Genomic DNA, 113084 nt, shown 5'->3' on the forward strand with positions numbered 1-113084 from the left:
AAGTGATCGTCTTCGATCCTTGCTACGACAGCTATGAGCCTTCGGTGGAGCTGGCTGGCGGGCGCTGCGTGCATGTACAGCTTGGCCTGAACGATTTCGCCATCGACTGGCAGAAGCTTGGCGAGGCCCTGAGCCCGCGTACGCGGATGATCATTCTCAATGCCCCGCACAACCCCAGCGGTGCGCTGATCAGCCATGCGGAACTGGACCAGCTGGCTGCGCTGATTCGCGATCGGGATATCTACCTGGTCAGCGACGAGGTGTACGAGCATCTGGTATTCGACGGCATCCCTCACGTCAGCGTGCTGGCCCATGAGGAGCTGTACCAACGGGCATTTGTGGTCAGTTCCTTTGGCAAGACCTATCACGTGACCGGCTGGAAAACCGGCTATGTGGTCGCACCTCCGGCCCTGAGCGCGGAACTGCGCAAGGTGCATCAATATGTCAGCTTTTGCGGCGTGACTCCTTTGCAGTACGCTCTGGCGGACTACATGGCCGAACACCCGGAACATGTCGAAGAGCTACCCGGTTTCTATCAGGCCAAGCGCGACCTGTTCTGCGACCTGCTGGCACCTTCGCGATTCAGCTTTACCCGGGTGGCCGGTACTTACTTCCAACTGGTGGACTACTCGCAGATCCGCCCGGACCTGAATGACGTCGAGATGGCGATCTGGATGACCCGCGAGCACGGTGTCGCGACCATTCCGGTGTCGGTGTTCTACCGCGAGCCACCGCAAGGACAGCGTCTGGTAAGGCTATGCTTTGCCAAGCGTGAGGAGACGCTGCGTCAGGCAGCGGAGAAGCTATGCGTGATCTGAGTGCTTTACCCAATCTGAATGTGGCGCTGATCCAGACCTCCTTGGTCTGGCACGACCGCCAGGCCAATCTCGAGCACTTCGAGCTGTTGTTCGAACAGGCCCGGGGCGCCGACCTGATTATCCTGCCGGAAATGTTCACCACCGGATTTTCCATGGAGTCCGAAGCCCTCGCCGAGGCGGAAAACGGCCCGACCAGTAAGTGGCTGCGCAACCAGGCCGCCAGGCTCGATGCGGTCATCACTGGCAGTGTGATTATCCAGACCGTCGACGGCAGCCACCGCAACCGCCTGCTGTGGGCTCGCCCTGACGGCGAGGTCTGGCATTACGATAAACGCCATTTGTTCCGCATGGCGGGCGAGCACGATCACTACACGCCGGGCGAGCGCCAGGTGCAGTTCGAACTCAAGGGTTGGCGGGTCAGGCCGCTGATCTGCTACGACCTGCGCTTTCCGGTGTGGAGCCGCGATGCCCGGGATACCGACTTGCTGCTGTACACGGCCAACTGGCCGGGGGCGCGGCGTCAGCACTGGAACCGTTTGTTGCCGGCCAGGGCCATCGAAAACCTGTGTTATGTGGCCGCGGTCAATCGGGTCGGTACCGACGGCAAGGGGTTTGCCTACACCGGGGATAGCCAGGTGCTGGATTTCCAGGGCGAGACCCTGCTCAGCGCCGGTGAGGCCGACGGAGTATTCCAGGTCTGTCTGAATGCCGCGGATCTGGCGGCCTATCGCGCGCGCTTTCCAGCCTACCTTGATGCCGACACCTTCGAGTTCACTCAGGCTTAAAGATCTGTCGGGGTGGGCCGTTAAGGGGTAAGAGGATTTTCAGGGAGATTTGTCATGACCACTATCGGTGCCGCGAGCATCAATCCATTCCCGCTGGGGGCCGCGCCGCAAAAGCTCAACATCGCCGAGCAGCAGGCCAGCCCGCTCGAGGTGCAGGACAAGGGCGCTGTCGATGACAGCGACTCGGTGAGTGTCGACATGCAGGAGTACGGTGCCAAGGCCGACTTCAGTTCATCCACCGCTGATATCGTCGCGCAGTTGCAGAAGCAGATCGACCAGACCGAAAAGACCCTGTCCGAGCAGCAGTCGCAATTGTCCGGGGTGCAGAAGGGGCAGGCGAGCGAGGAGCAGAAGGCGCAACAGGCCTTGGAGGTGCAGGCGCAGATCGCGATCACCGCCAACAACCTTCAGGTGTTGCAGGCGGCGTTGCTCCAGGCGCTGACGGCGCGGATCAATACCACCGCCTGAGCGGGGCAATAACTACACAGCCCAAAAAAGCCCCGGATCATCCGGGGCTTTTTTGTCGCCGTAAAACCGTCAGGCGGCTTTGGCGTCTAGCTGGCTCAGGGAGCGGTTCAGCGCGCTGAACAGGGCCTTGAAGCTGGCGGTGGTGATGTTTTCATCGATACCCACACCGTGCACCGCACGCTCGCCGTTCACGCGCAGTTCGATATAGGCGGCAGCCTTGGCGTTGGTGCCCGCGCCGATGGCATGCTCGTTGTAGTCCATGATTTCCACCGGAACCGGCAAGCCGGCCACCAGGGCTTCCAGGGCGCCATTGCCCTTGCCGCGCCAGTGCAGATTGGTCTCGCCCTGGCCCTTGCCAGACACTTCCACTTCCACGGCGCTGTGGCCGTTTTCTTCCTGCAGGCGATGGCTGACCAACGCGTACGGGGTGTTGGCCTGCAAGTATTCGCTGTGGAGCAGCGCGTGGATCTGCTGGGCGGTCATCTCCAGACCCAGGCGATCGGTTTCACGCTGTACCACCTGGCTGAACTCGATCTGCATGCGGCGTGGCAAGCTGATACCGTATTCCTGTTCCAGCAGGTAGGCGATACCGCCTTTGCCCGACTGGCTGTTGACACGAATCACCGCCTCGTAGCTGCGACCGATGTCGGCCGGGTCGATCGGCAAGTACGGCACTTCCCACAGCGCATCGGATTTCTGCTGGGCGAAACCCTTGCGGATAGCGTCCTGGTGCGAGCCGGAGAAGGCGGTGTGAACCAGGTCGCCGACATACGGATGACGCGGGTGAACCGGGATCTGGTTGCACTCTTCGACCACTTTGCGCACGCCGTCGATATCGGAGAAATCCAGTTCCGGATCGATGCCCTGGGTGTAGAGGTTCAGGGCTACGGTGACCAGGTCGACGTTGCCGGTGCGTTCGCCGTTGCCGAACAGGCAGCCTTCGACGCGGTCGGCGCCGGCCATCAAGCCCAGCTCGGTGGCGGCTACGCCGGTACCACGGTCGTTGTGGGTGTGCAGGCTGATGATCACGCTGTCACGACGGTTGATGTGGCGACCGAACCATTCGATCTGGTCGGCATAGATGTTCGGCGTGGCGACTTCGACAGTGGCCGGCAGGTTGAGGATCACCTTGTTGGCTGGCGTCGGGTTCCAGACCTCGATCACTGCGTCGCAGACTTCCTTGGCGAACTCCAGCTCAGTGGCGCTGAAGGTCTCTGGCGAGTATTCGAACTGCCATTGGGTTTCCGGCTGCTGGGCAGCGTATTTGACGAACAGCTTGGCGGCGTTCACCGCGATCTCTTTCACGCCTTCCTTGTCCTGGTTGAAGACAATGCGGCGGAACGACGGGCTGGTGGCGTTGTACAGGTGGACGATGGCTTTCTTCGCCCCGCGCAACGATTCGAAAGTGCGGGCGATCAGGTCTTCACGGGCCTGGGTCAGCACCTGGATGGTGGTGTCGTCCGGGATGTGGCCACCTTCGATCAGGGTGCGCACGAAGTCGAAGTCGGTCTGCGACGCGGCCGGGAAGGAGGCCTCGATTTCTTTCACGCCGACGGCGACCAGGGTTTTCCAGAAGCGCAGCTTCTTCACCGCATCCATTGGCTCGATCAACGACTGGTTGCCATCACGCAGGTCGGAGCTGCACCAGATCGGCGCGCGGGTGATGGTCTTCGACGGCCAGGTGCGGTCCGGCAAGTTGATGGTCGGGAACGCGCGGTACTTCGAGGAAGGGTCTTTGAGCATGCTCATGGGGAAATCCTTATTGTCCGGGCCGAGAAGAGGCGGCCTGCCGGTGAATCAATGGGTGTGTTGTTTGAAGCAGGGGACGAGGTACCGCGACTCAACCTGGCAGTCGTGCGCTGACGAGGCAGAGGCTTCGGTGTTGACGGCGCTGAATGAGGGTGTGAGAGGTTTTCATGCCCTCAACCCTAACCACTGGGGTGAAAGATGGCAAGCAGTCGAAAAAAATTGAGATAAATCTCTTAAAAATGGTTTTTCGCGAGATTTTATTCTGTCGAGCTTAAGGCTGGCTCGATCTTATTGCGCAGAGTTTTGAACCTGCGCAATCCCTGCGGGAGCCACGGCTCAGGGCTGGAAGGCCCCGATAAAGATCGCCGGATCGACCCGGGCGTCGTTCAGGCTGACGTTCCAGTGCATGTGCGGCCCGGTGGCGCGCCCGGTGGAGCCGACTTTCCCGACCACCCCGCCGCGGGCCAGTTGCTGGCCGACCTTCACGTCGATCTTCGACATATGGCAGAACATGCTGATAAAGCCCTGGCCGTGGTCGACGAATACGGTATTGCCGTTGAAAAAGTAATTGCCGATCAGGATCACCTTGCCGGCCGCCGGCGTCTTGATCGGCGTCCCCGCAGGTACCGCGAAGTCCAGCCCGGCGTGTGGATTGCGCTCCTCACCGTTGAAGAAGCGGCGGACGCCGAACTTGCTCGACAGCGGGCCGCTCACCGGCTTGTCCAGCAGCAGGTTGCTCGGAGTGTTGGGGCTGAAACTGCGGTAGGCGCGGACCTGCTCGGCCAACTCGGCGTCGATGCGCTTGAGGTCGGCCGGATCGGGGTTGACCTGGCGTTTGTTCTTCAGCGTGATGTGCTGTTCCGGGTATTTCTTGCTGGTCACGTTGAAGTTCAGGCTGCGGCCGCCAGCACTGATCTTCTGGGGACCGGGTTTGACGGTCAGGGGGATGCCGACAATCGCCAGCCAGTTGTTCTGTTCCTTGACTACCAGCAGCGGTTTTCCCTGATAGCTGGCCTTGGGCGCCTGGGCGGCGCTGCCCAGGTCGATCACCGCCACGCCACCGGGCACCGGTTTGTTCAGCTGGCGCGTGATGTAGCTATCGGCGTGGGCGTTGAAGGTCAGGCACAGCAACAACAGGGAGCTAAGAAAACGCGGCATGGATCAATCCAGTAAAGAAAGGGTGACAGGCGTCAGGTGATTGTCCTCGACCCGGACCTGCAGTTCGCCTTCGCCAAGCCGGGCTTTGAGGCGCTGGCCCGGCTGGGTCTGTGCGGCGCTGCGAATGGCCTGGCCGCGTTCGTCCAGCAGGATGCTGTAGCCACGGCCCAGGGTGGCCAGCGGGCTGACCACATGCAGGGTCTGCATCTGGCTTTGCAGTTGCAGGCGACGGGATTTCAGACCTTCGCGCATGGCCCGTGGCAGGCGTTCGGCCAGGCTGTCGAGGCGTTGCCGCAGCAGCGCCAGTTGACGCCCGGGGTGTTGGCCGGCGAGCCGGGTTTCCAGGCGAATCAGGCGCTCGCGGCGGGTATTGAGGCTGCGCTCGAACGCCCGGCGCATACGCATGTCCAGGTCATCCAGGCGCTGCGCTTGCTGGCGCAGGCGCTCACCTGGGTGACGCAGGCGCCGGGCCATGCCTTCCAGGCGCAGGCGATCACGCAGCAACCGATCGCGCATGCGCATCACCAGGCGCCGATGCAGGCTTTCGACGCGGTGTTGCAGGTCGCTGGAGTCCGGCGCGAGCAGTTCGGCGGCCGCCGAGGGCGTTGGTGCGCGCACGTCGGCGACGAAGTCGCTGATCGATACGTCGGTTTCATGACCCACGGCGCTGACGATCGGCGTGACACAGGCATCCACCGCCCGGGCCACGGCTTCTTCGTTGAAGCACCAGAGGTCTTCCAGGGAGCCGCCGCCACGGGCCAGGATCAGCGCGTCGAAGCCCCGGGCATCGGCCATTTTCAGGGCGCGGACGATCTGCGCGGTCGCCTCGCGGCCTTGTACGGCGGTAGGGATCAGGGTCAGGGCCACCTGTGGCGCTCGGCGCCGGAACACGCTGATGATGTCGCGAATCACCGCGCCGGTTGGCGAACTGATAATGCCTATGCGCTGCGGATGGGCGGGCAGCGGCACTTTGCGTTCGCTGCTGAACAGGCCTTCGGCGCTGAGCTTTTCCTTCAGCGCATCGAAGGCCAGGCGCAGGGCGCCGTCGCCGGCCGGTTCGACCGTATCGAGGATCAACTGGTAGTCGCCGCGGCCTTCGAACAGCGAGACCTTGCCGCGCACCTTGACCGCCAGGCCGTCCTTCAGTGCCTGGCGCACCCGCGCGGCATTTTGCCGAAACAGCGCGCAGCGCACCTGGGCACCGCTGTCCTTGAGGGTGAAATACACATGGCCGGACGCCGGGCGGGCGAGGTTGGATATTTCGCCTTCGACCCAGATGTTGCTGAACACGTCTTCCAGCAACACCCGCGCACGGCCGTTGAGCTGGCTGACGGTCAGGACTTCGCGGTCCAGGCCGAGTCTTGCAAAGGGATCTTTAATCATGGGGCGCAGTTTAAAGGCATTCGGCAAACAATCTCCATGGATCGAAACAAAAGGAGACGATGCCTTTGCCGGCCTCGAATACGCCTTCGGCGGTCAGGGCGTGAGAGCGTTGTGGAAGTGTTCGATGAACTGCTTGACCAAAGGTGTCGGATCTTGCCGACAGGCGAGGGCGACCGTGCTCTGGCAGGCCGGGTCCGCCAAGGGCAGGAAGTGCAGGCTGGCGGGCGCGATGTCACGCATCGACTCGGGCAGCAGGGCGATGCCGAATCCGGCCTGGATCAACTGCAACTGCGTGGTCTTGCGCGACAGCACCCGCGCCGCCTTGGGGAAAAAGCCCTGGCGCATGCACAGCTCGGCCGACAGGTAACTCAGGCCGCCACGCTGCGGATGGGGAATGGAGATAAAGGCTTCGTCGCGCAGTTGCGCCAGATCCACGCCCTGCTTGGGAGGATCCGCTGCCAAAGGGTGGCCCGGCGGCACGGCCAGCAGCAGGCGTTCGCTGAACAGTGGCGTGATCCGCACGCCCTCGCGCTGGCGCAGTACCGGCAGTCGCAGCAGGCCGATATCCAGCCGGCCTTCGGCGACTTCTTCCAACTGCGCTTCGGAAGACAGGGTGGCGATGTCCATCGAGGCCCCCGGGCACTGCTCCAGGTAACCGCTGATGGCCTGCAGCAGGCGGCCACTCATGGACACGGTGCTGGAGTGGCTCAGGCGCAATGTTCCCAGCTGCCCCTGGCCGACCTGGGTCGCCAGTTCGCTGGCCTTGTTCAGCTCATCGAGCAGGTTGCGGGCACGCGGGTAGAACGCCTCGCCCGCCGCCGTCAGCCTGGGCAGGCGCGCGGTGCGCTCGAACAGCGGGGTCTTGAGGTGGGTTTCCAGTTCCTTGATCTGCCGGCTGAGGGCTGACTGGGCAACGAACAGGCGTTCGGCGGCGGCGCTGAAACTGCCGCTGTCGGCGATTTCCACGAAGTAGCGCAGTTGGCGGGTTGAAATCACGCGTCATGCCTTTTTGAGATGGGTGGATGGCTTTGATGATATTAGTCGCAAGGCTTGTGGCTGGCTAAAGTCATTCCTTGATAAAGAAGGAAGGCGAATCGATGAGCATGGTCGAGTTGTTGGGGCAGTGGTCGTGGGGGACGAGTGGCTGGTTGGCGATCGTCCTGGGGATCGCCCTGGCGTATATCGTGTTTGGCATCGCCGGGTTCGGCACGGCGCTGGTGGCGGGGCCGGTGCTGATCCTGTTCATGCCGCTGTCGAAGATAGTCCCGCTGCTGGTGCTGCTGGATTTTGTCGCGGCCTTCGGCAATCTCCTGCCGTCGCGGCGGGATGTCGATCGCTCCGAGCTGCTGCGCCTGCTGCCGTGCATGGCGCTGGGCTGCACCCTGGGGGTGATCTTCCTGCTCAACCTCAAGTCCGATGTGTTGCTGCTGTTGATGGGGCTGTTTATCAGCGCTTATGCGGCGTACAGCCTTTGGGTCAAGGCAAGGCCCAAGGCGCTGGCGGCGGGCTGGGCGATTCCCATGGGGACCGTGGGTGGAACGTTCGGCGCGCTGTTCGGCAGCGGCGGCTTTTTATATGCGATCTATCTGAACAGCCGCCTGCCCAAGGATGCGGCGCGGGCCACCCAGAGTGCGTTGATCAGTTGCAGCACGGTGGTGCGCCTGAGCCTGTTCGCCATTGCCGGCGTTTATGCGCAACTGCCTTTATTGGTGCTGGCGCTGTGCTTGTTGCCGGCCATGGCCCTGGGCCTGTGGATTGGCCGGCGGCTGACCATGAGATTGTCCCGCGAGACGTTCGTCCGGCTGGTGACCTGGCTGGTGCTGGCCAGCGGCATGGCCCTGATCGGTCGTTACCTGAGCACTTGACCTGTGGGGTTCAGGGATTAAGCTGCGGGCCCTCGGATTTGCCAGGCACGCCGACTTCTACACTTATTGGTAGGTGTCGGTTTGCTGGCGGTACTGTTCGAGCAGGCGACGCAGACTTCCCTTCAGACGCTTCAGGCCCCATCCATGAACTCGCAAAGCATCATCGTCCCGAAAATCTCCACCTTGCCGGTTCACGAACCCCGCGCCCGGGCGATCGTGCGTTGGTTGGTGCGCAAGAACATCGTCGAGGAAGCCTTGAGCACCTGTGGCCGTACCGGCAATCGCATGGCGCATGCGATCGCCCCAGGCGCGCGGGATGTGGTGCTGCACCCGGAGGCCTTGCCCTTCGGTGAACCGGTCAACGGCCTGGAAATCATTACCAAGCGCTGCATCTATACCCCGGCCAAAGGGTTTCTCGAGGAAGCGGGTTGCGCCGAGTGCCGCCAGGAAGTGGGGGAGGCGCTGTTCGAGAGCCTGGAAGACTGGATGCCCGGGCGCACCGATAACTTCACCTGCCCCGAGTGCGGGCATGAAGATGACATCAATGGCTTTCTGTTCTTGCAGGAGTGCGGGTTTTCCAACCTCGGCTTCATCTTCAACAACTGGGCCGAAGCCGGGTTCAAGCAGAGTTTTCTCGACGAGTTCGCCGAATGGCTGGATCAGCCGGTGAGCTGGGTGAAGGTGGAGTTGTAAGGGGATTTCGGCAGCCGGTTCCGGGTGGTGAATTCATCATCAGCAGGTGCCATGTCTGTTCGCGAAACAGATGCTGTGTTCCGGCAAATTCCCCATCCATCACCCCGTTGATAATAGACAGACTTTTACATTGAGCCCGGGTAGGTGTCTGAGTATAATGGCGCGCTTCCATTTTCCCGCTCGGGAGCCCCCGCGATGCTGCGTATCAGCCAAGAAGCTCTGACCTTCGACGACATTCTCCTAGTGCCTGGTTATTCCGAGGTGCTTCCTAACGAAGTCAGTCTCAAGACCCGTCTTACCCGTGGCATCGAGCTGAATATTCCACTGGTTTCCGCCGCAATGGACACCGTCACTGAAGCCCGTCTGGCAATCGCCATGGCTCAGGAAGGTGGCATCGGCATCATCCACAAGAACATGACCATCGAGCAGCAAGCTGCCGAAGTCCGCAAGGTCAAGAAGTTCGAAGCCGGCGTCGTCAAAGACCCGATCACCATCGAGGCTGACGCCACGGTGCGCGACCTGTTCGAACTGACCCGCATGCACAACATTTCCGGCGTTCCGGTACTGCACGATGGCGACCTGGTCGGCATCGTCACGTCCCGTGACGTGCGTTTCGAAAACCGCCTGGACGCCAGTGTCCGTGAAGTGATGACGCCTAAAGAGCGCCTGGTCACGGTCAAGGAAGGCGCTGACAAGAACGACGTGCGCGAGCTGCTGCACAAGCACCGCATCGAGCGCGTGCTGATCGTCGACGACAAGTTCGCCCTCAAAGGCATGATGACCGTCAACGACATCGAAAAAGCCAAGGCTTACCCGCTGGCCAGCAAGGACGATCAAGGTCGTCTGCGCGTAGGTGCTGCCGTCGGTACCGGTAAAGACACCGGCGACCGCGTTGCCGCCCTGGTCAACGCCGGCGTGGACGTGGTGGTGGTCGACACTGCCCACGGTCACTCCAAAGGTGTGATCGACCGCGTTCGCTGGGTCAAGGAAAACTACCCGCAAGTGCAGGTAATCGGCGGCAACATCGCCACCGGTGCAGCAGCCAAGGCCCTGGCCGCAGCGGGCGCCGACGCGGTCAAGGTCGGTATCGGCCCTGGTTCGATCTGTACCACCCGTATCGTCGCCGGTGTCGGCGTACCGCAAATCAGCGCCATCGCCAATGTCGCCGCGGCCCTTGAAGGCACCGGCGTTCCATTGATCGCCGACGGCGGCATCCGCTTCTCCGGTGACCTGTCCAAGGCCATCGTCGCCGGTGCTTCCTGCGTGATGATGGGCTCGATGTTCGCCGGTACCGAAGAAGCGCCAGGCGAAATCGAACTGTTCCAGGGTCGCTCCTACAAGGCTTACCGCGGCATGGGTTCGCTGGGTGCCATGTCCCAGGCCCAGGGCTCTTCCGACCGTTACTTCCAGGACTCCTCCGCGGGTGCCGAGAAGCTGGTTCCGGAAGGCATCGAAGGCCGTGTTCCCTACAAGGGCACCCTGACCGCCATCATCCATCAGCTGATGGGGGGGCTGCGTTCTTCCATGGGCTACACCGGTAGCGCCAACATCGAAGAAATGCGCACCAAGCCAGAGTTCGTACGCATCACTGGCGCCGGCATGGCTGAATCCCACGTCCATGACGTGCAGATCACCAAGGAAGCGCCAAACTACCGCGTAGGTTGATGCTTCAAGCAAAACGTTAAATGACCGGGGCTGTTTTATTCAGCCCCGAGTCGTTTCTGAATCACGACTGTTTTCGAATTACCTAGACGAGACTGAATCATGGCCCTCGACATTCACGCCCACCGCATCCTGATCCTCGATTTCGGTTCTCAGTACACCCAATTGATCGCCCGTCGCGTGCGTGAAATCGGCGTGTACTGCGAACTGCATCCGTTCGACATGGATGACGAAGCGATTCGCGAATTCGCTCCCAAAGGCGTCATTCTCGCCGGCGGCCCCGAGTCCGTGCACGAAGCCAACAGCCCGCGTTGCCCGCAAGCGGTGTTCGACCTGGGCGTGCCGGTCTTCGGTATCTGCTACGGCATGCAGACCATGGCCGAGCAAATGGGCGGCAAGGTCGAGGGTTCCGAACTGCGTGAATTCGGTTATGCCCGCGTCGATGTGGTCGGCAAGAGCCGCCTGCTGGACGGCATCGAAGACCACGTCGACGCCGACGGCCTGTTCGGCCTCGACGTATGGATGAGCCACGGTGACAAGGTCACCAAGATGCCGCAAGACTTCCACATCCTGGCCAGCACCCCGAGCTGCCCGATCGCCGGCATGTTCAACGACGACCTGCGTTACTACGGCGTGCAGTTCCACCCAGAAGTGACCCACACCAAGCAGGGCGGTCGCATCCTGTCGCGCTTCATCCTCGACATCTGCGGCTGCGAAGCCCTGTGGACCCCATCGAAAATCGCTGAAGACGCCATCGCCCAGGTGCGTGCCCAGGTCGGCACCGACAACGTGCTGCTCGGTCTGTCCGGCGGCGTTGACTCCTCGGTGGTCGCGGCCCTGCTGCACAAGGCCATCGGCGACCAGCTGACCTGCGTCTTCGTCGACAACGGCCTGCTGCGCCTGCACGAAGGCGAGCAAGTGATGGCCATGTTCGCCGAGAACATGGGCGTCAAGGTGATCCGCGCCAACGCCGAGGAGCAGTTCCTCAACAACCTGGCCGGCGAAGCCGACCCGGAGAAGAAGCGCAAGATCATCGGCCGTACCTTCATCGACGTGTTCGATGCCGAATCCTGCAAGCTGGACAACATCAAGTTCCTGGCCCAGGGCACCATCTACCCGGACGTGATCGAGTCGGCTGGCGCCAAGAGCGGCAAGGCCCACGTGATCAAGTCGCACCACAACGTGGGCGGCCTGCCGGAAGAAATGAACCTCAAGCTGGTCGAGCCACTGCGCGAACTGTTCAAGGACGAAGTCCGTCGTCTGGGGCTGGAGCTGGGCCTGCCGTACGACATGGTCTACCGTCACCCGTTCCCGGGCCCGGGCCTGGGCGTGCGCATCCTCGGCGAAGTGAAGAAGGAATACGCCGACCTGCTGCGTCGCGCCGACCACATCTTCATCGAAGAGCTGCGCAAGGCCGACTGGTACCACAAGGTCAGCCAGGCGTTCGTGGTGTTCCAGCCGGTGAAATCGGTGGGCGTGGTCGGTGACGGCCGTCGTTACGCCTGGGTCGTGGCCCTGCGTGCCGTGGAAACCATCGACTTCATGACCGCGCGTTGGGCGCACCTGCCTTACGAGCTGCTGGAAACCGTCAGCGGCCGGATCATCAACGAGATCGAAGGCATCTCCCGCGTCACCTACGACGTGTCGAGCAAGCCGCCAGCGACCATCGAGTGGGAATGATCCCGGCCGAGTGATCGGCAGTTGATCGTTCAGGCAACAGCAATGGCGATCGAGACCTTCGGGTGTCGATCGCCATTTGTGTTTCAGGGTCTTTAAAAAGCCCGTTTTCCAGCCCTTCCGCAATACCAGGAAAGACATGGGCACATCGTCACCCGCCTGGCCTGTGTACCCTCGACAGACATTCATCGAACTCCCAGCGGCGGCCTCTGGCGACTCCGGCGCAGGTGTTCAGAATATTTGTGGTTGTCGGTTGACAACCAATTCATTGTTGACGAGACTGGAGGCCATGGATGGCTCGCACACCTCATCCCAAGAAAGACATTGAAATGGCGCTGCGTTACGCCGAATGGCAGGGCTGGCGCGTCGAAGTCGGCGGTAGTCATGCCTGGGGCAAGATCTACTGCCCTTACAACAGCGAGGTGTGTCGTTGCGGCGAGTTCTGCATCACCAGTGTGTGGAGCACGCCGAAAAATCCCCTCCAGCATGCCCGGGCGCTGTGCCGGGTAATCGACAACTGCACGCTGAATCAGCTGCGCGGCGGGAAAGTCCCGCAACCTCGTCGGGAGTCATGACCATGGAATACCTGTTTACCCTCAACTACCTGCTGCCCGCCCACGACTGCGACCCGGACGTGCTGGTGGAGCGCCTTGGCGCGGGGGGCTGTACCGATGCGCTGGTCGGTACCGGGCTGGCGGGGCGCCTGGCGCTGGAGTTCAGCCGCGAGGCCGAAAGCGGTGAGGCGGCGCTGCTCAGTGCCCTGGGCGATATCAAGCGGATCATTCCGGATGCGCGGCTGGTAGAGGCGAGCCCGGATTTCGTCGGCCTGAGCGAGATTGCCGACATCGTCGGGGTCTCCCGGCAGAACATGCGCAAGTTGATGCTCAACCATGCCGGCAGTTTCCCCCTGGCGATCCACGAGGGCAGTGCCTCGCTCTGGCATCTGGCGGAAGTGCTGAGCTGGCTGGAGGCCCGGGGCGGTTACCAGTTGCAGCATCCGGTGATAGAGGTGGCGCGGGTCGCGCAATCCGTGAACGTCGCCAAGGAGGCCCGGCGGGTCGGCACCCCGAGCGCCGAACTGGTGGCGCTGCTGGGTTGAGCGGGCCTGCCGCGGTGGTCAGCGTCGGGCGACGTCCGAGAAGTAGAACTTGTCCAGGGTATGGCGTGATTCGGTGTACTCGAACTGCCGGCCGTCCTGCAGGAAGGTCTGGTTGCTGACCACTATCACGTGGCTCTGGCCCTCCAGGTCCAGGTGCTGCTGGTCATCCCGGGTGCGCGGGGTGGCCTCGATGGTCCGCTGGGCGTAGCTGATCTGCAATTGCAGGGTCTGTTCGATGTAGGCGTAGATCGAGTGCTCGGCAATCTGCCGGTCCAGCCCCGGGATCAACTCGGCGACGAAGTGGTTGATGTCGAGAATCACCCGTTTGCCATCGATACGCCGCACCCGCTTGATGCGGGTAATCAGGCTGCCTTCCTCGGCCTGCAGGTGTTCGCGCAACGCGCCTTCGAGGGGGAACTGAGTGAACTCCACCACCTCGGTACTGACGTCGTTGCCCAGGCGCGGATAGGTTTCCTGGAAGCTGACAATGCCGCCCAGTTGGAACTCGATCGGGTGCGGCGACAGCACAAAAGTGCCCTTGCCATGGATCTTCTGGGCGAAGCCGCGCTCCTGCAGCTGCTCGATGGCCTTTCGCACAGTGCCGCGGCTGGCCTGGTAGCTGTCCATCAACTCGGTTTCGGAAGGCAGACGAGCGCCGCGTTCCAAGCGCTCGGTGGTGATGCTGGCAAGCAGATCGCTGTAGATCTGGTTGTATTTACTCATGGGATGGCTCTGTGCCGTCTGCGCTCAAGGCGGGAACCTTAAGGGCCGTGAGCGGATTTGTCTATTTGAGGCGAGTGGGTCGAACGCCTGACTGCGGGTGTCGAAATGGCAATGAAACACCTTACAGCAGTTTAAGAATTTTCTGTCGCGCATGGCGCGCTCTGCCGGAGAGTGTGGATCTAGAGCCGTTTTTGCGCAGCAGAAACTCCCTGCGACCCGGGTTTCGGAGCGATGCCGGCAAACTCGTCTGTACGAGTTGTTGCTTTAACTCGTACAGACGAGTATTTTTCGCTTCGGCGTGCTGCCAATAACAAAAAACCAAAGCGGAAGAACAAGCATGAGCCATGATTACTCCACGATCGCCAGCGAGTTGCTGCACAGCCTCGGTGGCGCCGACAACCTCGAACAAGCCGCGCATTGCGTCACCCGCCTGCGCCTGGCGCTCAAGGACCCGAGCCGGGTGGACAGCGCGACGCTGAACCAGATCGATCTGGTCAAGGGCTCGTTTTTCACCGGTGGCCTGTTCCAGGTGGTCATTGGCCCCGGCGAGGTCGAAAAGGTCTATGCCGCGTTGCGCCAACTCACCGGGCTGGCCGCCTCCACCATCGCCGACGTCAAGCAGAAAGGTGCCGACAAGACCAACGCCATGCAGCGTCTGGTGCGGGTGTTTTCCGATGTCTTCATGCCGATCCTGCCGGCGCTGATCATTGCCGGCCTGCTGATGGGGGTGAACAACCTGATCGGCGCCAAGGGCATGTTCATCGAAGGCCGGACCCTGCTCGAGGCCTATCCGACCCTGGATGGCGTGTGGAGCCTGATCAACCTGATGGCCAACACCTCCTTCGTATTCCTGCCGGCATTGGTGGGCTGGTCGGCGGCCAAGCGCTTTGGCGGCAGCGAAATTCTCGGCATCGTGCTGGGCCTGATGCTGGTGCACCCCGACCTGCTCAATGCCTGGAACTACGGCAAGGCCGTGGCCGGGCTGGAGGGCCAGAGCCTGCCGTACTTCGACATCTTCGGCCTGTTCCAGATCGAGAAGGTCGGCTATCAGGGGCAGATCCTGCCGATCCTGCTCGCGGCCTATGTCATGAGCGTCATCGAGAAATGGCTGCGGGCGCGGGTGCCGAATGCGATCACCCTGCTGGTCGTGCCCATCACCACCATCGTGGTCACCGGCGTGCTGGCACTGGCGGTGATCGGCCCGGTGACCCGGCACCTGGGAATCCTGATCACCGAAGGCGTGGTCACCCTGTTCGAACTGGCGCCAATGGTCGGCGGGGCGATTTTCGGCCTGCTCTACGCGCCGCTGGTGATCACCGGCATGCACCACATGTTCCTCGCCGTGGACCTGCAACTGATCTCGACCCAGGGCGGCACCTTCATCTGGCCGATGATCGTCATGTCCAACCTGGCCCAGGGCAGCGCGGCACTGGCGGTGTTCAGCATGAGCCGCAACGCGCGGGACCGCAGCATGGCCTCGACCTCGGCGATCTCCGCCTATTTCGGCATCACGGAACCTGCCATGTTCGGGGTCAACCTGCGCTACAAGTTCCCGTTCTACACCGCGCTGATCGGCTCGGCGCTGGGCTGCATTTTCCTCTCGCTGAACAAGGTCCAGGCCTCGGCCATCGGCGTCGGTGGGCTGCCGGGATTCATCTCGATCATTCCCCAGTACATCCCGATGTTCGTGGTCGGCATGGTCGTCGCCCTGGTGGTGCCATTCGTGCTGACCTGCGGCTTGAGCATGAAGATCATCCGGCCGGGGTATCGCGTCGCTTGATAAATCGCATCGCGAGCAAGCTCGCTCCTACATGACCGCATATTCCTCTGTAGGAGCGAGCTTGCTCGCGATGAGGCCCTCAAGGCCTGTACCCAACCCATTGAAGGAGCCCGCCATGCAAGACTGGCAGCGTTCGGTGATCTACCAGATCTACCCGAAGAGTTTCTACAGCCACAGCGGTCAGGCCACCGGCGACCTGCTGGGGGTGGTCGACAAGCTCGACTACCTGCACTGGCTGGGTGTCGATTGCCTGTGGCTCACCCCGTTCCTGCGCTCGCCCCAGCGCGACAACGGCTACGACATCAGCGACTACTACACCATCGATCCGAGCTACGGGACCATGGCCGATTGCGAGTTGCTGATCGCCGAGGCCGGCAAGCGCGGCATCAAGCTGATGCTGGACATCGTGGTCAACCACACCTCCATCGAGCACGAGTGGTTCCAGCAGGCGCGCAGCAGCCTCGACAACCCGTATCGCGACTTCTACATCTGGCGCGACCAGCCGAACAACTGGGAGTCCAAGTTCGGCGGTTCCGCCTGGGAATACGAAGCGCAGACCGGCCAGTACTACCTGCACCTGTTCGACCATACCCAGGCGGACCTCAACTGGGACAACCCCCAGGTGCGCGCCGAAGTGTTCAAGATGATGCGTTTCTGGCGCGACAAGGGCGTGGGCGGCTTCCGCCTGGATGTGATCAACCTGATCTCCAAACCGGCGGATTTCCCGGAAGACGCCAGCGATGGCCGGCGCTTCTATACCGACGGCCCGAACGTGCACCCGTACCTGCAGCAGATGCATCGCGAGGTCTTCGAGGGCTTTGACCTGATCAACGTCGGCGAGATGTCTTCCACCAGCCTCGAGCACTGCATTCGTTACTCGCAGCCCGAGTCGAAAGAGCTGTCGATGACCTTCAACTTCCACCACCTGAAGGTCGATTACCCGAACCTGCAGAAGTGGATCCGCGCCGATTTCGACTTCCTCCAACTCAAGTGCATCCTCTCCGAGTGGCAGAGCGGCATGCAGGCCGGTGGCGGCTGGAACGCGCTGTTCTGGTGTAACCACGACCAGCCGCGGGTGGTGTCGCGTTTCGGCGACGACGGCGAGTACCGGGTGGTCTCGGCGAAGATGCTCGCCACTGCGCTGCACTTCCTCCAGGGCACGCCGTTCGTGTACCAGGGCGAAGAGCTGGGCATGACCAACCCCGGCTTTACCCACATCGACCAATACCGCGATGTCGAGACCCTGAACATCTACCGCCTCAAGCGCGAAGCCGGCGACAGCGAGGCGGACAACATGGCGGCGATCATGCAGAAGTCCCGGGACAACGGGCGCACGCCGATGCAATGGAATACCGAGGCCCATGCCGGTTTCAGCAGCGTCGAGCCCTGGATCGGCGTGCCGGCCAATGCCGCGCAAATCAATGTCGAGCAGCAGTTCGAAGACCCGGATTCGGTGTTGCACCACTATCGCCAGCTGATTGCCCTGCGCCGTCGCGAGCCGCTGATCCAGGACGGCGAATATCGCCAGCTGCTGGCCGAGCACCCGCAGGTCTGGGCCTATCTGCGCGAGGGCCAGGGCGAGCGCCTACTGGTGGTGAACAATTTCTACGGCAGCGCCTGTGAAGTGCAGTTGCCGGAGGGAGTGATGACCGAGCGCATGGAGCAGCGCCTGGTCATCAGTAACTACGCAGACCATCAAACCCGCAGTTGCCAGCTGTTCCTGCGGCCTTACGAGTCCTTTGTCCTGCACCTGATCGACCGCTGACAACCTTCCCCGCATGAGCGCGGCGTGCCCGGTACACCGCGAGCTTTCGCTCGCCGGTAGGGCGGCGCCTGCGGGGCACACACAGAATAAAAATAATGGGGTGGCTTATGAAAACAACAATAAATCGCGGTCTCGCAGCCTCTTGCGTCTGCCTGGCCTTGCCGTTCCCGGCCCAGGCCCTGGAGTTCGCCGGTTACTTGCGTAGCGGCCTCGGGACCTCGGTCAACAGCAGCTCGCAATCCTGTTTCCAACTGCCCGGCGCCCAGTCCAAATACCGCCTGGGCAACGAATGCGAACAGTACGCCGAGCTGGAGCTGCGCCAGGACCTGTACACCCTGGACGACGGCTCGGTGCTCAGTGTCGATGCCATGGCGTCGCTGTATAACCAGTACGACCGCAGCCTGACCTTCCAGGGCGACAACGGCTCGGCGCGCATGCCGCAGATGTATGCCCAATGGTCGAACATGCCCAGCCTCAATGGCGGCTCGCTGTGGGCCGGCCGGCGTTACTACAAGCGCAACGACATCCATATCTCCGACTTCTACTACTGGAACCAGAGCGCCACTGGCGGCGGTATCGAGGACGTGCTGATCGGCGACCTGAAATACAGCTACGCCTTCTCACGCAAGGACAACCTGTACCAGAAGGACTACATCAACCGGCACGACTTCAATGTCGCCGGTTTCAAGACCAACCCCGGCGGCGAGCTGGAACTGGGCCTGAGCTACATCGACAAGCCTGACAGTCGCGACGCCCATCGGGGCTGGGCGATCACCGCCCAGCATGTGCAAAAGGACTTCCTCGGCGGCAAGAACAAGCTGGCGTTGCAGTACGGCGAAGGCCCGGGCACCGGGCTGGGTTACACCGGCAATGTGCAACTGGACGACAGCAACAAGAGCTACCGCCTGGTGGAGTTCTTCGACTGGCAATTGACCCCGCGGTTTGGCGGGCAGGTCGAGGCGATCTATCAGAAAGACATCCGTCCCGACGGCAACGACCAGAACTGGATCTCCCTGGGCATCCGCCCGGCCTATGCGATCAGCGAGCAGTTCAAGCTGGTCACCGAGCTGGGCCACGATCAGGTCGAGGCCCCCGGCGGCACGCGCAAGCTCAGCAAGTTCACCTTCGCCCCGACCTGGTCGCCCAAGGGCCCGGAATTCTGGGCGCGCCCCGAGGTGCGTCTGTACTACACCTATGCCAGCTGGAACCAGGCCGCCAAGCGCGCGGCCAATGAGCTGGCGGCGGGGTCGGCGCTGTCCGATACCGGCGCCTTCGGCACCGCCAGGCATGGCGCGAACGTCGGATTGCAAGTCGAGTACTGGTGGAAATAAGCGATGCTGTCGGGGCTCGCGCTCCATCGGCACTTACAAGAACAAACAGCAGGTGAAGTCATGGCTACAACCCAACAATTGCAACTGCTCGCGCCGCTGTCCGGGCTGCTGATGCCCCTGGAGCAAGTGCCGGACCCGGTGTTCTCAAGCCGGGTCATCGGTGACGGCCTGTGCATCGACCCGACCTCGCAAACCCTGCGCGCGCCGCTCGCCGGTGTGGTCAGCAATGTGCAGGACAGTGGCCATGCGGTGAGCATCACCGACGACAACGGGGTGCAGGTGCTGATGCACATTGGCCTGGACACGGTGAACCTGGCGGGCAAGGGCTTTAGCCGCCTGGTGCAGGAGGGCCAGCGGGTCGAGGCTGGGCAACCGTTGATCGAGTTCGATGCCGACTACATTGCTGTGCATGCCCGCAGCCTGCTGACGCTGATGCTGGTGGTCAGCGGCGAGCCGTTCACCTGGCTGACCGCGGACCGCGCGCTGGTGGACAGTGGCCAGCCGTTGTTGCAGCTGAGCCTGGGCGCGCCTGCGCCAAGCGCGGAGCCCGAGGAAGAGGGCGAGGCGCTGTTTTCCAAACCGGTGACGCTGCCCAATCCCAATGGCCTGCATGCGCGCCCGGCGGCGGTGTTCGCCCAGGCGGCCAAGGGCTTCAAGGCGAGCATCTGCCTGCACAAGCAGCAGGCCAGTGCCAACGCCAAGTCCCTGGTGGCGATCATGGCGTTGCAGACCGCGCAGGGCGATGCCCTGCAAGTCAGCGCGGCGGGTGAGGATGCCGAGAGGGCGATCAAGGCCCTGGCCGAATTGCTGGCGAGTGGTTGTGGCGAGGCGGTGACTGCGGTGATCGCCGCCAAACCTGTGGCGCCGGTTGCCGCGCCAGCGGGCAAGTTGCTGCGGGGCGTCTGCGCCTCGACGGGCTCGGCCTTCGGGCAAGTGGTGCAGGTGGCCGAGCAGAAGCTTGAGGTCGTCGAGTTCGCCGGCGATCAGGCCGCGCAGCGCGGGCAGCTGGAGTGGGCTCTGGCGCAGGCCACCGAGGCCCTGCAAGTCCTGCGGGACAAGGCCGCCAGCACAGCCCAGGGCGAGATCTTCAAGGCTCACCAGGAACTGCTGGAAGACCCGAGCCTGCTGGAGCAGGCCCAGGCCCTGATCAGCGACGGCAAGAGCGCGGCATTCGCCTGGAACCGCGCCACCGAAGCCACCGCCGAGCTGTTCAAGGGTTCAGGCAGTCCGTTGCTGGCCGAGCGTGCCCTGGACCTGATGGATGTCGGCCAGCGGGTGCTCAAGTTGCTGCTGGGTGTGCAGGACAGCGCCTGGGCCCTGCCGGAGCAGGCGATCCTGATTGCCGAGCAGCTCACCCCGTCCCAGACCGCCAGCCTCGATACCCGCAAGGTGCTGGGGTTCGCCACGGTCGGCGGCGGGGCCACCAGCCATGTGGCGATTCTGGCCCGGGCCCTGGGGTTGCCGGCGATCTGCGGCCTGCCGGTACAGGTGCTGGCGTTGGCCAGCGGCACACCGGTGCTGCTGGATGCCGACCAGGGCGAATTGCACCTGGAGCCTGCGCCGGCGGTGATCGCGCAGTTGCAGGCACGACGTCAGCAGCAACAGCAGCGCCAGCGCCAGGAGCTGGAACAGTCGGCCCAGGCCGCGGTGACCCGCGACGGCCATCACTTCGAGGTGACGGCCAACGTCGCCTCGCTGGCCGAGGCGGAGCAGGCCATGGACCTGGGCGGGGAGGGCGTCGGCCTGTTGCGTTCGGAATTTCTTTACCAGGACCGTGGCGTCGCCCCGAGCCACGAGGAACAGGCCGCGACCTACAGCGCCATCGCCCGGGCCCTGGGGCCGGAGCGCAATCTGGTGGTGCGGACCCTGGATGTCGGTGGCGACAAACCGCTGGCCTATGTGCCGATGGAACCTGAAGCCAACCCCTTCCTCGGCATGCGCGGGATCCGCCTGTGCCTGGAGCGCCCGCAGCTGTTGCGCGAGCAGTTCCGGGCGATCCTCGCCAGCGCCGGGCTGGCTCGCCTGCACATCATGCTGCCGATGGTCACCCAGCTGGCGGAGTTGCGGCGGGCGCGGCAGATGCTGGAGGACGAAGCCCTGGCCCTGGGGCTCAAGGAGTTGCCGAAGCTGGGGATCATGATCGAAGTGCCGTCGGCGGCGCTGCTGGCCGACCTGTTCGCGCCGGAGGTGGACTTCTTCTCCATCGGCACCAACGACCTGACCCAGTACACCCTGGCCATGGACCGCGATCATCCGCGCCTGGCCAGCCAGGCCGACAGTTTCCACCCGGCGGTGCTGCGCCTGATCGCCTCCACGGTCAAGGCTGCCCATGCCCATGGCAAGTGGGTCGGCGTGTGCGGGGCGCTGGCTTCGGAAACCCTGGCGGTGCCGCTGTTGCTGGGACTGGGCGTGGATGAGCTGTCGGTCAGCGTGCCGCTGATTCCGGCGATCAAGGCCGGCGTGCGCGAGGTCGAGCTGAGCCAGTGCCAGGCCCTCGCCGGGCGCATTCTCGGCCTGGAAAGCGCCGAGCAGGTGCGTGACGCCTTGCACCAGCATCGGCAATCGACGCTGGCCCCTTCACCGGTTCTGGAGAACTGAACATGTTCGAGAAATTGCAGCGGGCGTTCTGGAAGGCCCTGACTCCGGATCTGGTGCCCGACCAGCCGAAAGCGACGGCCCCGGTCAAGGACGACGCCGCCTTGGACGAGGCCGTCATCGCGGCGCTGGGCGGCGCCAACAACCTCAAGACCCGGCAACGCGTGGCCCTGACCCGGGTGCGGGTGGAATTGCATGACCCGACCTTGCTCGATGCCACAGCCTTGCGTAATGCCGGCGTGCCCGGGGTGATGGCGCTGGTCGGCGGCGTGGTGCATCTGCTCGTCGGCTTGTCTCCTCTGTAGCCGCTGCCGAGCTTGCGAGGCTGCGTACGGATGCGAAGCGTCCGCAACCCAGGCAATGCGTTGCACCTGAGCCACCACGTTGGATGCCTTGGCGGGCGCTGCGCGCCCGTACGCAGCCTCGCAGGCTCGGCAGCGGCTACAGGGACGATTACGCCTGCGGCCGGTCGCCGCGCCGGCCTTACTGTTTCTCAACTGCGGGTGTATCGTATTCGCCTTTTGCGGGCCCCGGCCCGCCGCGGATACGTGAGGTAGTTGAGTCCATGTCCTTTACCCGTCGACAGATACTCGGTGGTCTGGCCGGTCTTGCAGTGGTTGGCGTGGGCGCCGGCGGCGCGGCGCGTTACTGGCTGGGCAAGATGGCCGACGCCGAGGCGGGCCACGATTATCAACTGATCGCCGCGCCGCTGGACGTGGAACTGGTGCCGGGCCACAAGACCGAAGCCTGGGCCTTCGGCCCGTCCGCGCCGGGCACCGAGCTGCGGGTGCGCCAGGGCGAGTGGCTGCGGGTGCGCTTCATCAACCACCTGCCGGTGGCCACCACCATCCACTGGCATGGCATCCGCCTGCCGCTGGAAATGGACGGCGTGCCTTACGTCTCGCAATTGCCGGTGATGCCGGGCGAATACTTCGACTACAAGTTCCGCGTGCCGGATGCCGGTAGCTACTGGTACCACCCCCACGTCAACAGCAGCGAAGAACTGGGTCGCGGCCTGGTTGGCCCGCTGATCATCGAAGAGCGCGAACCCACCGGCTTCAAGTACGAACGCACCCTGAGCCTGAAAAGCTGGCATGTGGATGAAGCAGGCGCCTTCGTGCCTTTCAGCATTCCCCGCGAGGCGGCGCGTGGCGGCACGGCGGGGCGCCTGTCGACCATCAATGGCGTGTCCCAGGCAGTGGTGGAGATCCCGGCCGGGCAGATCACCCGCGTGCGCCTGCTCAACCTCGACAACACCCTGACCTACCGCATCAACATTCCGGGTGTCGAAGCGCAAATCTACGCCCTGGACGGCAACCCCATCGAGCCGCGGCCGCTGGGCAAGGAATACTGGCTGGGGCCGGGCATGCGCATCTGCCTGGCGATCAAGGCGCCGCCGGCCGGTGAAGAATTGTCGCTGCGCAACGGCCCGGTGCGCCTGGGCACCTTGCGTTCGGTGGCCAACAGCGATGCGCCGACCGAGTGGCCGCCGGCGTTGCCGGCCAACCCGATCGCCGAGCCGGACTTGGATAACGCCGAGAAGCTCAACTTCAACTTCGAGTGGGTTGGCTCGGTCTCGGTGAACGTGGACAATGGCAAGCCACCGAGCCTCTGGCAGATCAACGGCAAGGCCTGGGACATCACCGACAAGACCTGCGCCGACCGCCCGATCGCCACGCTCAAGAAGGGCCAGAGCTACATTTTCGAATTGAAGAACATGACTCAGTACCAGCACCCGATCCACTTGCACGGCATGAGCTTCAAGGTCATCGCCTCGAACCGCAAGAAGATCACCCCGTACTTCACCGACACCTACCTGCTGGGCAAGAACGAGCGTGCCCGGGTGGCGCTGGTGGCGGATAACCCGGGGGTGTGGATGTTCCATTGCCATGTGATCGACCACATGGAAACCGGCCTGATGGCCGCCATCGAGGTGGCCTGATGCGGCAGATTCGCCCCGCCCGGATCATCGATCGCAGCCGCGACCAGGACTTCATGCGTGAAGCCCTGGCCCTGGCCGCCCAGGGCGCGGCCCTGGGCGAGGTGCCGGTGGGTGCGGTGCTGGTGCAGGACGGGGAAATCATCGGTCGCGGCTACAACTGCCCGATCAGCGGCAGCGATCCCAGCGCCCATGCGGAAATGGTCGCGATCCGCGCCGCGGCCCAGGCGCTCGACAACTATCGCCTGCCCGGCAGCACCCTCTACGTGACCCTGGAGCCGTGCAGCATGTGCGCCGGGCTGATCGTGCATTCGCGTATCGCCCGGGTGGTGTACGGCGCGCTGGAGCCCAAGGCGGGCATCGTGCAGAGCCAGGGGCAGTTCTTCAGCCAGGGCTTTCTCAACCATCGGGTATTGGTCGAGGGCGGGGTGCTGGCCGAGGAGTGCGGCGCGGTGTTGAGCGAGTTTTTCAAGGCACGCCGGGCCAGTCGCAGCTGAGTCCCTGCCTCTGTAGGAGCGAAGCTTGCTCGCGATGACGCCAGCCCGGGCCATGCATACCTCGAACCTGGCGTGACGCTTGAAATCGCTATCGCGGGCAAGCCTCGCTCCTACACGGTGTGGGGCATTTACTTCCTGGCGACAATCACCGCGCGCATCGGCGCCGGCAGGCCTTCGATGGTCTTGCTGTGGTCGTTCGGGTCGAGGAAATCGCTCAGCGACTGGTACTTCATCCACTCGGTGCCGCGCTGCTCCTCGATGCTGGTCACGCTCACATCCACGCAACGCACATCGCTGAAGCCGGCACGACGCAGCCACAGTTCCAAGGCCGGCACCGACGGCAGGAACCACACGTTACGCATCTGCGCGTAGCGGTCTTCCGGCACCAGCACCTGATGCCGGTCGCCTTCCACCACCAGGGTTTCCAGCACCAGTTCGCCGCCCTTGACCAAGCAGTCCTTGAGCGCGAGCAAATGCTCGATCGGCGAGCGACGGTGGTAGAACACGCCCATGGAAAACACCGTGTCGAAGCCTTCCAGGTTGGGTGGCAGATCTTCGAACGGGAACGGCAGGTGCCACACCGCGGGCTCCGACAGGTAACGCTGCACCGCCTGGAACTGGCAGAAGAACAGCCAGTTCGGATCGACGCCGATCACGCTGTGGGCACCGGCGCCGAGCATGCGCCACATGTAGTAGCCGTTGCCGCAGCCGACATCGAGGATGCGTTTGCCTTGCAGGTCGAGGTGCTTCGCGACCCGCGACCATTTCCAGTCCGAGCGCCATTCGGTGTCCACATGCACGCCGAACAGGTCGAACGGGCCCTTGCGCCAGGGCGACAGGCCCATCAGCGCGCTGCGCATCTGGGCGCGGGTGGCGTCGTCGCAATCGGTATCCAGGGTCAGTCCGTTGAGCAGGTCGACCGTGCTCGGCTGGATCTTCGGCAGCGCGTCCAGCGCGCTCTGCCAGCGCTCCAGGTCGCCGTGGCCCTTTTCCATCTTGGTGTCGAGTTGCGCTTGCAGGGTGTTGGCCCAGTCGGCCAGCGGCGTACCGGCCAGACGGCGGGCTAGGGGGGACAGATCAATCATGGCAAGGCAATCAACGAGGCAAAGTTAAGACACTGGAACCACGGCACGACTTTCGAGAACCCGGCGGCCAGCAGGCGTTCGCGGTGTTCTTCGAGGCTGTCGGGCTTCATGACGTTTTCGATGGCGCTGCGCTTCTGGGCGATTTCCAGTTCGCTGTAGCCGTTGGCGCGCTTGAAGGCGATGTGCAGGTCGGTGAGCAGCGCATGCTCCTTGGGGTCGTTGAAGCGCAACTTCTCCGAGAGGATCAGCGCGCCGCCGGGCAGCAGCGCCTGGCGAATGCGCCCGAGCAGGGCCAGGCGCTGTTCGGGGGCGATGAATTGCAGGGTGAAGTTCAGCGCCACCACCGAGGCGGGCTGGAATTCCAGGGCGAGGATGTCGCCTTCGATCACTTCGACCGGCAACAGCTCCTGGAACATCGAGTCCTGGCCGTTGAGGTACTCGCGGCAGCGCTCGACCATGGCCGCCGAGTTATCCACCGCGATCACCCGGCAGCCGTCGGTGCGCACATGGCGGCGCAGGGCTTGGGTCACGGCGCCGAGGGACGAGCCCAGGTCGTAGAGCACGCTGTTGGGCTGGGCGAACTGGGCGGCGAGTACGCCAAGGTTCTCGACAATGGTCGGGTAACCCGGCACCGAGCGCTTGATCATGTCCGGGAACACCCGCACCACGTCCTCGTTGAAGGCGAAGTCGGGCACCTGGGCCAGGGGCTGGGCGAAAAGGCGGTCGGGTTCTTTGCTCACGGCGGTTCCAGCGGTGGAGATAGAAAGAGGGGCGGCATTTTAGCCAAGTTGGCGCGGCGATGCGCGGTCTGTCTGATAAAGCGCGGGGACCGGTCGTAAGACCACTGCGTGGTCTATCGCGAGCAAGCTCGCTCCTACATGGAATGATTCCCCCCTGTAGGAGCGAGCTTGCTCGCGATAAGTCCCTTAAGGCTGCTGCGGGACGATCAGATCTCGCGCTTTTTCGCGGTAAACGCCGACGCCGCGATCCCCCATTGCCCCAGCCAGTAACTGAGGATGATCAGGTAGGGCGCGGCATCGAAGGCCACCACAAAACGGCTGATGCCGATCACGCTGTCGGAGAACACAAAGGCCACGGCGCCGGCGGCGGCCAGTTGCGCCGAGCGCTTGGGCACCTCGCTGCCCAGGCGAGCCAGGGCGCGCCAGAGCATGGCGCTGATAGCCAGGCCGTAGACGATCACTGGCACCAGCAACGGGCCGAGGCCATGGCTGATCAGGATGCCCAGCAACGCCGCGCCGACGACCAGGGCCAGCAGCAGGGGCAAGGGCGCCAGGCGCCGGCAATCGCTGGTATAGGCCTTGAGATAGGCCAGGTGCGCGACCAGGAAGGCCCCGAGGCCGAACACGAACAGGTCGGCGGGCCAGGCCAGCAGCACGTCGCCGAGCAGGGAGAACAACAGGCCGAGGCTGATCCAGCGGCGATAGTCGCTGGGGGGCGCATCGTGCAACCAGCCGAGCAGGGCCAGCACCGGCAGCGGCTTGACCAGCAGGCACAGCAGGGTGGCGTGGATGCTCAGGCCGTAGAGGAAGGTCACCGCGCCCATCAGCGCCAGGATCAGCCAGCCCATGTCATTTGACCGAAATGGCGCAGTCGAAGGCTTTCACCGGCGCGACTTCCGGGGCCCAGGGCTGTTGATAGGTCAGCAGCAGGCGCCCGGTGCCGGCGGCGAAGGCCTGGAAGCGCCAGGTGGACTGGCCGGCGCTGCCCACCAGGCCACTGTCTTCGGGGTTGCTGTAGACCTCGGGGCTGATTTTGCGCAGCACGCCGCCGGCCGAGTCCTGGATCGCCCAGCGATAACCCGTGGTCGGGTTGCTCGGCAGGGTCAGGATCAGGTTTTGCCCGTTGCTCAGTTGCACTGGGCATTCGCTCTGGTTCTCGACCGTGACGTTGTGCTTGGGTTGGCTGGCGCAGGCGGCGAGCAGGGCGAGGCTGAGGGGCAGCAACAGACGAATCGGTGACATGGGTCAGAAAGCTCCGGTCATGACAAAGGGCGAGCATAACCGAAGATTGAGGAATATGTGGTGGGCTAGCGATTCTGTAGGAGCGAGGCTTGCCCGCGATGGCCTCGCTGCGGTGTGCCTGGCATACCGCAGCGTTTAGATCGCGGGCAAGCCTCGCTCCTACAGGTCTGCGTTTAGAACAGCACTTTCGCCACATCGGCGAAACGCTTGGCAAAGTGCACGGTGATGCCTTCCTTGAGGTAGTCCGGCAGCTCTTCGAAGTGGCCGCGGTTGGCTTCCGGCAGGATCAGCTCGTAGAGCTTCTGCCGGCGCGCCGCGATGACCTTCTCGCGCACCCCGCCGATGGGCAGGACATGCCCGGTCAGGGTCAGCTCGCCGGTCATGGCCACGCCCTTTTTCGGCGGCTGGTTGCGTGCCAGGGACAGCAGGGCGCTGGCCATGGTCACCCCGGCGCTCGGGCCATCCTTCGGCGTGGCGCCTTCCGGCACGTGCAGGTGGACGAATGCCTCGTCGAAGAACTTGGCATCGCCACCAAATTGCTTGAGGTGCGAGGTGACGTAGCTGTAGGCGATTTCCGCCGACTCCTTCATCACATCGCCCAATTGCCCGGTGAGCTTGAAGCCACGGTTGAGGGTATGAATCCGCGTGGCTTCGATCGGCAGCGTGGCGCCGCCCATGCTGGTCCAGGCCAGGCCGGTGATCACCCCGGTGCCGCTGAGCACCTGCTCGTTGCGGAACACCGGCATGCCCAGGGACGCCTCCAGGTCTTTCGGGCCGAGCTTGATCACCGCGTCCGGTTCTTCCAGCAGCCGCACCACGGCCTTGCGCACCAGTTTGCCCAGCTGTTTTTCCAGCTGGCGCACGCCGGCCTCGCGAGCGTAACCATCGATCACCGCGCGCAGGGCCGCGTCGCTGATACTCAGGTTAGCCTTGGACACCCCCGCCTTTTCCAGCTGCTTGGGCCACAGGTGGCGCTTGGCGATGGCCAGTTTTTCCTCGGTGATGTAGCCCGACAGGCGAATCACTTCCATCCGGTCCAGCAACGGGCCGGGAATCGAATCCAGGGTGTTGGCGGTGCACACGAACAGCACTTTTGACAGGTCCAGGCGCAGGTCCAGGTAGTGGTCGAGGAATTCCACGTTCTGTTCCGGGTCGAGGGTTTCCAGCAGCGCCGAGGCCGGGTCGCCCTGGTAGCTCTGGCCCATCTTGTCGATCTCGTCGAGCATGATCACCGGGTTCATCACCTCGACGTCTTTCAACGCCTGCACCAGCTTGCCCGGCAGGGCGCCGATGTAGGTGCGGCGGTGGCCCTTGATCTCGGCCTCGTCACGCATGCCGCCGACGCTGAAGCGGTAGAACGGCCGGCCCAGGGATTCGGCGATGGACTTGCCGACACTGGTCTTGCCCACGCCGGGCGGGCCCACCAGCAGCACGATGGAGCCGCTGATCTCGCCCTTGTAGGCGCCGACCGCGAGGAATTCGAGGATCCGGCTCTTGATGTCGTCGAGCCCGGCGTGGTGCTGGTCCAGCACCTTGCGCGCATGCTTGAGGTCGAGCTTGTCTTCGCCGTACACGCCCCAGGGCACCGCGGTGGCCCATTCCAGGTAGTTGCGGGTGACCGCGTACTCCGGCGAGCCGGTCTCGAGGATCGACAGTTTGTTCATTTCCTCCACGATGCGCTTTTGCGCTTGAGGAGGCAGGACCTTGCCAGCCAGGCGCTGCTCGAACTGCTCGATGTCGGCGCTGCGATCGTCCTTGGTCAGGCCCAGCTCCTGCTGGATGACCTTGAGCTGTTCCTTGAGGAAGAACTCGCGCTGATGCTCGCCGATCTTGCGATTGACCTCGGCGGAAATCTCTTTCTGCAGGCGCGCGACCTCGACTTCCTTGCGCAGCATCGGCAGGACTTTTTCCATGCGCTTGAGCATCGGCACGCAGTCGAGCACTTCCTGCAGTTCGTTGCCGGTGGCCGAGGTCAGCGCGGCGGCGAAGTCGGTCAAAGGCGACGGGTCGTTGGGGCTGAAGCGGTTGAGGTAGTTCTTCAGCTCTTCGCTGTACAGCGGGTTGAGCGGCAGCAGTTCCTTGATCGCGTTGATCAGTGCCATGCCGTAGGCCTTGACCTCGTCGGTCGGCTCGCTCGGCTGGTGCGGGTATTCGACCTCCACCAGATAGGGCGGGCGATGGTGCTTGAGCCAGGTGCGGATGCGCACGCGGGTCAGGCCCTGGGCCACGAACTGCAGCTTGCCGTTCTCGCGGCTGGCGTGGTGCACCTTGACCAGGGTGCCGTACAGCGGCAGGGCCGAGGTGTCGAAATGGCGTGGGTCTTCCGGCGGGGTGTCCATGAAGAACAGCGCCAGGGAATGGTGTTCGGACTTGCTCACCAGCTCCAGGGTTTCGGCCCAGGGTTCTTCGTTGACGATCACCGGCAAGACTTGCGCGGGGAAGAACGGCCGATTGTGGATCGGGATGATGTAGACCTTGTCCGGCAGATTCTGCCCGGGCAGGGCCAGGCCCTTGCCGGAGGACGTATGGAGTTCGGCGTTTTCCGGGTCGGCGTATTCACTCATGGTTTCAGGAAGTTCTTGCTGGTCGCTCATGGGGCACCTGCGCAATGGGGTATGCCAGGTTAGATGGGGCAGGTGACGAGCGGTTTCAATGGTGCCCGGGCCGGATCAATTATTTCAGTCCTTGTCACCGCAACGCAGTGCAGCCTCCAAAGCGCTGATTGTGAGGCTGTCATTTCTGCGCAAGAACGTTGGTAAATTGGCGGTGACAAAAAAATGACTTTATGAACCCCCTGATTTTATTGCGTGATCTTCTTCTCTTGGCAGTCTAATCTGGACCGATTGAATGTTGTCAGGAAAATGGCATTTATTTGACGCATCTTTAGCTGCCCAGAGGGACGCGTAATGATCAAAGGACTTTTCAGCGGGGAGCGGCGGGTGTCGCCGTGGGGGTGCAGGGGCGACAACAGTGAGGTCGCGGCGACGAGAGCCGTCTCATGAAGTGGCGCCATACGTTCCAGGTAAGGATCACTGGGGTATTGGCGTTGTTGCTGTTGATCGTGATCGGGGTGGTGTATTTCGCCGTCAAGGCCGCGACCAATCATGCGGTGGAAAACCAGGCGCAAGTGCAGCTGCAAACCGGCGCCCGGGTCTTCGAACGCCTGCTCGAACTGCGCGGTCGGCGCTTGCGTTATGGCGTGGACTGGCTGGTGGTGGACTCGCAGTTCCGTGAGGCGGTGATCAGCGGCGACTCGCGGGCGATTCTCGAGGCGCTGCGTCAGCATGGCACTGGCACCCGCGGCAGCGAGCTGTTCGTGCTCGGCGCCGAAGGCACGGTGATCGCCAGCACCCTGGGGGCGATCGCCGAGCGTGAGCATTTCCCCTACGACCGAGCATTGCGCACGGCCCTGCGGCAGAACAAAAGCATGTTGATCGTCGCGCTCAAGGGCCAGCCTTATCTGCTGGTCCAGGGGCAGATACTGACGCCGATGCACATGAATCGGGTGGTCATGGCGTTTCGCATGGACGACCTGTTCGCCAGCGAATTGCGCTCCATGAGCAACCTGGAGGTGTCATTCCTCACCCTGCAGGACGGGCGCGCGGGGGAGCTGTTCAGCACTCAGCCGGATATTTTCTGGGCGACCATCATCACCACCCTGCGCAATGCGTCCTGGCGCGCGCGACCACAGCTGAGCGATGCCCACGGCAAGCGCTTCCTCAATCAGGCCCTGCAACTGGCCAATACCGACGATCCCGACGACCCCAAGGTTCTGGCGTTGCTGCAAAGCCCGCTGGATCACGCCTTGCAGGCCTTTGCGCCGCTGGACCGCGAGTTCCTGGTGATTGCCCTGGTGGCGCTGGTGGTGTCGCTGGCCGGCGCCCTGTTCATGGCGCGGCGGGTGTCGCGGCCGTTGAATGTGCTGGCCGATGCCGCCCAACGCATCGGCGCCGGCAACTACCAGGTGCCGGTGGTGCTCAAGCGCACCGACGAGTTCGGCTTGCTGGCCGAGGCGATCAACGCCATGCAGAGCGGGATTGCCAGCCGCGAGCTGCAACTGGCCCACAACGCCCTGCACGACCCCCTGACCGGCCTGCCCAACCGGGCGCTGGCCATGGAGCGCCTGAGCAACGCCATCAGCGCCGGGCGCAAGGTGGTGCTGCTGTACCTGGGCATCGAGGACTATCGGGCGATCAACGAAGGCCTGGGCCCGGAAGGGGTGGAGCAGATGATGCGCGAAGTCAGCCGGCGGCTGTCGGAGACGGTGTCCACCGGTGACACCGCCGCGCGCATCACCGCCAACGAGTTTCTGTTGCTGCTGGAAAATACCGAGATCGATGGCGCGGTGGCCATGGCCGACCGGCTCCATGCGTTATTGAGCCGGCCGCAGCCCCTGCGTGGCGATGAAGTGCAGCGCCAGGTGTGCATCGGCGTGGCGGTCTACCCCACCGACGGGCAATCGGCGGAAGAGCTGATCAGCCGCGCCGCCATCGCTCGCCACGATGCGGCCGCCCAGCCCGGTTACCTGCAGATCTACCAGCAGGACCGCGACCTGGCCCATCAGCGCCAGATCGGACTGATCCGCGACCTGCGCCGGGCCGCGGCGGAAGGTGAGCTGTTCTTGCTGTACCAGCCCAAGCTGGACCTGCGTCACGGCCATGTGCACCAGGCCGAAGCCCTGCTGCGCTGGCAGCACCCGGAGTTCGGCATGGTCTCGCCGGCGGAGTTCATCCCCCTGGCCGAGCGCACCGGCAGCATGAACAGCCTGACCCTGTGGGTGATCGAGGAGGGCATGCGGCAACTGGCCGAATGGAACATGCGCGGGCTGCATCTGCAGTTGTCGCTGAACATCTCGGCGGACGACCTGCATGGCCACGACCTGGCGGCGCGGGTGAGCGTGTTGCTGCAGCGTTATCGGTTGTCCGCTGAGCAGCTGATTTTCGAGATCACCGAAAGCGCCATCATGCGTCACCCGGAACAGGCGCTGGAGGTGTTGCAGAGCCTGCGCGACTGCGGCATCAGCCTGTCGGTGGACGACTTCGGCACCGGCTACTCGTCGCTGGCGCAATTGCAGCGGCTGCCGGTGCAGGAGTTGAAGATCGACCAGTCGTTTATCCGCAACCTCGACGAAACCAGCGGCGACGCGGTGATCGTGCGTTCCACCATCGAGATGAGCCACAACCTGGGGCTCAAGGTGGTGGCCGAAGGGGTGGAGCAGGAGCGCAGCCTGCGCCTGCTGGAGCGCTGGCATTGCGACACGGCCCAGGGCTACCTGATCAGCCGGCCGCTGACTGCCACAGCCTTCGAGGCTTGGCTGTTGAAGTCGCGGATTTCCAGCTGAGCAGCCCTGTGTGGCCGCTCCGGGCGCTGCAGCCAGAGATCTGCAGGCCCTGCTTCACGGTGTGAAGTCTGGCGCCAGAACCCTCGGCGATGGGCCGCGGCTTACTGCTTGGTGCACTCGGCGGGGAGCGCCACGACGCCGCCCATGGAGGCGAAGGCGACCATGCCGCCACTGGGCAAGATGCAATTGTATTCGCCGTTGCTGGTGCTGGCGGTGAAGTAGGTCTGGGATGCGTCGCTGCGCACATTGGAGACCGTGGTCACGGGCTTGCCGAGGGTGGTCTGGGCGCGGTTCTTGAGGTCGTCGTTGCTGGGTTTGGCAATGGCGCAACCGCCCAGGGCGAGAGCCAGGATGCCGAGCAGGGCGAGGGGACGAGCAGTGGGGTGGAGGTTCATGGTGATTCTTCCTTGGCATTGTTGTGTTTTCTACGGCGCAGCCGACCCCGACACCGCAGAGCGGCGGTGTTGAGAAGAGCGAGTGAGTGGTTGGCACTATATCGCCGGGGTGGGGGAGGGTCGATTAGCACAGATGGGCTAATGTCCCTTTGCAATTGCGGGGGCTGGGTATGGGGTCAGGGCCGGCAGAAGGTCGCCGGCCCCGGCTCGAGGTTCAGCTCAGCAGTTGTTCCTGCAGGCGCCGGCCGAGTACGTCCAGCAGGTCGCAACCATCGCGCAGGGGGATGACGCAGAGCTGGGCGAAATCCTGGAGCAGCGCCGGATTGCCGTGCAGGTTGGCGTCGCTGGCGAGGTTTTCCAGCAACTGGGCCGCGGCGCGGATGCGGTGGGCGGCGGCTTCGTGCAGCACATCCAATGGCGCCTCGGTGTCGATCAGCAAGGCGGGGATGGTGCAGTCGTTGCTGGTCAGGGCCATGTAGCGGCGGGGTGAGGTGGGTAGGGCGGGTGTATCGGAAACAACCTTTTTCATTGAACTGGCTCCAGTGCGCCCAGGGTCATCAAAAGGGTTCCTACGCCCTGTCACTGAATTGGCAGTGACAGACCAAACCATAGAGTCCGAGGCCCGGCGGGACAAGGTGATGGGAGTCGACGCGTGTTGTAGGAATTTTCGCCATAACCACTGCCACACCGATCTCGGCTCGACATTGGCCCTGTAGCCGCTGCCGAGCCCGCGAGGCTGCGATCGTCTGCGTAGCAGACGCAAGGGCGGTGTCCCCCATCAGCCTGATACACCGCGTTGTCTGGTTTAGCGTCCGCTTTGCGGCCGATCGCAGCCTCGCGGGCTCGGCAGCTGCTACATGAATCGTTATCGCCCGGGAGGCTGGTGGTGGTTGGGCGGGCCCTATCGCGAGCAAGCTCGCTCCTACAGGTATTGCACCGTCCTTGTAGGAGCGAGCTTGCTCGCGATGACGTCAGGCCGGGCAATACAAAAATGAAAGGCCGAAGAAACTCCCTCCAAACGCCACCCACAAAAAAAGGCGGCTACCCGCAGGTAGCCGCCTTTTCATTCACTGCCGGTAACGCTTATTCCGACAGTTTGTAGGCGATGATGTAGTCGCCCATCTTGGTGCCCAGCGAGCCGTGGCCACCCACGACCACCAGCACGTACTGCTTGCCATCCTTGCCGGTGTAGCTCATCGGCGTGGCCTGGCCGCCCGCTGGCAGGCGGGATTTCCACAGTTCCTTGCCGTTGTTCACGTCATAACCGCGGATGTACTGGTCCAGGGTGCCGCTGAGGAAGCCCACGCCACCGGCGGTGACCATCGAGCCGCCCATGCTCGGCACGCCGATGGGCAGGCCGATCGGTACCGGCGAGCTGTCGCGGCTGGTGCCGTTCTTGTGCTTCCACACCACTTTGTTGGTGGTCAGGTCGATACCGGCCACGTAGCCCCAGGCCGGGGCCTGGCAAGGTACGCCGAACGGCGACATGAACGGATGCATGATCACCGCGTAAGGCGCGCCGGTGTTGGGTTGCACACCGGAGGTTTCGCTTTCGCGCTTGCTGCCGGCGGCGACTTCGGCGCGCGGCACCAGCTTGGAAACGAAGGCCATGTAGTTCGGGCTGGTGAACAGCAGGTGACGGACCGGGTCGATCGACACGCTGCCCCAGTTGAACACACCGACGTTACCCGGATAGACCAGGCTGCCCTGGATCGACGGCGGGGTGTACTGGCCTTCGTAGCGCAGTTCCTTGAACTGGATGCGGCACAGCATCTGGTCGAACGGCGTGGCGCCCCACATGCCTTTTTCTTCCAGCGGCGGCGGCAGCAGGTTCAGGTCCGAACGGGCCTGGGTCGGCGCGGTGTGGTCACCTTCGACCGCACCGCCCGGCGCCGGTACTTCCTGGATCGGCACGATCGGGGTGCCGTCGCGACGGTCCAGCACATACAGGCTGCCTTGCTTGGTCGGCTGAATCAGCGCCGGCTTGATGCCGTCCGCGGTCTTCATGTCCACCAGGGTCGGCTGGCTGCCCACGTCCATGTCCCACAGGTCATGGTGGGTGAACTGGTAGTTCCAGCGCAGCTTGCCGGTGTCGATGTCCAGGGCCACGGTGCCGGCGCTGAACTTCTCGGCGCCCGCGGTGCGGTTGCCGCCCCATTGGTCAGGCATCTGGTTGCCCAGCGGCAGGTAGACCAGGCCCAGCTTCTCGTCGACGCTGGCCAGGGACCACATGTTCGGCGAGTTGCGGGTGTAGGTCTGGCCTTCCGGCAGCGGCGTGGTGACGTCGGGGTTGCCGGCGTCCCAGTTCCACACCAGGTGACCGTCGTGCACGTCGAAGGCGCGGATCACGCCGGACGGTTCGTTGGTCGACTCGTTGTCGGTCACGTGGCCGCCAATGATCACCAGGTTACGAGTGATGGCGGCTGGCGACGTCGAGTAGTAGCCGCCCGGGGTGAACGGGCCGATACCGGCCTTCAGGTCCACGGCGCCTTTGTTGCCGAAGTCTTCGCAGACCTTGCCGGTGTCGGCGTTGATCGCGATCAGGCGCGCGTCGGCGGTCGGCAGGAACAGGCGACGCGGGCAGCTGGCGGCGATCGCCTGGCCGGCGGCCGAGAGGCTGGCCGGGGTGCTGATGGCGTCGCTTTTGTTGAAGCTGGCTTCGTCGTAGTACGACACGCCGCGGCAGGTCATGTGTGCCCAGCCACGGAAGTCATCGCCGTTCGGGCCCTGGATTTTCGGGTCGAAACGCCAGATTTCCTTGCCGGTGTCCGGGTCCAGCGCCAGCACCTGGCTGTGGGCGGTGCAGGCATAGAGCATGCCGTTGACCTTCAGCGGGGTGTTCTGGTTGGTGATTTCCACCGGGTCCTTGGCGGTCGGCATGTCGCCGGTGCGGATGCGCCAGGCTTCCTGCAGTTTGCCGATGTTGGCCGGAGTGATCTGGGTCAGCGGCGAGTAGCGGTCACCGAACTCGGTGCGGCCATACGCCTGCCAGTCGCCTTCGGGCATGGTCGGCGCGGCGCTGGTGGTGTCGGCGCTTGCACGGCCCAGTTCGCCCGAGATCTCGCCCGGGTGGGTGAACTGGCTGTTGATCGCGGCACCGCCGGCCAGGACCACGGCCACGCCCAGTACCGCGGTGCTTACAGGCGCCGGGCCGTTGCGCAGCAGCGGACGACGGAACCATGGCAGCAGCAGAACCACGCCCAGGGCAAAGAACAGCGACAGGCGTGGCACCAGTTGCCACCAGTCCAGGCCGACTTCCCACAGCGCCCAGACGGAGCTTAAGAACAGCACCACCCCGTAGACGAGCAGCGCGGCACTACGACCGGCCAGCAGCAGGATGCCGCTGACGATCAGGCCAATACCGGCCAACAGGTAGTACAGCGAGCCGCCGAGCATGCTCAGCTTGATCCCCCCGGCCAGCATGGCCAGGCCCATTAGCAGCAGCAAGATGCCGAGCAGGCTCGGCAGCAGGCGGCTCGGACTTGAAGCACCCTCAGTGCTCATAGTGTGGTTCTCCGTGACGTTTAAGGTAGTCCCGCGCTTGTTCACTGTAGATGACGATCAGGCGCGGGCATGGTTCAGCAGTGTTTGGGAAAAACAGTTTTATTCAGATTGGGCGCGTTGCCGGTGCGCCTCAGAACGAGCTCTGGATCTTGATCCCGCCGATCAGCGCGTCGTCGACCTTGTCCACGCCACCCGGGTGGCGGATGTATTGCAGGTTCGGGCGCACGGTCAGCCAATTAGTGACATGCACGCCGTAGTACAGCTCGGCGCTGTATTCGGTGTCCTGGGGCGGCAGGTAGGCCGGGTTGTCGTAGTCCTGGATGAGGTTGGCCTGGTTGCTCGCTTCGGCGTTCTTGCGGTAGGCCGGGTTGACGTGGACCCGGGCCATGGCGAAACCGATGTCGTCCTTGGCGCGCGCATCGAACAGGCCCTTGTAGACCAGGCCGGCCTGGACGTAGTTGTCGATGGCGTTGGTCTTCTTGTCGTGCATCGTCGCGTTGGCGAACAGGCTCAAGCCGCGCGAGTGGTCGCTGGCCAGGCTGGTGATTTGCTGTTGCGCGCCCAGCCACAGGCCGTGCTTGCTTGAACTGCTGCGATAGGCCTCGCCGCTCAAGGCCGCCGGCTGGCCGTTGCTGTCTTTGTACACGTCGCTGGCCTTGGCGCTGCTGTAGTAGTAACCGGCGCGGTATTCACCCGGCAGCCCGTTGAGCTTCGGCGTCCACACCAGTTCCACTGGCAGCAGGGTGCCCTGGGTGCCGCTGCCGCTGAGCTTGAAGCCATTGCCGCGCTCGAGGTTGGACGGGTTCTGTTCAAAGGCGCCGATCTGCGCGTAGAGCTCAGGGGTCAGGTGATATTTGACCCGCAGCGCCCACTGGCTGACCGGCCAGTTGTACCAGACGCTGCCGGCCCAGTTGCCGACCTGGGAGCCGCAGAACGCCAGGTTCTGGAAGTCGCAGGGGAAGCTGTTGAAGTCTTCGCCCTGGCCGAACCGACCGACCTTGATGTCGAGTTTCTGGTCGAAGAATTTCTGCTGGTACCACATCTGCGTCAGGCGCCAGGTCTGGCCGCGGCCCCAGACTTCCTGGGCCGAGGTGAAGCCACCGACCCGCGGGTCGTTGATGCGGTCGTTGCTGATGTTGTCGCCGTCGCGCTTGGTGATGGTCAGTTGGAACTCGGCATCGTTCCAGCCGAGGATCTTGCCCAGGTCCAGGTGGCTGCCGAAGGCGAACTGGTCGCTGAAGCGCGCGGTGCGGTCATGGTCGTAACCGCCATGCAGGTTGGCGCCCATTTCGCCGACGAAGTCGATCTTGAAGTCGTAGCCTTTTTTCGCCAGCTCGGTGCGGTTGCCATTCCAGTCGCCGAGCATCCACGGGGACTCGCTGTCGAAGGCCGGCGCGGCCTGGGCGCAGGTAGCCAGGCCGAGGGCGCTGAGCAGGGCCATGGTTTTCTGACTGGCGGAAGGGTGAAAGACAGCGCTGTCTTTGAGAGGCTTGAAATTAGGCATAAGTTGTCAGGTAAGGGCTTTTTATAAGTGGTCAGAAACAGGGGGTATCGCGCATTGCGAACCTTGGGGATCGAAAGCGGTAGCCACTGTTTTAAGGAAAAAAACGATTCAGCGTTGGGGGCGTAAGGATAAAGCGCCTCCTCTTGGAGAGAAAGCGCTTTTAGTGACATGAATCATTTCGGATTTGGTAACAGTGTGTTTTTTCTTTCCGTTTGTATTCGGCACGGAACTACCGTCAATCTTCGTGGGTTTCTCCCACTTCAATAGGGCAAGTCGTTCTACTTTGAATAACTTGCTCCTGTGTCGGTCTGGCTCAACCGTTTCAGACTTCTTTTCTCCAGCCGGAGAACGTGATGGACGTTCCTTCTTCCTCTTTGTCCTTGATCTCAATCTTGTAAGTACCGCCGCCCACCACGCCGTCAATCAGGGCCTTTTCATCGTTGGCGCGTAACTCGGCGCCTTTTGCCTGCTCCTGGTAAAACTTCACGACCTCGGAGAACGGCGCATAGGTTTGCAACAAGACCTCGAAATCATGCCGTGGCCGGCCGGCCAGTTCGTCGTAGTCTCCGTAAATCGGCGCGCCTTTCAGGCCCGGGGTGGTGAAAAAACCATCGACGCCCGCGCCCACCAGGTGGGAGTCTTTGGGTAACAACGCAAGCATCGCCTTGGGGAAATCCGCAGGCAGTTGCGAGGCATTCCAAGATGCTTTTTTCGGGTCAGTGGTGATGTATTCGACCGTGGCAATCTTTTGTGCGTTGGCACGTGCCTCGGGATCTTCACTTTCGGCCCAGAACGCGACCATTGGCGGCAACTGTTTGCTCCAGGCAATGATTGGCTCGGCGTCACTCTTCTGGGCGTCTTTGGCCTGGAAGATAGTCAGCACGGTTTCGGGCCCCGGATTGCAGGACAACGACTCTGTCTTCGATTTGACGGTGCAGTGTCCATTCACCAGGCCTACGGCGATCAACTGCCCCTTGTCGTTCAACAGCAGCGCGGCGCGCTCATCGCCGTGATCGTGATCCATGGCCGTGAGCATTTTGCGCCCGGTAGGCACGCCCTCTTTGAATGTCGAGAACTCTGAATCCAGGGAATCCAGTACTTGCGTCACGATCATGGAGCCGTCGCTGGTGAAACTGCCGGTGGCGTAGCCGATGAAGTCAATCAGGGCCGCGCGAACTGCCGGATCTTCATTGAGCTGTGGCGGTCGGGCGGGGGCAGGGGCATCGGTGAGCAGCAGCACGGTTGTGCCATCTGCGCGTTTTTCCGAGTGAAGTGACAGTGCGGTGGCGTCAAGCGAGAGGGTGAGTGCTAAAAGCAAGGCGAACGGGCGTGTGAGGGTAAACAAGGGGCAGTCCTTTACTGGGTGGAGATCCGTTTTTTCGGGAGGCCGGTGTGGAGGGCAATGTTCCGTCGTACAGGGGCTGTACTCGACCCTGGTAATGCCAGGCACCGGCGTAATCGCGCGCATTTTGCACCTGTCACGGCATGGCGGTACAGGCCGGGATTGCAGAGCGTCCTGCAAGCCCGGCGCTGAGGGGGAATCAATGGGAGGGGGGAGAGGAAAATCGCAGCCCGAAGGCTGCGATTTTGGGGAGGGCTCAGAAGGTGGTGCGCAAGCCGACCTCGATGCTGCGCCCCTGGGCCGGGGCGATGTCGCGCAGGATCGAGCTGGCGTAGCGCACGGTCTGGTTGGTCAGGTTCTCGCCCTTGACGAAGGCCAGCCACTGGCTGCTGCCGATGTCGAAGTGGTAACCGGCGCTGGCGCCCAGGGTGGTGTAGCCGTCGGTGCCGCTTTCGTTGTCCGGCACGCGACGCTGGCTGGCGGCGTGTTCGACATCGATGCGCGCCTGCCAGCGATCCAGTTCCCACAGCAGGCCGCTGTTCAGGCGCAGCGGCGCGATGCGTGGCAGGGCTTCACCGTTGTCCAGATTCTTGGCGCGGGTGTAGTCGCCGGACAGTTCCAGGGCGAACTTGCCGTAGGCGCTTTCGCCGAGCTTCCAGTGGTCCTGGGCCTCGATCCCGGCAAACCGCGCGCGGACCCCGGAGTAGGTGTATTCCGGCATGCCGCCTGCGTCTTCCTCGCCTTCATCGTTGAGGGTGCGTCCGCTACCGAGCAGCCCGATGTAGTTGGAGAAGTGGCTGTAGAACACCCCGACGCTGCCTTTGTGGGTGCCGTTGTCGAAACGCAGGGCCAGGTCGCTGGACACGGCTTTTTCTTTCGACAGGTTGGCGTCGCCGACTTCATAGGTGCCGGTGGCCACGTGGGCACCGTTGGCATACAGCTCGTAGAAGGTCGGCGCGCGTTCGGTGTAGCCCAGGGTGGCGGCCACGGACCAGATCGGCGTCAGGGTGTAGACCGCGCCGGACGACAGGCTGCCGGCGGTGAAACTGTTGGAGCTGTCGGCCTGGCTGAAGCGCTCGTTGCCTTTGCTGTCCGGGTCGACTCGGGTGTGTTCCAGGCGCCCGCCGAGGCTGAGTTTCAGGCGCTCGGAGGCCTGCAATTCTTCGAGGATGAACAGCGCGGCGCTGTCGGTATCGGTCTGGGGCACGAAGGCTTCTTCGCCGAGCGCAGAAAACTCGCTGCGGCTGACCTGGGTGCCGATCACCCCATTGAGCGGGCCGAGGGGCTGGTGGCGCGCTTCGACCCGGGCTTCGTAACCCTTGTTCTTGAAAATGGTGCCGGTCTCGCTGCCTTCGATTTCGCGGTGCTCGTAATCGGTGTAGCCGGCGTCGAATTTCAGCGAGCTGAAAGGGCCGTCGAGGTTGCGCAGTTCCGAGGCGAAGGCATAGTGATCCTGCTTCATGCGGATGCGCACGTCGTCTTCGGCGGGCGAGCCGTAGTTGGAGTCGTAGTTGCTATAGGACAGCCCGGCGTAACCGTCGTCCCAGGTGTAGGAACCGCCGATGGCGCCGCCGTCCTGGCGGCCGTCGCTGTTGCCCAGGCGGCCTTTTTTGCCGTCGCCATCTTCACTCGCTGGGGCGTGGCGGCTGCGGGCGTAGCCGGGGATTTTCAGGTCGTTGAACTGCCGCGAGTTGGCGTCCAGGTGCAAGGCGAAGGTGCCGTTGCCGGCTTCCAGCTTGCCCGCGCTGCTGCGGGTGGTGTCGGCACCGCCATAACGCAATTCACCGGCACCGTGGATGCCTTCGATGGCTGCGGTGGGGATGCGGTTGTCGAAGGTGTTGACCACGCCGCCGATGGCGCTGCCGCCATACAACAGGGCGGCCGGGCCGCGGACGATCTCGATGCGCTCGACGTTGACCGGGTCCAGCGGCACGGCGTGGTCGTAGGACAGCGACGACGCATCCAGGGCGCCGACACCGTTGCGCAGCAGGCGAATGCGATCGCCGTCCAGGCCGCGAATGATCGGCCGGCTGGCGCCCGGGCCGAAGTAGGACGAAGACACGCCCGGCTGTTTATTCAGGGTTTCGCCGAGGCTGCCTTGTTGTTGCAGGGTCAGCTCGTCGCCTTCCAGTACCGTGCTCGGCGCTGCCGTTTGCTGGCTGCCCAGGGGGTTGGCGGTGATGACCTGCGGTTGCAACTCCAGGGCGTGGGCCTGGGAGGCGAACAGCAAGGCGGCGGACAGCGGCGTCAGGCGCCAGAGTAAGGAGCGAGAAGGGCGGTGGGCAGAGAGGGACATCGGTCATTCCTTGGCAAGCGCGAGGCTGTGCGCTTTGAGTCAAAAGAGAACAGGCGTGACACGGCGAGGTGTCTGGATCAGGGGTTTGTTTTGTATTGATACAATATAACATCTCTTTCTGCGCAAAAAGAAAGGAACTTTTTCAGGAGACGGGGGGCATTCGTTCCGATGTAGCCGCTGCCGCAGGCTGCGATCGAGCGGAACGCTCGCGGCGATCTCAGGTGCATGAGCGCCTTCGGCGCTATCGCAGCCTGCGGCAGCGGCTACAGTTGATGAGTGTTCGCCCTTCCACCGGATCGAAGCCTCGGCTAAGGTGCGCGACTTCCTTTTTCTCTTGCTCAAAGGCCCGGCATGACTGCAACGAACAACGACCCGCTGCACGGCGTTACCCTGGAACAGATCCTCAAGGCGCTGGTGGAACACTACGAATGGCAGGGGTTGGCCGAGCGCATCGATATCCGTTGCTTCAAGAGCGACCCGAGCATCAAGTCGAGCCTGACCTTCTTGCGCAAGACGCCCTGGGCGCGGGAGAAAGTCGAGCAGCTGTACGTGAAATTGCAGCGCACCAAACGCCCGCTCTAAGGACCTTCGATGGCTGTCGAGCCGGTTTTTCCTTCAGGCGGCAAACGGCTGTTCACCGCGCTGGCCGCGTTGCTCGGCTGGTTGGGGCTGACGATCCAGCTGTACCTGATCCTCCATCTGCGCTGGACAGTGGACGCCAGCCTGCTGGGCGGGCTGATCAACTTTTTCAGTTTCTTCACCGTGCTCACCAACACCCTGGTGGCGGTGGTGCTGACCTGCGCCTTGAACCTGCGCAGCTCGCGCGGGCAGCGGTTCTTTCTGCAACCCTGGGTCAGCAGCGGCATCGCGGTCAGCATTGTGGTGGTGGGGCTGGCGTACAGCCTGTTGCTGCGTCACCTGTGGCATCCCCAGGGCTGGCAGTTGGTGGCGGACGAGTTGCTGCACGACGTGATGCCGCTGCTGTTTCTCGTCTACTGGTGGTGCTGCGTGCCCAAGGGCCGCCTGGGGCTGCAACATGTCGCCGGGTGGATGCTCTACCCGCTGCTGTACTTCGCTTATGTGCTGCTGCGCGGGCACGTGCTGGGGCTGTATCCCTATCCTTTTGTCGACGTGGGCAAGCTGGGCTATGCGCAGGCGTTCGTGAATGCGCTGGGGATTCTGGCGGGGTTCGTGCTGGTGGCGCTGGGGATGGTCGGGCTGGATCGTTGGCTGGGGCGGCGCCGGGCTTGAGTATGCGGTGACTGGAAGGGCGTTATCGCGGGCAAGCCTCGCTCCTACGGAATTCAAGTGGAACACTGTCATTCATTTTCCGTAGGAGCGAGGCTTGCCCGCGAAAGACGGCAAAGCCGCCGCTTATTCTTCTTCGCTACTGTCCAGGCGCCAATAACCGGCGGCCTTGACGAACTCGTCGTCGAGCCGGTGCTCGTCCAGCAGCACCCGGCGAATCTGCCGCGAGACTTTGCTTTCCGTGGCCACCCAGGTGTACAGCTTGCCGCTGGGTACCTGCAGCTCGCGCACGGTGCCGATCAGGTCCTGCTGGCCGCCGTCGCGCTCGACCCAGATCACCTCGACCTGCGCCGCGCTCTGCAGCACCTGGCGCTCGGCGGCGTCCTGGATCTCGATCACCGCCAGCACCCGGCGCCCGGCCGGCAATTCTTCCAGGCGCCGGGCAATCGCCGGCAGCGCGGTTTCATCGCCGATCAGCAGGTAGCTGTCGAAGATGTCCGGCACGATCATCGAGCCGCGCGGCCCGCCGATATGCAGGAACTGACCGGGCTTGGCCTGCTCGGCCCAGGTCGAGGCAGGGCCGTCGCCGTGCAGCACGAAATCGATATCCAGTTCACCGATGTCCAGGTCGTAGCGCCGTGGCGTGTAGTCGCGCATGGCCGGCATCGCGCCGTTGTCCTTGCCCGGGCCCAGCACCAGGGTTTCCAGGGCCGCCTGCTGTTCGGCGTTCTGCGGGAACAGCAGCTTTATATGGTCGTCGCTGCCCAGGCTGATGAAACCGGCGAGTTCCGGCCCGCCCAGGGTGATGCGGCGCATGCGCGGGGTCAGGTCGACCACCCGCAGCACTTCCAGGCGGCGGCGTTTGATCTCGTGGCTGACCCGGTGAATCGATGGCGAAGTGTCTACGGTCATTCAGCTGACTCCTGAGCAGAAGGGTTGGCCGGGCCGTCGACGATGGCGCGGGCGGTGTTGTTCAGCAGGTCGCGGACGCGCAGGATTTCTTGCGGGTTCCAGCGGCCGTGGTGCATCTGCAGGGCGTGGCGCAGGTTGTGCACCGCCTCGTGGATTTCCGCCGGGCGATCGTGGCCGCGCAGCGAGCGCTTGCTGACGTCGATGCGCATGCGCACGCCATCCAGGGCAATCGCCTGGTCCTGTAAGGACAGACGGCCGGCCTCGGTCACGCTGTAGCGTTTTTTCCCGCCTTCGGCGTCGCCGCTGATCAGTTCGCTCTCTTCGAGGAAGGTCAGGGTTGGGTAGATCACGCCCGGGCTGGGGCTGTAGGCGCCATCGAACATGCCTTCGATCTGGCGGATCAGGTCGTAGCCGTGGCACGGCTGCTCGGCGATCAGCGCCAGCAACAGCAACTTCAGGTCGCCGGGTGCGAAGACCCGCGGGCCACGGCCGCCGCGTTCGCGCCCGGGGCGTTTTTCGAAACCGTCGTGGCCGTCGCCGTACTCACGGTGGGGGTGGTGGTGTTCTCTCATTTTCTCTTTCTCCTGTGCGATTAAGACATAACTTAAGATATATCTTAAAGGCTGCGCAAGTACTTCCGTGCTGGCCGCATCAGCCGTTTGTCGCAGAGGGGGAGAATCGAGACAGTCCGTAGCCGCTGCCGAGCTTGCGAGGCTGCGATCGAGGACGCAGTCCTCGCAAAACGGCCTCCGCAGTGATACCTGGAGCAACGGAGTTGCCCGGTTTGCGGCCGCTACGCAGTCGATCGCAGCCTCGCGGGCTCGGCAGCGGCTACAGGCGGCTAGTTGCGGGGGGAGGTTTCAGCGTTGGGCCAGGCTGCCCAGGCACTGGGTATTGCTGCCCGGTTGCAGGTACGGCGTGAGGATCGGCGCCATGCCCTTGAGCACCTGGACCGGCAAGGCCGAGGTGAACTTGAAGGCTTGCGCCGAGACGCCCGGCACATAGGCGGTCAGGGTGCCGAAGTGGTGTTCGCCGATGTAGAACACAAAGGTGGCGGTGCGGTTGATGGATTTCGAACTGAGGATCCGTCCGCCGGAGCCGATGGCCTCGATACGGTTGTCGCCGGTGCCGGTCTTGCCGCCCATGGCCAGCGGGGTGCCGTCGGCCAGCTTGAAGCTGCCGGAGAGGCGCTTGGCGGTACCGGCATCCACCACTTGCGACAGGGCGCCGCGCAGCGCCGTGGCCACTTCAGAAGGCATCACCCGCTTGCCCTCGGCCGGGTCGTTGACCAGCTTGGTTTCATACGGCGTATCGGCGGCGAAGTGCAGGCTGTCGATGCGCAGGGTCGGCATGCGCACGCCGTCGTTGAGAATGGTGCCGACCAGTTCGGCCAGCGCCGCGGGGCGATCGCCGGAACTGCCGATGGCGGTCGCCAGCGAGGGCACCAGGTGGTCGAACGGATAACCGACTTTCTGCCAGCGCTGATGAATGTCGAGGAACGCCTCGATCTCCAGCATGGTGCGGATGCGGCTGTCCCGCGCGCTCTTGTGCCGACTCTTGAACAGCCAGCTGTAGACCTCCTGGCGCTCGAATTCGCTGGCTTTGACGATCTCGCTGAACTTGGCGTCGGGGTGGTTCAGCAGGTAGCCGAGCAGCCACAGGTCCAGCGGGTGCACCTTGGCGATGTAGCCCTGGTCGGGCAGGTCGTAGGAACCGGGGCCGTAGCTGTAATAGAGCTTGTCCAGGCGTTCGTCGGTGAGTTTCTCGGTGAGCTTGGCGCCCTTGAGGTGCGAGCGCACGAAACTGTTGAAACTCTCCTGGCTGGCTTCCGGCAGCAGGTAGCGGTGCACGGCTGCCAGGCGAATCGGCGTCGGGTGCATGCTGTCGAGGAAGGTGTCCAGGCGCGCCTGGGTGTCCTTGTTGCGGTATTTCTTCCAGAACCGCAGGAGGAAAGAAGTGCCCTCGCGGTCGGCGAACTTGGCCAGGTATTCCTGGCGCCGCGGGTCGCCGTCGTCCTTGAGCAGGTTGGCGCTGTTGCTCGGGCCGGCGTAGGTGCTGTAGCGCACCAGGTCGCGCATCAGGCGGATGAAGGGCAGGTTGATCGACTCGCGCAGGGCGTCGCGCAGGGTCGGCATGCGGCCGTTGTCTTCCTTGCGGAAGTTATGAAAGGTGTGCAGCCCGCCGCCGGTGAAAAAACTCTCGCCGGGGCTGGCCGAGTATTTGCGGTCCAGAGCCGCCTCGAGCATTTTCGGCAGGCTGCGGTCGCTGTTCTGGATCAGGTAGTCCACGGCCCAGCGGCTCAGGCGGTCCTGTTCGGCGATCTCGACTTTCTTCAGCACCGCCGGGGTTTCGGCGCCGTACTGCTCGTACAGTTCGGCAATGATCTGCAGGTAGGTGGTCAGGACCCGCAGCTTGGCGGTGGAGCCCAGCTCCAGCTTGCTGCCTTCGTTGATGTCGAAGGGCTGGTCGGTACTGTCGGTCTGGACCCGCACCCGCGAACCGTCCGGCGTCAGCTCGAGCAGGGTGAAGCTGTAGCGCACCTGGGTGGTGCTGGTCGGCGTCAGCAGGCGTTCGCCGAGCAGGCCGATCTCGGCGGCGAACACCGGGTCGGCCAGGTGCTTGAGGTACTCGGTGGCCTGGCGTTGCAGGTCGCTTTGCAGGGTGCTGGTGGCGGACAGGTCGAGGCGATCGAGGTCGTACAGCGGCCGGTTGAGCAAGCCGGCCAGGCGACTGCGGGCGACGCTGATGCCCTTGTTGGTTTCGATCGGCTGGATCGTCGGTTGCTGCACCCAGTCGCGGAAGGTGGCCTTGCTGGCCAGGGCGGCGGCCGACAGCGGCGCATCGATCACGCCATTCTGGGTCAGCACGCGGATATGGCTGTCGGTGAGTTCGGCCAGTTCCCGGCGGCCCTTGGACAGGTAATGCGAAGGCCGGCGCTGGGCGATCATCAACGACAGCACCTGGCGCAGGGCCAGGCCGCGTTGCGCCAGGCTCTGCGGATCGCTGGCGGTGCTCGCCAGCTGCTCGTTGACCTGGGCGAAGTCGGCGCCGTACCAGACCCGCAGCCCTTCGGCCATGCCATGCACTTCACCGTGGCCGGGCACGGCCGACAGCGGCACGCTGTTGAGGTAGTCGCGAATGATGCGCCGCCGGGCCTCGAGGGTCTGCTGGCCGCCCTGGTAGGCACGCACGCTGGCGGAAATCATCTGCCGGATCTTTTCCGCGCCGGACACGGTCAGGCCGTCCGGCGAGTGCCGGTACTTTTCCAGCTGGGTCGCCAGGGTACTGCCGCCCGCCGTCTGCCCTGGCAAGTGCAGGAGCTTGGCCACTTGCGACCAGGCGGCCTTGGCGAAGCGCGGCCAGTCCACCGCCGGGTTGGCCAGGGGCTGGTCGGGGTCGAGCAACTCGCGGTTCTCGATGAACAGCAGGCTGCGCACCATCACCGGCGGGATGGCGGCAAAGTTCGAATAGAGCTGCTGCGGGTACTTGAATTGATAGAGCGGCGCCGCGCGGCAATCGGTGATCGACAGCCCGGCCTGAATCTTCTCGGTATAGGGGACGAAGAAGCCGTTTTCGCTGTAGTTCATCAAGGCGGGGGAGAAGCGGGTCTGGGCCTCCACCACGTAACCGCGCTTGAGCAGGCGCGCCAGGAAATCATCGAGGGCGCTGTAGCCCAGGCGCTTGTCGAAGGGCCCGGCGCCGGGGTAGACGATGGCATCGCTGGGGCCGGGCGCTACGGAATAGCTCAGGTCCGCGGCGAACTTGCTGAGCTCGCGCGCCTGCAGTTTCGAGGTGCGCATTTCCTTGGACGCGGCAAAGCCCAGGGCGATCAGCGCCATCAGCAGCAATAGCCAGAACAGCCGCCACCAAAGCCGGCTTGAATGGGATTTCTCAGGGATAGGCGCTTCTTCCACGCGATCAGTTGGCACTACTTTTTTACTCGAATCGGTCTGTCGCAAAGCACCCATAGTCGACTGATCCATTCACGCAGATTGATCGGACTTGTCTGAAGCTTAGACGGTGGTAGGCAATGGTGAAAAATTTGTGCGCGACCTGAAAGCATTCATCTCCCCCTGTAGGAGCGAGCTTGCTCGCGATGGTCGTCAACGATGGCTCGGTGTATCCAAAGCATCGCGGCGCCCTTGGGTTTATCGCGAGCAAGCTCGCTCCTACGGGGCATGGGGCGAGGCGAAAGAAGCTTGAGATAGAGCCATCGCGACCAGTAAATAGGTCCTAGGTAGGGGCATGACGCTGCACCATGGCTGTGCAATACTCGGCGCCGTTCAAAAATGACAAACGGCGAAAATTCCAGGTAATGCCACTCGGTAAAACCCGAAAATACCGAGATTTCTCTCTAAATTTAGCTGTTTATAGAGTGAAAAAGCCTGTCGTCAGCTTTTTATACTGCACACCCCACTGATCTTGCAGGATTTGTCCTACAAGACGTGTCGGCCCACAAGGTCGATCCGATCTGGTTGGCACGGGTTATCCGTCCGTGCCTCACAGACTCGGTGGCTCATATCCAATAACAAGATGAGGTTGTATCCCTATGCCAGTTGGCAACCACCTGCCCCAAGGCGAGACCGCTCAAGGCGGCCCGCTGAAACGCGAACTCGGCGAACGGCATATTCGCTTGATGGCGCTTGGCGCCTGTATCGGCGTCGGCCTGTTCCTCGGTTCGGCCAAGGCCATCGAAATGGCCGGCCCGGCCATCATGCTGTCCTACATTCTCGGCGGCCTGGCGATTCTGGTGATCATGCGCGCCCTCGGCGAGATGGCCGTGCATAACCCGGTCGCGGGTTCCTTCAGCCGTTACGCGCAAGACTACCTCGGCCCGCTGGCGGGCTTTCTCACCGGCTGGAACTACTGGTTCCTGTGGCTGGTGACCTGTGTCGCGGAAATCACCGCGGTGGCGGTCTACATGGGCATCTGGTTCCCCGATGTGCCGCGCTGGATCTGGGCCCTGGCGGCCCTGGTGAGCATGGGCTCGATCAACCTGATCGCGGTCAAGGCCTTCGGTGAGTTCGAGTTCTGGTTCGCCCTGATCAAGATCGTCACCATCATCGCCATGGTCATCGGCGGCGTCGGCATCATTGCCTTCGGTTTCGGCAATGACGGCGTGGCGCTGGGCATCTCCAACCTGTGGACCCACGGCGGTTTCATGCCTAACGGCGTGACCGGCGTGCTGATGTCCCTGCAGATGGTGATGTTTGCCTACCTGGGCGTGGAGATGATCGGCCTCACCGCCGGTGAAGCGCGCAACCCGCAGAAGACCATTCCCAACGCCATCGGCTCGGTGTTCTGGCGCATCCTGCTGTTCTATGTGGGCGCGCTGTTCGTGATCCTGTCGATCTACCCGTGGAACGAAATCGGCACCCAGGGCAGCCCGTTCGTGATGACCTTCGAGCGCCTGGGCATCAAGACCGCCGCCGGCATCATCAACTTCGTGGTGATCACCGCCGCGCTGTCGTCCTGCAACGGTGGCATTTTCAGCACCGGGCGCATGCTCTACAGCCTGGCGCAGAACGGCCAGGCCCCGGCCGGTTTCGCCAAGACCTCGAACAACGGCGTGCCGCGTCGCGCGCTGCTGCTGTCGATCTTCGCCTTGCTGCTCGGCGTGCTGCTCAACTACCTGGTGCCGGAGAAAGTGTTCGTCTGGGTGACCTCCATCGCCACCTTCGGTGCGATCTGGACCTGGGTGATGATCCTCCTGGCCCAGCTCAAGTTCCGCAAAGGCCTGAGCGCCTCGGAACGTGCCGGCCTGAAGTACCGCATGTGGCTGTACCCGGTCAGCTCCTACCTGGCCCTGGCGTTCCTGGTGCTGGTGGTGGGGCTGATGGCCTACTTCCCGGACACCCGCGTGGCGCTGTATGTGGGGCCGGCGTTCCTGGTGCTGCTGACGGCGTTGTTCTACCTGTTCAAGCTGCAACCGAACAATGCCCAACAGGGCGCGGTGCGTTCGGCGTCGTAACGCCATCAGGCGATAAAACCAAAAGCCCCGGTCAGTGACCGGGGCTTTTTTATGCGGGCGCTGTTTCTGCGGTTCCGGGTTTTAGTGTTGCAACCGCCCGTTCACCGCAGCCCGGTGAACGGTCAGCTCCCCAACAGCCCTGTGGTGTCCGCATCGAACGCCGCTTTCGCTTGTTGCGCGGCGGGCGCCAGCAGGGCCAGCAACGCGGCCTCGCTGTACAGCTTGGTGCTCGCCAGGTGCTTGGGCGTTGGTTCGATCGGGATCAGCACGTCTTCATCGTTGGCGTGCAGCCAGATCGCCGCGACATGCAGCGCCGAGACAAACAACACGCGCAGTTCAAAGGTCCGGCCTTTGAGGTGCGGCGCCTTTTCCGCCAGGTTCAGCGCATTGACCGTGGCCGACGCCAGGGCGCCGTGGTTCAGCGACGAGAACTCGACCTGGCCGGCGACTTCCGCCAGTTGCGCGTCGGCAATCGAGACTCCGTCGCTGAATACCAGGTAATGCCAGTCCCCCAGCGTGGCCTGCTGCAGGCCTTTGCCCTGGGCCAGGTCTTCCAGGCTCAGCGAGTAGCCGCGGTAGGGCTCGGACAGGCTCACTTTACTGGCGGTGGCCTGGGCGAACTGGCGGTTGACGCCGAAGCCTTTGCTCTGCAGGGCCGCCTGGAGAGCCGGGCGCAGTACCTGAGCGCCGTTGGCGGGTGCCTTGGGATAAGTCAGTTGCATGCTGCCCTCCTTAGTTTTTCCGGGTGAAGTAGGTGGTGGTCCAGTTACCGCCGCCGTTGTACGAACGGGGGAAGGTGTTCAGGGCACGGGTCGAATAGCCGTAGATGGAATCCGCAATCAGCAGGTAGCTGCCGTTGGTGCCATAGATCGCCAGAAAGTGCGCGCCGCCGCCAAACCAGGCACAGCGCAGGCCAACGGGGCGTCCCATGTTGATCTGGTTGTCGATGGCCGACAGTTGGATCGAACCCTGGCTCATGCCACCAAAACTGCGGGTGGTGCGCAGGGCCGAGTCCAGGTAGCCATACACGTTGCATGGCCCTGGCTGGTTGCAGCAGGAATTGCGCCCCAGTTCAGTGTTGGCGACCCCGCATTGAGTCCAGGAACCGGTGCGGTAAAAGTTGCCGACCGAGGCCGACAGCGCGGCCCAGCACCAGTTGGTCTGGGTTTGCTGCTGAATGCTGAAGTTGAGGCTGGCGGCCAGGGCGGCGTGTTCCGCGCTGTCGTCGACTTCGCTCAGTCCGGCGTTGAGCAGGGTACCGACCAGGCACTGTGGCAGTGCCTCGGCAGGACCTGTGCGGGTAAAGGGTGTGTCTTCAAGGGTTAACATTTTCATCCTCCATGAGTGAAAACAAGCGTCCAGCTTGTGTCGTTGTTGCGTGTGGCGATGCAGCGTTTTTCGCAAGCCCGTGACCGGCCTGTAGGGTTCGCCATCCTCGATGGCCTGCTCCGGTCGGGCTCAGGGGTAACCTTAGTCGTTATATGCATTTGTGCAAGTTTAAATATGCATTGATGCAATTATTTGTGGGTAGGCAATCAGGCCAGAGAAGGCCTGGGAGGGGGCTTGCACGACAACGGCCCATGCAGGCCGGCTTGGATGCCACACGTCTGAAAGACCGCCGGATCAGCGATTTCGCCAATCGATGGGCAGAAAAACCTGCCATACAAGTTGAGCAACATTCAACGCGGGAGAGTCACCAATGAGACTCTTATGGAAGGGAATCTCCAGATACACGGTGATCGGCATCGCCAACACCTTTATCCACTGGCTGGTGTTCTTTTTGCTGAGCCTGGTGGTCGGCCTCAGCCAGGCGCTCAGCAACCTGGCGGCCTTTTGCGTCGCGGCGTCGTTTTCTTTCTATATGAATGCGCGCTTCACCTTCGCCGCCAGGGCCTCGGTCGGCGGTTATCTGCTGTTTCTGGGGGGCATGGGGGCGCTGAGCCTGGGTGTCGGGCATGCCGGGGATGTGTGGCGGCTGCCCGGCTTGCTGACGGTGCTGGTGTTTTCCGCCCTGAGCCTGGTGGCGGGTTTTCTGTTCGCCAAGTACCTGGTGTTCCGCGAGTGTGAACGATGAAGATCTCGCTGATCGTTCCGGTCTTCAATGAAGAGCAGGCCATCGGCCTGTTTTACCAGGCGGTGCGTCGCGAGTTGCGGTTCGAGCAGGGCGAAGTCGAGATCGTGTTTATCAACGACGGCAGTTCCGACCGCACGGCCGAAGAGGTCAAGGCCCTGGCGCAGATGGACGAGCAGGTGCTGTTGATCAACTTTTCACGCAACTTCGGCAAGGAGCCGGCGTTGTTCGCCGGGTTGGAGCACGCCAGCGGCGATGCGGTGATTCCCATGGACGTCGACCTGCAGGACCCGATCAGCGTCATCCCGCGGCTGATCGAGGAATGGCAGAAGGGCGCCGATGTGGTCCTCGCCAAACGCCGCAGGCGCACGGCCGACAGTTTTCTCAGGCGCAGCAGCGCGGCGTTGTTCTACCACCTGCTGAACCGTATCGCCTACACCCGGATCGAGGAAAACGTCGGCGACTTCCGGCTGATGGATCGCAAGGTGGTCGATGTGATCCGGACCCTGCCGGAGCATCAGCTGTTCATGAAGGGCGTCCTGTCGTGGGCCGGGTTCACCACGGTGGTGGTGGAATACGAGCGCGCCGGACGGGTGGCGGGCAAGAGCAAGTTCAATGGCTGGAAACTGTGGAACCTGGCACTGGAAGGCATCACCTCGTTCAGCACCGTGCCGTTGCGCTTGTGGACCTACATCGGTGGCGGCATCTCGATTTTCGCCGTGCTCTACGCGGTGTACATGGTCCTGGACAAGATCTTCTTCGGCAACAGCGTGCCCGGCTACCCTTCGTTGATGACCGCCATTCTGTTTCTCGGCGGCGTGCAGTTGATCGGCATCGGCATCCTCGGCGAGTACGTCGGCCGTATCTATATCGAGGCCAAGCATCGGCCGCGCTACGTGATCAAGGACGTCATCGGCGGCAAAGACCGCCTGGGGCTCTAGCATGGACAGAATGGGCAGCTTGCTCAGCGGGGAACTCGGGCGTCGCCAGGCCTGGCTGTTTTTTCTGTGCGCCACCTTGTTGTATGTGCTGCCGCTGATCCTCGCGGACTTTCCCTATATCGATGACAACTGGCGCTCGCTGTCGGCCGGCACCGCCTGGACGGAGCAGGGGCGGCTGTTTACCGAGCTGTTCTACAACGCCCTGACCTTCAGCCATGCTGCGCCAAACATCTTTCCCTTGCCGCTGCTGATCGCCACGGTCGCCATGGCCGCGGCCTTGACCAGCCTGACGTTCCATTACTACCCGCAGCCGACGGCGGCCTGCTGCCTGGTGCTGTTGCCGCTCTGGTACAACCCGTTCTTTCTGCAGAACCTGTCGTATCAATACGACGGCCCGGCCATGGCCTTGAGCCTGGTGGCGGTGATCTACGCCATCACCTATCGCAACCCGTACCGCGTGCTGCAATGGCTGGTGCCGGCCTTGCTGGTGGCGCTTGCCATTGGGCTGTATCAGATCAGCATCAATGTGTTCCTGGGCCTGTGTTGCCTGGAGGTGATCCGCGGCGCTAATGACAAGAGCGCCTGGCCGCGCTGGTGGGAAACGATCGGCTGGAAGATCGCCCAGGCGGCCCTGGGCTGGATGATCTATTGCGTCACCGCCTACCCCTTCATGGAACAGACCCGCACCTTGCTGCTGAATTGGTCGGCGCAGCCCTTGCTGCAACTGCAAGTCAACATCGCCAGGGTGCTGGAAAAAGTCGTGCTGCTGTTTCACGGCGGGCTCGGCTGGGTGTTCGCCGCGCTGGCGCTGTGCGCCCTGGCCGGTTGTGTGCGGCTGGCGGCGAACCTGTTCCAGCGGCCGGACAGCGGCCTGAAGAAAGTCGTGATGGCCCTGGTCTGCCTACTGGCATTGCCGCTGGTGCTTGTGCTGGTGTCGGGGATCGCGCTGTTTTTCCGCGACTTCAATGAAGGCGCCCGGACCTTGATGGGCTTCGCGGTGTTGTGGGTGCTGCTGTTCTATCTGAGCCACCTGGCGTTGGCGGCGCTGCATGAGCGCTTGCCGCTGCTGCTGATGGTGCCGCTGCTGGCGATGCTGTCGCTGTCGTTCGCCTATGGCCGGGTGCTGACGGTGCAGAAAACCCTGGTGGCCAGCGCGCTGTCGAGCCTTGAGCGCGACATCACCAGCCACCGGCCGTTGCGCGAGGCCAAGCGCATCTATATGTCGGTGACCTATTCCGATCACTGGCTGCTGGCGGCTGCGGGCTCGTTCAAGCAGATGCCGGTGCTGCACTACCTGCTGAACATCGACTTCTTCATGCTGGCCGAGAACCTGCCCAAGGTGGGTATTACCAACGTGGTCGCGGAAAGGGAGCGGCGCAATGCGACCCTGGTCGGTTACCAGGGCTATCCACCGCTGGTGGACAGCCGCTACTACCGGATCTATCTGCTGGGCGATTACGGTTTTATCGTCATGAAGGAACCGGCGCCGATCAAGACGTTGCACTGGTGAGGCGCCGGGCTTATCCGCTGGATCAGAACTGATCCATCAGCAGCACACGGCATTCCCTGGCCTGGAAGGCGTTGATCCGGGGCACCAGGCGGGTGAAGTGCTCGGTCTGGCAATGGGCCTCGAGCGCCGCGCGGTCTGGCCATTGTTCGATAAAGATGAAGTGCCCCAGGTCTTGCTGGTCGACGAACAGGTCGTAGGCGATGCAGTCCGGCTCCTGGCGGGTTTTCTCCACCAGTTCGGCGTACCAGGGGCGCACGGTGTCGAGGTGTTCGGGCTTGATGAAATCTTCGGCGATGACTTTGAGCACTTGGGTTGCATCCTTTGCATGATGGATAGCGCCCCGCCGTTGCGGCGGGGCGCCGAGGGTGGCCGGTCAGGCCGCGGCTTCGCTGTTGGGCTCGAAGCTGTCGGCGCGCGCCAGCTGCCACATGCGCGAATAGAACTCGCCGCTGACCGCGCCGGTGAGCAGTTCGCCGGGCTTGAGGAACACATGCAGCTGCGAGAACAGCTTGATTTCGGTGGCCGACATGCGCCGTACCAGGTGCTTGGCTTCCAGTTGCGACGGGTGATTCAGCCCGGCGGCGGCGAGCATTTCGGCCAGGGCCTTGAGGGTGTTGCGGTGGAAACTGAACACCCGTTGCGCCTTGTCCGGCACCACCAGCGCGCGCTGGCGCAGGTTGTCCTGGGTGGCGACGCCGGTCGGGCATTTGTTGGTGTGGCAGCTTTGCGACTGGATGCAGCCGATGGCGAACATGAAGCCGCGTGCCGAGTTGGCCCAGTCGGCGCCGATGGCCAGCACACTGGCGATGTCGAAGGCGCTGACGATCTTGCCGCTGGCGCCGAGCTTGATCTTGTCGCGCAGGTTCAGGCCCACCAGGGTGTTGTGCACGAACAGCAGGCCTTCGCGCATCGGCGCGCCGATGTGGTCGGTGAACTCCACCGGTGCCGCGCCGGTGCCGCCTTCCTTGCCGTCGACCACGATGAAGTCGGGGAGGATGCCGGTCTCCAGCATGGCCTTGGCGATGCCCATGAACTCCCACGGGTGGCCGAGGCAGAACTTGAAGCCTACGGGCTTGCCGCCGGACAGCTCACGCAGCTGCTGGATGAAATGCATCATTTCGATCGGCGTGGAAAAGGCGCTGTGGCTCGATGGCGAGATGCAGTCCTCGCCCATGCGGATGCCGCGGGTATCGGCGATTTCCTGGGTCACCTTGTGCTTGGGCAGGATGCCGCCGTGGCCGGGCTTGGCGCCCTGGCTCATCTTGATTTCGATCATCCGCACCTGCGGGTTCTGCGCCTGCACGGCGAAGCGCTCCGGGTCGAAATGGCCGTCGCTGGTGCGGCAGCCGAAGTAGCCGCTGCCCAGTTCCCAGGTCAGGTCGCCACCGTTTTCCCGGTGGTAGGGGCTGATGCTGCCTTCGCCGGTGTCATGGGCGAAGTTGCCGAGCTTGGCGCCCTGGTTGAGGGCACGGATGGCGTTGGCGCTGAGGGAGCCGAAGCTCATGGCCGAGATGTTGAACACTGAGGCCGAATAGGGCTGCTTGCACTGCGGGCCGCCGACCGTGACGCGGAAGGTGCTCGGGTCGCTCAGGGGCGCCGGGCGCATGGAGTGGCCGATGAATTCGAAACCCGACTGGTAGACGTCGATCAGGGTGCCGAACGGCTTGTCGGCGCTTTCGTTCTTGGCCCGCGAATAGACCAGCGAGCGCTGGGCCCGGGAGAAGGGCAGGGCGTCGCTGTCGGATTCCAGTAGGTACTGGCGGATTTCCGGGCGGATACCTTCTACCAGGTAGCGGATATTGCCCAGGATCGGGTAGTTGCGGCGCACCGCATGGGGGCTTTGCAGCAGGTCGAAAATGCCCAGCAGGCTGAGCAGGAAGGTGACCAGGGTGAATGGCCAGAGCCAGTCATGTTCGAGAAAGGGCAAGCTGGCGAGGGTGAAAATCACGCAGGCAGCAAAGAAGGCGTAGCGGCTCAGGAGGGACAGGCTCATACGGTTTCCTTGGTTCGGACTCTATAGATTTCGTTTTTGGGTACTCATTCTTCTTGTGTGGCCAACGATCTTGTTGTTGTAGAGAACGGCTGTGGCGCAGCCAGTGTGCGCACATGGCAGCTTCAGGCGTCAGGCAGTGCGCGCCTGGAGAAAAATCGAAAACAGTTCGGACTGGGACTTGATGCCCCGCTTGCCGTAGATGTGTTTCTTATGGACGTTCACGGTTTCGGCAAAGGTTTGCAGCTTACGAGCGATCTCCTTGCGGGAGCAACCGCTGAGCATCAGGTGTCCGCCCTGGTGCCAGGTGTTGATGAGGGCGATAGACGATTTGCTGCTTTCCTTATTGCAACTGGTTCTCGTTTCCAAGGTCGGATAATGTTACTGTATAACGCATTCGATCATCACCCTGCCCTCGGAGACTGCCATGAAAGCCAATATCCATCCCGCCTACCGCACCGTACTGTTCCACGACACCGCCGCGGATGTGTACTTCCTGATCGGTTCCACCGTGGACACCGACCGCACCCAGCGCCACAGCGATGGCAACACCTATCCCTATGTCACCCTCGACGTCTCCAGCGCCTCGCATCCGGTCTACACCGGCCAGCAGCGCAAGACCCAGTCCGAAGGGCGGATCGCCGGCTTCAACAAGCGTTTCGCTTCTTTCGGTTCGACCAAGGCTTGATGGCGCTGGTGGCCTTTATCGCGAGCAAGCTCGCTCCTACAAGAGACTCATAATCCTCTGTAGGAGCGAGCTTGCTCGCGATGGCGGCAGCGCGGCCTGTACAGCATCCCGGTCACCCTGCCCAAAGAGCCGGGTGTATGGAAAAAACAGCGGCCGACTGTGTCGTGACGACGCCTCGCCAGTCATGGGATCCTTGCCGCCTCGCGTAACCGATCCAGGTTTTTCATGACTCTTTCAAGCGCTACATCCCCCCTTATCCGTATCGCCGCGGCCCTGTTGATCGGCCCGGACGGCCGTACCCTGCTGGTGCGCAAGCGCGGCACCCAGGCCTTCATGCAGCCGGGCGGCAAGATCGAGCCGGACGAGTTGCCGGCCCAGGCCCTGGCTCGTGAGCTGGAAGAAGAACTCGGGCTGCGGATCGCCCCGGCCGACGCCCGTTACCTGGGACGTTTTTCCGCACCGGCAGCCAACGAGCCGGGTTTTGTGGTCGAGGCCGAATTGTTTCGCCTTGATCTGGACACCGACGAGGTCCGGCCCGCGGCGGAAATCGAGGAGGTCTGCTGGATCGATCCGCAGGCTGGCGACGAGCTCACATTGGCCCCATTGACACGCGACCTGATCTTGCCGTTCTATCGCGCCTCGCAACTGGCCTCGGCCTGATTTTTCAAGGACAAAGGATTGCCCATCATGATTCCCCTTCACGACATGTTGATCTTCATCGCCGCAGCCTTGCTGATGGTGCTGACCCCCGGCCCCAACATGATCTACCTGATCTCCCGTTCGATCTGCCAGGGCCGCCGGGCAGGCGTGACCTCGCTGGTCGGCGTGGTGGCCGGTTTCTTCGTCCACCTGTTCGCCGCGGCGATCGGCCTGACCGCGGTCTTCATGGCGGTGCCGGTGGCCTATGAAGTGCTCAAGTGGGTTGGCGCCCTGTACCTGATGTGGCTGGCCTGGCAGGCCCTGAAGCCGGGCGCGCGTTCGCCGTTCGAGGCGCAGCAGCTGCCGCCGGATTCGTCGCGCAAGCTGATCCTGATGGGCTTTCTCACCAGCGCCCTGAACCCGAAGATCGCGGTGTTCTACCTGTCGGTCTTTCCCCAGTTCATCAGCCCGGAACACGGTTCGGTGTTCACCCAGAGCATCATCCTCGGCCTGACCCAGATCAGCGTGAGCTTCAGCGTCAACCTGCTGATCGCGCTGTTCGCTTCGGGCATCGCCGCCTGGTTCGTGCACAACCCGCTGTGGCTGGCGACCCAACGTTATTTCATGGGCTTCGTGCTGGCCGGGCTGGCGGTGCGTCTGCTGCTGGAACAACGCCAGACGGTCTGACCGTTTCATTCACCTGCGGCCCGGGGGCCTCGACCGACCATGTCCATCCAGCGCCTCGATGCCGGTCACGCCGCTGCCTACCGCGCGCTGATGCTCGAAGCCTACGAGCATCATCCGCAGGCCTTTACTTCCAGTGTCGCCGAACGTGCGGCGATGCCCCTGAGTTGGTGGGAGTCGCGGCTGAGCAGTCCGCTGGACCTGTTGCTGGGGGCTTTCGAGGATGGCGAACTGGTGGGCATCGTCGGCCTGGCGTTCGAGGTCCGGGAAAAAGCCCGGCACAAGGCCACGCTGTTCGGCCTGTATGTGGCGCCGCCTTATCGCCACGGCGGCCTGGGTTACCGGCTGGTCCAGGCGCTGCTGCAGGAGGCGCGCAAACGCCCCGGGGTGCGGCTGGTGCAACTGACGGTCACCGCCGGCAACGACGCCGCCCTGGCGCTGTACCAGCGTTGCGGTTTCGTCCAGTTCGGCCTGGAGCCGCTGGCGGTGCGGGTGGGCGTCGAGTACTTCGACAAGCTCCACCTGTGGCGTGAAGTTGTCTCCCCCCTCTGAAAGTCCCCGTTCCTACAGGCCGATGGCGCTTTTCAACGCACCGCGCTGACCCCGTCCAGGGTCGAGAACGAGGTGTCCTTGGCGGTCAGCAGGAAGTCGCGCATATAGGGCGCATCCAGCATGTCGGCGCGGATCGCCGCGTACAGCGTGGCGAACAGGCCTTTTTCCCCCAGGCGCTTGGCTTTCACATAGCCCCGCGAGCTGTATTCATGCAGCGCCCAGTGGGGCATGCCGCACACGCCTCGGCCGCTGGCCACCAGTTGCATCATCATCACCGTCAGCTCCGAGGTGCGGACCTGGGCCGGTTCGATGTCGGCGGGCTCCAGGAAGCGGGTGAAGATATCCAGGCGGTCGCGCTCCACCGGGTAGGTGATCAGGGTTTCGCTGAGCAGGTCTTCCGGAACGATGTAGGGTTTGCTGGCCAGGCGGTGCTGGTTGGCCACCGCCAGCATGGCTTCGTAGGTGAACAGCGGCACGTAGGTGATGCCCGCCAGCTCCAGCGGGTCGGAGGTCACCACCAGGTCCAGGTCGCCACGGGCCAGGGCCGGCAGCGGGGCGAAGGAGAAACCCGAGGCCAGGTCCAGCTCGACTTCCGGCCAGGCGTCGCGGAACTGGTCGATGGTCGGCATCAGCCACTGGAAGCAGCTGTGGCATTCGATGGCCATGTGCAGGCGCCCGGCGGTACCGCCGGCCAGGCGGGAAATGTCCCGCTCGGCGGCGCGCAGCAACGGCAGGGTGGCGTCCGCCAGTTGCAGCAGGCGCAGGCCGGCGCTGGTGAAGCGCACCGGCTTGGTCTTGCGCACGAACAGCGGCATGCCCATGCGCTCTTCCAGTTCCTTGAACTGGTGGGACAGGGCGGACTGGGTCAGGTGCAGGCGTTCGGCGGCTTCGACCAGGCTGTCGGCTTCGCGCAGGGCGTGCAGGGTCTTCAGGTGACGGATTTCGAGCACCAGGGTCTCCATGAGTAAATTTTGTGATCAACACGAAAAGGTTGAGTTTGTCTCATGTTGGCTTGGCTGTCGACAATAGCGCCATCTTTTACAGGGAGGAACCCACTCATGGCCTTGGCCCACACCCTTGGTTTTCCGCGCATCGGCGCCGACCGCGAACTGAAAAAAGCCCTCGAATCCTACTGGAAGGGCGACCTTGACCGGCAGGCGCTGCAAGACGTCGGACGCCAGCTGCGGGCCCGGCACTGGCAGCTGCAAAAGGACGCCGGCATCGACCTGCTGCCGGTGGGTGACTTCGCCTGGTACGACCAGGTGCTGACTCACTCGCTGACCTTCGGCGTGGTTCCCGAGCGCTTTGACAGCAGCCAGGACGCCCAGGGCCAGCCGACCCTCGACACCCTGTTCGCCATGGCCCGCGGCGCCTCGGCGGGCTGCTGTGGCGGCGATCACGCCAAGACCCAGTACGCCCAGGAACTGACCAAGTGGTTCGACACCAACTACCACTACCTGGTCCCGGAATTCAGCGCCGATCAGTCGTTCAAGCTGAGCTGGGAGCAACTGTTCGACGAGGTCGATGAAGCTCACGCCCTGGGGCACCGGGTCAAGCCGGTGATCATCGGCCCGCTGACCTACCTGTGGCTGGGCAAGGCCAAGGGCAACGATTTCAACAAGCTCGAGCTGCTGGAGCGCCTGCTGCCGGTCTACGGCGAAATCCTCAACCGCCTCAAGGCCCAGGGCGTGGAGTGGGTGCAGATCGACGAACCGATCCTGACCCTCGACCTGCCGCAGGACTGGAAGAGCGCCTTCGAGCGTGCCTACCACATCCTCCAGTACTCGCCGCTGAAAAAGCTGGTGGCCACCTACTTCAGCGGCCTGCAGGACAACCTCGGGCTGGCCGTCGGCCTGCCGGTGGACGGCCTGCACATCGACGCCGTGCGGGCGCCGGAGCAACTGACCCAGGTGCTCGACCGCCTGCCGACCTACAAGATTTTGTCCGTGGGCCTGGTCAACGGTCGCAACGTCTGGCGTTGCGAGCTGGAGCAGGCGCTGGCGCAGCTGCAAGCGGCGCAGGAACGTTTTGGCGACAACCTGTGGGTCAGCAGTTCCTGCTCCCTGTTGCACAGCCCGGTGGACCTGTCCCGGGAAGACCAGCTGGATGCCGAGCTGAAAAGCTGGCTGGCCTTTGCCGTGCAGAAATGCGGCGAGATCTCGGTGCTGCGTGACGCCCTGAACGATCCCCAGGCCCCGGCGGTGCAAGCGGCCCTGGCCGCAAGCCGCCAGGTGCAGGCCAGCCGGGCGCAGTCGCCGCGCATCCACAAGGCCGAGGTCCAGGCGCGGCTCAAGGCGGTCAGCGCCGCCGACAGCCAGCGTCATTCGCCCTTCGCCCAGCGCATTACCCAGCAGCATGCCCGCTTGAAGCTGCCGGTGTTCCCGACCACCACCATCGGTTCGTTCCCGCAGACCGCCTCGATCCGCCTGGCCCGCCAGGCATTCAAGCAGGGCAAGCTGTCGAACAACGACTACACCGATGCCATGCGCTGTGAAATCCGCCATGCGGTGCAGGTCCAGGAGCGCCTGGGGCTGGACGTGCTGGTGCACGGCGAGGCCGAGCGCAACGACATGGTCGAATACTTCGCCGAGCAACTGGACGGCTACCTGTTCACCCGCTTCGGCTGGGTGCAGAGCTACGGTTCGCGTTGCGTGAAACCGGCGGTGATCTACGGCGACCTGAGCCGCCCGCAGGCCATGACCGTTGACTGGATCAGCTACGCCCAGAGCCTGACCGACAAGGTGATGAAGGGCATGCTCACCGGGCCGGTGACCATGCTGATGTGGTCCTTCCCCCGCGAGGACGTGCCGCGTGAAGTGCAGGCGCGGCAACTGGCGCTGGCCCTGCGCGATGAGGTGGTGGACCTGGAAAAGGCCGGGATCAAGATCGTGCAGATCGACGAGGCGGCGTTCCGCGAGGGCCTGCCGCTGCGTCGGGCGGACTGGCAGCCGTACCTGGACTGGGCAGTGGAAGCTTTCCGCCTGACCGCCTCTGGGGTACGCGACGACACCCAGATCCACACCCACATGTGCTACAGCGAGTTCAACGACGTGATCCAGGCCATCGCGGCCATGGATGCCGACGTGATCACCATCGAGACGTCGCGTTCGGACATGGAGCTGCTGGAGGCGTTCGAAGCCTTCGACTACCCGAACGACATCGGCCCGGGGGTGTATGACATCCACTCGCCGCGGGTGCCGGACACCGTCGAGATGGTCAAGCTGATGAGCAAGGCGGCCCGGCGCATCCCCGCCGAGCGCTTGTGGGTAAACCCGGATTGCGGCCTGAAGACCCGCGCCTGGCCGGAGACCGAAGCCGCCCTGGTCAACATGGTCGCCGCCGCTCGTCAGTTGCGTAACCAGCAGGCCTGAATGCACCCATAGCCCCTGTAGCCGCTGCCGAAGGCTGCGATAAGGCCCGAAGGGCCTTCAGCGAACTCAAGATCGCTGCGTCCCTTCGGGCCGATCGCAGCCTGCGGCAGCGGCTACAGGAATCCCCATGAAAACAACCGCTGGGCAATCTTCATCAAACTGTCACGTAACTGTGGCAGCGCGCTCGATCAAAGTTCATCAGACTCGCGTTCTACTGGGCTTCTGCGTTTCGGTGTTTCTTCATGTGGGCAAGATTTTTTTCAACGACTGTTTTCCTGGCCGCGCTGCTGCTCGGCCTGCCGTCTCAGGCGGCGTCTCGCTGCGATGTCAACGTACCGACCCAACGGGTCGAACTGGAGCAGGTGAGCCTGGCCTACCAGAGCATCGGCCGTGCCTCAGATCCGGCCCTGCTGCTGGTGATGGGCCTGGGCGGGCAGTTGATCCACTGGCCGGACGAAGTGGTCGTTGCCCTGTGCCAGCAGGGTTTTCGGGTGATCCGTTACGACAACCGCGACGTCGGCCTGTCCACCTGGCGCCAGGCGCCGGTCAGCGCCAACCTGACGTTCGAGGTGCTGCGCTACAAGCTCGGCCTGCCGGTGGCCGCTCCCTACAGCCTGACCGACATGGCCGACGACGCCCTGGGCCTGATGAATGCCCTGCAGGTCGAGCAGTTCCATGTCCTGGGCGCGAGCATGGGCGGGATGATCGCCCAGCACCTGGCGGCCATGGCGCCGCAGCGGGTCGAGAGCCTGACCCTGATCATGACCAGCTCCGGCGCCGAAGGCCTGCCGGCGCCCAATGCGGCGCTGGTGCAACTGTTGTCGCGGCGCGGCGCGCCGAACCGTGAGGTGGCGCTGGAGCAACAGGCCGACCTGCTGGCCGCCCTCGGCAGCCCGCAGGTCACCGACGATCGGCAGGTGCTGCTGCATCAGGCGGCGGAGGCCTATGACCGCGCCTTCAACCCGGAAGGGGTGAAGCGCCAGATCATGGCGATCCTCGCCGAACCGAGCCGGGTGGCCCTGCTCAACCAGCTGCGCGTGCCGACCCTGGTGGTGCATGGCACCGCCGATCCGCTGCTGCCGGTGATGCACGGCGTGCACCTGGCGGCGCATATCCAAGGCAGCCAACTGAAGCTGATCCCGGGCCTGGCCCATCGTTTCCAGGAAGCCTTCAAGGCGCCGCTGCTGGCGGCGGTGCTGCCGTACTTGCAACGCCATCGCGAAGACACTTCGCACTGGGCGCAGATCGATCCGCTGCCTGCGCCGAATCTCCTGTAAATCGATTCCTGTTGTAGGAGCGAGCTTGCTCGCGATGATCCCACAGGCGCCGCGTTGCTTCAGAAGCACTGCGTCATCGTTGACGACCATCGCGAGCAAGCTGCGCTCCTACAGAAGCGGACGGTGCTCTGGCTTCTGTAGGCGCCAGGCTTGCCAGCGTCGAGCAGATGAGTGCGCTTCAGCGAACGATCTTGTCGACCTGGATCCCGAGTTTCTTCAGGCGGTACCAGAAACTGCGTTCGGAAATGCCGATCAGCTGCGCGGCGGCGGCTTGCACGCCGTTGCTCTGTTGCAGGGCGGCGAGGATGTAGGCTTTCTCCACTTCGGCCAGGGCCGCGTCCAGGTCGCTGGGGACGCTGAGGCTGTCGGCGGGCAGGGCACTGGCTCCGGCGTTCATCGGCGGTGAGCTGAACAGATAACCCGGCAGGTCGCTTTCTTCGATCACCGCGCCCGCGGCGACAATGGTCGCGCGTTCGACGCAGTTCTGCAGTTCGCGGATATTGCCCGGCCAGGCGTAATTGGCCATGGCCTGCAGGGCCTGCGGGCTGAAGCCGGTGATGCGTTTGCCGGCGGTGGCGCCCAGGGTGTGGGCGAAGTGCCGGGCCAGGGGCGCGATATCCTCGACCCGCTCGCGCAGGGCGGGCAGCGGGATCGGGAAGACATTGAGGCGGTAATACAGGTCTTCGCGAAACTCCTTGTTGGCCACCGCTTCCAGCAGGTTCTTGTTGGTGGCGGCGATCACCCGCACATCGACCTTGCGTTCGCGCGGGTCGCCCACCGGTTCGATCACCCGCTCCTGCAAGGCGCGCAGGATCTTCGCCTGCAGGGCCAGGGGCATGTCGCCGACCTCATCGAGAAACAGCGTGCCCTTGTCCGCCTGCTGAAAGCGCCCGACCCGGTCGGCCACGGCGCCGGTGAAGGCGCCCTTGCGATGGCCGAACATTTCGCTTTCCAGCAGGCCTTCGGGGATCGCCGCGCAGTTGACCGCGACAAAGGGTTTGTTGGCGCGGTTGCCGTGCTGGTGGATGGCCCGGGCGACCATCTCCTTGCCGGTGCCGCTTTCGCCGGTCAGCAGGATGGTGGCGTTGCTTTCGCGCACCGAGTCCACCGCTTGCAGGACCTGGCGGAAAGTCGGGCTGTCGCCCACCAGGCTGTCGAACTGCCGGTGCTCGTCGAGCTCGGCGCGCATGCGCTGGTTGTCTTTGAGGATGTCGCGAAACTGCAGGGCCTTGCTGACGGTGATGTCCAGCTCGTCGATGTCGAAGGGCTTGGCGATGTAGTCGTAGGCGCCGTTGCGCATCGACTGCACGGCGTTTTTCACCGTGCTGTAGGCGGTCATGACGATCACCGGGATCTGCGGGTAGCGCTGCTTGATCTCGGCCAGCAGCTGCGGGCCGTCCATACCGGGCATGCGCCAGTCGCTGATCACCAGGTCGATCTCTTCCTGCTCCAGCACCTTGAGCGCATGCAGGCCGTTGCCGGCGGTGAACACCTGGATGCCGTCCTGGCTCAGCGCCGAGGACAGCAGGTCGCAAAGCTTGGGCTCGTCGTCGACCACCAGCAGGTTATGCGTCATGGCTGGGCCTTTTGCTCATCTTCATCATCTTCCTCGTCATCACCCTTGGCCGGAATGTACAGGCTGAAGGTGGCGCCGGCATCTATTTCGCTGCTGCATTCGATGCGCCCATTATGGTTTTCCATGATCGAGAACACCTTGGCCAGGCCCAGCCCGGTGCCCGAGGCCTTGGTGGTGACGAAGGGGGTGAAGATGCGTTCGAGCATGTCCGGCTCGATGCCCTGGCCGGTGTCGGTGACCCGCAGGATGGTGTGCTCGGCGTCCTGGGCGATGCCCAGGGTCAGGCGCCCGCCGGCGGGCATGGCGTCGATGGCGTTGAGGATCAGGTTCAGGCAGGCCTGCTTGAGCTGGCGCGCGTCGGCGTACAGGGTCGCGCCCGGCGCCTGGTCGTCGATCTGCGCGTCGATCTTGTGGCTGGCCAGTTCCGGCTCGCAGAAGCCGATCAGTTCCTCCACCAGCGGCCGCGCCAGCAGGGTCGAGCGGATCGGCGCGCTGGGTTTGGCGAAGTCGAGGAAGTCGGTGATCAGGTCGTTGATCCGGCTGACTTCGCTGATCACGTATTCCAGGTGGCGCTTGTCGCCTTCGGGCAGGTCCGCGCGACGGTGCAGCAATTGGGTGGCGGTCTTGATGATGCCCAAAGGGTTGCGGATTTCGTGGGCCAGGCCCATGGCCACTTCGCCGAGGGCGTGCAGGCGGTCGCGGCGGCGCAGCTGGGCTTCCAGGTGCTGCAGTTCGCCCAGGCGTTCGCTCATATGGTTGAAGGTGCTGCTCAGTTCCGCCAGTTCGTCGCCGCCAATCACCGGCACACGTTGCCGGTAGTCGCCGGCGATCACCGCCTGGACCCCCTTGGACAAGCCGCGCAAAGGCATGGTCAGTCGTTTCGACACCAGCCAGCCGACGGCCAGCGACGCCGCCGAGCTGAGCAGGAAGATCAGGATGAACAGGTTGCTCTGGTTGACCAGCCCCACCAGGCTGCTGTGGCGCAGCAGGCCGCTGAAAATCACCCCCACCAGCTCGCCGCTGTCGTTGAAGATCGGCCGGTACAGCCCGCTGTAGCGGCTGGTGAACTGCTCCGTGGGCTGGCGGGTGTCGCGCAGGATGGTCTCGATCTTTTCCGGCACCTGGGTCGGGTGGTCCTCGAAGCGCTGGGTGGCGAAGATCTCGGCGAAGTCGTTGGCCTTGGCCAGGTACAGGCGCAGGTCAAGGGAGTGCACGTCGGCCACGCTGGTGAGGAAGCTGGCGTCCAGGTAGGTGGCGATCAGCAACTGGTAGTCGATGCCGTCGAGGGTGGTCTGGAAGGTCGAGACCACCGCTCCCGTGGCCACGCCGCCGACCTGCAGGGTCTGCAGCACGGCGTTGTGGGCCAGGCTGACCTGCCCGACGATGTCGTCGGCGGCGGTGCTGAACACCACCTGCTGGTCGCGCTTGCGGATCAGCGCTACCACATCGATGCCCATGGAGTCGGCGATGTCGGCGGTGAGCTTGTCGTGCTTGGCCGCGTTGCGGTCGGTGGGCGGCTTGGCATAGCGCAGGAACAGCTGGGCGATGCGCGCGTTGTCGCGCAGGGTCTCGGTGATTTCGTCCTCGACGATCTTGGTCGACTCCTGCAGCCAGATGCGCACGTTGCTGTCAAAGATCTGCGACAGGGTGGTGGCCGCCAGCTCCGCGGCGATCATGGTGGGGATCACGCTGACCATCCAGAACGCCAGCACCAGCTTGCGCTGCAGGCTCCAGCAGGAGATGGCGAAAGGGCGAGGGGCGCGGCGGTCTTTTCTGGTCATGAACTTTCGCTTAGTGCAGCAGCCATGGCGGGGTCGGTGCGATCCGGCCGGAGAACATATTTCAGCCCTTTGAGCAGGGTGTCGAGCAGCGGGTTGCGATGTTGGAAAAACAGGCTGTTGCCGGTGAAGGTACAGCCCAGGCGCAGCTTGCTGGCATAACCGGCCTGGCCACATTCGTAGAGCGCGATCCGGTGCTGGATACAGTAGTCGACATTGGCCATCCAGCTGCGCAAGTACAGGTTGTGCTCACGACTGATATCCAGGTCGTGGGCGAAGAATTTGTCGATCAGCCGGTGCTCGTCCAGCAGCACCAGGTTGAAGGCCACCAGTTGGTCGTCGACCCAGTACAGCACGCAGGCGGCCCGTTCCCCCAACTGCTGGAGGATACCGGTGAAATAGGGCGCGGGTAAGCGTTCGAATTGCAGTTCGCTGCGCCGCAGGGTGGCTTCGTACAGGCGCATGACCTCGGGCAGCACATCGTCGATGTTGTGTCGCCATTCGGTTCGCAGCCCGGGCGCGCGCAACTTGCGGCGCAGGTCCTTGCGCGTGGACTTGCCCAGGGTGCCGAGGTAGGCATCCAGCGAGCCGAAGGGCACCGGCAGCAGGGCGCTGGGCAGGCTGGGCATGGCTTGCAGGCCGAACGCCTGGCAGCTGGCGGCCCATTGCCGATCCTGGCTGGCGGCATCCTTGACCGCCAGCAGGCCGATGCCCTGGGCGTCGGCGTCGCGCCGGGCCAAGTGCAGCAGTTGCGCCAGCAAGGCCTGGCGGCGCACCGCGGGGATATGGCTGGCGGTGCCGGCGTGGCACTGTTCGGCCACCGGCGAACCGATGGCGTACAGGCGCAGTTGCAGCAGCCCCGGCCACCAGCGTTGCAGGCGTTCGCTCAGGCGCTTGGCCGGGCCCGAGACGGTGGTGTCCAGGCGATAGCAGGTGGTGAAGGCCGGGGCGACGGCCACCAGCTTCGAATCTTCGAACACCGCCAGGTAGCGCCAGCTGAAGCCCTCGATGCCGGCGTTCTGTACCGCCAGGTAATAATCCCAATCTTCCAGGGCGCCGGGAAAACAGTCGTTCCAGGCGTTGCGGTCGATGGCCTGGATGCTCGAAAAGACTTGGCTGGTGATCACGTGCGGTCCTTGAATCAGGCGAACTGGCGCAGGTCGTCGTACGCCACGGACCGCGGGCCTGTCTGCCTTTCGATGAAGTCCGCGCTCAACTCCACCACCCGGCGGTACTGCAGGTCGACGGTGATCATGTGGTAGCAGTTGTCGAGCAGTACCTTGACCACCGGGCCGCCGAGCTTGCGCTCGACATAGTCGGCGTTCCAGCGGCTGGTGATGTCGTCCTCGATGGAGTGCAGCACCAGGGCCGGGGTGGTGATCGACGGCATGCGTTTTTTCACCACCGCGTTCATCCGGTGCAGTTCGCGCACGGTCACCCCTTCCATGGTCAGCAGGCCGGCGCTGCTGCTTTCGCCGGCCTTCATCTGCCGCTCGACCACCGCCCGCAGACGCTTGTTCTTGATGCCATACGGCGGCTTCTCCTCGAAGCTGCAGATGTGCACGCCGAACGGAATCTTCATCAGCAGCGGGGTGAGGAACGCCAGCTTGTTGATGCTCCAGCCGTCGTACTTGAGGGTGGTCGAATACATCAGCAGGCCGCTGACCTGGCCCGGGTGTTCCGAGGCCAGGTACATGGACATGACGGCGCCCATCGACAGGCCGCCGACGAACACCTGGCGGTGGCGGCGACGGATGCCGACGAAGGTCCGGCGCACGCCCTCGTACCAGTCCTGCCAGCCGGTGGCCTGCAGGTCGGCGTTGTTGCCGCAGTGCCCGGCCAGGGTCGGCACGTACACCGTGCACCCTGCGTTGGCCAGGCCGACGGCCACCCGACGCAGTTCCGTCGGGGTGCCGGTGAGGCCGTGGATCAACAACACCGCGACCTCGCCACTGCCGAGCACGAACCCGGCATCGCCCTGGCCCAGGTCGATGCCTTCGTCCAGATCGATCAGTGCGCTCATCGCTTCATGGCCCGGTCCAGCAGACGGTCGAGCAGGGCGATGCCGAGGTCGATCTCCGCGTAGCTGATTTCCAGCGAGGGGGCCAGGGTGATGACGTTCTTGTAGTAGCCGCCCACATCGAGAATCAGCCCCAGGCGCTGGCCATTGATCTCGATGTCGCCCTTCATGCCTTCCTCGACCATGTAGTCCAGGGTCGCCTTGTCCGGGGTGAAACCGTCGGTGGCGCAGATCTCGCAGCGCAGCGCCAGGCCCAGGCCGTCGACGTCGCCGATGATCGGGTAGCGCTTCTGCAGGTCTTGCAATCCGGCCAGGAAGTACTTGCCCTTCTCCATGACCATCGCGCCGTAGTCGATCTCGCTGGTCATCTTGAACATCTCCAGGCCCACCGCGGTACCCAGCGGGTTGGAGGCGAAGGTGGAGTGGGTCGAACCCGGCGGGAAGACCTTGGGGTTGATCAGCTCTTCGCGGGCCCAGATGCCGCCCAGGGGGTTGAGGCCGTTGGTCAGGGCCTTGCCGAAGACGATCACGTCCGGCTTGACGTCGAAGTGCTCGATCGACCACAGCTTGCCGGTGCGGTAGAAGCCCATCTGGATCTCGTCGACCACCATCAGGATGCCGTGCTGGTCGAGCACGTGCTTGAGCTCGCTGTAGAAGTTCATCGGCGGGATCACGTAGCCGCCGGTGCCCTGGATCGGCTCGACGTAGAAGGCGGCGTATTCGCTCTGGCCGACTTTCGGGTCCCACACGCCGTTGTATTCGGTCTCGAACAGCCGGGCGAACTGCTGCACGCAGTGGCTGCCGTACTCTTCCTTGGTCATGCCCTTGGGGCCGCGGAAGTGGTAGGGGAAGGGAATGAAGTTGGCGCGCTCGCCGAAGTGGCCGTAGCGGCGGCGGTAGCGGTAGCTGGAGGTGATCGACGAAGCGCCGAGGGTACGGCCGTGGTAGCCGCCTTCGAAGGCGAACATCAGGCTCTTGCCGTTGGTGGCGTTACGCACGACTTTCAGCGAGTCCTCGATGGACTGCGAGCCGCCGACGTTGAAGTGCACGCGGCCGTCGAGGCCGAATTTCTTCTTGGCATCGACCGCGATCATTTCCGAGAGCTCGATCTTGCCCTTGTGCAGGTACTGGCTGGCGATCTGCGGCAGGGTATCGATCTGTTGCTTGAGGGCGTTGTTCAGGCGTGGGTTGGCATAGCCGAAGTTCACCGCCGAGTACCACATCTGCAGGTCGAGGTAGGCCTGGTCGCTGGTGTCCCAGACGTAGGAGCCTTCGCAGCGGCTGAAGATCCGTGGCGGTTCGATGTAGTGGACGGTGTCGCCGTAGGAGCAGTACTTGGCTTCTTTTTCCAGAAGCACCTGGTCTTCGGCGGTCGCGATACGAATGTCAGACATGGTGGAAGAGTTCCTGAGTGGGTACGCAATGTTCGGTGGTGTTGTCGAGGGTGAAGGTGCCGGCGTTGGCCGCGTCGTTGGGCAACAGCGCCAGCAGTGCCGGCAGTTCGGCGAAGGAATCGAAAGTCGCGTGGGGAATGGCGTTGCGTTGGCAGTACTCGGCCAGGCGACCCTTGGCGAACACGAAGTCGGCGCTGGCGGCCACGCACATGTCGGACTGGCCGTCGCCGATCACCAGCACCCGCTTGCCCTTGGGCGTGGATTTGCATTTGCAGTTGCCGGACGCGGCGCGGCAGGCGTCGCTGGAATACGGGAAGTCGATGCGCCAGCTGTGCTGGTCGACCTGGCGCAGGCGGTTGGCGAGGATCGGCAGCAGGCTCACGTAGTGGCGCGCGAGGATGCGCGCGATGCCTTGTTCGATGCCGTCGCTGACCACTTCCAGGGACGCGCCCAGGCCGATCACGTGATCGACGAAGTCGGGGAAGTCGGGATCGATCTCGACGCTGTCGAAGTAGGCCAGCAATTCGGCGGGCGAGGCCTTGACCAGCGCCAGTTGGCGGCTGAGGCATTCCCGGGAGCCGATATGGCCGTCCAGCCATTGTTGCTCGATGTCTTCCCAGCTCGGGTCGGCGAAGCGTTGGAGGACGTTGTCGATCACGTCGGTGCGGGTGATGGTCCCGTCGAAGTCACACACGATATGCCAGTGCATCATCTGCAGTTACCTGTTGTAGAGGAGCGCACTTTGCGCATGCCAGGCACTGGAGCAGGGACTGTGCCAAGTGGCTCAAGCCCAGGCGGGCCGGGCTTTGCGCGGGAACAAGGCGTTGGATGGGCGGGTTGGAGCTACAAATTTTGTAGCTCGCTACAAACAACATCAGTGCTTGCAGGGAGGGGGCAGGGTGGTGATTGATGCGCGCATCTTCACTTAAGGAACCCCGCGCCATGTTCAGCTTCACACGCTCCGCCCTGTTCGCCGCCCTGCTGTCTCTGGGGGCTGTCTGCGGGGCTTTCGCCGAGGACGGAGGCCAGGATGGATTGAGCGGCGCGCTGGGCCTGGGCATCGGTTACCAGCCCCATGACCCCAGCGGCAGCCGGCATGACACCGTGCCCTTGCCCTATGTCGATCTGGAGTGGGGCGATGTCAGCCTCGACACCGACGATGGCCTGACCTGGGACGCCTTCAAGGCCAAGGGTTTCAGCGCCGGGCCCTATATCAACTACCTGCCGGGACGCAACGCCAACGGCTCGCTGCGCGGCCTGCGGGACGTGCCGAACATGGCCGATGTCGGCGGCTACATCCAGTACGCGCCGGACGACTTCTGGCGCCTGTTCGCCTCCCTCGGCAGCGCGGTGGCCGCGGGCGAGGGCCAGGGCGGCCTGCTGGGCAAGGTCGGCGGCGAAATCGGTTATCCCCTGGGCCTGGGGATCATCGGCAGCAGCAACCTCACCGCGCATTTCGCCGACGCCCGGCGAACCCAGACCTTCTTTGGCATCAGCGACGCCGAAGCCCAGGCCACGGGCATCGGCCGCTACAGCGCCGGCGGCGGTTTGCAGAACCTGACCCTGACCCAGAACCTGCAGGTGCCCCTGGGCGGCAACTGGTCGTGGATGACTAGCGCCAGCTGGATTCACCTGACGGGCTCGGCGGCCGACAGCACCCTGGTGCGCGAGCGCGGCGAAGTGAACCAGGGCCAGGTCCAGACCGCCCTCAGCTACCAGTTCTGAGGCCGGCCAAGGCCTTATCACCGGGCTTGCGGGGCGTTTCGTCATCGCGGGCAAGCCTCGCTCCTACAAAAGCGCGGCTGAATACCTCTGCCGGCATGCGCTGTTTCTGTAGGCGCGAGGCTTGCCCGCGATGCAGGCGTAGCCTGCCTTTTGTGCTGTATTTCTCTCCGGTTATCTGGATGATCTCGGGGTTTTTCGCGAGCAAGCTCGCTCCTACAGGGAGAGCCTGTGTCATTGCTGTCGCGAACCGTTTCGTTATTACGTCTGAGAAATTGGTCCACCCTTTGCACTGGCAGCCATGAACCCACTTTTCAGGAAGTTCTTCATGGCTCGTCCCGCTTATCGCCTGCTTGCCCATTCGCTGTGGGACATCGTCCCGATCCTGATGGCCCTGGCGCATTTTTCCTTCGTCCTGTGGCTGGTGCTGGCCTTTCACAGCCTGTCCTGGTGGGTGATCCTGCCGGCGGCGTCGTTGTATGCGCTCAGCCTGCCGTGGCTGAACCGCGGCTTCGATCTGCTGCTGTCGGTGACCATCGGTTTTTCCCAGACCCTGTACCGCGATATCCACAACCGCCATCACCGTGGCAACTCGGATCGGCCCGGGGCGGACGGCACCACGATCGACCCGCTGTCGATCTACCTGCATGGCCGCAATGGCCAGCCGGACAATGTCTGGGCCTACACCTTCCTGAGTTTTTTCCGCGACGACCCCAAGGCCATCTACCAGGAAATGCAGCGCAAGCGCCCGGCGGACGCGCGTTGGGTCAAGGTGGAAATCGGCGTGACGGTATTGGCCTACGTGGCGCTGGCGCTATACGACTGGCATGCGCTGCTGGTGCTGCTGCCGTTCTGGTACCTGGGACAGTCGCTGTCCTCGCTCAACGGCTATTACGAACACCTGGGCGGCAACCCGGACCTGCCGATCGCCTGGGGCGTGAGTTCCTACAGCTGGCTTTACAACCTGATCTGGATGAACAACGGCTACCACGCCGAACACCACTACCGGCCGAAGATGCACTGGACCCGGGTCAAGGCCTTCCACCGCGAGATCCGCGAACAGCAGCGGGCGGCGGGGGTGAAGGTGATTCCGCTGGCCCACGGCCTGGGCTTTCTGCTGAAACACCCCAAGCGCTGAGGCCCGCGCACCTGTAGCCGCTGCCGCAGGCTGCGATCGACCGGTACGGTCGTGGCGTTCTGAAGACCGCGAAAGGCTCGGCGGGAGATTGGGAACCAAGGCCCTGCGGGCCTTATCGCAGCCTCGCGGGCTCGGCAGCGGCTACAGGGGCGTTATGCGCCCCCATGTCCTAGGCCTCCTCGCCCTCGGCCAGCAGGGCGATCCCGCCGACGATCACCAGCACACCGACCCAGTGCAGCAGGCTGATCTGCTCGCCCAGGCCCAGCCAGGAGCCGAGCAACACCACCACGAACACCAGCGAGCTCAGGGGGAAGGCCAGGGACAGGCTGCTGCGCCGCAGGATCAGCATCCACACGAAGAACGCGCCGATGTAGCAGGCAATCGCCAGCAGCACCCCCGGGTTGACCGCCACCGCGGCCAGCCATTGCAGGTTGAAATCCATCTGGCCCAGCTGGTCGCCGCCGACCTTGGTGGCGATCTGGCCGGCGCTTTCGAAGCCGATCAGCAGGGCCCAGAGCACCAGGGTGCCGAGGCGCCCGTGGAGCCAGCCGTGAGTCTGTGCAGTCATGAAATCTTTCCTTGTGAAGCGTTGAGGGGGCTCAGGTGCTGGCGACGCACACCAGCATCACGCCGAGGGTGATGACCAGGGTGCCCAGCCAGCGCCGGCGGCTGACGTGCTCGCCGAGAATCAGCTTGCCGGCCAGGACCACGCCGCAATAGGCCAGGGCCGCCGCCGGAAACAGCAGGCTCAGCGGCGCGCGGGACAGGGCTTCGAGCCAGACGAAAAACTCGATCACATAGGCGCCGATGCCGCACCACAGCAGCGGCGCGTTGAACACCTGGCCCCAGAAGGCATTCAGGCGAAAACCGCCTTCCAGCTCCGGCAGGCGGTCCAGGCCGAGCTTGAAACAGAGCTGGCCGATCACGTCCAGGACAATGGAAAACGCCACTAGCAAGACAACGGTCAGGGTCACGGGAACAGCTCCTCGAACAGCGCCATCAGGGCTTCGTTGGTGGTCGAATTGCGTAGCAGGTCGGCTGCGCTCCAGCGTTCGGCCGGCGGTTGGTCGGAGCGTGCTTCCCAGCGCTTGAAGGCGTTGCTGAAGGCCGGCGCGGCGAACTCGCCGCAGATGTCGATACCGAGGATGCGCTTGCCCGCCGCCAGGCTGCGCAGGGCCTGCAGCAGGTGGCTCAGGCGCATGCCGCCCTGGTCCCAGTTGGTCGCGGCGTCGGCACTGGCCAGCACGTCCTTGTCGATGGTGATCCAGATCGCCTGGGTGGGCAGGCTGGCGATCAACTGGTCGAGGAAGGCTGGCCAGTCGAGCCCGGCCAGGTTGCGCCAGTGCAGGTGGTTTTCCTGCTGCTGGTGCCCGGCGCCGTCGCCGACCCGGCCCCAGACCTTGGAGGGCGCGTGCTCCCAGGGAAACAGCTGCAGCTTGCCGTGGCGCAGCGCGCCGAGGTTGCCGCCGCGCAGCTGCGGGTTGTGCAGGTCGTCGCTGCACGGCCCGAGGGTGACGATGCGCTGGATGTGCGGCAGCTGCAGCGCCCGGTTGACCCAGGAACCGCAGTGGCGGCGCGGCGCGAAGCGCACCCAGTCGGGGTGGTTGTCGAAGTGGATCAGGCTGACCGGCTGTTGCAGGTCGGCGAGGAAGGCCGGGGTCAGGTGGTGGTAGTCACCGGAGCCGACAAAGAAGATTTCCGGCTGCGGGCCGCTGTGGGCGGGCCTTTGCCGCAGGCGCTCGGTGAAGTGGCGGTAGGTGCGTTCGGTGGACCAGAGCCGCAGTTTCGGGCCCAGGTCCAGCAGGTCCAGGCGTCGGGCCTGGCCGCTGCGCAGCCGGCGCTGGACAGGCTCCTGGGCGGTCAGGCTGTGGTCGAGATCGAGAATGTTCAAAGCAGGATTTACCCATGGCAGCGCCCCTCGGAAAAGCCTGCGTCACAGGTCGCGGACGCAGGCAGAGCGGGCTTTACAGGGTAAATGCAAGGGACGGGCCAGGGCGCTGAACGGCACCTGTAGCCGCTGCCGAGCCCGCGAGGCTGCGATCGCCCCCGCAGGGGGCGCAGAGGTCTTGAGATCGCTGAAGACCTTCGGCCTTATCGCCGCCTGCCGCAGCGGCTACAAGGGGGAGTCAGACGTGGACGCGGACCCAGACGCTGACCAGCACGGTGGCGGCCATCAGCCAGGCCACCGCGGCCACTGCCAGGGAGGCTTCCAGGCGCAGGCGGTCGACCATCACGTAGAGGGTCGCCAGGTACACGAAGTAGGGAATGATCGACCACATGCCGAACAGGATTGTGGTCTTCAGGTCGTCGATGGAACGGCCCTTGCCGACGATGTAGTGGGCAATCAGGGCGAAGGTCGGGAACAGCGGCACCAGGCCGGCGATGTAGTAATTCCGGGTCTTGGCCAGGGCGGCGAGGATCACCACCACGGCGGCGCCCAGGCAGGCTTTGAGCAATAAATCCACGGTACTTCTCGCAGTCTGGTTAGTGGCTCAGGCCGTATTTCTTGACCTTGTCGAACAGCGTGGTCTTGGCCATGCCCAGTTCCTGGCTGGCCTGGGTCAGGTTGCCGCCGCTGCGTTGCAGGGCGTCGCCCAGCAGGTTGCGCTCGAAGGCCTCGACCGCCTCGGCAAAGCCCAGGCCCTGCGCGGCGTTGCCGCTGGACTTCTTGAACGCCGGCAGGCCCAGGGCAAAACGTTCGGCGACGTTGCGCAACTCGCGCACGTTGCCCGGCCAGTCGTGGCTCATCAGGTTCGACAGGGTCTGGTTGTCCAGCTCCGGTGCGGCGCGGTCGAAGCGCAGGGACGATTGCTGCAGGAAGTGTTCGAACAGCTGCAGGATGTCCTCGCGACGCTCGCGCAACGGTGGCAGCTCCAGGGTCACCACGTTCAGGCGGTAATACAGGTCGCTGCGGAACTGGTTGGCGCGCCCCAGTTCGTCGAGGTCGGACTTGGTCGCCGCGATCACCCGGCAATCCACCGCCACGCTCTGGTTCGAGCCCAGGCGCTCCAGGGTGCGCTCCTGCAACACCCGCAGCAGTTTGATCTGCAGGTTCATCGGCATGCTTTCCACTTCGTCGAGGAACAGCGTGCCTTCGTGGGCGTGCTCGATCTTGCCGATGCGCCGCTTGCCGGCGCCGGTGAAGGCGTTGGCCTCGTGGCCAAAGATCTCGCTTTCGAACAGGTTTTCCGGCAGGCCGCCGCAGTTGAGGGCGACGAACTGGTGGGTGTGGCGGCGGCTGAAATCATGCAGGCAGCGGGCGACCAGTTCCTTGCCGGTACCGGTCTCGCCTTCGATCAGCACGTTGGCCGAGGTGTCGGCGACGTTGGCGATCAGTTCCCGCAGGTGCTGCATGGCCGGCGAGCGGCCGATGATCCGCCCTTCGAGGGAGTCGCGCTCGGCCAGCTGGCGGCGCAGCGACGACACTTCCCGGGCCAGCCCGCGCTGCTCCAGGGCTCGGCGGGCGACGTCCACCAGGCGCTCGGGGGAGAAGGGCTTTTCCATGAAGTCATAGGCGCCTTTCTGCATCGCGCCGACGGCCATGGAGATATCGCCGTGGCCGGTGATCAGCACCACCGGCAGGCTGCGGTCACGGGCCTTGAGGCGGGTCAGCAGCTCCAGGCCGTCGATGCCCGGCAGGCGGATATCGCTGATGACGATGCCGGCGAAGTTGTCGCCGACCCGCTCCAGGGCTTCTTCGGCGCTGCCAACGCCGACGCAGGGAATGTCTTCCAGGGCCAGGGCCTGCTGGCAGCCGAGCAGGACATGGGGGTCGTCTTCGACGATCAGGACGGTAAGGTCGTTGTTCATAGCGGCTCGGCTTGTGTAGGGCTGACCAGGGGCAGGCTGAGGACGAAGGCGGTGCCGCCGTCGGCCGGGTGCTCGACGCCCAGGTTGCCACCCGTGGCGGCGGCCAGGCTGGCGGACAGGGTCAGGCCGAGGCCCAGGCCCTGCTCGCCGGGTTTGGTGGTGAAGAAGGGTTCGAACAGATGCTTGCGCGCCTCGGCGTCGATGCCGTGGCCGTTGTCGCGTACCCGCAGGCGGTATTTGCCTTCGACGCTTTCGCCTTCCAGCCACAGCTCCGGTCGCGGCTGGGCCTGCATGGCGTCCAGGGCGTTGCCGATCAGGTTGACCAGGATCTGCTCCAGGCGGGTCTGGTCGATCCGCACCTGGACTTCGTTGAAGTCGCGGTGCAATTGCAGCGGCAGGTTTTCCAGGCGTGCGTTGAGCAACTGCAGGGCAGCGTCCACGGCCTTGCCGAGGCTGGCTTCGCCCTGGTCCTCGCCACGACGGGCGAAGGAACGCAGGCTGGCGGTGATGCGGCCCATGCGGTCGATCAGTTCGTTGATGGTCTTGAGGTTGGTGCTGGCGGTATCCAGGGCGCCGCGCTCGAGGAAACGCACGGTGTTGCCGGACAGGGTGCGCAGGGCGGCCAGCGGCTGGTTCAGTTCATGGGCGATGCTGGTGGACATCTGGCCGATGGCGGCGAGCTTGCCGGCCTGGACCAGTTCGTCCTGGGCGCGGCGCAGGGTTTCCTCGGCCTGGCGGCGCTCGCGGATCTGGCCCTTGAGCCGTTCGTTGCTGGCGCGCAGGTCGCTGGTGCGTTCAGCGATCCGCCGTTCCAGCTGGTTGTTGGCTTCCTGCAGGGCTTCGCGGGCGGCGAGGCGGGTGGCGATGACCTTGCGCCGCTCGTTCCAGGCAATCAGCAGGAAAGCCACCAGGGCGAAGGCCACGGCCACCAGGATGCCCTGGTTGATGGCTTCGCGGCGCAGGTCCTTGAGCGGCGTCAGCAGGGTGAAGTTCCAGGGCGTATCGCTCAGGGGCCGGGTCTGGGACAGGTAGCTGATTTCCTTGTCGTCGGACACCAGCTCGGTGTTGGCCGGGAAGGTCAGCTTCTCCACGCCTTCGGCCAGGCGTTCGCGGGCCAGCGGCTCCAGTTCGTTGAGGGTGAACCAGTAATACTGCAGGCTGCGCGCCAGGCGCTCCTTGGTGTCGTCGCTCAGCGGGCGTACCGACCGCAGCCGCCGGGCCGGGTCGCTGGAGAGGATGATGATGCCGTTCTCGTCGCTGACGAAGCCTTCCAGGCGGGCGCGTTGCCAACGTTCTTCCAGGGCCTCCAGGCGTACCTTGACCACCGCCACGCCGATGATCTTGCCCTGTTCTTCCAGGCCGTGGGCGAGGTAGTAGCCGGGCTCGCCATTGGTACTGCCGATGCCGTAGAAGCGCCCGGGCTGGCCGCGCACGGCATTCTGGAAATAGGCCCGGAAGGACAGGTCTTCACCCAGGTAGCTGTCGACGTCGCGCCAGTTGCTGGTGGCCAGCACGCGACCGGTGGTGTCCATCACGTAAATGGCCCGACTGCGGCTGCGCCGGTTCAGGCCTTCGAGGTAATTGTTGACGGTCTGCCGGTGCTCCGGCGTCGGGTCGTTGAGCAGCAGCGACACACTGGATTCGAGTTCCAGCAGGCTGGGCAGGTAGGTGTATTTGCTGATCTCGCTTTCGACCGCGCGGGCGTGCAGTTCCAGCTGGCGTTCGCCGTTCTCGCTGAGGCTGCGGATGCCGTAATGCTCGCTGATCCAGAAGCCGACGTAGCCCAGGCCGATCATCAGCGCGATGACCAGTGGCGGCAGGAACAGGTGGCGGATCAGACGGGGTTTCACGGCGAGTGATGGCGGCGCGGCGCGATAGAGAGTGGGGTCGCATTTCATCACAGATGCCTTGGGTCAACCAGCGCTCGCCCGCTTCCTGTAGGAGCGAGCTTGCTCGCGAAGAACTCAAGGACAACGCATTATCCAGGATGCACGCGTTATCGTTAACGACCATCGCGAGCAAGCTCGCTCCTACAGGGGCGAGCCGCATCGTTTTTAGTGCTGCAGGATTTTCTCGAGGAAATGCTGCGCACGCTCGGAGCGGGCGTTGATGTCGCCGAAGAATTCCTCTTTCGGGCAGTCTTCGATGATTTTGCCGGCGTCCATGAAGATCACCCGGTCCGCGACCTTGCGGGCGAAGCCCATTTCGTGGGTCACGCACATCATGGTCATGCCTTCGTGAGCCAGTTGCACCATCACGTCCAGCACTTCGTTGACCATTTCCGGGTCGAGCGCGGAAGTCGGTTCGTCGAACAGCATGACGATCGGGTCCATCGCCAGCGCGCGGGCGATCGCCACACGCTGCTGCTGGCCGCCGGACAACTGACCCGGGTGCTTGTGGGCGTGGGCGGACAAGCCGACGCGCTCCAGCAATTGCAGGCCTTTCTTGGTGGCTTCTTCCTTGCTGCGGCCCAGCACCTTGATCTGCGCGATGGTCAGGTTTTCGGTGATGGTCAGGTGCGGGAACAGCTCGAAGTGCTGGAACACCATGCCCACGCGCGAGCGCAGTTTCGGCAGGTTGGTCTTCGGGTCGGCGATGGAGGTGCCGTCGACCACGATGTCACCTTTCTGGAACGGCTCCAGGGCGTTGACGCATTTGATCAGGGTGGATTTGCCGGAGCCGGACGGTCCGCACACCACGATCACTTCGCCTTTCTTGACCTCGGTGCTGCAATCGGTCAGCACCTGGAAGTCCCCATACCACTTGTTGATGTTCTTGATAGAGATCATACGGCAAACCTTTTTTGCAGACGCTTGACCAGCAGCGAGGCGGCAAAGCTGATTGTGAAATACACCAGACCGGCAACGATCAGGAACTCATTGGAGCGGCCGATGATGTCGCCGCTGGAGCGCGAAGCATTGAGGAAGTCCACCAGGCCCACGGTGTACACCAGCGAGGTGTCCTGGAACAGGATGATGCTCTGCTGCAGCAGCAGCGGGGTCATCTTGCGGAACGCCTGGGGCAGGATGATCAGGCGCATCATCTGGCCATAGCTCATGCCCAGCGCCTGGGCGGCGCCCATCTGGCCCTTGGGGATCGACTGCACGCCGGCGCGGACGATTTCGCAGAAGTACGCCGCTTCGAACATCATGAAAGCCACGATGCACGAGCCGAATGCGCCGATCGGGGTGTCTTCGCCGGTGATCCAGCGCAGCACGAAGGGCACCGCCAGGTAGAACCAGGTGATCACCAGCAGCAGCGGGATGGAGCGGAAGTAGTTGACGTAGACGCCGGCGATGTTCGACAGCAGCTTGCTGTGGGACAAGCGCATCAGCGCCAGGATGGTGCCGAGGATGATCCCGCCGACGACGCCCAGGGCCATCAGCTTGAGGGTCATCAGCATGCCGTTCCACAGGCCGGGAATGGCTGGGACGACGCCAGTGAAATCGAATTCCATTATTTGCCCCCCACGGAGATCAGGCCGGGCACCGCGACTTTCTTCTCGACCATGCGCATCAGCAGCATCAGGCTCATGTTCAGGGTGAAGTAGATCAGCGTGGCCAGGGTGAAGGCTTCAAACAGGTTGGCCGAGAATTCGGCGGTCTGCTTGGTCTGCGCCAGCAACTCCATCAGGCCGATCAGCGAGGCCACGGAGGAGTTCTTGAAGACGTTGAGGAATTCCGAGGTAAGCGGCGGAATGATGATCCGATAGGCCTGGGGCAGCAGCACGTTCCAGTAGATCTGCGGCAGCTTGAAGCCCATGGCGCGGGCCGCGGATTCCTGGCCGCGTGGCAGCGCCTGGATACCGGTGCGCACCTGTTCGCAGACACGGGCGGCGGTGAACAGGCCCAGGCACACGACGACGCTCAGGTAGGCCGAGGTGGTCGGGTTGAGGTCCTGCTTGTACCAGTCCTGCAGGTTTTGCGGCAGCAGGTCCGGCACCAGGAAGTACCAGATGAACAGCTGAACCAGCAGCGGTACGTTACGGAAAATCTCCACGTAGACGGTGGCGATGCCCGACACCAGGCGGTTCGGCACGGTACGCATGACGCCCAGGATCGAGCCCAGCAGCAGTGCGACGATCCAGGCCACCACGGCGATGGCGATGGTCCAGCCCAGGCCCGCGATGTACCAGTCGAGATAGGTCTCGCTGCCCACGCCGGTGGACTTGAAGAACACGCTCCAGTCCCAGTTGTAATTCATTAGGGTCTCCCCTCTGATCGATCGATGTACAAGCACCCGCTTGGGGAAATCCGTTCCCGCCTGGATGACGCCCAGGCACACGCGATCGGCTCGACAACCACCGGTTCGAGTGTTTCCAAAAAAAGCCAGCAGGTAGTGACAGGCTCCTGAAAGGGCCGCGCCCTTTCAGGAGACAAGGTTAGTCAGGAATCAGGACTTTTTATCGTCAGCCGCTTTGTCGGTCGGGTTGGCGATCAGGGCCTTGAGCTCGTCGCTCATCGGGAACATCAGGTTCAGGCCTTTTGGTGGAATCGGCGACTGGAACCATTTGTCGTAGATCTTGTTGATCTCGCCCGACTTGTAGGTGGCGACGATGGCGTCGTCCACGGCCTTCTTGAACGGTGCGTCGCCCTTGCGGACCATGCAGCCGTAGATTTCGTAGGATTGCGCGGTACCGGTCACGGCCCAGTCGGTCGGTTTGCGGGCCTTGGCCATTTCACCGGCCAGCAGCGCGTCGTCCATCATGAAGGCGACGGCGCGGCCGCCTTCGAGCATGTTGAAGGACTCGCCATGGTCCTTGGCTGAGATCACGTTCATGCCCATCTGCTTGTCGGCGTTCATCGCCTTGAGGATGCGCTCGGACGTGGTGCCGGCGGTGGTCACGACGTTCTTGCCCTTCAGGTCGGCGAAGTCCTTGTAAGGCGAATCCTTCTTGGACAGCAGGCGGGTGCCGATCTCGAAGATGCCGACGGAGAAGTCGACCTGCTGCTGACGCTCGACGTTGTTGGTGGTGGAGCCGCACTCGACGTCCACGGTGCCGTTCTGCACCAGCGGGATACGGGTCTGCGAGGTAACCAGGTTGTATTTGACCTTGAGATCCGGCATGTCGAGGTCTTTCTTGATGGCTTCGACGATTTTCAGCTGGATGTCGTGGGAGTAGCCGACTGGAACGCCGGATGCATCCGCGATGTAGGAGAACGGAATGGAAGCGTCGCGATGTCCGAGGGTGATGGTGCCGGAGTCTTTGATTTTCTTCAGCGTGCCGGTGAGTTCGGCGGCGACCACTGGAGTGCTAATCAGAGCAGCAGCAATGGCTGCGCCCAACAGATGGGGAACGATGCGCATCAATATTTCCTCGACATTTGTTTTTTTTATGAAGCCAGTTCGACGGCTCTCTTATACAGCGAATGCCTTGACGGCTCCTGATGTGTGTTGGCCCATCAGGCATTCGTCGAAGAGTGTAGAGCATGAGTCGTGCCAGGCCAGCTGATCCGTATCAAGACCTTGATTTGAAAGGCTATTAAATATTTATGGTGGATATTGTCGGCGGTCTTTATCCGGTTATCCGAATTGACCCGAAAGTCGCGTTCGGAAAACCGAATGCCCAGCAGGGCCGGGCTCATTCCCCTGTAGGAGCGAGGCTTGCCCGCGATCCGGACGCTGCGGTGTACCTGTTGGACCGCGTCATCGTTCATCGCGGGCAAGCCTCGCTCCTACAGACGCCGCGGCCATGAAAAAGCCCCCGGGCCGTGTGGCGCGGGGGCTTCTTTAATAGGACGGGCGATCAGGCGGCTTCGATCTTCGCCCGGTTCTGCTCGACCTTCTGCAGGTAGTGCTGCAGTTTTTCCTGTTCTGCCGGGGTCGTGAACAACCCCAGCTTGCTGCGGCGCCACAGGATGTCCTGGGCATTGACCGCCCATTCTTCGCTGCACAGGTAATCGACTTCACGGGTGTACAGGCCGCCACCCAGGTGCTCGCCCAGGTCGCTCAGGCTGTGTACGCCTTCCAGCAGGCGCCAGGTGCGGCTGCCGTAGCTGGTGGCCCAGCGGCGGGCGATTTCGCTGGGTACCCAGTCGAACTTCTGGCGAATCGCTTCGGCCAGTGCCTGCGGGGTGGTCATGTCTTCGCCGCCGGGCAGGGTCGAGTGGGCGGTCCAGCTCGGCTTGATGCCCTTGAAGAACGGCGTCAGCTGGGCCATGGCCGATTCGGCCAGCTTGCGGTAGGTGGTCAGCTTGCCGCCGAACACCGACAGCAGCGGCGCTTCGTCGGCATTGCCGGACAGCGCCAGAGTGTAGTCGCGGGTCACGGCCGACGGGTTGTCGGATTCGTCGTTGCACAGCGGGCGCACGCCGGAGTAGGTGTGCACGATGTCCTGGCGGCTCAGCTGCTTTTTGAAGTGGGCGTTGACCACTTTCAGGATGTAGTCGGTTTCGCCTTCGGTAATCGCCACCTTCGCCGGGTCACCGGTGTACTCGCGGTCGGTGGTGCCGATCAGGGTGAAGTGGTTCAGGTACGGAATGGTGAAGACGATGCGCTGGTCTTCGTTCTGCAGGATGTGCGCATGTTCGCCTTCGTACAGCTTCGGCACGATCAGGTGGCTGCCCTGGATCAGGCGGATGCCATAAGGCGAATCCAGCTTCAGGTCGTCCTTGATGAACTTGGCGACCCATGGGCCGGCGGCGTTCACCAGGGCTTTGGCTTGAATCGAGAACAGGCTGCCGTCGGCGCGCTCCAGGTGCAGGTGCCACATGCCCTTGCTGCGGCGGGCACTTATGCAGCGGGTCTGGGTGTGCACGTGGGCGCCTTTTTCGCGGGCGGCCATGGCGTTCAACACCACCAGGCGGGCGTCGTCGACCCAGCAGTCGGAGTATTCGAAGCCTTTGGTGATCTCGGCCTTCAGCGGGCTGTCGGCACCGAACTTGAGGCTCTTGGAACCGGCGAGTTTTTCCCGCTTGCCCAAGTGGTCATAAAGGAACAGGCCGGCGCGGATCATCCACGCCGGACGCAGGTGCGGGCGGTGCGGCAGGACGAAACGCATGGGCTTGACGATATGCGGGGCCTTGGCCAGCAGCACTTCGCGTTCGGCCAGGGCTTCGCGCACCAGACGGAATTCGTAATGTTCGAGGTAGCGCAGGCCACCGTGGATCAGCTTGCTGCTGGCCGAGGACGTATGGCTGGCCAGGTCGTCTTTTTCGCAAAGGAACACGGACAGGCCACGCCCGGCGGCATCGGCGGCGATGCCGACACCATTGATTCCACCACCGATCACGGCAATGTCATAAATCTCGGCGAGAGGGGGCGCGGGCAAGGTGGAAGTGGGCATCGACTGGCCTCGTGTTCTTCTGGTATTTGAAATCGAACATTAATGTTCATTTGCGAAAATACTAGCGCAGAAACACGCCGACAGCCAGCGGGATTCGATTGAAAAAACTCATCGAAAGGCAGGGAAAGGAAAATTTACGAACATTGTCGGACGCGAGGTGTCCGCGGCTTGCGGAAGGGGGATCTGTAGCCGCTGCCGAAGGCTGCGATTGCGCCCGAAGGGGGCGCAGGATCTCCAGTTCGCTGAAGGCCTTCGGCCTTATCGCAGCCTGCGGCAGCGGCTACAGGGGAGGGATCAGACGACTTCCAGGCGAATCTTGTGCTGTTGCAGCAACTGGGTTAGCGCCGGAACCGGCTGCTGGTCGGTGACCAGGCAATCGATCAGGCTGATGGGGCCGAGGCGGATCATGGCATTGCGCCCGAACTTGCTGGAGTCGGCGGCCAGGATCACCTGCCGGGCATTGGCGATGATCGCCTGGGACACACGCACTTCCTGATAGTCGAAGTCCAGCAGGCTGCCGTCTTCGTCGATACCGCTGATGCCGACCAGGGCGAAGTCGACCTTGAACTGGTTGATGAAGTCGACGCTGGCCTGGCCGACCACACCGCCATCGCGACGCACGTTGCCGCCGGTCAGCAGCACGTCGAAGTCGTCCTTGGCGCTGAGCATGGAAGCCACGTGCAGGTTGTTGGTGATGATCTTCAGGTGGCTGTGATTGAGCAGTGCCCGGGCAATGGATTCGGTGGTGGTGCCGATATTGATGAACAGCGAGGCGTGATCGGGGATCTGCGCGGCGATGGCTTCGCCGATGCGTTGTTTCTCATCGCGCATCTGGTCGGCGCGCATGGCGTAGGCGGTGTTTTCGACACTGGAGTCGTAGGCTGCGCCGCCATGGTAGCGACGCAACAGGTTCACTTCCGCCAGTTGGTTGATATCGCGGCGGATGGTTTGCGGTGTAACGACGAACAGCTGGGCCATTTCCTCGATGCTGACATAGCCGCGTTCGCGGACCAGCTCGAGGATTTGCTGCTGACGGGGAGGCAGATTCATGGGGCTTCCTTTGGGCTGCCATGCAAAATTTGCCCATGATGCCGCAGGAATCTACTCCCGACCAGTTACCCGATCACGTGAAAACTACTACGCTCGGAAATCCTGCGTTAAAAACAGACTCGGACTGCTCATTTACAAACACGTAAAGTCGGGTGCGACCCCAGCCGGTCCTCGTCTGTTTTTGCCTTGGCTTTCCTTCGCTCGCTACGTTTTCACCCGATCGGCCACCCGATACGAATCCGCGACTTGGCTTATTCAGCGCCTTCGTGCGGTTCCCAGTCGCGGGTGCGGCTGACGGCTTTTTTCCAGCCGGCGTAGAGCTTTTCCTTCTCGGTTTCGGCCAGCTGTGGTTCGAACTCACGCTCGATCACCGCCTTGCCGCGCAGCTCTTCCAGGCTGCCCCAGAAGCCGCAGGCCAGGCCAGCCAGGTAGGCCGCGCCCAGGGCCGTGGTTTCGCGCATTTGCGGGCGCTCGACCTGGGTGCCGAGGATGTCGGCCTGGAACTGCATGAGGAAGTTGTTGGCCACCGCGCCGCCGTCCACGCGCAGGGCCTTGAGGCGTTCGCCGGAGTCCTGCTGCATGGCGTCGAGGACGTCGCGGGTCTGGTAGGCGATCGATTCCAGCGCGGCGCGGATGATGTGGTCCACGCGCACGCCACGGGTCAGGCCGAACAGCGCGCCACGGGCGTAGGGGTCCCAGTACGGAGCGCCCAGGCCGGTGAAGGCCGGGACCAGGTACACGCCGTTGCTGTCCTTGACCTTGCTGGCGAAGTATTCGGTGTCGTGGGCGTCATTGATGATCTTCAGTTCGTCCCGCAGCCACTGCACGGTGGAACCACCGTTGAACACCGCGCCTTCCAGGGCGTAAGCCACTTCGCCGCGAGGGCCGCAGGCGATGGTGGTGAGCATGCCGTGCTTGGACTTGACTGCCTTGTCGCCGGTGTTCATCAGCAGGAAGCAGCCAGTGCCGTAGGTGTTCTTCGCCTGGCCCGGCTCGACGCACATCTGGCCGAACAGCGCCGCCTGCTGGTCGCCGGCGATACCGCCGATGGCGATGCCACTTTTGGTGCGGCCGTAGATTTCCGAGGATGACTTCACTTGCGGCAGCATTTCCCGCGGGATATCCAGCACTTCCAGCATCTTCGCATCCCACTCCAGGGTGTGGATGTTGAAGAGCATGGTGCGCGAGGCGTTGGTGTAGTCGGTGACGTGGGTCTTGCCGCCGGTGAATTTCCAGATCAGCCAGCTGTCGACGGTGCCGAACAGCAGTTCGCCGTTGCGCGCGCGTTCGCGGCTGCCTTCGACGTTGTCGAGGATCCACTTCAGTTTGGTGCCGGAGAAATACGGGTCGGTGACCAGGCCGGTGGTGTCGCGGATGTACTCTTCCAGGCCGTCACGCTTGAGCTGCTGGCAGATTTCGGTGCTGCGGCGGCACTGCCAGACGATGGCGTTGTAGATCGGCCGGCCGGTGGTCTTGTCCCAGACCACGGTGGTTTCACGCTGGTTGGTGATGCCGATGGCGGCGACCTGGTCATGGTGCAGGCCGGCTTGCGCCAGGGCCTCGACCATCACCGCGCTCTGGGTGGCGAAGATTTCCATCGGGTCGTGTTCGACCCAGCCGGCTTGCGGGTAATGCTGGACGAATTCGCGCTGGGCGGTGCACACAACGTTGGCGTCGCGATCGAAAATGATCGCGCGCGAGCTGGTCGTACCCTGATCGAGGGCAATGATGTAGTTCTTATTCTGAATGTCGGTCATGTCGATTGCCTTGGACAAAAATAAGGAAGTGGGCAAGAGGCGCAGGTCGGGGTTGGGCAGGACCTTGCGCCGCCGGTTTCAAGAAGTTCTTACTTTGCCGTCAATGGCTTTTTCGGCATCCGTTGGAGCAGGGGCGACGGTTGGCAGGTGGCGGGCAATCAGCCCGCGGTAAGCCACGGCGCCGAGGCAGGCACCGATAATCGGCGCGAAGATCGGAACCAGGAAGTACGGAATGTCGCGGCCGCCGGTAAAGGAAACCTCGCCCCAACCCATGAAGAATGTCATCAGTTTAGGGCCAAAATCCCGTGCCGGGTTCATCGCGAAACCAGTCAGCGGCCCCATCGCGCTGCCGATCACGGCGATCAGCAGGCCGATCAGCAGCGGCGCCATCGGGCCGCGCGGCAAGCCGTTGTTGTCGTCGGTCAGGGACATGATCACGCCCATCAGGATCGCGGTAATCACCACTTCGACCAGGAACGCCTGGGCGGTGGACAGCGCCGGGTTGGGATAGGTGGAGAATACCGACGCCAGTTCAAGGCTGGCCTGGGAGCCGCGGACCATCTGGTGGGCTTGTTCGTAATCGAAGAACAGGTTGCTGTACAGCGTGTAGACCAGTAGCGCCGCGCAGAAGGCGCCGGCGATCTGGGAGACGATGTAGAACGGCAGTTTGCGTTTCTCGAAGTCGGCAAAGATGCACAGCGCGATGCTGACCGCGGGGTTGAGGTGCGCGCCGGAAACGCCGGCGGTGAGGTAGATCGCCATGCTCACGCCGATCCCCCAGATGACGCTGATTTCCCACAGGCCGAAGCTGGCGCCCGCGACCTTGAGCGCGGCGACGCAGCCAGTACCGAAGAAGATCAACAAGGCTGTACCCAGGAACTCGGCCATGCACTGGCCGGAGAGCGACGGTTGTTGTAACGCAGTTGTCATGGAAAACCTCGGTTTTTGTTGTTGTCTGGCACTGGCGTGAAGGGCGCCGAGCGCGATTTTCACCGTCGGCAGGATCCCCATCCTGGACGCGGCTTACTGCTGGGTACGGCTGTTGGATCTACCACATGATATTCGCAAACGAAAAAATATAGACAAGAAACATTACTGTCAAAGGTCGAAAGTGAACCATTAGTCATTTTATAACTATCAGTCATGTGAATGATCCTGCGGGAAGCGCATGGGTTTTGCGCAAAAGGCGCGGCCAGCCTGGTGCCGGCGGCTGCCGGGACTGAGGTATGGGCCTTGGAATAGAGCCTTTTGCTGGCGGATATCCTAGAATCGCCGGTGTTCTTTTCCCTGCCTATGGAGTTGCTATGACCCCTGCACTGGATCTGCTGAAAAAAGTTCGCGCCGAACATCGGGTGCACAGTTATGAACATGACCCGAAGGCGGCCTCCTATGGTCTGGAGGCGGCGGAGAAGCTCGGCCTCGACCCGGCGCAGGTGTTCAAGACGCTGCTGGCCAGCAGTGAAAAGGGCGAATTGCTGGTGGCCGTGGTGCCGGTCGTCGGAAGTCTCGACCTCAAGGCCCTGGCGCACGCGGCGGGGGTGAAAAAAGCCGAGATGGCCGACCCGGCTGCGGCGCAGCGAGCGACCGGTTACCTGCTGGGCGGGATCAGCCCCCTGGGCCAGAAAAAGCGCCTGCGCACCTTTATCGATAACAGTGCGCAACCTTTTCCCAGCATCTTCGTCAGCGCCGGTCGGCGTGGGCTTGAGGTCGAACTCTCGGCCGCCGTGCTGGCCGAGCACACCCAGGCGGCATTCGCCGATATCGGGCGCGACTGACCGCCAGTGCGCCGATAAGTATCGGCGCTGTATGGCAAAAAATAACTTTCTCTGTGGCTGTCGGCGCCTGGACGGGCAGCCTCATGCTTGCGCGGCATGTTCAAGGAGAGATGTTTATGCAGCTTGAGTTTCATCAGGTCGACGCGTTCAGCGATCGTCCGTTCAGCGGCAACCCGGCGATGGTCTATCGACTGCCGGCCTGGCCGGCCGATGAGTTGATGCAGAACATCGCCGCCGAGCACAACCTGGCGGAGACCGCTTTTGTCGTGCGCGAGCCTCAAGGCTGGCGTATCCGCTGGTTTACCCCGACCACCGAAATCGCCTTGTGCGGCCATGCCACCCTCGCCAGCGCCCACGTGCTGTTCGAGATTTATGGCGAGCCGGGGCCGCGTATCGACTTCATCTGCCAGTCTGGCTCCTTGAGCGTCAGTCGCGAAGATGCGCAGCTTTGGCTGGATTTCCCGGTTCGCGCGCCGCGCGCGATCGATGGCCGCGAGCAACTGGAGTGCGCTTTGGGCACGAGGGTCGTGGCGTTACTGGGGGCTAACGAGTTGTTCGCGGTGCTGGAGTCCGAGCAAGCGGTGCTCGACTGTCAGCCGGACATGGCGGCGCTGGCCAAGCTGCCCTGGCCTGGCGCGATCGTGACCGCGCAGGGCAGCCAGCATGATTTTGTCTCGCGCTATTTCGCGCCGGCCATTGGCATCAACGAAGACCCGGTTACCGGCTCGACCCACTGCGCCCTGATTCCGTACTGGGCCGAACGCCTGGGCAAGACGAGCCTGACGGCTTATCAATGCTCGAAGCGCGGAGGGGCGTTGTTCTGTCGGCTGGAAGGGGAGCGGGTGAAGATTGGCGGGCAGGCGACGCTGGTGGCCAGTGGCAAGCTGTTCCTGGATTGAAAGCGCAGGCGCCGGTTGAGCGGCGCCTGCGGTATCCGCTGGATCAGTGGGCGCTGCTGTAGCGGCGAACGCCCGATTCAGCCTGTGGCAGCTGCGCCGCGGTGCTGCCGGAGGCCTGGAACAGCACCAGGTGTTCGGCGGCGACGCGGATTCCGACGTCAGCGCCTATCAGATGATCGGCATGGCTTGGGAAGATCGACTCGAGCTGGCTGCCGGTCGGCAGTTGTAGGCGGTACAGGGTCGACGCGCCCTGGAAACTCTTGCCAACGATCCGCGCCTTGAGGTCGCTGTCCGGTGCATAAACGATGTCGTCCGGGCGTAGCAGTACATCCACCGCGCCGCCGGGCGGCCAGGTGTAGGCACGGTTGCCGCGCAGTACGCCGAGTTCGGTTTGCACCGATTCCGGGCTGTCCAGCTGGCCGCGAATGAAGTAGCCCTGGCCGATAAAGCTCGCCACGAACGGCGTCAACGGTTCGTGATAGAGGTTGTACGGCGTGTCCCATTGCTCCAAGCGGCCTTCCTTGAACACTCCGACGTGATCGCTGACGGCGAAGGCTTCTTCCTGGTCGTGGGTCACCAGAATCGCACTGGTGCCCCGCGCCTTGAGGATGTCGCGCACTTCGTGACTGAGCTTGCGCCGCAGTTCGCCATCGAGGTTGGAAAAGGGTTCGTCGAGCAGCAGCAACTGCGGCTCCGGCGCCAGGGCCCGGGCCAGTGCGACGCGCTGTTGCTGGCCGCCGGACAGCTCATGAGGGAAACGCTTGCCGAGGTTCTTCAGGTTGACCAGTTCCAGCAGTTCCTCGACCACCCGGTTCTTCTGCGGGTGCTTGCGGATGCCGAAGGCAATGTTGTCCGCCACGCTCAGGTGCGGGAACAGGGCGTAGTCCTGGAACACCATGCCGATCCGCCGGCGCTCCGGCGCCAGGGTGAAGCCGGCGCGGGAGATGGTTTCGCCGGCCAGCTGGATTTCACCTTCGTGCACCGGCTCGAAACCGGCAATCGCGCGCAGGGTGGTGGTCTTGCCGCAGCCGGAGGAGCCAAGCAGGCAACCGATATCGCCGGCGTTGAGGTGCAGGTTGAGGTTCTGCACGACCCGTTGGTCCTGGTAGCCGCAGGCGAGATTGCGCAGGTTAAGCAGTAATGGCTGGCTCATGCGTGGTGGTACGCCGGCTCGACCAGAAACTCGAGCAGGGCCTTTTGTGCGTGGAGACGGTTTTCTGCCTGGTCCCACGCCACGGAGCGTGGATCGTCCAGCAGGTCGAGGCTGATTTCTTCGCCGCGGTGGGCGGGCAGGCAGTGCATGAACAGCACGTCTTCGGCGGCCAGGTCGAGCAGCGCGCGATTGACCTGGAACGGCGCGAACAGCTTGAGGCGCAGGGCGGTTTCTTCTTCCTGGCCCATGGAGGTCCAGACATCGGTGCTCACCAGGTGGGCGCCGATCACCGCGTCTTGCGGATCGCGCACGATGCTCACCCGGTCGCCGGCGCGGGCGACGAATTCAGGGTTGGGGTCGTAGCCTTCAGGGCAGGCGATGCGCAGTTGGAAGTCGAACTGGATCGCCGCTTCTATATAGCTGTTGCACATGTTGTTGCCGTCGCCGATCCAGGCCACGGTTTTGCCCTGCATCGAGCCGCGGTGTTCGAGGAAGGTTTGCATGTCGGCCAGCAACTGGCACGGGTGCAGGTCGTCGGACAGGCCGTTGATCACCGGTACGCGGGAGTTGGCCGCGAACTCGGTCAGGGTGCTGTGGGCAAAGGTACGGATCATCACCGCGTCGAGCATGCGCGACATGACGATGGCGCAGTCGCTGATCGGCTCGCCGCGACCCAGTTGGGTGTCGCGCGGGGACAGGAAGATTGCCTGGCCGCCGAGCTGGATCATGCCGGCTTCGAAGGACAGGCGGGTGCGGGTAGACGACTTCTCGAAAATCATCCCGAGAACGCGGTTTTTCAGAGGCTCGAAGAGTACGCCGCGGTTACGCAGGTCCTTCAGCTCGATGCCTCGACGAATCACGCTGACCAGCTCTTCGGGCGTGCAATCCATCAGGGAGAGAAAGTGCCTTGCGCTCATCATTAACTACCTTTTTGCAACAGACCGCAGATACTCAAAGCCTTGTTTTATCGAGAAACGGGCGAGACCTGCGGCGAAAGCCGCACGGGGCGACGAAATAGGGGAAGGCGCGATCTTATAATTAAATGTCGCGTCTTACCAATAGCAGGCTTGGTTTCTAAGGCTTTCACCACTTGCAGCGAGTGGCCTGGGCCAAAAAAGTGGGCCATTCGTGACGTTTTACAGCATGTTCAGATGGGCCCAGTCGGATGTGGAGTCAATCCACTTTGCATAGGTCCGCAGCAGCATTTGTACACTGCGCCTTGGCCGCTTTGCAACGCGCCTCGTGGCGCATGCCGCTATCAGGCATATGGCTGGCGCGGGCTGGGTTTTTCTCTGCCTGGCTCTTGGGCACTTCGAGCAGGGCGGGAAATGGAAAGGCTCGCGGCAGGGGATCTCGGCAGAAATATTTCCTCAGGCAAAAGGCTGGGGTTATAAATGCGCACCGGCAACAGGGAAGTGCTTGGAATGGATTCGAAAGAACAGCAACTGAAGACACTGTTGGGGTTGACGACGCGAACCCTGACCGACCTGACGGCATCGATCACCTCGATGTCCTTCGAGTTGCTACGCAGCGAGGACAGCACCACGCGCAACGCCGCGCGACAGATGATCGAGCGCATGCTGACCATCAGCAGCAATCTCGATGAGCATTGGCGGCTGCTTGCCGAATTCAGCGGGGTGCAGGGCGGTGAGGCGCCGATGGACGGCATGACGCCGATCGCCCGGCAGGACGATCCACCGAGGCTGCCCTCCAACTGAGTCATCGGCTGGCTTGATGCTTGCCGATTCACAAGACGAACGTCTCTGGTGCTGATGCCGGTCTGGCACCATAGTTTTGTTCCCGCGGCCTGACGCTGGCCGCCCCGAATAAAATAGAGACTGGCCATGACCAAGACTCTCCATCACCGTGCCTGCCACCTGTGTGAAGCCATCTGCGGCTTGACCATCGAAACCACTGAAGTCGACGGCGCCGGCCCGCAGATCACCTCGATCAAGGGCGATGCCCAGGACAGTTTCAGCCGCGGCCATATCTGCCCCAAGGCGGTGGCGCTGCAGGACATCCAGAACGACCCGGACCGGCTGCGCCAGCCCATGCGCAGGGTCGGCGGCGATTGGCAGGCGATCGAGTGGGACGAGGCCTTCAAACTGGTGGCCGAGCGCCTGGCGGCGATCCAGGAGCGGCACGGCAACCATGCGGTGGCGGTCTATCAGGGCAATCCCAGCGTGCACAACTATGGGTTGATGACCCACAGCAACTATTTCCTCGGCCTGCTGAAAACCCAGAACCGCTTTTCCGCCACCTCGGTGGACCAATTACCGCAGCACTTGAGCAGCTACCTGATGTATGGCCATGGGTTGCTGCTGCCGATCCCGGATATCGATAACACTGATTTCATGCTGATCCTGGGCGGCAACCCGCTGGCGTCCAACGGCAGCATCATGACCGTGCCGGACGTGGAGAAGCGCCTGAAGGCGATCCAGGCGCGAGGCGGCAAAGTGGTGGTGGTCGACCCACGGCGCAGCGAGACGGCGGTCATGGCCGACCAGCATGTGTTTGTCCGTCCCGGCGGTGATGTGGCGCTGCTGTTCGGTATGCTGCATACGATTTTCGCGCAGGGGCTGACGCGTGACAGCCATCTGCCGGTGGACGGCCTGGCCGAGGTGCGTGAGGCCATTTCCCGTTTCAGTGCCGAAGCCATGAGTCCTTTGTGTTCGGTGCCGGCGCAGCAGATCCGCCAGTTGGCGCGCGACTTCGCCGCAGCGGACAGGGCGGTGTGTTATGGCCGGATGGGCGTGTCCACCCAGTCGTTCGGTACCCTCTGCCATTGGCTGGTGCAACTGCTCAACCTGGTGACCGGTAACCTCGACCGGGTCGGCGGCGCCCTGTGCACCGAGCCGGCGGTGGATCTGGTGGCGGCGACTTCGGGCGGGCACTTCAATGCCTGGCAAAGCCGGGTTTCCGGACGCCCTGAATATGGCGGCGAACTGCCGGTCTCGGCCCTGGCCGAAGAAATGCTGACCGCAGGCGAAGGGCAGGTACGGGCGCTGATCACGGTGGCCGGCAATCCGGTGCTCTCCACTCCCAATGGACGGCAGCTGGAGCAGGCGCTGGATGGCCTGGAGTTCATGCTCAGTATCGACCTGTACATCAACGAAACCACCCGTTATGCGGACCTGATCCTGCCATCGACCTCGGCCCTGGAGAACGATCACTACGACACCACGTTCAATATGTTCGCGGTGCGCAATGTCAGCCGTTTCAACCGGGCGATCCTGCCCAAGCCGGAAGGCGCGCTGCATGACTGGGAAATCTTCGTCGGCCTGGCCAGGGCCTTCGCCGCGCGGACCGACAAGGAGCTCAAGCCGACCGTGCCGCCGGCGCAGATGATCGACAGGGGGCTGCGCGCAGGGCGGTATGGCGAGGCGTCCGAGTTCAATCTGTCGGTGGCGACGCTGGCCGACCACCCCCACGGGATCGACCTGGGGCCACTCAAACCCAACCTGGCAGCGCGCCTGAAAACCGAGAACCGTCGGGTACAGGCCGCTCCCGCGGCGATCATGGCGGACCTCGAGCGCTTTGCCGCGTTGCGGGCTCCGGCAGCGGATGAGCTGGTGATGATCGGCCGGCGCCATGTACGCAGTAATAATTCGTGGATGCACAACTACCATCGGTTGGTGAAGGGCAAGCCACGGCACCAGTTGCTGATGAATCCCGATGATCTGGCCCGGCGAGGGCTGACTGACGGACAGCGCGTGCGGGTCAGTTCGCGGGTCGGGGCGATCGAGGTGGAAGTCCTTGCCAGCAGCGAGATGATGCCCGGGGTGGTCAGCCTGCCCCATGGCTGGGGGCATGGTCGGCCGGGGGTGCAGATGAGCATCGCCATGGCCCAACCCGGGTCGAGTGCCAATGACCTGACCGACGAGCGTCAGCTGGACGAGCTATCGGGCAATGCGGCGCTCAATGGCGTGCCGGTGACGGTGGAGGCGGCCTGAGGAGTCTGTCGGAGAGGCCGAGCATGGCGCTCGGCTTTCCGTTACAATGCGCCACCGTGTCGACAACAGAGTCGGAAAGTTCAGCCGAGGTGCTCCATGGATATCATCGAAACTATTAAAGAGCAGATTGCCAACAACACCATTCTGCTTTACATGAAAGGCTCGCCGAATGCCCCGCAGTGTGGCTTCTCCGCGAAAGCCGCTCAGGCCGTGATGGGGTGTGGTGAGAAGTTCGCTTACGTGGACATCCTGCAGAACCCGGAAATCCGCGCCAACCTGCCTAAATACGCCAACTGGCCTACTTTCCCGCAACTGTGGGTAGCCGGCGAACTGGTCGGCGGCAGCGACATCATGGCTGAGATGTTCGCCAATGGTGAGTTGCAGACCCTGATCAAGGCCGCCGCTGAAAAAGCCGCTGCCAAGACCGAAGCCTGATTTGCCCCTGGTAGGAGCGACAAGTTCGCTCCTGCCGGGTTGTGTGGATTTATCCACGCAATAAAAAGCCCCGCCCTCGTGAGAGAGGCGGGGCTTTTTCATGGGCTGAACCTTGAGGGGAGTTACTCGTCGCCCATCTGCGATTGCAGGTAGTTCTCCAGGCCGACTTTATCGATCAGGCCCAGTTGGGTTTCCAGCCAGTCGATATGTTCTTCTTCCGATTCCAGGATGTCTTCCAGCAGCTCGCGGCTACCGAAGTCGCCGACCGATTCGCAATGGGCGATGGCGGCTTTCAGGTCGGCGTGGCCGGTACGCTCGATGCGCAGGTCGCACTCGAGCATTTCCTTGGTGTGTTCGCCGATGTGCAGCTTGCCCAGGTCCTGGACGTTCGGCAGGCCTTCGAGGAAGAGGATGCGCTTGATCAGCTTGTCCGCATGCTTCATCTCGTCGATGGACTCGTGGTATTCGTGCTTGCCCAGCTTGTTCAGGCCCCAGTCTTCATACATGCGTGCGTGCAGGAAGTACTGATTGATCGCGACCAGTTCATTGGCAAGGATCTTGTTGAGATGCTGGATGACTGTGACGTCGCCTTTCATGATGGGGTCCTGCCCTGTAATTAGCGGTATATAAGGCAGAGTCTGAGCCGCACGATGATTAGTGTCAAACCTAAGTTGTTGAATAATATATGAAAATTAATCGGAATAAGAATGTTTGTGTTCCGCGTTTTGACGCTAAGCAATTGAATTACAGGCATAAAAAAGCCGGACATGAAGTCCGGCTCTTTTAAATGGCGTTAATTACGCAACATTAAATTCTACTGGGTAAGGAATCGCTGGCTGGCTGCTTTGCAGTTCGGTCAGGGTTTCACGTACCACCTGCTTGGCGAGACAGGCACATTTGCCACATTGACTGGCCACGCCGGTCGCTTGGCGTACTTCACGATAGCTGCAGCAACCGTCGTAGATTGCATCGCGGATTTGTCCGTCGGTGACGCCAGTGCAGAGGCAGACATACATAAGGTGAGAACCGTCGCTGGTTATGGCTCAATGCGACGGATCTTAATGTTAACGAGAATGATTGTCAAAGTGGTTTCCTGGGGCTTTTTGCCAGATGCGTATCTGGCAGACGAACGGTTTTTTCTAGCACGGGTGACAAGCTGTCCAGCAGGGCGGCTTTTTTGCGGCCTGAACCCAGGGGATGGAAAAACCACTAAGGACAGCTCAAAAACGCGGTGTATGATGTGCGGTCCTTACGAAGCGGGATCGAGTCACAGGGCTGTCGCTTGGCGGCGGCAAACTGGGCTGGATCTCATTCTTCATTCGATCACACCAGGAGATATCCAATGAGCGTACTCGTAGGCAAACAAGCCCCTGACTTCACCGTTCCCGCCGTTCTCGGCAATGGCGAAATCGTCGACAGCTTCACCCTGTCCTCGGCCATCAAAGGCAAATACGGCCTGGTGTTCTTCTACCCGCTGGACTTCACCTTCGTCTGCCCGTCCGAGCTGATCGCCCTGGACCACCGTATGGCTGACTTCAAGGCACGCAACGTTGAAGTGATCGCTGTTTCGATCGACTCGCACTTCACCCACAACGCCTGGCGCAACACCCCGATCAATGCCGGTGGCATTGGTCAGGTCCAGTACATCATGGCTGCCGACATGAAGCACGACATCGCCAAGGCCTACGACGTTGAGTCCGAAGGCGGCGTGGCTTTCCGTGGCGCGTTCCTGATCGACGACAAAGGTGTCGTTCGTTCGCAGATCGTCAACGACCTGCCGCTGGGTCGTAACATGGAAGAGCTGATCCGTCTGGTCGACGCTCTGCAGTTCCACGAAGAGCACGGCGAAGTTTGCCCGGCCAACTGGAAGAAAGGCGACAAGGGTATGACTGCTTCGCCAGAAGGCGTTGCTGCTTACCTGAGCGAGAACGCCGGCAAGCTGTAAGCCGCGCTTCACGCATAAAAAAACCGGCCCCAGGGCCGGTTTTTTTATGCGCGGTCGTTCAGCGACGGTATCAGTCGTTGAAGTCTTGCCAGCCGCCCATTTCCTTCCAGCGATTGACGATGCCGCAGAACAGGTCGGCAGTCTTCTCGGTGTCGTAGCGGGCGGAGTGCGCCTCACGGCCATCGAAGTCGATATCGGCAGCCTGGCACGCCTTGGCCAGCACGGTTTGGCCATAAGCCAGGCCGGCAAGCGTCGCGGTGTCGAAGCTGGAGAACGGATGAAACGGGTTGCGTTTCATGTCCAGGCGCGCGACAGCCGCGTTGAGGAAGCCCAGGTCGAAGCTGCTGTTGTGCCCGACCAGGATCGCGCGCTTGCAGCCGTTGGCCTTCAGGGCCTTGCGCACGCTGCGGAAGATATCGTTCAGCGCGGTTTCTTCACTGACGGCCATGCGCAGTGGATGGTCGAGCTTGATCCCGGTGAACTCCAGCGCCGCGGCCTCGATGTTGGCGCCTTCGAAAGGCTCTACGCGGAAAAACAGGGTGTGCTCGGGGAACACGAAGCCCTTTTCGTCCATGCCGATGATGGTCGCGGCAATTTCCAGCAAGGCGTCGGTGGCCGAGTTGAAACCACCGGTTTCAACGTCGACGACTACCGGCAGGTAACCACGAAAGCGTGCCGCCATTGGATGACGCGAGCCACCACCGTTGTGACCGTCCTGCTCGTCGTCGAAATGGTCTTCACTCACGCGTGTTCCTCCAGCAGGCGCCAGCGCAGTTTTTCACCGGCGCGCAGCGGGATGACGGTCAGCTCGCCGAAAGGCAGGCTGGCAGGGGCGGTCCATTCTTCACGAACCAGGGTGATGCGATCGGTGTTGGCCGGCAGGCCGTAGAAGCGTGGGCCGTTGAGGCTGGCAAAGGCTTCCAGCTTGTCCAGCGCGTTGCGCTGTTCGAAGGCTTCGGCGTACAACTCGATCGCGGCATAGGCGGTGTAGCAGCCGGCACAGCCGCAGGCCGCTTCTTTGGCATGCTGGGCGTGGGGGGCGGAGTCGGTGCCGAGGAAGAACTTCTGGTTGCCGCTGGCGGCAGCGTCGAGCAGCGCTTCCTGGTGCACGTTGCGCTTGAGAATCGGCAGGCAATAGAAGTGCGGGCGAATGCCGCCAACCAGCATGTGGTTGCGGTTGTACAGCAGGTGATGGGCGGTGATGGTCGCGCCAACGTTGGCCGAGGCCTCGTTGACGAACTGCACGGCGTCACGGGTGGTGATGTGTTCGAACACCACCTTGAGCGTCGGAAAGCGCTCGACGACACGGCGCATGTGCTCGTCGATGAACAGCTTCTCGCGGTCGAACACGTCGACTTCACCGCGGGTGACTTCACCGTGGATCAGCAGCGGCAGGCCGACTTCGGCCATGGCCTCCAGCGCCGGGAAGATCTTGTCGATGCTGGTGACGCCCGAGTCCGAGTTGGTGGTCGCACCGGCCGGGTAGAGCTTGGCGGCATGGACGAAACCACTGGCCTTGGCCGCGCGAACTTCTTCGGGCTGGGTGCGATCGGTAAGGTAGAGCACCATCAGCGGCTCGAAGCGGCTGCCGGCCGGCCGCGCAGCGAGAATGCGCTGGCGATAGGCATCGGCTTCAGCGGCGTTGCGCACTGGAGGTACCAGGTTAGGCATGATGATGGCGCGGCCAAAGGTGCGCGCGACATCCGCGACAGTATTGGTCAACACGGCACCATCGCGAAGATGAATATGCCAGTCGTCGGGACGCAGCAGGGTCAGGCGGTCGGACATTGGGGATTCCAGGCGGGTCAAACTCCAGTGAATGCTACCGGAAAAGACTCTTCCAGGCACTCGCTATCAAGTTTTGCGTGAAGCTTCCGATATCCCGAAGGTATGCCGTAAACAGGCATTTCGATTTTCGTGATGTACAAGTCAGTGGAGCCTCCCGTGCGCCAGCGTTATCTAGCCTTGCTCAGTGTGTTCGCCTGCCTTCCCGCGATGGCGCTGACTTTCCAGACCCGTCTGGAGAGCATTGAGTGGACGGTCGAAGGCGATAAATTCGAGTGCCGTCTGAGCCAGCCGATCACCGATTTCGGTTCCGGGGAGTTCGTGCGTCGCGCCGGCGAGCAGGCGACCTTTCGCCTCAAGGCCTACAACCCGATGCTCGCTGGCGGTTCGGCCACGCTGCTCGCGGCGGCCGCGCCGTGGCAGCCGGGACGGGGCGACATCAACCTGGGTTCGGTACGGCTCGGCAGCGGCGATGTGCTGTTCAACAGCTCGCAACTGCAGGCCGGGCGACTGATCGGTGGATTGATGGATGGGCGCAGCCCGGTGGTTCGCCACTACTCCCGCGAGGGTGGGGTGTCCGAGGTGCGCTTGTTGCCGGTCAAGTTCAGCAAGGCGTATGGCGACTACCAACGCTGTGTCGCCAAGTTGCTGCCGAAGAATTTCGATCAGGTCAGGCAATCCGAGGTCGGCTTCCCCGGGGGCGGCATCGACCTGGACGCGAAAGCCAAGGCCAGGCTGCAGGTGATGCTCGAGTTTCTCAAGGCCGATCCGACGGTCAATCACATCCAGCTCGATGGCCATTCGGACAACAGCGGCAACCGCTTGACCAACCGTGACCTGTCGCGGCGCCGGGCGCTGGCGGTGATGGAGTTCTTCAAGGCCAATGGCATTCCCGAGTCGCAGATCGAGATGCGTTTCCACGGTGAGCGCTACCCGTTGGCGCCCAACACCAATGCGGCGAACCGGGCGAAGAATCGTCGGGTCAACGTACAGCTGCAACGTGTCCCGGTCGCGGAAAAACCGGTACCCCAGGCTGCTGCCCCCGCCAATGCCGCGGCGACTTCCTGAAACGGCTGTCGTCGTCGCGCACTCGACATAATCTGTCGCTTCGTCGTCATAAGCTGTCGCGCCTCTGTAAATTATCCGCGTTGATCGGTAGACTTGACGGCTTTCCGTAGAACCCCGTGGAGTGATGGCATGGCGGACGTAAACAAGGTCGTTCTGGCGTATTCCGGCGGCCTGGACACTTCGGTGATCCTCAAGTGGCTGCAGGATACTTATAACTGTGAAGTGGTGACGTTCACCGCTGACCTGGGTCAGGGCGAAGAGGTCGAACCTGCACGTGCCAAGGCGCAAGCCATGGGCGTGAAAGAGATCTACATCGACGATCTGCGCGAAGAGTTCGTCCGCGATTTCGTTTTCCCGATGTTCCGCGCCAACACCGTTTACGAAGGTGAGTACCTGCTGGGTACCTCCATCGCTCGTCCGTTGATCGCCAAGCGCCTGATCGAGATCGCCAACGAAACCGGTGCCGACGCCATTTCCCACGGCGCTACCGGCAAGGGCAACGACCAGGTTCGTTTCGAGCTGGGCGCCTACGCCTTGAAACCAGGGGTGAAAGTGATTGCTCCCTGGCGTGAGTGGGACCTGCTGTCCCGCGAGAAGCTGATGGACTATGCCGAGAAGCACGCGATCCCGATCGAGCGTCACGGCAAGAAGAAATCCCCGTACTCGATGGATGCCAACCTGCTGCACATCTCCTATGAAGGCGGCGTGCTGGAAGACACCTGGACCGAGCACGAAGAAGACATGTGGCGCTGGACCGTCTCCCCGGAGAAGGCTCCCAACACCCCGACCTACATCGAGCTGACCTACCGCAACGGCGACATCGTGGCGATCGACGGCGTCGAGATGACCCCGGCCACCGTGCTGGCGACCCTGAACCGCATCGGCGGTGAAAACGGCATCGGTCGTCTGGACATCGTGGAAAACCGCTATGTCGGCATGAAGTCCCGCGGCTGCTACGAAACCCCTGGCGGCACCATCATGCTGCGCGCTCACCGGGCGATCGAATCGATCACCCTGGATCGTGAAGTTGCTCACCTCAAAGACGAGCTGATGCCCAAGTACGCCAGCCTGATCTACACCGGCTACTGGTGGAGCCCTGAGCGTCTGATGCTGCAACAGATGATCGACGCCTCCCAGGCCCACGTGAACGGCGTGGTTCGCCTGAAGCTGTACAAGGGCAATGTGATCGTCACCGGTCGCAAGTCCGATGAGTCGCTGTTCGATGCCAACATTGCGACCTTCGAAGAAGACGGCGGCGCCTACAACCAGGCGGATGCGGCTGGCTTCATCAAGCTCAATGCCCTGCGCATGCGTATTGCGGCCAACAAGGGTCGAACTCTGTTCTGATGCCTTGAGTCGTTTTAAAAGAGCCCCGCCATGAGCGGGGCTTTTTTATGCCTGATGTTTTAATCGATCAAGCGGGTGTCTGGAGACCATAACTAAAAGTTTCCACTGGCCATTGTTTCAATGGGATCTCGACTATCTTTCAGTCTGTTCTTTTCAATACGAAGTGTAGGAAAGTCAGGAGTAGTTATATATAGGGGGCGACGTTCAATTTTTCCTTGTAGGGCAAATCCGTATTGTTTGTAAGGAACTTCTCGGGGCGATGCTGGCCCAGGGCATGGCCATGCCACGGGCCAAATGACTGGGTTATGGTGTTTGCTTGAAAAACCAATAGCGGACTCTGGACTTACCCATGAAGAAAGTTTTGATCGTAGATGATCATCCCGTCACTCGTCTGGCTGTGCGCATGCTGATGGAGCGGCACGGCTTTGAAGTAGTTGCCGAGGCGGACAATGGCATGGATGCCCTGAAACTGTCTTATGAACATGTTCCAGACATCCTTATTCTTGATATTGGTATTCCCAAACTCGATGGCCTGGAAGTTATCGCCAGACTTTCGTCAAAAGCCATGTCGACCAAAGTGCTGGTATTGAGCCTGCAAGTACCTGGGCCTTTCTCCATGCGCTGCATGCAGGCTGGTGCGGCGGGTTATGTGTGCAAGCAGCAGGACATCACTGAATTGATCAGTGCCGTCAGGGCAGTCCTGGCCGGCTACAGTTATTTTCCCAATGAAGCCTTGCATACCCTGCGCTCGAGCCTGGGCATCGCCAGCGAGGAGGGGATGTTGTCCAGCCTGTCGGGTCGAGAGTTGATGGTCCTGAAGCAACTCGCCGGTGGGCAAACCAACAAGGAGATTGCCGAGGGCCTGTGCTTGAGCAGTAAAACGGTGAGCACCTACAAAAGGCGGCTGTTGGGGAAACTCAACGCCCGCTCGCTGGTGGACCTGATCGAGTTTGCCAAGCGCCATCAGCTGGTATGAAGGTTGAGGCGCTACAACAAGGCACGGGAGGGAAAAACAGCGGCTTTTGCGAGCGTTCATTGCGTTGCGGGCTTGCCGGTCTGTCGGTGATGTTGGATCCCTCAGCCGCGCATGGCGTGGTTTGAAAAGAAGCGACTTGAAATGTTGGCTGGTGTAACAAAAAAGCCTCCGTCAAAGGAGGCTTTTTGTTACTAAAGATCAAAGTCGTAATCGGCCAGTTGCTTTTGCAAGCGCCGCTCTTCCAGAAGGTTGTCGATGGTCCGACGTTTGCTCAAGTTGGTCTTGGCCACCTCTACCACAGGCTCTGCATCTTCTGTTTCAACAGGGGTGAAGTCGTCTTCTACGTCCAGTTGTTCTTTGCCAGTACTCATAAGGTTAACTCCAGGCTAAGACTGCCATTGGCGCTCCTTATATCGATATTCTCGGGACTGGTAAAAAAGATTTTTTCAATCGACCTATCATCAAAATCAATGATTGCTCAATCGTCAGAGGTCTTGTGCTTGTATTCGCACAGGTCCTCGATCCGGCAGCTTCCACAGCGCGGCTTGCGGGCCAGGCACACATAGCGGCCATGGAGGATCAGCCAGTGATGGGAGTCGAGGAGATACTCCTTGGGCACGAATTTCATCAGTTTCTTTTCGACCTCCACGACATTCTTTCCAGGGGCCAGCCCTGTGCGGTTGCTGACCCGGAAGATGTGCGTATCGACGGCCATGGTCAGTTGGCGGAAAGCCGTGTTGAGTACCACGTTGGCGGTCTTCCTGCCGACGCCTGGCAGGGCTTCGAGCTCTTCCCGGGTCTGCGGGACTTCGCTGTTGTGCCGCTCCACCAGCAGGCGGCAGGTCTCGATCACGTTTTTGGCCTTGCTGTTGTACAGGCCGATGGTCTTGATGTACTCGGACAGGCCTTCGACGCCCAGGGCATAGATGGCGGCCGGCGTATTGGCCACGGGGAAGAGCTTGGCCGTCGCCTTGTTGACCCCGACATCGGTGGACTGGGCCGAAAGGATCACGGCAATCAGCAGCTCGAAGGGCGACGAATAGGCCAGTTCGGTTTTCGGTTCCGGATTGTCTTCGTGCAGCCTGCGGAAAATTTCCAGGCGTTTTGCGGCATTCATGGGTGAGTCATTTCCTTGAAGGCGGTCGGTGTGAGGTCGTAGAAGCGGCCCAGGCTTGCCTGGCGGCCAGCAACAGCCCCAGCAGGATAAAACCGCCAGGTGCGAGTGTAAGCAGGTGCACGCCACCCTGGGCGGTCAGAACCCAGCCTGGCCAGTCGACGTCGTTCGTCCCCAGCAGCCATTGCAGATGATTGCCGATCGAGCCACTGCCGAAGGCTTCGCGCAGTGCACCCAGGATAATCAGCAGCAGGCAGAACAGGCCGGCGAAACGCAAGCGCACGGGACGCTGGAAAAAATCCTGGTACTCCAGCACTACGCATTGCACGGCAATCAGGCCCAGGTAGAGGGCCAACTGTTGTTGCAGTTCGAACGCCCAGGCTTGCGCGGCCAGCATGGCACAACTGGTGAGCGTGGCGCTGAGCAGGATACTGGCGCCCAGGCGGCTCTGGCCAGCCAGGCGCGGGCGCAGGGCATTCATGCACAGGCCGAATACCGCGCTCACACAGAGAAATACCAGTGCCAGCCCCAGGGCCTTGACCAGTGAGTCGCTGGCGCCGATCAGCGGCGCGAGCATCAGGGCGTTCTGCAGGGTCGAGGATTTATTCATGGGCGGGACTTCCCAGCAGTTGTTCGCGGTGCTCGTCGAAGTAGCGCAGGCTGTCGTGAATCCCCTCGACCACCGCCCGTGAGGTGATGGTGGCCCCGGCCATCTGGTCGAATTGGCCATGGTCTTTTTTCAGCGCCCAGCCGGCGTCGCCCGGGTCACCCAGTGACTTGCCGATAAAACCCTGTAGCCAGGCATTCGGGCGCTCGGCGATGCGCGCGCCCAGGCCGGGCGTTTCCGAATGCCGCAGAGCCTTGCTGCCCAGCAGTTTGCCGTTGGCGGCGATGCCGATCAGCAGCTCGATCGGGCCGCCATAACCGCTGACCTGGCTGCGCAGCAGCACAGCGCTGGGTTGGCCGTTGCGCGTGGCGCGATAACCGGCGAGCAGGGTGCTGTGGCTGAGCTGGATGTTATCGATGGCCAGCGGCTGATCCAGCGGCTGATTGTCGTAGCTGCCGACGGGCAGGAGATCCAGCAGGTTGCGTGCCTGGATGGCGCGCTGTTCGCGCTCGATGCGGGGAGCCGTCGTCTGCTGGACGAAGAAAGTGCCAGTGGCGCCGACAGCCGCCAGCAGTGCCAACACTCCCAGACTCGTTGCGCGGTTCATGGCAGGGAAGGCTCGGGAGGCGGAGCAGCCAGGCGCTCCAGGGCGGGGACGGCGAGGTTCATCAGCAGTACGGCGAAGGCGACACCGTCCGGGTAACCGCCCCAGGTGCGGATCAGGTAAGTCAGCAGGCCGACGCCGACGCCGAACAGCAGGCGTGCCTTTGCGTTCCTCGGGCCGGAGACCGGCTCGGTGACGATAAAAAAGGCGCCAAGCATGGTCGCGCCGCTCAGCAGGTGGAAAAACGGCGAGCCGTGGGAGTCCGACCCGGAACCGTTCCAGCACAGCAGGCTGATGACGAACAGGCTGCCGAGCATGCCGGCCGGGGCGTGCCAGCTGAACACCCGTTGCTGCAGCAAAAAGGCGCCGCCGGCGAGAAAGGCCAGGTTGACCCATTCCACGCCCTTGCCGCCGAAATGGCCGAAGGCGGCATTGCCGGCGAACAGTTCATCGATGGTCAGGCTCTTGTTGATGCGCAGGCTGTCGAGTGCCGTGGCCTGGGCCCAGGCATCGGGCGCCGTGCTGTCGAGGGCTATGCCGAAGATCTGCTGCAGGCCGCCCAGCAGGTCAAGGCCATGGGAGGCTGGCCAATGAGTCATCTGCTGGGGGAAAGAGACCAGCACCAGGGCATAACCGAGCATCGCCGGGTTGAACGGATTCTTGCCGACGCCACCATACAGGTGCTTGCCGAACAGCAAGGCACAAGCGGCCGCGCTGACTGTCAGCCACCACGGGCAATACGGCGGCAAGGCCAGGGCCAGCAAGGTGGCGCTGACCAGGGCACTGCCATCGCCAAGGAAAGGACGCAATGGCCACTGGCGCAATCGCAGCACCGCGGCTTCGACGGCAAGGGCGGTGACACAGGCCAGCAGCAGGTTGATCAGAATTCCCCAGCCAAACAGCCAGAAGAGCGCCAGCAGCCCCGGCAGGGTCGCCAGAAGCACACGCTGCATGGCTTGTCGCAGGCGTTCGTCCGGTTGCTCAAGGGGCGTCATGGGCTTGTACCTGGCGCTCGGCTTCGGCCAGTCGCTCGCGGGCCTTGGCCAACAGTGGTGGCGGGGTGTCGCTGTGACGCTCCAGCTTGCTGACTTCTGCCCGCGCGTAAGCCAGTTCGGTTTTCAGTTGCCGCAGGCGGGCGTCGATCGGGCGTTTTTCGACTCGCACCAGATTGGGCGCCGGTTTTCCGCTGGCTTCTTCGGTCGCGTGCAAGGCTTGTTCTGCGTCTTTCAGTGCCTGCTGCAGACTGGCCAGTTGCTCGGCAGGCGCCTGGTTGGCCTGGGCCTTTTTCAATTCCGCGCGGCGCATTGCCAGCTGGATTTTTGCGCGCTTGAGCTCGGCGTCTTTGGCCGGGGGCGCTGAGGCCACGGTTTCGACGGTGGTTTCGACAGCGCCTTCCAGCTGCGCGAGCGCTTGCTCGGCGGCCTCGAACTGGCGCTGCAGGACGATCAGTTGCGACTGTTGCTCGAAGGTCGGCGGATGGCCGAAAGCTTTCAGCGATTTGTTCAACTGGGCCCGGCTCATCGCCAGATCGATCTTGGCTTTTTTCACCGCGGCATCGGCGGCGGCCGCCTTTTGCGCGCGCACCCGCTCGATGGCCGCCTGCACCGGGTCCAGGCTGGTTTCACTGGGCTGCGCCGCACGTTGCGCGCGGGCGGCCCGTTCGGCCTGCTTGTGCTGTTCTTCGCGTTGCAGCCGGGCATTGCGGCGCTCGAAGCGCTGGCGCGCGTGATCGCGTTTGGCGGTCCGGGCACGCAGTTCTTCGAGACCGGTGGCCAGGCCGCCGACGATCGGCAATACGTCATTCAGCGGCAGCGGATGCATCTCGATACAGTCCACCGGGCACGGCGCCACGCAGAGATCGCAGCCGGTGCATTCGTCGATCAGCACCGTGTGCATCTGCTTGGCCGCGCCGACTATGGCATCCACCGGGCAGGCCTGGATGCACTTGGTGCAGCCGATGCATTCGGCTTCGCGGATAAAGGCCACCTGGGCCGGCGCCGGGCCGCGACTGATGTCCAGCTCCATGACCGGGATATTCAGCAGCCTGGCCAGGCCGGCAATGGTTTCGTCGCCGCCGGGCGGGCACTTGTTGATCGCCTCGCCGTTGGCGATGCCTTCGGCGTAGGGCTTGCATCCGGGATGGCCGCACTTGCCGCATTGGGTCTGCGGCAGCAGGGCGTCGATGCGTTGAATCAGACTCATGGGTTGAGCAGTCCGTTGAAACCGAGAAATGCCACCGCCATCAGGCCGGCGCTGATCAGGTCGATCGGCAGGCCGCGAAAGGGCAGGGGCACATCGTTGTTGAGAATGCGCTGGCGCAGGTCGCTGAACAGGCTCAGCACCAGCCAGAAACCGAGGCCCGCACCCAGGCCCAGGGCGAGGCCATGACCGAGCCCGCGATTGGCCTGGACTGCCAGTAGCAACGCGCCGAGCACGCCGGCGTTACCCAGCAGCAGCGGCCAGAGGCCGTCGAATGGCAGCCCGGGCAACATCCGGCTCAGCAGCTTGAGCAGCGGTGCGATCAGCAGCACGCCCAGCGGCAGGAATACGAACAGTTGCAGCGAGGTCAGGCCCAGCGGCACCAGCAGCGCCTGATAAAGCCCGTAGCCCAGCAGGCTGCAGAGCAGCATCAGGCAGCTGGTGGCGATCCCCAGGGCATGGATCCGCCGCCGCGCAACCTGCGGCTCGGCACTGGCCTGCAACAGCGGATCGACGCCCAGCGGCCACTGCAACACGAAGTTGTTGATCAGGGCAGCGCTGATGAGCGTGAGGACAATCTCGGTCATGTTCGTGGCCGGTGAGGGCGGGCGGATACCTGAAGACTAGGCAATTATCCGGCAAGGGCGCAGGCCCATCCAGATATGAAAATCCCCCCGCCACGCAGCGGCGCGACGGGGGGATCGATCCCGCAAGCGGAGTTACTTGATCCGCTGGCCCGGCTTGGCGCCGCTGTCCGGGCTCAGCAGGTAGATCTCTTCGCCGCCAGGGCCGGCCGCCATCACCATGCCTTCGGAGATGCCGAATTTCATTTTCCGGGGCTTGAGGTTGGCGATCATCATGGTCAGGCGACCGTCGAGCTTGGACGGATCCGGGTAAGCGCTCTTGATTCCGGAGAACACGTTGCGTTGCTCGTCGCCGATATCCAGGGTCAGGCGCAGCAGCTTGTCGGCGCCTTCCACATGCTCGGCCTTGACGATCAACGCCACGCGCAGGTCGACGGCGGCAAAAGTGTCGAAGTCGATTTCCGGCGACAGCGGATCCTTGGCCAGCTCGCCGTTGCCCGCAGGCTTGGCTTCACCGGTGTCGGTCTGGCTGGCGGTCAGGTCTTCTTTCGAGGCGTCGGTCATGGCTTGTACTTTCACGGGGTCGATCCGCGTCATCAGCGGCTTGAATGCATTCAGCTGGTGGTTGCTCAGCAGGTGCTGGTGGTCGTTCCAGGTCAGCGGGGCTACATTGAGGAACGCCTCGGCGTCGGTGGCCAGCAGCGGCAGCACCGGCTTGAGGAAAATCACCAGCTGGCGGAACAGGTTGACGCCGGTGGCGCAGATGGCCTGGACTTCATCCTGCTTGCCTTCCTGCTTGTTCAACGACCACGGCGCCTTGTCGGCGATCCAGGCGTTGGCGCGGTCGGCCAGGGCCATGATTTCACGCATGGCGCGGGCGAAGTCGCGAGCCTCATAGGCGTCGGCGATGCTCGGCGCGGCCGCCAGGAAGGCGTCGGTCAGCTCCGGCGCGGCATTCTGGTCCACCAGCACGCCGGCATTGCCTTTGTGGATGAAGCCGGCGCAACGGCTGGCAATGTTCACCACCTTGCCCACCAGGTCGGAGTTGACCTTCTGCACGAAGTCTTCGAGGTTCAGGTCCAGGTCGTCGACGCCGCGGCCCAGCTTGGCCGCGTAGTAGTAACGCAGGTATTCCGGCGACAGGTGGTCGAGGTAGGTCCGGGCCTTGATGAAGGTGCCGCGGGACTTGGACATCTTCTGGCCGTTGACGGTCAGGTAGCCGTGCACGTTGATGCCGGTCGGCTTGCGGTAGCCGGCGCCTTCGAGCATGGCGGGCCAGAACAGCGCGTGGAAGTTGACGATGTCCTTGCCGATGAAGTGGTACAGCTCGGCGGTCGAGTCCTTGCCCCAGAACGCGTCGAAGTCCAGCTCCGGCGTGCGGTTGCACAGGTTCTTGAAGCTGGCCATGTAGCCGATCGGCGCGTCCAGCCAGACGTAGAAGTACTTGCCCGGCTCGTCGGGGATCTCGAAGCCGAAATACGGCGCGTCGCGGGAAATGTCCCACTGCTGCAGGCCGACATCCAGCCATTCGGCGATCTTGTTCGCCACGGCGTCCTGCAGGGTGCCGCTGCGGGTCCATTGCTGCAGCATCTGCTGGAAGTCCGGCAGCTTGAAGAAGAAGTGCTGGGAATCCTTGAGCACCGGGGTGGCGCCGGAAATCGCCGACTTCGGATCCTTCAGGTCGGTCGGCGCGTAGGTGGCGCCGCATTTTTCGCAGTTGTCGCCGTACTGGTCCTCGGTGCCGCATTTCGGGCAGGTGCCCTTGATGAAGCGGTCGGCCAGGAACATTTGTTTTTCCGGGTCGAAATACTGGGTGATCGAGCGCGTGGCGATGTGCCCGGCGTCGCGCAGCTTCAGGTAGATCTGGCTCGACAGCTCACGGTTTTCTTCGGCGTGGGTCGAGTGGAAATTGTCGAAGTCCACCAGGAAGTCGGCAAAGTCGGCGCTGTGTTCGGCCTGGACGTTGGCGATCAGTTGTTCCGGGGTGATGCCTTCCTTTTCCGCGCGCAGCATGATGGCCGAGCCGTGAGCGTCGTCCGCGCAGACATAGATGCATTGGTTGCCGCGATGCTTCTGGAAGCGCACCCACATATCGGTCTGGATGTACTCAAGCATATGGCCAAGATGGATGGAACCATTGGCATAGGGCAGGGCGCTGGTGACGAGGATCTTGCGTGGCTCGGACATGGGGCTCGGCTACTTGATGAAACGGAGGTCGGCCACTATAAAGCGCCGAGAAATATATTTCACCCCGTGAGCCCGGTTTTCCACGGCCGTCGTAGCCATCGGCGCGCGTGCTATATGATGCTTTGGCATCCCGCCCACGCCACGGAACAGGTAGGATAGCCGCCTGATTTTCCCGTCTTGTTATCGGAGTTGCCCATGAGCGCCGTCAATCGCGCAGCGGTGGAAGCCGTTCTTCGCCAATACACCGACCCCTACCTGAACCAGGACCCGGTCAGCGCCGGTTGTGTCCGTTCCATCGACATCCAGGGCGACGAGGTGCGTGTCGAGCTGGAGATCGGTTATGCCGCCGGTCTGTTCAAGAGCGGCTGGGCCCAGTTGCTGAAGCTGGCCATCGAAAACATGGACGGCGTGGTCATCGCTCGCGTCAATGTCACCAGCGTGATTGCCGCGCACAAGGCCCAGGCGCAGATTCCCGGCCTGGCCAACGTCAAGAACGTGGTGGCGGTGGCATCCGGCAAGGGCGGTGTGGGCAAGTCCACCACCGCGGCCAACCTGGCCCTGGCGTTGGCCCGCGAAGGTGCCAAGGTGGGGATTCTCGATGCCGACATCTATGGTCCGAGCCAGGGCATCATGTTCGGCATCGCCGAGGGCACCCGGCCGCAGGTCAAGGACCAGAAATGGTTCGTGCCGATCAAGTCCCACGGCGTCGAGGTCATGTCCATGGCCTTCCTGACCGACGACAACACGCCGATGGTCTGGCGCGGGCCGATGGTCTCCGGCGCCCTGCTGCAACTGGTGACCCAGACCGCCTGGGGCGACCTGGACTACCTGGTGATCGACATGCCGCCGGGCACCGGCGATATCCAGCTGACCCTGGCGCAGAAAGTCCCGGTGGCCGGCGCGGTCATCGTCACCACCCCGCAGGACCTGGCGTTGCTGGACGCGCGCAAGGGCGTGGAGATGTTCCGCAAGGTCAACATCCCGGTGCTGGGCGTGGTGGAAAACATGGCCGTGCATATCTGCTCCAATTGCGGCCATGCCGAGCATCTGTTCGGCGAGGGCGGTGGCGAGAAGCTGGCGACCCAGTACGGTGTCGAGCTGCTGGCCTCGCTGCCGCTGTCGATGCTGATTCGCGAGCAGGCTGATGGCGGCAAGCCGACTGTGATCGCCGAGCCGGAAAGCCAGATCGCCATGGTTTATCAAGAGCTGGCCCGCCATGTCGGCGCGCGCATCGTGTTGCAGGAAGCCGCGGCACCGGCGATGCCGAACATCACCGTCAGCGACGACTGAGCCGGTTGGGCCAACAAAAAAGCCCGGTGCACTGCACCGGGCTTTTTTATGGATGTTTTATGAGCGGGCTCAGATCCGCAGGCCGCCGTCCAGCTCGAGGATCCGGCCGGTGTAATAGTCGTTCTCGAAGATGTAGGCCGCCGAATGAGCGATCTCTTCCGGCTTGCCCATGCGCTTGAGCGGAATGCCGGAGGTCATTTTCTCCAGGGCTTCGGGTTTCATGCCCAGGGTCATTTCGGTTTCGATGAAGCCCGGTGCGATGCCGGCCACGCGAATGCCGTAGCGCGCCAGCTCCTTGGCCCAGGTCACGGTCGCCGCGGCGACCCCGGCCTTGGCCGCGGAGTAGTTGGTCTGGCCGATATTGCCGGCGCGGGAGATCGAGGAAATATTGATGATCGCGCCACTGGTTTTCAGCTCGACCATCTTCGCCGCGACTTCGCGGGTGCAGAGGAACACGCCGGTCAGGTTGACGTCGATCACCGACTGCCACTGCGCCAGGCTCATCTTGTTCATCTCGCCGTCTTTGACCTTGAGCAGCAGGCCGTCGCGCAGGATGCCGGCGTTGTTGATCAGGCCGTGAATGGCGCCGAAGTCTTCGGCGACCTGGGCGACCATGTGTTCCACCTGCTCTTCATTGGCAACGTTGCACAGGTAGGCGCGGGCTTCGACTCCCGCGGCCTGGCAGGCGGCAACGGCCTGGTCGAGCTTTTCCTGGTTCAGGTCGACCAGTGCCAGCCTGGCGCCTTTGCTGGCGAAATACTCCGCCATGGAGCGACCCAGACCCTGGCAACCGCCGGTGATAATGATTACTTTGTCATTGAGTTGCATTCGCATGCTCCGAAAGCAGAACTGGAGTGGTGTCCTTCAAGGCGCCTCTCTTGTGCGTCGGGCATGGCCTGGCTGCAGATTGAGAATTGCCCCGATGGCGTCGCTGGAACTTTGCTCCAGACGCCCGTCCGTTTTAGACGGATTCTATATAAGGAGTCATAAATTGAGCGTTGAAGCTGCGAAGCATGCACGAGAATTACTGCTCAAGGAATACCGTGGCGTGCTGTCGACGCACTCCAAGGCCATGCCGGGTTTTCCCTTTGGCTCGGTGGTTCCTTATTGCCTGGACGAGCAGGGGCAGCCGCTGATCCTGATCAGCCGCATTGCCCAGCACACCCATAACCTGCAGAAGGATCCCAAGTGTTCGCTGCTGGTGGGCGAGCGCGAAGCCGAGGACGTCCAGGCAGTGGGGCGCCTGACCTATCTGGCCGAAGCCGAAAAGCTCGAAGACGCCGTGGCGATCGAGGCGGCCGCCGAACGTTACTACCGCTATTTCCCGGAGTCGCAGAACTACCACAAGGCCCACGATTTCGATTTCTGGCGGCTCAAGCCGGTGCGTCATCGCTACATCGGCGGCTTTGGCGCGATCCACTGGATCGACCAGGTGACGCTGGCCAACCCGTTCGCCGGCAAGGCCGAGCTGAGCATGGTCGAGCACATGAACAGCGATCACGCCAAGGCGATCGCCCATTACGTGGACCTGGCCGGCCTGCCGAAAACTGCTGCGGCGCAACTGGCTGGCATCGATACTGAAGGCATGCACCTGCGGATCGGCCAGGGGGTGTACTGGCTGCCGTTCCCAAGCCCTTGTAATACGCCGACACAAGTACGCGAGGCCTTGGTTTTTCTGGCTCACGCCGAGCAATGGCCGAAAAATGCCGGGGCCGAGGCTTGAATTCACGAATTGCCGACGTCATCTAGGGTCTACTGGAAGGCATTCTTCCGTAGAGGAAACCATTTGATGCGCCCTTTTCTGTTGCTCTTTCTGCTGTTCCCGGTGCTAGAGCTGTTCGTCTTCGTCAAAGTCAGCGGTGCGATCGGGTTTTTCCCGGCGCTGCTGCTGATCATCCTGGGTTCGATGCTGGGTGTGCTGGTCCTGCGCGTCGCGGGGCTGGCCACGGCATTGCGTGCCCGTGAAAGCCTGAACCGCGGCGAATTGCCGGCCCAGACCATGCTCGAAGGCTTGATGCTGGCCCTGGCGGGCGGCCTGTTGATCCTGCCTGGCTTCATCAGCGACATCTTCGGCCTGTTCATGCTGTTGCCGATCACTCGTCGCCTGCTGGCCAACAAGATGCGCCAGCGCGCCGAAGAACAGGCCATTCGTCAGCGTGCCTTCGCCGACGACATGCAGGCTGCCCGTGGCGGGCCCGCGCCGCAGCGCCCTCTGGGGCGTGAGCCGAATGTGATCGAAGGCGAGTTCGAGCACCGCGATTCCTGAGTCTCTCAATGATCGACACGGCACCTTCGGGTGCCGTGTTCGTTTTGCCCGACTGAAAATCTAAAAAAATTCACTGG

General features: G+C 63.0%; 102 protein-coding genes and 1 pseudogene (1 of these 103 cut by a window edge). 43 read left to right on the top strand and 60 right to left on the bottom strand.

The genetic code is table 11. The features are described from left to right. The 3 genes in view from J4E58_RS11170 to J4E58_RS11180 are tightly spaced (at most 54 nt apart) and all read left to right on the top strand, a layout consistent with a single transcriptional unit that may run on beyond the window. Positions 1–818, top strand: partial view of a pyridoxal phosphate-dependent aminotransferase gene (locus tag J4E58_RS11170; protein ID WP_087090050.1) — the 3' portion only. Its footprint begins 331 nt before the window's first position; the window shows 818 of its 1149 coding nt (coding positions 332–1149); the start codon falls outside the window, past its left edge; it ends in the stop codon at positions 816–818. Then, entirely contained in the window at positions 806–1603 is a 798-nt protein-coding gene (locus J4E58_RS11175) for an amidohydrolase (protein ID WP_087090052.1), read from the top strand. Before J4E58_RS11170 ends, J4E58_RS11175 begins: the two co-directional genes overlap by 13 nt. 54 nt (positions 1604–1657) lie before the next feature. Then, the gene (locus tag J4E58_RS11180) at positions 1658–2071 is read left to right on the top strand and encodes a hypothetical protein (protein WP_087090054.1); all 414 of its coding nucleotides are present in this window, start codon (positions 1658–1660) and stop codon (positions 2069–2071) included. Between the two features lie 69 nt (positions 2072–2140). Here the strand turns inward: J4E58_RS11180 and leuA are convergent, their stop codons facing one another. The 4 genes from leuA to J4E58_RS11200 all read right to left on the bottom strand — a co-directional run bounded on the left by leuA (position 2141) and on the right by J4E58_RS11200 (position 7357). Continuing rightward, on the bottom strand, positions 2141–3820 hold the full coding sequence (gene leuA, locus J4E58_RS11185; protein WP_007929549.1) for a 2-isopropylmalate synthase: 1680 nt from the start codon (positions 3818–3820) through the stop codon (positions 2141–2143). Positions 3821–4156: 336 nt separating this feature from the next. Further along, positions 4157–4978 (bottom strand): peptidoglycan DD-metalloendopeptidase family protein, encoded by an 822-nt coding sequence (locus J4E58_RS11190; RefSeq protein ID WP_087090056.1) that lies wholly within the window; start codon positions 4976–4978, stop codon positions 4157–4159. Between the two features lie 3 nt (positions 4979–4981). Next, a complete protein-coding gene (gene xseA / locus J4E58_RS11195; RefSeq protein ID WP_087090058.1) occupies positions 4982–6361 on the bottom strand; it encodes an exodeoxyribonuclease VII large subunit in 1380 nt (459 codons plus the stop codon). Positions 6362–6454: 93 nt separating this feature from the next. Then, positions 6455–7357: a LysR family transcriptional regulator gene (locus J4E58_RS11200; RefSeq protein ID WP_087090060.1), complete on the bottom strand. Its 903-nt coding sequence runs from the start codon at positions 7355–7357 to the stop codon at positions 6455–6457. 101 nt (positions 7358–7458) lie between these two features. Here J4E58_RS11200 and J4E58_RS11205 point away from each other — a divergent pair, with 101 nt between their 5' ends. From J4E58_RS11205 to J4E58_RS11230, 6 genes are all read left to right on the top strand, one after another. Further along, a complete protein-coding gene (locus tag J4E58_RS11205) occupies positions 7459–8226 on the top strand; it encodes a sulfite exporter TauE/SafE family protein (protein WP_087090062.1) in 768 nt (255 codons plus the stop codon). 144 nt (positions 8227–8370) lie between these two features. Then, positions 8371–8919, top strand: coding sequence for a hypothetical protein (locus tag J4E58_RS11210; RefSeq protein WP_009045426.1), 549 nt, complete (start codon positions 8371–8373; stop codon positions 8917–8919). A gap of 195 nt (positions 8920–9114) precedes the next feature. Beyond that, positions 9115–10584, top strand: a complete 1470-nt coding sequence (guaB, locus tag J4E58_RS11215; RefSeq protein ID WP_007929561.1) for an IMP dehydrogenase — start codon at positions 9115–9117, stop codon at positions 10582–10584. A gap of 99 nt (positions 10585–10683) precedes the next feature. Next, complete coding sequence (gene guaA, locus J4E58_RS11220) at positions 10684–12261, top strand: glutamine-hydrolyzing GMP synthase (protein ID WP_007929562.1); 1578 nt, start codon at positions 10684–10686, stop codon at positions 12259–12261. 290 nt (positions 12262–12551) lie between these two features. Next, the gene (locus J4E58_RS11225) at positions 12552–12833 is read left to right on the top strand and encodes a hypothetical protein (protein ID WP_007929564.1); all 282 of its coding nucleotides are present in this window, start codon (positions 12552–12554) and stop codon (positions 12831–12833) included. Between the two features lie 2 nt (positions 12834–12835). Then, the gene (locus J4E58_RS11230; protein WP_007929565.1) at positions 12836–13357 is read left to right on the top strand and encodes an AlpA family transcriptional regulator; all 522 of its coding nucleotides are present in this window, start codon (positions 12836–12838) and stop codon (positions 13355–13357) included. An 18-nt stretch (positions 13358–13375) separates the two neighbouring features. Here J4E58_RS11230 and treR read toward each other — a convergent pair whose 3' ends face one another. Further along, on the bottom strand, positions 13376–14080 hold the full coding sequence (treR, locus tag J4E58_RS11235; protein ID WP_007929570.1) for a trehalose operon repressor: 705 nt from the start codon (positions 14078–14080) through the stop codon (positions 13376–13378). 337 nt (positions 14081–14417) lie between these two features. On the opposite strand from treR, the gene treP reads away from it, so the two are divergent. From treP to tadA, 7 genes are all read left to right on the top strand, one after another. After that, complete coding sequence (gene treP / locus J4E58_RS11240) at positions 14418–15860, top strand: PTS system trehalose-specific EIIBC component (protein WP_087090064.1); 1443 nt, start codon at positions 14418–14420, stop codon at positions 15858–15860. A gap of 115 nt (positions 15861–15975) precedes the next feature. Continuing rightward, positions 15976–17625, top strand: coding sequence for an alpha,alpha-phosphotrehalase (gene treC, locus J4E58_RS11245; protein WP_087090066.1), 1650 nt, complete (start codon positions 15976–15978; stop codon positions 17623–17625). A gap of 107 nt (positions 17626–17732) precedes the next feature. Next, positions 17733–18956, top strand: a complete 1224-nt coding sequence (locus tag J4E58_RS11250; RefSeq protein WP_053262495.1) for a carbohydrate porin — start codon at positions 17733–17735, stop codon at positions 18954–18956. Between the two features lie 60 nt (positions 18957–19016). Then, a complete protein-coding gene (gene ptsP, locus J4E58_RS11255) occupies positions 19017–21554 on the top strand; it encodes a phosphoenolpyruvate--protein phosphotransferase (RefSeq protein ID WP_087090068.1) in 2538 nt (845 codons plus the stop codon). A 2-nt stretch (positions 21555–21556) separates the two neighbouring features. Then, positions 21557–21856, top strand: a complete 300-nt coding sequence (locus J4E58_RS11260) for a PTS transporter subunit EIIB (RefSeq protein WP_053262493.1) — start codon at positions 21557–21559, stop codon at positions 21854–21856. Between the two features lie 260 nt (positions 21857–22116). After that, positions 22117–23493, top strand: a complete 1377-nt coding sequence (locus J4E58_RS11265) for a multicopper oxidase family protein (RefSeq protein ID WP_007929587.1) — start codon at positions 22117–22119, stop codon at positions 23491–23493. After that, positions 23493–23987, top strand: a complete 495-nt coding sequence (gene tadA, locus J4E58_RS11270; protein WP_087090071.1) for a tRNA adenosine(34) deaminase TadA — start codon at positions 23493–23495, stop codon at positions 23985–23987. The genes J4E58_RS11265 and tadA overlap by 1 nt, the downstream gene beginning before the upstream one ends. Positions 23988–24115: 128 nt before the next feature. On the opposite strand, the gene cmoB is transcribed toward tadA, so the two are convergent. The 5 genes from cmoB to lon form a co-directional block, all read right to left on the bottom strand. Beyond that, on the bottom strand, positions 24116–25072 hold the full coding sequence (gene cmoB, locus J4E58_RS11275; RefSeq protein ID WP_007929591.1) for a tRNA 5-methoxyuridine(34)/uridine 5-oxyacetic acid(34) synthase CmoB: 957 nt from the start codon (positions 25070–25072) through the stop codon (positions 24116–24118). Then, entirely contained in the window at positions 25069–25812 is a 744-nt protein-coding gene (cmoA, locus tag J4E58_RS11280; RefSeq protein WP_087090073.1) for a carboxy-S-adenosyl-L-methionine synthase CmoA, read from the bottom strand. Before cmoA ends, cmoB begins: the two co-directional genes overlap by 4 nt. Positions 25813–26018: 206 nt before the next feature. After that, complete coding sequence (locus tag J4E58_RS11285) at positions 26019–26660, bottom strand: lysoplasmalogenase (RefSeq protein WP_087090075.1); 642 nt, start codon at positions 26658–26660, stop codon at positions 26019–26021. Between the two features lies 1 nt (position 26661). After that, a complete protein-coding gene (locus J4E58_RS11290; protein ID WP_007930776.1) occupies positions 26662–27054 on the bottom strand; it encodes a protease inhibitor I42 family protein in 393 nt (130 codons plus the stop codon). Positions 27055–27227: 173 nt separating this feature from the next. Then, on the bottom strand, positions 27228–29648 hold the full coding sequence (gene lon / locus J4E58_RS11295) for an endopeptidase La (protein WP_087090077.1): 2421 nt from the start codon (positions 29646–29648) through the stop codon (positions 27228–27230). A 404-nt stretch (positions 29649–30052) separates the two neighbouring features. On the opposite strand from lon, the gene J4E58_RS11300 reads away from it, so the two are divergent. After that, on the top strand, positions 30053–32395 hold the full coding sequence (locus tag J4E58_RS11300) for a bifunctional diguanylate cyclase/phosphodiesterase (protein ID WP_087090078.1): 2343 nt from the start codon (positions 30053–30055) through the stop codon (positions 32393–32395). 101 nt (positions 32396–32496) lie between these two features. Here the strand turns inward: J4E58_RS11300 and J4E58_RS11305 are convergent, their stop codons facing one another. From J4E58_RS11305 to J4E58_RS11330, 6 genes are all read right to left on the bottom strand, one after another. Further along, positions 32497–32790 (bottom strand): hypothetical protein, encoded by a 294-nt coding sequence (locus tag J4E58_RS11305; protein WP_007930783.1) that lies wholly within the window; start codon positions 32788–32790, stop codon positions 32497–32499. A 214-nt stretch (positions 32791–33004) separates the two neighbouring features. After that, complete coding sequence (locus J4E58_RS11310; protein WP_087090081.1) at positions 33005–33319, bottom strand: hypothetical protein; 315 nt, start codon at positions 33317–33319, stop codon at positions 33005–33007. 554 nt (positions 33320–33873) lie between these two features. Continuing rightward, the gene (locus tag J4E58_RS11315; protein ID WP_087090083.1) at positions 33874–36294 is read right to left on the bottom strand and encodes a glucose/quinate/shikimate family membrane-bound PQQ-dependent dehydrogenase; all 2421 of its coding nucleotides are present in this window, start codon (positions 36292–36294) and stop codon (positions 33874–33876) included. A gap of 130 nt (positions 36295–36424) precedes the next feature. Beyond that, positions 36425–37798, bottom strand: coding sequence for a carbohydrate porin (locus J4E58_RS11320; protein WP_087090085.1), 1374 nt, complete (start codon positions 37796–37798; stop codon positions 36425–36427). A 322-nt stretch (positions 37799–38120) separates the two neighbouring features. Further along, the gene (locus J4E58_RS11325) at positions 38121–39143 is read right to left on the bottom strand and encodes a hypothetical protein (RefSeq protein WP_087090087.1); all 1023 of its coding nucleotides are present in this window, start codon (positions 39141–39143) and stop codon (positions 38121–38123) included. Positions 39144–39396: 253 nt separating this feature from the next. Next, positions 39397–41436, bottom strand: a complete 2040-nt coding sequence (locus J4E58_RS11330) for a TonB-dependent receptor (protein ID WP_087090089.1) — start codon at positions 41434–41436, stop codon at positions 39397–39399. A gap of 351 nt (positions 41437–41787) precedes the next feature. Here J4E58_RS11330 and J4E58_RS11335 point away from each other — a divergent pair, with 351 nt between their 5' ends. Further along, complete coding sequence (locus J4E58_RS11335; RefSeq protein ID WP_007923118.1) at positions 41788–42018, top strand: VF530 family DNA-binding protein; 231 nt, start codon at positions 41788–41790, stop codon at positions 42016–42018. Between the two features lie 9 nt (positions 42019–42027). Then, positions 42028–42687, top strand: a complete 660-nt coding sequence (locus tag J4E58_RS11340; protein WP_087090091.1) for a Pr6Pr family membrane protein — start codon at positions 42028–42030, stop codon at positions 42685–42687. A 123-nt stretch (positions 42688–42810) separates the two neighbouring features. Here J4E58_RS11340 and J4E58_RS11345 read toward each other — a convergent pair whose 3' ends face one another. The 3 genes from J4E58_RS11345 to J4E58_RS11355 form a co-directional block, all read right to left on the bottom strand. Beyond that, a complete protein-coding gene (locus tag J4E58_RS11345) occupies positions 42811–43596 on the bottom strand; it encodes a siderophore-interacting protein (RefSeq protein ID WP_087090093.1) in 786 nt (261 codons plus the stop codon). Continuing rightward, entirely contained in the window at positions 43593–44168 is a 576-nt protein-coding gene (locus J4E58_RS11350; RefSeq protein WP_007923131.1) for a PadR family transcriptional regulator, read from the bottom strand. The genes J4E58_RS11345 and J4E58_RS11350 overlap by 4 nt, the downstream gene beginning before the upstream one ends. A 288-nt stretch (positions 44169–44456) precedes the next feature. Further along, complete coding sequence (locus tag J4E58_RS11355; RefSeq protein ID WP_087090095.1) at positions 44457–47564, bottom strand: transglycosylase domain-containing protein; 3108 nt, start codon at positions 47562–47564, stop codon at positions 44457–44459. 581 nt (positions 47565–48145) lie between these two features. On the opposite strand from J4E58_RS11355, the gene J4E58_RS11360 reads away from it, so the two are divergent. Continuing rightward, entirely contained in the window at positions 48146–49567 is a 1422-nt protein-coding gene (locus J4E58_RS11360) for an amino acid permease (RefSeq protein WP_007923136.1), read from the top strand. A 122-nt stretch (positions 49568–49689) separates the two neighbouring features. Here J4E58_RS11360 and J4E58_RS11365 read toward each other — a convergent pair whose 3' ends face one another. Continuing rightward, positions 49690–50289: a hypothetical protein gene (locus tag J4E58_RS11365; RefSeq protein WP_053262478.1), complete on the bottom strand. Its 600-nt coding sequence runs from the start codon at positions 50287–50289 to the stop codon at positions 49690–49692. A 10-nt stretch (positions 50290–50299) separates the two neighbouring features. Continuing rightward, entirely contained in the window at positions 50300–50896 is a 597-nt protein-coding gene (locus J4E58_RS11370; RefSeq protein ID WP_087090097.1) for a papain-like cysteine protease family protein, read from the bottom strand. A 370-nt stretch (positions 50897–51266) separates the two neighbouring features. Between J4E58_RS11370 and J4E58_RS11375 the strand changes: the two genes are divergently transcribed. The 3 genes from J4E58_RS11375 to J4E58_RS11385 are packed head-to-tail and all read left to right on the top strand — an operon-like array spanning position 51267 to position 54089. After that, positions 51267–51641: a GtrA family protein gene (locus J4E58_RS11375; RefSeq protein ID WP_053262476.1), complete on the top strand. Its 375-nt coding sequence runs from the start codon at positions 51267–51269 to the stop codon at positions 51639–51641. After that, on the top strand, positions 51638–52579 hold the full coding sequence (locus tag J4E58_RS11380; protein ID WP_053262475.1) for a glycosyltransferase family 2 protein: 942 nt from the start codon (positions 51638–51640) through the stop codon (positions 52577–52579). Before J4E58_RS11375 ends, J4E58_RS11380 begins: the two co-directional genes overlap by 4 nt. Position 52580: 1 nt before the next feature. Then, the gene (locus J4E58_RS11385; protein WP_087090099.1) at positions 52581–54089 is read left to right on the top strand and encodes a glucosyltransferase domain-containing protein; all 1509 of its coding nucleotides are present in this window, start codon (positions 52581–52583) and stop codon (positions 54087–54089) included. Between the two features lie 22 nt (positions 54090–54111). On the opposite strand, the gene J4E58_RS11390 is transcribed toward J4E58_RS11385, so the two are convergent. The 3 genes and pseudogenes from J4E58_RS11390 to J4E58_RS11400 all read right to left on the bottom strand — a co-directional run. After that, positions 54112–54396 (bottom strand): putative quinol monooxygenase, encoded by a 285-nt coding sequence (locus J4E58_RS11390; protein ID WP_087090101.1) that lies wholly within the window; start codon positions 54394–54396, stop codon positions 54112–54114. A gap of 66 nt (positions 54397–54462) precedes the next feature. Beyond that, a complete protein-coding gene (locus J4E58_RS11395; protein WP_053262473.1) occupies positions 54463–56082 on the bottom strand; it encodes an FMN-binding glutamate synthase family protein in 1620 nt (539 codons plus the stop codon). 129 nt (positions 56083–56211) lie between these two features. Next, positions 56212–56373 (bottom strand): annotated as a pseudogene (locus J4E58_RS11400) (LuxR C-terminal-related transcriptional regulator); the annotation flags it as partial. A 133-nt stretch (positions 56374–56506) separates the two neighbouring features. Here J4E58_RS11400 and J4E58_RS11405 point away from each other — a divergent pair. The 4 genes from J4E58_RS11405 (at position 56507) to J4E58_RS11420 (ending at position 58642) form a co-directional block, all read left to right on the top strand. Continuing rightward, complete coding sequence (locus J4E58_RS11405; protein ID WP_087090103.1) at positions 56507–56767, top strand: type B 50S ribosomal protein L31; 261 nt, start codon at positions 56507–56509, stop codon at positions 56765–56767. A gap of 225 nt (positions 56768–56992) precedes the next feature. Then, positions 56993–57427 (top strand): NUDIX domain-containing protein, encoded by a 435-nt coding sequence (locus J4E58_RS11410; RefSeq protein WP_087090105.1) that lies wholly within the window; start codon positions 56993–56995, stop codon positions 57425–57427. Positions 57428–57454: 27 nt separating this feature from the next. Next, positions 57455–58093, top strand: coding sequence for a LysE family translocator (locus tag J4E58_RS11415; protein WP_007930534.1), 639 nt, complete (start codon positions 57455–57457; stop codon positions 58091–58093). A 39-nt stretch (positions 58094–58132) separates the two neighbouring features. Then, positions 58133–58642: a GNAT family N-acetyltransferase gene (locus tag J4E58_RS11420; protein WP_087090106.1), complete on the top strand. Its 510-nt coding sequence runs from the start codon at positions 58133–58135 to the stop codon at positions 58640–58642. Between the two features lie 32 nt (positions 58643–58674). On the opposite strand, the gene metR is transcribed toward J4E58_RS11420, so the two are convergent. After that, on the bottom strand, positions 58675–59592 hold the full coding sequence (gene metR, locus J4E58_RS11425) for a transcriptional regulator MetR (protein WP_007930536.1): 918 nt from the start codon (positions 59590–59592) through the stop codon (positions 58675–58677). A 108-nt stretch (positions 59593–59700) separates the two neighbouring features. On the opposite strand from metR, the gene metE reads away from it, so the two are divergent. Together metE and J4E58_RS11435 are read left to right on the top strand one after the other, a co-directional pair. Next, on the top strand, positions 59701–62013 hold the full coding sequence (metE, locus tag J4E58_RS11430; protein WP_087090108.1) for a 5-methyltetrahydropteroyltriglutamate--homocysteine S-methyltransferase: 2313 nt from the start codon (positions 59701–59703) through the stop codon (positions 62011–62013). A 242-nt stretch (positions 62014–62255) separates the two neighbouring features. Then, the gene (locus tag J4E58_RS11435) at positions 62256–63290 is read left to right on the top strand and encodes an alpha/beta fold hydrolase (RefSeq protein ID WP_085532198.1); all 1035 of its coding nucleotides are present in this window, start codon (positions 62256–62258) and stop codon (positions 63288–63290) included. 178 nt (positions 63291–63468) lie between these two features. Here J4E58_RS11435 and J4E58_RS11440 read toward each other — a convergent pair whose 3' ends face one another. The 6 genes from J4E58_RS11440 to J4E58_RS11465 are packed head-to-tail and all read right to left on the bottom strand — an operon-like array spanning position 63469 to position 70770. After that, positions 63469–64866: a sigma-54 dependent transcriptional regulator gene (locus J4E58_RS11440; RefSeq protein WP_087090110.1), complete on the bottom strand. Its 1398-nt coding sequence runs from the start codon at positions 64864–64866 to the stop codon at positions 63469–63471. Next, a complete protein-coding gene (locus J4E58_RS11445) occupies positions 64863–66647 on the bottom strand; it encodes an ATP-binding protein (protein WP_087090111.1) in 1785 nt (594 codons plus the stop codon). The genes J4E58_RS11440 and J4E58_RS11445 overlap by 4 nt, the downstream gene beginning before the upstream one ends. Continuing rightward, a complete protein-coding gene (locus J4E58_RS11450) occupies positions 66644–67771 on the bottom strand; it encodes a GNAT family N-acetyltransferase (RefSeq protein WP_087090114.1) in 1128 nt (375 codons plus the stop codon). The genes J4E58_RS11445 and J4E58_RS11450 overlap by 4 nt, the downstream gene beginning before the upstream one ends. A 14-nt stretch (positions 67772–67785) precedes the next feature. Beyond that, positions 67786–68667: a carboxylesterase gene (locus J4E58_RS11455; protein WP_087090116.1), complete on the bottom strand. Its 882-nt coding sequence runs from the start codon at positions 68665–68667 to the stop codon at positions 67786–67788. Next, the gene (locus tag J4E58_RS11460; RefSeq protein WP_087090118.1) at positions 68664–70058 is read right to left on the bottom strand and encodes an aspartate aminotransferase family protein; all 1395 of its coding nucleotides are present in this window, start codon (positions 70056–70058) and stop codon (positions 68664–68666) included. The genes J4E58_RS11455 and J4E58_RS11460 overlap by 4 nt, the downstream gene beginning before the upstream one ends. Beyond that, entirely contained in the window at positions 70051–70770 is a 720-nt protein-coding gene (locus J4E58_RS11465; RefSeq protein ID WP_087090120.1) for an MtnX-like HAD-IB family phosphatase, read from the bottom strand. The genes J4E58_RS11460 and J4E58_RS11465 overlap by 8 nt, the downstream gene beginning before the upstream one ends. Before the next feature lie 230 nt (positions 70771–71000). On the opposite strand from J4E58_RS11465, the gene J4E58_RS11470 reads away from it, so the two are divergent. Next, positions 71001–71783 carry a MipA/OmpV family protein gene (locus J4E58_RS11470; protein ID WP_087090122.1) on the top strand — a complete coding sequence of 261 codons (783 nt, stop codon included), beginning with the start codon at positions 71001–71003 and terminating at the stop codon, positions 71781–71783. Positions 71784–72108: 325 nt separating this feature from the next. Next, positions 72109–72918: a fatty acid desaturase gene (locus tag J4E58_RS11475; protein WP_087090124.1), complete on the top strand. Its 810-nt coding sequence runs from the start codon at positions 72109–72111 to the stop codon at positions 72916–72918. Between the two features lie 169 nt (positions 72919–73087). On the opposite strand, the gene J4E58_RS11480 is transcribed toward J4E58_RS11475, so the two are convergent. The 14 genes from J4E58_RS11480 to J4E58_RS11545 all read right to left on the bottom strand — a co-directional run bounded on the left by J4E58_RS11480 (position 73088) and on the right by J4E58_RS11545 (position 87750). Further along, positions 73088–73486, bottom strand: a complete 399-nt coding sequence (locus J4E58_RS11480) for an EamA family transporter (protein WP_007927148.1) — start codon at positions 73484–73486, stop codon at positions 73088–73090. Positions 73487–73517: 31 nt separating this feature from the next. Beyond that, positions 73518–73892 carry an EamA family transporter gene (locus J4E58_RS11485; RefSeq protein WP_053262459.1) on the bottom strand — a complete coding sequence of 125 codons (375 nt, stop codon included), beginning with the start codon at positions 73890–73892 and terminating at the stop codon, positions 73518–73520. Then, positions 73889–74809 carry a hypothetical protein gene (locus J4E58_RS11490; RefSeq protein WP_007927145.1) on the bottom strand — a complete coding sequence of 307 codons (921 nt, stop codon included), beginning with the start codon at positions 74807–74809 and terminating at the stop codon, positions 73889–73891. The genes J4E58_RS11485 and J4E58_RS11490 overlap by 4 nt, the downstream gene beginning before the upstream one ends. Before the next feature lie 235 nt (positions 74810–75044). Further along, the gene (locus J4E58_RS11495; RefSeq protein ID WP_172963012.1) at positions 75045–75374 is read right to left on the bottom strand and encodes a GlpM family protein; all 330 of its coding nucleotides are present in this window, start codon (positions 75372–75374) and stop codon (positions 75045–75047) included. 28 nt (positions 75375–75402) lie between these two features. Continuing rightward, complete coding sequence (locus tag J4E58_RS11500) at positions 75403–76728, bottom strand: sigma-54 dependent transcriptional regulator (RefSeq protein ID WP_053262457.1); 1326 nt, start codon at positions 76726–76728, stop codon at positions 75403–75405. Further along, entirely contained in the window at positions 76725–78626 is a 1902-nt protein-coding gene (locus J4E58_RS11505) for a sensor histidine kinase (RefSeq protein WP_007927142.1), read from the bottom strand. The genes J4E58_RS11500 and J4E58_RS11505 overlap by 4 nt, the downstream gene beginning before the upstream one ends. A 156-nt stretch (positions 78627–78782) precedes the next feature. After that, positions 78783–79517, bottom strand: coding sequence for an amino acid ABC transporter ATP-binding protein (locus J4E58_RS11510; RefSeq protein ID WP_007927141.1), 735 nt, complete (start codon positions 79515–79517; stop codon positions 78783–78785). Then, positions 79514–80185: an amino acid ABC transporter permease gene (locus J4E58_RS11515; RefSeq protein WP_087090128.1), complete on the bottom strand. Its 672-nt coding sequence runs from the start codon at positions 80183–80185 to the stop codon at positions 79514–79516. Before J4E58_RS11515 ends, J4E58_RS11510 begins: the two co-directional genes overlap by 4 nt. Next, positions 80185–80931 (bottom strand): amino acid ABC transporter permease, encoded by a 747-nt coding sequence (locus J4E58_RS11520; protein WP_009045378.1) that lies wholly within the window; start codon positions 80929–80931, stop codon positions 80185–80187. Before J4E58_RS11520 ends, J4E58_RS11515 begins: the two co-directional genes overlap by 1 nt. A gap of 189 nt (positions 80932–81120) precedes the next feature. Continuing rightward, the gene (locus J4E58_RS11525; RefSeq protein ID WP_007927135.1) at positions 81121–82035 is read right to left on the bottom strand and encodes a glutamate/aspartate ABC transporter substrate-binding protein; all 915 of its coding nucleotides are present in this window, start codon (positions 82033–82035) and stop codon (positions 81121–81123) included. A 439-nt stretch (positions 82036–82474) separates the two neighbouring features. After that, positions 82475–84013, bottom strand: coding sequence for a glycerol-3-phosphate dehydrogenase (gene glpD / locus J4E58_RS11530; protein ID WP_053262455.1), 1539 nt, complete (start codon positions 84011–84013; stop codon positions 82475–82477). A 294-nt stretch (positions 84014–84307) separates the two neighbouring features. Next, positions 84308–85063, bottom strand: coding sequence for a DeoR/GlpR family transcriptional regulator (locus J4E58_RS11535; protein WP_007922413.1), 756 nt, complete (start codon positions 85061–85063; stop codon positions 84308–84310). A gap of 251 nt (positions 85064–85314) precedes the next feature. After that, complete coding sequence (glpK, locus tag J4E58_RS11540) at positions 85315–86820, bottom strand: glycerol kinase GlpK (RefSeq protein ID WP_009045375.1); 1506 nt, start codon at positions 86818–86820, stop codon at positions 85315–85317. 78 nt (positions 86821–86898) lie between these two features. Then, positions 86899–87750, bottom strand: coding sequence for an MIP/aquaporin family protein (locus J4E58_RS11545; RefSeq protein WP_007922415.1), 852 nt, complete (start codon positions 87748–87750; stop codon positions 86899–86901). Between the two features lie 374 nt (positions 87751–88124). Here J4E58_RS11545 and ybaK point away from each other — a divergent pair, with 374 nt between their 5' ends. Beyond that, positions 88125–88595 carry a Cys-tRNA(Pro) deacylase gene (ybaK, locus tag J4E58_RS11550; protein WP_007922416.1) on the top strand — a complete coding sequence of 157 codons (471 nt, stop codon included), beginning with the start codon at positions 88125–88127 and terminating at the stop codon, positions 88593–88595. A gap of 116 nt (positions 88596–88711) precedes the next feature. Then, positions 88712–89494 carry a PhzF family phenazine biosynthesis protein gene (locus tag J4E58_RS11555; protein ID WP_087090132.1) on the top strand — a complete coding sequence of 261 codons (783 nt, stop codon included), beginning with the start codon at positions 88712–88714 and terminating at the stop codon, positions 89492–89494. A gap of 43 nt (positions 89495–89537) precedes the next feature. Here the strand turns inward: J4E58_RS11555 and J4E58_RS11560 are convergent, their stop codons facing one another. Together J4E58_RS11560 and argF are read right to left on the bottom strand one after the other, a co-directional pair. Then, complete coding sequence (locus J4E58_RS11560) at positions 89538–90647, bottom strand: ABC transporter ATP-binding protein (protein ID WP_007922418.1); 1110 nt, start codon at positions 90645–90647, stop codon at positions 89538–89540. Then, the gene (gene argF / locus J4E58_RS11565; protein WP_087090134.1) at positions 90644–91564 is read right to left on the bottom strand and encodes an ornithine carbamoyltransferase; all 921 of its coding nucleotides are present in this window, start codon (positions 91562–91564) and stop codon (positions 90644–90646) included. Before argF ends, J4E58_RS11560 begins: the two co-directional genes overlap by 4 nt. A 507-nt stretch (positions 91565–92071) precedes the next feature. Between argF and J4E58_RS11570 the strand changes: the two genes are divergently transcribed. The 3 genes from J4E58_RS11570 to grxD all read left to right on the top strand — a co-directional run bounded on the left by J4E58_RS11570 (position 92072) and on the right by grxD (position 95035). After that, positions 92072–92365, top strand: a complete 294-nt coding sequence (locus J4E58_RS11570; RefSeq protein WP_007922422.1) for a hypothetical protein — start codon at positions 92072–92074, stop codon at positions 92363–92365. Between the two features lie 126 nt (positions 92366–92491). Further along, entirely contained in the window at positions 92492–94600 is a 2109-nt protein-coding gene (locus tag J4E58_RS11575; RefSeq protein ID WP_087090136.1) for a molybdopterin oxidoreductase family protein, read from the top strand. Between the two features lie 96 nt (positions 94601–94696). Continuing rightward, positions 94697–95035 carry a Grx4 family monothiol glutaredoxin gene (gene grxD, locus J4E58_RS11580; RefSeq protein WP_007922425.1) on the top strand — a complete coding sequence of 113 codons (339 nt, stop codon included), beginning with the start codon at positions 94697–94699 and terminating at the stop codon, positions 95033–95035. 122 nt (positions 95036–95157) lie between these two features. On the opposite strand, the gene bfr is transcribed toward grxD, so the two are convergent. Next, a complete protein-coding gene (gene bfr / locus J4E58_RS11585; protein WP_007922427.1) occupies positions 95158–95631 on the bottom strand; it encodes a bacterioferritin in 474 nt (157 codons plus the stop codon). Between the two features lie 201 nt (positions 95632–95832). After that, positions 95833–96051 carry a bacterioferritin-associated ferredoxin gene (locus J4E58_RS11590; protein WP_007922430.1) on the bottom strand — a complete coding sequence of 73 codons (219 nt, stop codon included), beginning with the start codon at positions 96049–96051 and terminating at the stop codon, positions 95833–95835. 326 nt (positions 96052–96377) lie between these two features. Here J4E58_RS11590 and J4E58_RS11595 point away from each other — a divergent pair, with 326 nt between their 5' ends. Beyond that, positions 96378–96980, top strand: a complete 603-nt coding sequence (locus tag J4E58_RS11595) for a peroxiredoxin (protein ID WP_007922432.1) — start codon at positions 96378–96380, stop codon at positions 96978–96980. Between the two features lie 70 nt (positions 96981–97050). On the opposite strand, the gene rnt is transcribed toward J4E58_RS11595, so the two are convergent. Together rnt and pyrC are read right to left on the bottom strand one after the other, a co-directional pair. Beyond that, the gene (gene rnt, locus J4E58_RS11600; protein WP_007922434.1) at positions 97051–97725 is read right to left on the bottom strand and encodes a ribonuclease T; all 675 of its coding nucleotides are present in this window, start codon (positions 97723–97725) and stop codon (positions 97051–97053) included. Continuing rightward, positions 97722–98768: a dihydroorotase gene (gene pyrC / locus J4E58_RS11605; protein ID WP_087090138.1), complete on the bottom strand. Its 1047-nt coding sequence runs from the start codon at positions 98766–98768 to the stop codon at positions 97722–97724. Before pyrC ends, rnt begins: the two co-directional genes overlap by 4 nt. A 156-nt stretch (positions 98769–98924) precedes the next feature. Here pyrC and J4E58_RS11610 point away from each other — a divergent pair, with 156 nt between their 5' ends. From J4E58_RS11610 to J4E58_RS11620, 3 genes are all read left to right on the top strand, one after another. Next, positions 98925–99833, top strand: coding sequence for an OmpA family protein (locus J4E58_RS11610; protein ID WP_087090140.1), 909 nt, complete (start codon positions 98925–98927; stop codon positions 99831–99833). Positions 99834–99962: 129 nt separating this feature from the next. Next, positions 99963–101180: an argininosuccinate synthase gene (locus tag J4E58_RS11615; protein WP_009045364.1), complete on the top strand. Its 1218-nt coding sequence runs from the start codon at positions 99963–99965 to the stop codon at positions 101178–101180. 349 nt (positions 101181–101529) lie between these two features. Continuing rightward, positions 101530–102156 (top strand): response regulator transcription factor, encoded by a 627-nt coding sequence (locus J4E58_RS11620; RefSeq protein ID WP_007922442.1) that lies wholly within the window; start codon positions 101530–101532, stop codon positions 102154–102156. A 191-nt stretch (positions 102157–102347) separates the two neighbouring features. Here J4E58_RS11620 and J4E58_RS11625 read toward each other — a convergent pair whose 3' ends face one another. From J4E58_RS11625 to metG, 8 genes are all read right to left on the bottom strand, one after another. Then, positions 102348–102527, bottom strand: coding sequence for a PA3496 family putative envelope integrity protein (locus J4E58_RS11625; RefSeq protein WP_007922443.1), 180 nt, complete (start codon positions 102525–102527; stop codon positions 102348–102350). A 107-nt stretch (positions 102528–102634) separates the two neighbouring features. After that, complete coding sequence (nth, locus tag J4E58_RS11630) at positions 102635–103273, bottom strand: endonuclease III (protein ID WP_007922445.1); 639 nt, start codon at positions 103271–103273, stop codon at positions 102635–102637. 7 nt (positions 103274–103280) lie between these two features. Continuing rightward, positions 103281–103880 (bottom strand): Rnf-Nqr domain containing protein, encoded by a 600-nt coding sequence (locus J4E58_RS11635; protein WP_087090142.1) that lies wholly within the window; start codon positions 103878–103880, stop codon positions 103281–103283. Continuing rightward, positions 103873–104484, bottom strand: coding sequence for an RnfABCDGE type electron transport complex subunit G (locus tag J4E58_RS11640; RefSeq protein ID WP_087090144.1), 612 nt, complete (start codon positions 104482–104484; stop codon positions 103873–103875). The genes J4E58_RS11635 and J4E58_RS11640 overlap by 8 nt, the downstream gene beginning before the upstream one ends. Beyond that, positions 104481–105476: an RnfABCDGE type electron transport complex subunit D gene (locus J4E58_RS11645; RefSeq protein WP_087090146.1), complete on the bottom strand. Its 996-nt coding sequence runs from the start codon at positions 105474–105476 to the stop codon at positions 104481–104483. Before J4E58_RS11645 ends, J4E58_RS11640 begins: the two co-directional genes overlap by 4 nt. Further along, on the bottom strand, positions 105463–106683 hold the full coding sequence (rsxB, locus tag J4E58_RS11650; protein WP_087090148.1) for an electron transport complex subunit RsxB: 1221 nt from the start codon (positions 106681–106683) through the stop codon (positions 105463–105465). The genes J4E58_RS11645 and rsxB overlap by 14 nt, the downstream gene beginning before the upstream one ends. Continuing rightward, positions 106680–107267: an Rnf-Nqr domain containing protein gene (locus tag J4E58_RS11655; protein WP_087090150.1), complete on the bottom strand. Its 588-nt coding sequence runs from the start codon at positions 107265–107267 to the stop codon at positions 106680–106682. Before J4E58_RS11655 ends, rsxB begins: the two co-directional genes overlap by 4 nt. Positions 107268–107399: 132 nt before the next feature. Next, on the bottom strand, positions 107400–109451 hold the full coding sequence (metG, locus tag J4E58_RS11660) for a methionine--tRNA ligase (RefSeq protein ID WP_087090152.1): 2052 nt from the start codon (positions 109449–109451) through the stop codon (positions 107400–107402). Positions 109452–109646: 195 nt separating this feature from the next. Here metG and apbC point away from each other — a divergent pair, with 195 nt between their 5' ends. Continuing rightward, on the top strand, positions 109647–110741 hold the full coding sequence (apbC, locus tag J4E58_RS11665; RefSeq protein ID WP_009045357.1) for an iron-sulfur cluster carrier protein ApbC: 1095 nt from the start codon (positions 109647–109649) through the stop codon (positions 110739–110741). Between the two features lie 69 nt (positions 110742–110810). Here the strand turns inward: apbC and J4E58_RS11670 are convergent, their stop codons facing one another. Beyond that, entirely contained in the window at positions 110811–111569 is a 759-nt protein-coding gene (locus J4E58_RS11670; protein WP_087090154.1) for an SDR family oxidoreductase, read from the bottom strand. 163 nt (positions 111570–111732) lie between these two features. Between J4E58_RS11670 and J4E58_RS11675 the strand changes: the two genes are divergently transcribed. Both J4E58_RS11675 and J4E58_RS11680 read left to right on the top strand, forming a co-directional pair. Continuing rightward, positions 111733–112464: a HugZ family protein gene (locus J4E58_RS11675; RefSeq protein ID WP_087090155.1), complete on the top strand. Its 732-nt coding sequence runs from the start codon at positions 111733–111735 to the stop codon at positions 112462–112464. 66 nt (positions 112465–112530) lie between these two features. Next, positions 112531–113007, top strand: coding sequence for an FxsA family protein (locus tag J4E58_RS11680; RefSeq protein ID WP_009045354.1), 477 nt, complete (start codon positions 112531–112533; stop codon positions 113005–113007). Positions 113008–113084: the final 77 nt, after the last annotated feature.

It is taken from the genome of Pseudomonas sp. FW305-25 (assembly GCF_017351415.1).
Classification (GTDB): domain Bacteria; phylum Pseudomonadota; class Gammaproteobacteria; order Pseudomonadales; family Pseudomonadaceae; genus Aquipseudomonas; species Aquipseudomonas chlororaphis.

Excerpts from the sequence above, each read along its gene's own strand:
- J4E58_RS11175 (WP_087090052.1), top strand. The coding sequence starts at position 806 with ATGCGTGATCTGAGTGCTTTACCCAATCTGAATGTGGCGCTGATCCAG.
- J4E58_RS11180 (WP_087090054.1), top strand. The coding sequence starts at position 1,658 with ATGACCACTATCGGTGCCGCGAGCATCAATCCATTCCCGCTGGGGGCC.
- leuA (WP_007929549.1), bottom strand. The coding sequence starts at position 3,820 with ATGAGCATGCTCAAAGACCCTTCCTCGAAGTACCGCGCGTTCCCGACC.
- J4E58_RS11190 (WP_087090056.1), bottom strand. The coding sequence starts at position 4,978 with ATGCCGCGTTTTCTTAGCTCCCTGTTGTTGCTGTGCCTGACCTTCAAC.
- xseA (WP_087090058.1), bottom strand. The coding sequence starts at position 6,361 with ATGATTAAAGATCCCTTTGCAAGACTCGGCCTGGACCGCGAAGTCCTG.
- J4E58_RS11205 (WP_087090062.1), top strand. The coding sequence starts at position 7,459 with ATGAGCATGGTCGAGTTGTTGGGGCAGTGGTCGTGGGGGACGAGTGGC.
- J4E58_RS11210 (WP_009045426.1), top strand. The coding sequence starts at position 8,371 with ATGAACTCGCAAAGCATCATCGTCCCGAAAATCTCCACCTTGCCGGTT.
- guaB (WP_007929561.1), top strand. The coding sequence starts at position 9,115 with ATGCTGCGTATCAGCCAAGAAGCTCTGACCTTCGACGACATTCTCCTA.
- guaA (WP_007929562.1), top strand. The coding sequence starts at position 10,684 with ATGGCCCTCGACATTCACGCCCACCGCATCCTGATCCTCGATTTCGGT.
- J4E58_RS11225 (WP_007929564.1), top strand. The coding sequence starts at position 12,552 with ATGGCTCGCACACCTCATCCCAAGAAAGACATTGAAATGGCGCTGCGT.
- J4E58_RS11230 (WP_007929565.1), top strand. The coding sequence starts at position 12,836 with ATGGAATACCTGTTTACCCTCAACTACCTGCTGCCCGCCCACGACTGC.
- treR (WP_007929570.1), bottom strand. The coding sequence starts at position 14,080 with ATGAGTAAATACAACCAGATCTACAGCGATCTGCTTGCCAGCATCACC.
- treP (WP_087090064.1), top strand. The coding sequence starts at position 14,418 with ATGAGCCATGATTACTCCACGATCGCCAGCGAGTTGCTGCACAGCCTC.
- treC (WP_087090066.1), top strand. The coding sequence starts at position 15,976 with ATGCAAGACTGGCAGCGTTCGGTGATCTACCAGATCTACCCGAAGAGT.
- J4E58_RS11250 (WP_053262495.1), top strand. The coding sequence starts at position 17,733 with ATGAAAACAACAATAAATCGCGGTCTCGCAGCCTCTTGCGTCTGCCTG.
- ptsP (WP_087090068.1), top strand. The coding sequence starts at position 19,017 with ATGGCTACAACCCAACAATTGCAACTGCTCGCGCCGCTGTCCGGGCTG.
- J4E58_RS11260 (WP_053262493.1), top strand. The coding sequence starts at position 21,557 with ATGTTCGAGAAATTGCAGCGGGCGTTCTGGAAGGCCCTGACTCCGGAT.
- J4E58_RS11265 (WP_007929587.1), top strand. The coding sequence starts at position 22,117 with ATGTCCTTTACCCGTCGACAGATACTCGGTGGTCTGGCCGGTCTTGCA.
- tadA (WP_087090071.1), top strand. The coding sequence starts at position 23,493 with ATGCGGCAGATTCGCCCCGCCCGGATCATCGATCGCAGCCGCGACCAG.
- cmoB (WP_007929591.1), bottom strand. The coding sequence starts at position 25,072 with ATGATTGATCTGTCCCCCCTAGCCCGCCGTCTGGCCGGTACGCCGCTG.
- J4E58_RS11285 (WP_087090075.1), bottom strand. The coding sequence starts at position 26,660 with ATGGGCTGGCTGATCCTGGCGCTGATGGGCGCGGTGACCTTCCTCTAC.
- J4E58_RS11290 (WP_007930776.1), bottom strand. The coding sequence starts at position 27,054 with ATGTCACCGATTCGTCTGTTGCTGCCCCTCAGCCTCGCCCTGCTCGCC.
- lon (WP_087090077.1), bottom strand. The coding sequence starts at position 29,648 with ATGAGCGACCAGCAAGAACTTCCTGAAACCATGAGTGAATACGCCGAC.
- J4E58_RS11300 (WP_087090078.1), top strand. The coding sequence starts at position 30,053 with ATGAAGTGGCGCCATACGTTCCAGGTAAGGATCACTGGGGTATTGGCG.
- J4E58_RS11305 (WP_007930783.1), bottom strand. The coding sequence starts at position 32,790 with ATGAACCTCCACCCCACTGCTCGTCCCCTCGCCCTGCTCGGCATCCTG.
- J4E58_RS11310 (WP_087090081.1), bottom strand. The coding sequence starts at position 33,319 with ATGAAAAAGGTTGTTTCCGATACACCCGCCCTACCCACCTCACCCCGC.
- J4E58_RS11315 (WP_087090083.1), bottom strand. The coding sequence starts at position 36,294 with ATGAGCACTGAGGGTGCTTCAAGTCCGAGCCGCCTGCTGCCGAGCCTG.
- J4E58_RS11320 (WP_087090085.1), bottom strand. The coding sequence starts at position 37,798 with ATGCCTAATTTCAAGCCTCTCAAAGACAGCGCTGTCTTTCACCCTTCC.
- J4E58_RS11330 (WP_087090089.1), bottom strand. The coding sequence starts at position 41,436 with ATGTCCCTCTCTGCCCACCGCCCTTCTCGCTCCTTACTCTGGCGCCTG.
- J4E58_RS11335 (WP_007923118.1), top strand. The coding sequence starts at position 41,788 with ATGACTGCAACGAACAACGACCCGCTGCACGGCGTTACCCTGGAACAG.
- J4E58_RS11340 (WP_087090091.1), top strand. The coding sequence starts at position 42,028 with ATGGCTGTCGAGCCGGTTTTTCCTTCAGGCGGCAAACGGCTGTTCACC.
- J4E58_RS11345 (WP_087090093.1), bottom strand. The coding sequence starts at position 43,596 with ATGACCGTAGACACTTCGCCATCGATTCACCGGGTCAGCCACGAGATC.
- J4E58_RS11350 (WP_007923131.1), bottom strand. The coding sequence starts at position 44,168 with ATGAGAGAACACCACCACCCCCACCGTGAGTACGGCGACGGCCACGAC.
- J4E58_RS11355 (WP_087090095.1), bottom strand. The coding sequence starts at position 47,564 with ATGGGTGCTTTGCGACAGACCGATTCGAGTAAAAAAGTAGTGCCAACT.
- J4E58_RS11360 (WP_007923136.1), top strand. The coding sequence starts at position 48,146 with ATGCCAGTTGGCAACCACCTGCCCCAAGGCGAGACCGCTCAAGGCGGC.
- J4E58_RS11365 (WP_053262478.1), bottom strand. The coding sequence starts at position 50,289 with ATGCAACTGACTTATCCCAAGGCACCCGCCAACGGCGCTCAGGTACTG.
- J4E58_RS11370 (WP_087090097.1), bottom strand. The coding sequence starts at position 50,896 with ATGTTAACCCTTGAAGACACACCCTTTACCCGCACAGGTCCTGCCGAG.
- J4E58_RS11375 (WP_053262476.1), top strand. The coding sequence starts at position 51,267 with ATGAGACTCTTATGGAAGGGAATCTCCAGATACACGGTGATCGGCATC.
- J4E58_RS11380 (WP_053262475.1), top strand. The coding sequence starts at position 51,638 with ATGAAGATCTCGCTGATCGTTCCGGTCTTCAATGAAGAGCAGGCCATC.
- J4E58_RS11385 (WP_087090099.1), top strand. The coding sequence starts at position 52,581 with ATGGACAGAATGGGCAGCTTGCTCAGCGGGGAACTCGGGCGTCGCCAG.
- J4E58_RS11395 (WP_053262473.1), bottom strand. The coding sequence starts at position 56,082 with ATGAGCCTGTCCCTCCTGAGCCGCTACGCCTTCTTTGCTGCCTGCGTG.
- J4E58_RS11405 (WP_087090103.1), top strand. The coding sequence starts at position 56,507 with ATGAAAGCCAATATCCATCCCGCCTACCGCACCGTACTGTTCCACGAC.
- J4E58_RS11410 (WP_087090105.1), top strand. The coding sequence starts at position 56,993 with ATGACTCTTTCAAGCGCTACATCCCCCCTTATCCGTATCGCCGCGGCC.
- J4E58_RS11415 (WP_007930534.1), top strand. The coding sequence starts at position 57,455 with ATGATTCCCCTTCACGACATGTTGATCTTCATCGCCGCAGCCTTGCTG.
- J4E58_RS11420 (WP_087090106.1), top strand. The coding sequence starts at position 58,133 with ATGTCCATCCAGCGCCTCGATGCCGGTCACGCCGCTGCCTACCGCGCG.
- metE (WP_087090108.1), top strand. The coding sequence starts at position 59,701 with ATGGCCTTGGCCCACACCCTTGGTTTTCCGCGCATCGGCGCCGACCGC.
- J4E58_RS11435 (WP_085532198.1), top strand. The coding sequence starts at position 62,256 with ATGTGGGCAAGATTTTTTTCAACGACTGTTTTCCTGGCCGCGCTGCTG.
- J4E58_RS11440 (WP_087090110.1), bottom strand. The coding sequence starts at position 64,866 with ATGACGCATAACCTGCTGGTGGTCGACGACGAGCCCAAGCTTTGCGAC.
- J4E58_RS11445 (WP_087090111.1), bottom strand. The coding sequence starts at position 66,647 with ATGACCAGAAAAGACCGCCGCGCCCCTCGCCCTTTCGCCATCTCCTGC.
- J4E58_RS11455 (WP_087090116.1), bottom strand. The coding sequence starts at position 68,667 with ATGAGCGCACTGATCGATCTGGACGAAGGCATCGACCTGGGCCAGGGC.
- J4E58_RS11460 (WP_087090118.1), bottom strand. The coding sequence starts at position 70,058 with ATGTCTGACATTCGTATCGCGACCGCCGAAGACCAGGTGCTTCTGGAA.
- J4E58_RS11465 (WP_087090120.1), bottom strand. The coding sequence starts at position 70,770 with ATGATGCACTGGCATATCGTGTGTGACTTCGACGGGACCATCACCCGC.
- J4E58_RS11470 (WP_087090122.1), top strand. The coding sequence starts at position 71,001 with ATGTTCAGCTTCACACGCTCCGCCCTGTTCGCCGCCCTGCTGTCTCTG.
- J4E58_RS11475 (WP_087090124.1), top strand. The coding sequence starts at position 72,109 with ATGGCTCGTCCCGCTTATCGCCTGCTTGCCCATTCGCTGTGGGACATC.
- J4E58_RS11480 (WP_007927148.1), bottom strand. The coding sequence starts at position 73,486 with ATGACTGCACAGACTCACGGCTGGCTCCACGGGCGCCTCGGCACCCTG.
- J4E58_RS11500 (WP_053262457.1), bottom strand. The coding sequence starts at position 76,728 with ATGAACAACGACCTTACCGTCCTGATCGTCGAAGACGACCCCCATGTC.
- J4E58_RS11505 (WP_007927142.1), bottom strand. The coding sequence starts at position 78,626 with ATGAAATGCGACCCCACTCTCTATCGCGCCGCGCCGCCATCACTCGCC.
- J4E58_RS11510 (WP_007927141.1), bottom strand. The coding sequence starts at position 79,517 with ATGATCTCTATCAAGAACATCAACAAGTGGTATGGGGACTTCCAGGTG.
- J4E58_RS11515 (WP_087090128.1), bottom strand. The coding sequence starts at position 80,185 with ATGGAATTCGATTTCACTGGCGTCGTCCCAGCCATTCCCGGCCTGTGG.
- J4E58_RS11520 (WP_009045378.1), bottom strand. The coding sequence starts at position 80,931 with ATGAATTACAACTGGGACTGGAGCGTGTTCTTCAAGTCCACCGGCGTG.
- J4E58_RS11525 (WP_007927135.1), bottom strand. The coding sequence starts at position 82,035 with ATGCGCATCGTTCCCCATCTGTTGGGCGCAGCCATTGCTGCTGCTCTG.
- glpD (WP_053262455.1), bottom strand. The coding sequence starts at position 84,013 with ATGCCCACTTCCACCTTGCCCGCGCCCCCTCTCGCCGAGATTTATGAC.
- J4E58_RS11535 (WP_007922413.1), bottom strand. The coding sequence starts at position 85,063 with ATGAATCTGCCTCCCCGTCAGCAGCAAATCCTCGAGCTGGTCCGCGAA.
- glpK (WP_009045375.1), bottom strand. The coding sequence starts at position 86,820 with ATGACCGACATTCAGAATAAGAACTACATCATTGCCCTCGATCAGGGT.
- J4E58_RS11545 (WP_007922415.1), bottom strand. The coding sequence starts at position 87,750 with ATGACAACTGCGTTACAACAACCGTCGCTCTCCGGCCAGTGCATGGCC.
- ybaK (WP_007922416.1), top strand. The coding sequence starts at position 88,125 with ATGACCCCTGCACTGGATCTGCTGAAAAAAGTTCGCGCCGAACATCGG.
- J4E58_RS11555 (WP_087090132.1), top strand. The coding sequence starts at position 88,712 with ATGCAGCTTGAGTTTCATCAGGTCGACGCGTTCAGCGATCGTCCGTTC.
- J4E58_RS11560 (WP_007922418.1), bottom strand. The coding sequence starts at position 90,647 with ATGAGCCAGCCATTACTGCTTAACCTGCGCAATCTCGCCTGCGGCTAC.
- argF (WP_087090134.1), bottom strand. The coding sequence starts at position 91,564 with ATGAGCGCAAGGCACTTTCTCTCCCTGATGGATTGCACGCCCGAAGAG.
- J4E58_RS11570 (WP_007922422.1), top strand. The coding sequence starts at position 92,072 with ATGGATTCGAAAGAACAGCAACTGAAGACACTGTTGGGGTTGACGACG.
- J4E58_RS11575 (WP_087090136.1), top strand. The coding sequence starts at position 92,492 with ATGACCAAGACTCTCCATCACCGTGCCTGCCACCTGTGTGAAGCCATC.
- grxD (WP_007922425.1), top strand. The coding sequence starts at position 94,697 with ATGGATATCATCGAAACTATTAAAGAGCAGATTGCCAACAACACCATT.
- bfr (WP_007922427.1), bottom strand. The coding sequence starts at position 95,631 with ATGAAAGGCGACGTCACAGTCATCCAGCATCTCAACAAGATCCTTGCC.
- J4E58_RS11590 (WP_007922430.1), bottom strand. The coding sequence starts at position 96,051 with ATGTATGTCTGCCTCTGCACTGGCGTCACCGACGGACAAATCCGCGAT.
- J4E58_RS11595 (WP_007922432.1), top strand. The coding sequence starts at position 96,378 with ATGAGCGTACTCGTAGGCAAACAAGCCCCTGACTTCACCGTTCCCGCC.
- pyrC (WP_087090138.1), bottom strand. The coding sequence starts at position 98,768 with ATGTCCGACCGCCTGACCCTGCTGCGTCCCGACGACTGGCATATTCAT.
- J4E58_RS11615 (WP_009045364.1), top strand. The coding sequence starts at position 99,963 with ATGGCGGACGTAAACAAGGTCGTTCTGGCGTATTCCGGCGGCCTGGAC.
- J4E58_RS11620 (WP_007922442.1), top strand. The coding sequence starts at position 101,530 with ATGAAGAAAGTTTTGATCGTAGATGATCATCCCGTCACTCGTCTGGCT.
- J4E58_RS11625 (WP_007922443.1), bottom strand. The coding sequence starts at position 102,527 with ATGAGTACTGGCAAAGAACAACTGGACGTAGAAGACGACTTCACCCCT.
- nth (WP_007922445.1), bottom strand. The coding sequence starts at position 103,273 with ATGAATGCCGCAAAACGCCTGGAAATTTTCCGCAGGCTGCACGAAGAC.
- J4E58_RS11635 (WP_087090142.1), bottom strand. The coding sequence starts at position 103,880 with ATGAATAAATCCTCGACCCTGCAGAACGCCCTGATGCTCGCGCCGCTG.
- J4E58_RS11640 (WP_087090144.1), bottom strand. The coding sequence starts at position 104,484 with ATGAACCGCGCAACGAGTCTGGGAGTGTTGGCACTGCTGGCGGCTGTC.
- J4E58_RS11645 (WP_087090146.1), bottom strand. The coding sequence starts at position 105,476 with ATGACGCCCCTTGAGCAACCGGACGAACGCCTGCGACAAGCCATGCAG.
- rsxB (WP_087090148.1), bottom strand. The coding sequence starts at position 106,683 with ATGAGTCTGATTCAACGCATCGACGCCCTGCTGCCGCAGACCCAATGC.
- J4E58_RS11655 (WP_087090150.1), bottom strand. The coding sequence starts at position 107,267 with ATGACCGAGATTGTCCTCACGCTCATCAGCGCTGCCCTGATCAACAAC.
- metG (WP_087090152.1), bottom strand. The coding sequence starts at position 109,451 with ATGTCCGAGCCACGCAAGATCCTCGTCACCAGCGCCCTGCCCTATGCC.
- apbC (WP_009045357.1), top strand. The coding sequence starts at position 109,647 with ATGAGCGCCGTCAATCGCGCAGCGGTGGAAGCCGTTCTTCGCCAATAC.
- J4E58_RS11670 (WP_087090154.1), bottom strand. The coding sequence starts at position 111,569 with ATGCAACTCAATGACAAAGTAATCATTATCACCGGCGGTTGCCAGGGT.
- J4E58_RS11680 (WP_009045354.1), top strand. The coding sequence starts at position 112,531 with ATGCGCCCTTTTCTGTTGCTCTTTCTGCTGTTCCCGGTGCTAGAGCTG.